Annotated in this window: 104 protein-coding genes and 3 pseudogenes (1 of these 107 cut by a window edge); 80 read left to right on the top strand and 27 right to left on the bottom strand. The window is 60.2% G+C overall.

The features are described 5' to 3' along the window. Window positions 1-88 precede the first annotated feature (88 nt). On the bottom strand, window positions 89-1,564 hold the full coding sequence (locus AC070A_RS20965; RefSeq protein ID WP_492384301.1) for an NAD(P)-binding domain-containing protein: 1,476 nt from the start codon (window positions 1,562-1,564) through the stop codon (window positions 89-91). 36 nt (window positions 1,565-1,600) lie between these two features. On the opposite strand from AC070A_RS20965, the gene AC070A_RS20960 reads away from it, so the two are divergent. From AC070A_RS20960 to AC070A_RS20940, 5 genes are all read left to right on the top strand, one after another. Beyond that, window positions 1,601-2,152 carry a MaoC family dehydratase gene (locus AC070A_RS20960; protein WP_112995249.1) on the top strand — a complete coding sequence of 184 codons (552 nt, stop codon included), beginning with the start codon at window positions 1,601-1,603 and terminating at the stop codon, window positions 2,150-2,152. A gap of 6 nt (window positions 2,153-2,158) precedes the next feature. Beyond that, window positions 2,159-3,319, top strand: coding sequence for a CaiB/BaiF CoA transferase family protein (locus tag AC070A_RS20955; protein ID WP_492384300.1), 1,161 nt, complete (start codon window positions 2,159-2,161; stop codon window positions 3,317-3,319). Next, window positions 3,316-4,452, top strand: coding sequence for an extracellular solute-binding protein (locus tag AC070A_RS20950; RefSeq protein WP_492384299.1), 1,137 nt, complete (start codon window positions 3,316-3,318; stop codon window positions 4,450-4,452). The genes AC070A_RS20955 and AC070A_RS20950 overlap by 4 nt, the downstream gene beginning before the upstream one ends. A gap of 715 nt (window positions 4,453-5,167) precedes the next feature. Next, a complete protein-coding gene (locus AC070A_RS20945; RefSeq protein WP_110879569.1) occupies window positions 5,168-5,464 on the top strand; it encodes a type II toxin-antitoxin system TacA family antitoxin in 297 nt (98 codons plus the stop codon). After that, window positions 5,461-5,958, top strand: coding sequence for a GNAT family N-acetyltransferase (locus tag AC070A_RS20940; RefSeq protein WP_492384298.1), 498 nt, complete (start codon window positions 5,461-5,463; stop codon window positions 5,956-5,958). The genes AC070A_RS20945 and AC070A_RS20940 overlap by 4 nt, the downstream gene beginning before the upstream one ends. Before the next feature lie 221 nt (window positions 5,959-6,179). On the opposite strand, the gene AC070A_RS20935 is transcribed toward AC070A_RS20940, so the two are convergent. The 3 genes from AC070A_RS20935 to AC070A_RS20925 all read right to left on the bottom strand — a co-directional run bounded on the left by AC070A_RS20935 (window position 6,180) and on the right by AC070A_RS20925 (window position 8,118). Next, the gene (locus AC070A_RS20935; protein ID WP_492384297.1) at window positions 6,180-6,329 is read right to left on the bottom strand and encodes a hypothetical protein; all 150 of its coding nucleotides are present in this window, start codon (window positions 6,327-6,329) and stop codon (window positions 6,180-6,182) included. 87 nt (window positions 6,330-6,416) lie between these two features. Beyond that, a complete protein-coding gene (locus tag AC070A_RS20930) occupies window positions 6,417-7,253 on the bottom strand; it encodes an amidohydrolase family protein (protein ID WP_492384296.1) in 837 nt (278 codons plus the stop codon). A 76-nt stretch (window positions 7,254-7,329) separates the two neighbouring features. Then, complete coding sequence (locus AC070A_RS20925) at window positions 7,330-8,118, bottom strand: IclR family transcriptional regulator (RefSeq protein WP_110879566.1); 789 nt, start codon at window positions 8,116-8,118, stop codon at window positions 7,330-7,332. Window positions 8,119-8,283: 165 nt separating this feature from the next. Here AC070A_RS20925 and AC070A_RS20920 point away from each other — a divergent pair, with 165 nt between their 5' ends. From AC070A_RS20920 to AC070A_RS20865, 12 genes are all read left to right on the top strand, one after another. Further along, window positions 8,284-9,603 carry an ABC transporter substrate-binding protein gene (locus AC070A_RS20920; protein WP_492384295.1) on the top strand — a complete coding sequence of 440 codons (1,320 nt, stop codon included), beginning with the start codon at window positions 8,284-8,286 and terminating at the stop codon, window positions 9,601-9,603. Window positions 9,604-9,681: 78 nt separating this feature from the next. Beyond that, complete coding sequence (locus tag AC070A_RS20915) at window positions 9,682-10,578, top strand: carbohydrate ABC transporter permease (RefSeq protein ID WP_112948648.1); 897 nt, start codon at window positions 9,682-9,684, stop codon at window positions 10,576-10,578. Then, window positions 10,578-11,444 (top strand): carbohydrate ABC transporter permease, encoded by an 867-nt coding sequence (locus tag AC070A_RS20910; RefSeq protein ID WP_492384294.1) that lies wholly within the window; start codon window positions 10,578-10,580, stop codon window positions 11,442-11,444. Before AC070A_RS20915 ends, AC070A_RS20910 begins: the two co-directional genes overlap by 1 nt. 6 nt (window positions 11,445-11,450) lie before the next feature. Next, window positions 11,451-12,548: an ABC transporter ATP-binding protein gene (locus tag AC070A_RS20905; protein WP_492384293.1), complete on the top strand. Its 1,098-nt coding sequence runs from the start codon at window positions 11,451-11,453 to the stop codon at window positions 12,546-12,548. A gap of 1 nt (window position 12,549) precedes the next feature. Continuing rightward, the gene (locus AC070A_RS20900) at window positions 12,550-13,662 is read left to right on the top strand and encodes a mandelate racemase/muconate lactonizing enzyme family protein (RefSeq protein WP_110879562.1); all 1,113 of its coding nucleotides are present in this window, start codon (window positions 12,550-12,552) and stop codon (window positions 13,660-13,662) included. A gap of 71 nt (window positions 13,663-13,733) precedes the next feature. After that, window positions 13,734-14,063 carry an L-rhamnose mutarotase gene (locus AC070A_RS20895; protein ID WP_492384291.1) on the top strand — a complete coding sequence of 110 codons (330 nt, stop codon included), beginning with the start codon at window positions 13,734-13,736 and terminating at the stop codon, window positions 14,061-14,063. Then, entirely contained in the window at window positions 14,056-15,135 is a 1,080-nt protein-coding gene (locus AC070A_RS20890; protein ID WP_492384290.1) for a Gfo/Idh/MocA family protein, read from the top strand. The genes AC070A_RS20895 and AC070A_RS20890 overlap by 8 nt, the downstream gene beginning before the upstream one ends. Before the next feature lies 1 nt (window position 15,136). Continuing rightward, window positions 15,137-15,583 (top strand): MaoC/PaaZ C-terminal domain-containing protein, encoded by a 447-nt coding sequence (locus AC070A_RS20885; RefSeq protein WP_093234535.1) that lies wholly within the window; start codon window positions 15,137-15,139, stop codon window positions 15,581-15,583. A 10-nt stretch (window positions 15,584-15,593) separates the two neighbouring features. Next, on the top strand, window positions 15,594-16,328 hold the full coding sequence (locus AC070A_RS20880) for an SDR family oxidoreductase (RefSeq protein ID WP_218373963.1): 735 nt from the start codon (window positions 15,594-15,596) through the stop codon (window positions 16,326-16,328). A 24-nt stretch (window positions 16,329-16,352) separates the two neighbouring features. Next, entirely contained in the window at window positions 16,353-17,198 is an 846-nt protein-coding gene (locus tag AC070A_RS20875; protein WP_492384289.1) for a fumarylacetoacetate hydrolase family protein, read from the top strand. Between the two features lie 21 nt (window positions 17,199-17,219). Continuing rightward, window positions 17,220-18,497 (top strand): L-fuconate dehydratase, encoded by a 1,278-nt coding sequence (locus AC070A_RS20870; RefSeq protein ID WP_492384288.1) that lies wholly within the window; start codon window positions 17,220-17,222, stop codon window positions 18,495-18,497. Between the two features lie 699 nt (window positions 18,498-19,196). Then, on the top strand, window positions 19,197-20,381 hold the full coding sequence (locus AC070A_RS20865) for a serine hydrolase domain-containing protein (protein WP_492384287.1): 1,185 nt from the start codon (window positions 19,197-19,199) through the stop codon (window positions 20,379-20,381). 244 nt (window positions 20,382-20,625) lie between these two features. Here the strand turns inward: AC070A_RS20865 and AC070A_RS20860 are convergent, their stop codons facing one another. From AC070A_RS20860 to AC070A_RS20840, 5 genes are all read right to left on the bottom strand, one after another. Next, entirely contained in the window at window positions 20,626-22,497 is a 1,872-nt protein-coding gene (locus tag AC070A_RS20860) for a GtrA family protein (protein ID WP_492384286.1), read from the bottom strand. A gap of 4 nt (window positions 22,498-22,501) precedes the next feature. Beyond that, window positions 22,502-23,203, bottom strand: a complete 702-nt coding sequence (locus AC070A_RS20855; protein WP_065373017.1) for a class I SAM-dependent methyltransferase — start codon at window positions 23,201-23,203, stop codon at window positions 22,502-22,504. Then, on the bottom strand, window positions 23,196-24,224 hold the full coding sequence (locus tag AC070A_RS20850) for a glycosyltransferase family 2 protein (protein WP_492384285.1): 1,029 nt from the start codon (window positions 24,222-24,224) through the stop codon (window positions 23,196-23,198). The genes AC070A_RS20855 and AC070A_RS20850 overlap by 8 nt, the downstream gene beginning before the upstream one ends. Before the next feature lie 334 nt (window positions 24,225-24,558). Beyond that, on the bottom strand, window positions 24,559-24,933 hold the full coding sequence (locus AC070A_RS20845; RefSeq protein WP_093234528.1) for a VOC family protein: 375 nt from the start codon (window positions 24,931-24,933) through the stop codon (window positions 24,559-24,561). Window positions 24,934-25,155: 222 nt separating this feature from the next. Further along, window positions 25,156-25,668 (bottom strand): A24 family peptidase, encoded by a 513-nt coding sequence (locus AC070A_RS20840; RefSeq protein WP_492384284.1) that lies wholly within the window; start codon window positions 25,666-25,668, stop codon window positions 25,156-25,158. A 330-nt stretch (window positions 25,669-25,998) separates the two neighbouring features. Here AC070A_RS20840 and AC070A_RS20835 point away from each other — a divergent pair, with 330 nt between their 5' ends. From AC070A_RS20835 to AC070A_RS20770, 14 genes are all read left to right on the top strand, one after another. Next, window positions 25,999-26,193, top strand: coding sequence for a Flp family type IVb pilin (locus AC070A_RS20835; RefSeq protein ID WP_492384283.1), 195 nt, complete (start codon window positions 25,999-26,001; stop codon window positions 26,191-26,193). A 104-nt stretch (window positions 26,194-26,297) separates the two neighbouring features. Further along, the gene (gene cpaB, locus AC070A_RS20830; RefSeq protein ID WP_492384282.1) at window positions 26,298-27,299 is read left to right on the top strand and encodes a Flp pilus assembly protein CpaB; all 1,002 of its coding nucleotides are present in this window, start codon (window positions 26,298-26,300) and stop codon (window positions 27,297-27,299) included. 77 nt (window positions 27,300-27,376) lie between these two features. Continuing rightward, window positions 27,377-28,849 (top strand): type II and III secretion system protein family protein, encoded by a 1,473-nt coding sequence (locus tag AC070A_RS20825; RefSeq protein ID WP_492384281.1) that lies wholly within the window; start codon window positions 27,377-27,379, stop codon window positions 28,847-28,849. Continuing rightward, window positions 28,830-29,159, top strand: a complete 330-nt coding sequence (locus AC070A_RS20820) for a pilus assembly protein (protein ID WP_492384280.1) — start codon at window positions 28,830-28,832, stop codon at window positions 29,157-29,159. The genes AC070A_RS20825 and AC070A_RS20820 overlap by 20 nt, the downstream gene beginning before the upstream one ends. A gap of 101 nt (window positions 29,160-29,260) precedes the next feature. Then, window positions 29,261-30,883 carry a TadE/TadG family type IV pilus assembly protein gene (locus AC070A_RS20815; RefSeq protein ID WP_492384279.1) on the top strand — a complete coding sequence of 541 codons (1,623 nt, stop codon included), beginning with the start codon at window positions 29,261-29,263 and terminating at the stop codon, window positions 30,881-30,883. Continuing rightward, window positions 30,883-31,365 carry a TadE/TadG family type IV pilus assembly protein gene (locus AC070A_RS20810; RefSeq protein WP_492384425.1) on the top strand — a complete coding sequence of 161 codons (483 nt, stop codon included), beginning with the start codon at window positions 30,883-30,885 and terminating at the stop codon, window positions 31,363-31,365. Before AC070A_RS20815 ends, AC070A_RS20810 begins: the two co-directional genes overlap by 1 nt. Next, window positions 31,359-31,982: a TadE/TadG family type IV pilus assembly protein gene (locus tag AC070A_RS20805; RefSeq protein ID WP_492384278.1), complete on the top strand. Its 624-nt coding sequence runs from the start codon at window positions 31,359-31,361 to the stop codon at window positions 31,980-31,982. Before AC070A_RS20810 ends, AC070A_RS20805 begins: the two co-directional genes overlap by 7 nt. A 28-nt stretch (window positions 31,983-32,010) precedes the next feature. Beyond that, complete coding sequence (locus AC070A_RS20800) at window positions 32,011-33,153, top strand: pilus assembly protein (protein ID WP_492384277.1); 1,143 nt, start codon at window positions 32,011-32,013, stop codon at window positions 33,151-33,153. A 68-nt stretch (window positions 33,154-33,221) separates the two neighbouring features. Further along, window positions 33,222-33,761 carry a L,D-transpeptidase gene (locus tag AC070A_RS20795; protein ID WP_492384424.1) on the top strand — a complete coding sequence of 180 codons (540 nt, stop codon included), beginning with the start codon at window positions 33,222-33,224 and terminating at the stop codon, window positions 33,759-33,761. A gap of 20 nt (window positions 33,762-33,781) precedes the next feature. Beyond that, window positions 33,782-35,230 (top strand): TadA family conjugal transfer-associated ATPase, encoded by a 1,449-nt coding sequence (locus AC070A_RS20790; protein ID WP_492384276.1) that lies wholly within the window; start codon window positions 33,782-33,784, stop codon window positions 35,228-35,230. Next, window positions 35,227-36,180, top strand: coding sequence for a type II secretion system F family protein (locus tag AC070A_RS20785; RefSeq protein WP_492384275.1), 954 nt, complete (start codon window positions 35,227-35,229; stop codon window positions 36,178-36,180). Before AC070A_RS20790 ends, AC070A_RS20785 begins: the two co-directional genes overlap by 4 nt. A gap of 7 nt (window positions 36,181-36,187) precedes the next feature. After that, on the top strand, window positions 36,188-37,132 hold the full coding sequence (locus tag AC070A_RS20780; RefSeq protein WP_492384274.1) for a type II secretion system F family protein: 945 nt from the start codon (window positions 36,188-36,190) through the stop codon (window positions 37,130-37,132). A 16-nt stretch (window positions 37,133-37,148) separates the two neighbouring features. Beyond that, complete coding sequence (locus AC070A_RS20775; RefSeq protein WP_492384273.1) at window positions 37,149-38,453, top strand: DUF8689 domain-containing protein; 1,305 nt, start codon at window positions 37,149-37,151, stop codon at window positions 38,451-38,453. A 178-nt stretch (window positions 38,454-38,631) separates the two neighbouring features. After that, the gene (locus AC070A_RS20770) at window positions 38,632-39,210 is read left to right on the top strand and encodes a hypothetical protein (RefSeq protein WP_492384272.1); all 579 of its coding nucleotides are present in this window, start codon (window positions 38,632-38,634) and stop codon (window positions 39,208-39,210) included. Between the two features lie 203 nt (window positions 39,211-39,413). On the opposite strand, the gene AC070A_RS20765 is transcribed toward AC070A_RS20770, so the two are convergent. Then, entirely contained in the window at window positions 39,414-39,932 is a 519-nt protein-coding gene (locus AC070A_RS20765; RefSeq protein ID WP_492384271.1) for a tetratricopeptide repeat protein, read from the bottom strand. A gap of 378 nt (window positions 39,933-40,310) precedes the next feature. Between AC070A_RS20765 and AC070A_RS20760 the strand changes: the two genes are divergently transcribed. The 5 genes from AC070A_RS20760 to AC070A_RS20740 all read left to right on the top strand — a co-directional run bounded on the left by AC070A_RS20760 (window position 40,311) and on the right by AC070A_RS20740 (window position 44,870). Continuing rightward, entirely contained in the window at window positions 40,311-40,772 is a 462-nt protein-coding gene (locus AC070A_RS20760; protein ID WP_492384270.1) for a hypothetical protein, read from the top strand. Between the two features lie 227 nt (window positions 40,773-40,999). Next, window positions 41,000-41,452 (top strand): DUF2721 domain-containing protein, encoded by a 453-nt coding sequence (locus tag AC070A_RS20755; protein WP_492384269.1) that lies wholly within the window; start codon window positions 41,000-41,002, stop codon window positions 41,450-41,452. 275 nt (window positions 41,453-41,727) lie between these two features. Beyond that, window positions 41,728-42,603 carry a phosphatase PAP2 family protein gene (locus tag AC070A_RS20750; protein WP_492384268.1) on the top strand — a complete coding sequence of 292 codons (876 nt, stop codon included), beginning with the start codon at window positions 41,728-41,730 and terminating at the stop codon, window positions 42,601-42,603. A gap of 11 nt (window positions 42,604-42,614) precedes the next feature. Then, on the top strand, window positions 42,615-43,712 hold the full coding sequence (locus AC070A_RS20745; RefSeq protein WP_492384267.1) for a phosphatase PAP2 family protein: 1,098 nt from the start codon (window positions 42,615-42,617) through the stop codon (window positions 43,710-43,712). A gap of 459 nt (window positions 43,713-44,171) precedes the next feature. After that, window positions 44,172-44,870: an alpha/beta fold hydrolase gene (locus AC070A_RS20740; protein ID WP_492384266.1), complete on the top strand. Its 699-nt coding sequence runs from the start codon at window positions 44,172-44,174 to the stop codon at window positions 44,868-44,870. Window positions 44,871-44,966: 96 nt separating this feature from the next. On the opposite strand, the gene AC070A_RS20735 is transcribed toward AC070A_RS20740, so the two are convergent. From AC070A_RS20735 to alr, 3 genes are read right to left on the bottom strand one after another with little or no spacing between them, the layout of a single operon-like run. Next, a complete protein-coding gene (locus tag AC070A_RS20735) occupies window positions 44,967-45,344 on the bottom strand; it encodes a RidA family protein (protein WP_492384265.1) in 378 nt (125 codons plus the stop codon). A 35-nt stretch (window positions 45,345-45,379) separates the two neighbouring features. Beyond that, window positions 45,380-46,630 (bottom strand): D-amino acid dehydrogenase, encoded by a 1,251-nt coding sequence (locus tag AC070A_RS20730; protein WP_492384264.1) that lies wholly within the window; start codon window positions 46,628-46,630, stop codon window positions 45,380-45,382. A 27-nt stretch (window positions 46,631-46,657) separates the two neighbouring features. Next, complete coding sequence (gene alr / locus AC070A_RS20725) at window positions 46,658-47,791, bottom strand: alanine racemase (RefSeq protein ID WP_492384263.1); 1,134 nt, start codon at window positions 47,789-47,791, stop codon at window positions 46,658-46,660. Between the two features lie 126 nt (window positions 47,792-47,917). Here alr and AC070A_RS20720 point away from each other — a divergent pair, with 126 nt between their 5' ends. The 9 genes and pseudogenes from AC070A_RS20720 to AC070A_RS20680 form a co-directional block, all read left to right on the top strand. Beyond that, a complete protein-coding gene (locus AC070A_RS20720; RefSeq protein ID WP_112946915.1) occupies window positions 47,918-48,394 on the top strand; it encodes an Lrp/AsnC family transcriptional regulator in 477 nt (158 codons plus the stop codon). A gap of 85 nt (window positions 48,395-48,479) precedes the next feature. Next, a complete protein-coding gene (locus tag AC070A_RS20715) occupies window positions 48,480-49,319 on the top strand; it encodes an inositol monophosphatase family protein (RefSeq protein ID WP_492384262.1) in 840 nt (279 codons plus the stop codon). A gap of 61 nt (window positions 49,320-49,380) precedes the next feature. Next, window positions 49,381-50,001, top strand: coding sequence for a dual specificity protein phosphatase family protein (locus AC070A_RS20710; RefSeq protein ID WP_492384261.1), 621 nt, complete (start codon window positions 49,381-49,383; stop codon window positions 49,999-50,001). Continuing rightward, a complete protein-coding gene (locus AC070A_RS20705) occupies window positions 49,994-51,694 on the top strand; it encodes a metallophosphoesterase family protein (protein ID WP_492384260.1) in 1,701 nt (566 codons plus the stop codon). Before AC070A_RS20710 ends, AC070A_RS20705 begins: the two co-directional genes overlap by 8 nt. 2 nt (window positions 51,695-51,696) lie before the next feature. Beyond that, complete coding sequence (locus AC070A_RS20700; RefSeq protein WP_492384259.1) at window positions 51,697-51,990, top strand: MurR/RpiR family transcriptional regulator; 294 nt, start codon at window positions 51,697-51,699, stop codon at window positions 51,988-51,990. A 22-nt stretch (window positions 51,991-52,012) separates the two neighbouring features. Continuing rightward, window positions 52,013-53,044: pseudogene (locus tag AC070A_RS20695) on the top strand (Na/Pi cotransporter family protein); the annotation flags it as partial. Window positions 53,045-53,563: 519 nt separating this feature from the next. Further along, window positions 53,564-54,796 carry a Fic family protein gene (locus AC070A_RS20690; protein ID WP_492384258.1) on the top strand — a complete coding sequence of 411 codons (1,233 nt, stop codon included), beginning with the start codon at window positions 53,564-53,566 and terminating at the stop codon, window positions 54,794-54,796. Between the two features lie 33 nt (window positions 54,797-54,829). Then, window positions 54,830-55,174: a hypothetical protein gene (locus AC070A_RS20685; RefSeq protein ID WP_492384257.1), complete on the top strand. Its 345-nt coding sequence runs from the start codon at window positions 54,830-54,832 to the stop codon at window positions 55,172-55,174. A gap of 92 nt (window positions 55,175-55,266) precedes the next feature. After that, window positions 55,267-55,689, top strand: a pseudogene (locus tag AC070A_RS20680) (PhoU domain-containing protein); the annotation flags it as partial. Between the two features lie 9 nt (window positions 55,690-55,698). Here AC070A_RS20680 and AC070A_RS20675 read toward each other — a convergent pair. Further along, window positions 55,699-56,688: a LacI family DNA-binding transcriptional regulator gene (locus AC070A_RS20675; protein ID WP_492384256.1), complete on the bottom strand. Its 990-nt coding sequence runs from the start codon at window positions 56,686-56,688 to the stop codon at window positions 55,699-55,701. 597 nt (window positions 56,689-57,285) lie between these two features. Here AC070A_RS20675 and AC070A_RS20670 point away from each other — a divergent pair. From AC070A_RS20670 to AC070A_RS20640, 7 genes are all read left to right on the top strand, one after another. Continuing rightward, the gene (locus AC070A_RS20670; protein ID WP_492384255.1) at window positions 57,286-59,136 is read left to right on the top strand and encodes an ABC transporter permease; all 1,851 of its coding nucleotides are present in this window, start codon (window positions 57,286-57,288) and stop codon (window positions 59,134-59,136) included. Continuing rightward, window positions 59,136-60,266 (top strand): ABC transporter ATP-binding protein, encoded by a 1,131-nt coding sequence (locus tag AC070A_RS20665; protein WP_492384254.1) that lies wholly within the window; start codon window positions 59,136-59,138, stop codon window positions 60,264-60,266. Before AC070A_RS20670 ends, AC070A_RS20665 begins: the two co-directional genes overlap by 1 nt. A gap of 54 nt (window positions 60,267-60,320) precedes the next feature. Beyond that, window positions 60,321-61,457 carry an ABC transporter substrate-binding protein gene (locus AC070A_RS20660; RefSeq protein WP_113476381.1) on the top strand — a complete coding sequence of 379 codons (1,137 nt, stop codon included), beginning with the start codon at window positions 60,321-60,323 and terminating at the stop codon, window positions 61,455-61,457. An 85-nt stretch (window positions 61,458-61,542) separates the two neighbouring features. Continuing rightward, the gene (locus AC070A_RS20655; protein WP_492384423.1) at window positions 61,543-62,622 is read left to right on the top strand and encodes an ABC transporter substrate-binding protein; all 1,080 of its coding nucleotides are present in this window, start codon (window positions 61,543-61,545) and stop codon (window positions 62,620-62,622) included. Between the two features lie 69 nt (window positions 62,623-62,691). Then, complete coding sequence (locus tag AC070A_RS20650) at window positions 62,692-63,789, top strand: ABC transporter substrate-binding protein (RefSeq protein ID WP_492384422.1); 1,098 nt, start codon at window positions 62,692-62,694, stop codon at window positions 63,787-63,789. Window positions 63,790-63,859: 70 nt separating this feature from the next. Continuing rightward, on the top strand, window positions 63,860-64,747 hold the full coding sequence (locus tag AC070A_RS20645) for an inositol monophosphatase family protein (protein ID WP_492384253.1): 888 nt from the start codon (window positions 63,860-63,862) through the stop codon (window positions 64,745-64,747). 17 nt (window positions 64,748-64,764) lie between these two features. Then, window positions 64,765-65,388: a dual specificity protein phosphatase family protein gene (locus AC070A_RS20640; protein ID WP_492384252.1), complete on the top strand. Its 624-nt coding sequence runs from the start codon at window positions 64,765-64,767 to the stop codon at window positions 65,386-65,388. 160 nt (window positions 65,389-65,548) lie between these two features. On the opposite strand, the pseudogene AC070A_RS20635 reads toward AC070A_RS20640, so the two are convergent. Next, window positions 65,549-65,668 (bottom strand): annotated as a pseudogene (locus AC070A_RS20635) (RidA family protein); the annotation flags it as partial. Next, window positions 65,664-66,656, bottom strand: a complete 993-nt coding sequence (locus tag AC070A_RS20630) for a GNAT family N-acetyltransferase (protein WP_218373931.1) — start codon at window positions 66,654-66,656, stop codon at window positions 65,664-65,666. The gene AC070A_RS20630 and the pseudogene AC070A_RS20635, both read right to left, overlap by 5 nt. A gap of 560 nt (window positions 66,657-67,216) precedes the next feature. Between AC070A_RS20630 and AC070A_RS20625 the strand changes: the two genes are divergently transcribed. Further along, on the top strand, window positions 67,217-68,140 hold the full coding sequence (locus tag AC070A_RS20625) for an NAD-dependent epimerase/dehydratase family protein (RefSeq protein WP_492384251.1): 924 nt from the start codon (window positions 67,217-67,219) through the stop codon (window positions 68,138-68,140). A gap of 75 nt (window positions 68,141-68,215) precedes the next feature. Here the strand turns inward: AC070A_RS20625 and AC070A_RS20620 are convergent, their stop codons facing one another. Genes AC070A_RS20620 through AC070A_RS20605 form a run of 4 tightly spaced genes read right to left on the bottom strand, consistent with a single transcriptional unit; the run spans window position 68,216 to window position 74,530 of the window. Beyond that, a complete protein-coding gene (locus AC070A_RS20620) occupies window positions 68,216-70,078 on the bottom strand; it encodes a hypothetical protein (protein ID WP_492384250.1) in 1,863 nt (620 codons plus the stop codon). 6 nt (window positions 70,079-70,084) lie between these two features. Further along, complete coding sequence (locus AC070A_RS20615) at window positions 70,085-72,610, bottom strand: phosphotransferase (protein ID WP_492384249.1); 2,526 nt, start codon at window positions 72,608-72,610, stop codon at window positions 70,085-70,087. Next, window positions 72,610-73,452, bottom strand: a complete 843-nt coding sequence (locus tag AC070A_RS20610; protein WP_492384421.1) for a glycoside hydrolase family 16 protein — start codon at window positions 73,450-73,452, stop codon at window positions 72,610-72,612. The genes AC070A_RS20615 and AC070A_RS20610 overlap by 1 nt, the downstream gene beginning before the upstream one ends. Continuing rightward, the gene (locus AC070A_RS20605) at window positions 73,442-74,530 is read right to left on the bottom strand and encodes a GNAT family N-acetyltransferase (RefSeq protein WP_492384248.1); all 1,089 of its coding nucleotides are present in this window, start codon (window positions 74,528-74,530) and stop codon (window positions 73,442-73,444) included. Before AC070A_RS20605 ends, AC070A_RS20610 begins: the two co-directional genes overlap by 11 nt. 175 nt (window positions 74,531-74,705) lie before the next feature. Here AC070A_RS20605 and AC070A_RS20600 point away from each other — a divergent pair, with 175 nt between their 5' ends. Further along, window positions 74,706-75,755, top strand: coding sequence for a POTRA domain-containing protein (locus tag AC070A_RS20600; protein WP_492384247.1), 1,050 nt, complete (start codon window positions 74,706-74,708; stop codon window positions 75,753-75,755). Window positions 75,756-75,782: 27 nt separating this feature from the next. On the opposite strand, the gene AC070A_RS20595 is transcribed toward AC070A_RS20600, so the two are convergent. Continuing rightward, complete coding sequence (locus AC070A_RS20595) at window positions 75,783-76,085, bottom strand: hypothetical protein (protein ID WP_057249303.1); 303 nt, start codon at window positions 76,083-76,085, stop codon at window positions 75,783-75,785. 769 nt (window positions 76,086-76,854) lie between these two features. Between AC070A_RS20595 and AC070A_RS20590 the strand changes: the two genes are divergently transcribed. From AC070A_RS20590 to AC070A_RS20575, 4 genes are read left to right on the top strand one after another with little or no spacing between them, the layout of a single operon-like run. Continuing rightward, window positions 76,855-77,646 (top strand): glycosyltransferase family 2 protein, encoded by a 792-nt coding sequence (locus AC070A_RS20590; RefSeq protein WP_082615775.1) that lies wholly within the window; start codon window positions 76,855-76,857, stop codon window positions 77,644-77,646. A gap of 8 nt (window positions 77,647-77,654) precedes the next feature. Then, window positions 77,655-79,826, top strand: coding sequence for a glycosyltransferase family 2 protein (locus AC070A_RS20585; RefSeq protein ID WP_492384246.1), 2,172 nt, complete (start codon window positions 77,655-77,657; stop codon window positions 79,824-79,826). Then, window positions 79,714-80,658: a polysaccharide deacetylase family protein gene (locus AC070A_RS20580; protein ID WP_492384245.1), complete on the top strand. Its 945-nt coding sequence runs from the start codon at window positions 79,714-79,716 to the stop codon at window positions 80,656-80,658. The genes AC070A_RS20585 and AC070A_RS20580 overlap by 113 nt, the downstream gene beginning before the upstream one ends. Then, window positions 80,658-87,824 carry a tetratricopeptide repeat protein gene (locus tag AC070A_RS20575; protein ID WP_494773584.1) on the top strand — a complete coding sequence of 2,389 codons (7,167 nt, stop codon included), beginning with the start codon at window positions 80,658-80,660 and terminating at the stop codon, window positions 87,822-87,824. The genes AC070A_RS20580 and AC070A_RS20575 overlap by 1 nt, the downstream gene beginning before the upstream one ends. A gap of 89 nt (window positions 87,825-87,913) precedes the next feature. Here the strand turns inward: AC070A_RS20575 and AC070A_RS20570 are convergent, their stop codons facing one another. Continuing rightward, window positions 87,914-88,951: a LacI family DNA-binding transcriptional regulator gene (locus AC070A_RS20570; protein WP_112995185.1), complete on the bottom strand. Its 1,038-nt coding sequence runs from the start codon at window positions 88,949-88,951 to the stop codon at window positions 87,914-87,916. 274 nt (window positions 88,952-89,225) lie between these two features. Here AC070A_RS20570 and AC070A_RS20565 point away from each other — a divergent pair, with 274 nt between their 5' ends. From AC070A_RS20565 to AC070A_RS20470, 20 genes are all read left to right on the top strand, one after another. Continuing rightward, a complete protein-coding gene (locus AC070A_RS20565; protein WP_065372981.1) occupies window positions 89,226-90,560 on the top strand; it encodes an ABC transporter substrate-binding protein in 1,335 nt (444 codons plus the stop codon). Between the two features lie 209 nt (window positions 90,561-90,769). Continuing rightward, window positions 90,770-91,717: a carbohydrate ABC transporter permease gene (locus tag AC070A_RS20560; RefSeq protein WP_057249298.1), complete on the top strand. Its 948-nt coding sequence runs from the start codon at window positions 90,770-90,772 to the stop codon at window positions 91,715-91,717. Then, window positions 91,714-92,652: a carbohydrate ABC transporter permease gene (locus AC070A_RS20555; protein ID WP_057249297.1), complete on the top strand. Its 939-nt coding sequence runs from the start codon at window positions 91,714-91,716 to the stop codon at window positions 92,650-92,652. Before AC070A_RS20560 ends, AC070A_RS20555 begins: the two co-directional genes overlap by 4 nt. Continuing rightward, a complete protein-coding gene (locus AC070A_RS20550) occupies window positions 92,649-92,837 on the top strand; it encodes a hypothetical protein (protein ID WP_065372979.1) in 189 nt (62 codons plus the stop codon). The genes AC070A_RS20555 and AC070A_RS20550 overlap by 4 nt, the downstream gene beginning before the upstream one ends. A 4-nt stretch (window positions 92,838-92,841) precedes the next feature. Continuing rightward, window positions 92,842-93,939: an ABC transporter ATP-binding protein gene (locus AC070A_RS20545; RefSeq protein WP_113479851.1), complete on the top strand. Its 1,098-nt coding sequence runs from the start codon at window positions 92,842-92,844 to the stop codon at window positions 93,937-93,939. Next, a complete protein-coding gene (locus tag AC070A_RS20540; protein ID WP_494773578.1) occupies window positions 93,932-94,927 on the top strand; it encodes an ABC transporter ATP-binding protein in 996 nt (331 codons plus the stop codon). The genes AC070A_RS20545 and AC070A_RS20540 overlap by 8 nt, the downstream gene beginning before the upstream one ends. Window positions 94,928-94,937: 10 nt before the next feature. Further along, the gene (locus AC070A_RS20535) at window positions 94,938-96,557 is read left to right on the top strand and encodes a dihydroxyacetone kinase subunit DhaK (protein WP_492384243.1); all 1,620 of its coding nucleotides are present in this window, start codon (window positions 94,938-94,940) and stop codon (window positions 96,555-96,557) included. A gap of 242 nt (window positions 96,558-96,799) precedes the next feature. Further along, a complete protein-coding gene (locus AC070A_RS20530) occupies window positions 96,800-97,057 on the top strand; it encodes a substrate-binding domain-containing protein (protein ID WP_218373921.1) in 258 nt (85 codons plus the stop codon). Then, window positions 97,054-97,380 (top strand): LysR substrate-binding domain-containing protein, encoded by a 327-nt coding sequence (locus tag AC070A_RS20525; protein WP_492384242.1) that lies wholly within the window; start codon window positions 97,054-97,056, stop codon window positions 97,378-97,380. The genes AC070A_RS20530 and AC070A_RS20525 overlap by 4 nt, the downstream gene beginning before the upstream one ends. A 358-nt stretch (window positions 97,381-97,738) precedes the next feature. Beyond that, a complete protein-coding gene (locus tag AC070A_RS20520) occupies window positions 97,739-98,041 on the top strand; it encodes a type II toxin-antitoxin system TacA family antitoxin (RefSeq protein WP_112995179.1) in 303 nt (100 codons plus the stop codon). 3 nt (window positions 98,042-98,044) lie between these two features. Continuing rightward, complete coding sequence (locus tag AC070A_RS20515; RefSeq protein WP_110879505.1) at window positions 98,045-98,557, top strand: GNAT family N-acetyltransferase; 513 nt, start codon at window positions 98,045-98,047, stop codon at window positions 98,555-98,557. Between the two features lie 153 nt (window positions 98,558-98,710). Next, window positions 98,711-99,760: a LacI family DNA-binding transcriptional regulator gene (locus AC070A_RS20510; RefSeq protein WP_093234471.1), complete on the top strand. Its 1,050-nt coding sequence runs from the start codon at window positions 98,711-98,713 to the stop codon at window positions 99,758-99,760. Between the two features lie 120 nt (window positions 99,761-99,880). Continuing rightward, window positions 99,881-100,729, top strand: a complete 849-nt coding sequence (locus AC070A_RS20505; RefSeq protein ID WP_492384241.1) for an ABC transporter permease — start codon at window positions 99,881-99,883, stop codon at window positions 100,727-100,729. Continuing rightward, window positions 100,729-101,631, top strand: a complete 903-nt coding sequence (locus AC070A_RS20500) for a carbohydrate ABC transporter permease (RefSeq protein ID WP_057249398.1) — start codon at window positions 100,729-100,731, stop codon at window positions 101,629-101,631. Before AC070A_RS20505 ends, AC070A_RS20500 begins: the two co-directional genes overlap by 1 nt. A gap of 50 nt (window positions 101,632-101,681) precedes the next feature. Then, window positions 101,682-103,103 carry an extracellular solute-binding protein gene (locus AC070A_RS20495; RefSeq protein ID WP_492384240.1) on the top strand — a complete coding sequence of 474 codons (1,422 nt, stop codon included), beginning with the start codon at window positions 101,682-101,684 and terminating at the stop codon, window positions 103,101-103,103. Further along, window positions 103,093-104,298: an ADP-ribosylglycohydrolase family protein gene (locus tag AC070A_RS20490; protein WP_492384239.1), complete on the top strand. Its 1,206-nt coding sequence runs from the start codon at window positions 103,093-103,095 to the stop codon at window positions 104,296-104,298. The genes AC070A_RS20495 and AC070A_RS20490 overlap by 11 nt, the downstream gene beginning before the upstream one ends. Window positions 104,299-104,314: 16 nt before the next feature. Further along, entirely contained in the window at window positions 104,315-106,414 is a 2,100-nt protein-coding gene (locus AC070A_RS20485) for an ADP-ribosylglycohydrolase family protein (RefSeq protein WP_492384238.1), read from the top strand. A gap of 30 nt (window positions 106,415-106,444) precedes the next feature. After that, entirely contained in the window at window positions 106,445-107,494 is a 1,050-nt protein-coding gene (locus AC070A_RS20480) for an ABC transporter ATP-binding protein (RefSeq protein WP_057249289.1), read from the top strand. After that, window positions 107,491-108,708, top strand: a complete 1,218-nt coding sequence (locus AC070A_RS20475) for a CaiB/BaiF CoA transferase family protein (RefSeq protein WP_492384237.1) — start codon at window positions 107,491-107,493, stop codon at window positions 108,706-108,708. Before AC070A_RS20480 ends, AC070A_RS20475 begins: the two co-directional genes overlap by 4 nt. Then, window positions 108,705-109,547, top strand: coding sequence for an HpcH/HpaI aldolase/citrate lyase family protein (locus AC070A_RS20470; protein WP_112995172.1), 843 nt, complete (start codon window positions 108,705-108,707; stop codon window positions 109,545-109,547). Before AC070A_RS20475 ends, AC070A_RS20470 begins: the two co-directional genes overlap by 4 nt. 204 nt (window positions 109,548-109,751) lie before the next feature. Here AC070A_RS20470 and AC070A_RS20465 read toward each other — a convergent pair whose 3' ends face one another. After that, entirely contained in the window at window positions 109,752-110,006 is a 255-nt protein-coding gene (locus AC070A_RS20465; RefSeq protein ID WP_057249286.1) for a hypothetical protein, read from the bottom strand. Between the two features lie 163 nt (window positions 110,007-110,169). Here AC070A_RS20465 and AC070A_RS20460 point away from each other — a divergent pair, with 163 nt between their 5' ends. After that, window positions 110,170-110,358, top strand: a complete 189-nt coding sequence (locus AC070A_RS20460) for a hypothetical protein (protein WP_492384236.1) — start codon at window positions 110,170-110,172, stop codon at window positions 110,356-110,358. A 91-nt stretch (window positions 110,359-110,449) separates the two neighbouring features. Here AC070A_RS20460 and AC070A_RS20455 read toward each other — a convergent pair whose 3' ends face one another. The 4 genes from AC070A_RS20455 to AC070A_RS20440 form a co-directional block, all read right to left on the bottom strand. Beyond that, window positions 110,450-111,433, bottom strand: a complete 984-nt coding sequence (locus AC070A_RS20455; RefSeq protein WP_492384235.1) for a L,D-transpeptidase family protein — start codon at window positions 111,431-111,433, stop codon at window positions 110,450-110,452. 196 nt (window positions 111,434-111,629) lie between these two features. Beyond that, on the bottom strand, window positions 111,630-111,899 hold the full coding sequence (locus AC070A_RS20450; RefSeq protein ID WP_057249283.1) for a hypothetical protein: 270 nt from the start codon (window positions 111,897-111,899) through the stop codon (window positions 111,630-111,632). Between the two features lie 413 nt (window positions 111,900-112,312). Then, a complete protein-coding gene (locus tag AC070A_RS20445; RefSeq protein ID WP_492384234.1) occupies window positions 112,313-113,428 on the bottom strand; it encodes a hypothetical protein in 1,116 nt (371 codons plus the stop codon). 491 nt (window positions 113,429-113,919) lie between these two features. Then, window positions 113,920-114,123: a CsbD family protein gene (locus AC070A_RS20440; RefSeq protein WP_057252190.1), complete on the bottom strand. Its 204-nt coding sequence runs from the start codon at window positions 114,121-114,123 to the stop codon at window positions 113,920-113,922. A 188-nt stretch (window positions 114,124-114,311) separates the two neighbouring features. On the opposite strand from AC070A_RS20440, the gene AC070A_RS20435 reads away from it, so the two are divergent. Further along, window positions 114,312-114,908 carry the 5' portion of a PAS domain S-box protein gene (locus AC070A_RS20435; protein WP_082615938.1) on the top strand. It continues 483 nt past the right edge of the window, so only the first 597 of its 1,080 coding nucleotides appear in the window; its start codon is at window positions 114,312-114,314; its stop codon lies beyond the right edge, outside the window.

Below are 114,908 nucleotides of genomic sequence, written 5' to 3'. Positions count from 1 at the left end.
TCACGATACGGGTGCATTGGCGCGCGAAGTCGGATTGCCTGACCCATCGCTTCAAGCAAGTAGGGCGGTCGGAGCAGTCCCGGCCGGATCAGATCAGACCGAGATGGGCGGCCAGTTCCCGTGCTGCTGCGCCGCCTGCTCTGTTCGCTCCAATCGTGGAAGCCGAGGGACCGTAGCCTACCAGATGGATGCGTGGGTCCTTTTCGACCCGCGTCGCGAGGCGTCCGCCTAGGACGATGCCGCCGTCGTCCGCGCGCAGTTGCAGCGGAGCGAGATGATCGAGTGAGCTGCGAAAACCCGTCGCCCAGAGAATGACCTCAGCTTTCTGTTCCGTTCCATCCGGCCAGCGCACGCCGTGAGGAAGGATTTCGCTGAAGATCGGCAGCCGTTTTAGCGCCCCTCGTTTTGCGGCGGCCCGCAGGGCCGGGGTCCAGGGGATGCCGGTGACGGACACCACCGAGCCCGGCACCAGGCCGTTCCGCACCCTTTCTTCAACGGCGGCGACCGCGGCGCGGCCGTCTTCCTGAGTGAATGGTCCCTCGTGAAACTGCGGCTCGCGGCGCGTGACCCAGGTTGTCGTTGTCACCTGCGAGATTTCATCGAGATGTTGGAGCGCCGAAATGCCGCCGCCGACGACAATCACGTGCTTGCCCGCAAACGCGTCCGCCGTTTGATAGTCGCGGGAGTGAAGCTGCTGCCCTTCGAAACGATCGGCACCGGGATAGGCGGGTATAGAAGGGGTCTCCCAGGTTCCCGTCGCGTTGATGAGCCCCTCGGCCGAAAAGGTCTCGCGGTCGGTCTCCACCCGAAGCCGGCCGAAGCGCTCGCAAACTACCTTGGCTGCAACCGGGCGATAGATCGGCAGCCGGAATTTTTCTTCATAGGCCGCGTAGTAGCTGGGAACCGCCGCCGAAGCCCGCGCCTCAGTTTCGCCAACGGGAACAACTTCCGCAAACTCCATGCCCGGCAAGTCGTGGAGACGGTTGACGGTGCTCAGCGTCAATGACGGCCAACGATGCTGCCAGGCGCCGCCCGGTTTATCGTTCTTGTCGAGGACGATGAAATTCCGGCCCGGCTGGAGGCCAAGCTTCATCAGGTGATAGGCCGATGACAGCCCGGCTTGGCCAGCGCCGATCACCACAATGTTGACCTTGATCGCGGCGTGAAGCGCCGCATTCGTTGAGGCTGTGGATGGCATGGTGTCAGTCACTCTGGGACCTCGAAACGCGTAGCTCGGCCGCCGAGCAAAGCGAAACCCAGCTCTTCTACGCATCCTTGTGACCATAAGAAGCCGGACACGCAATGCGCTCGCGGCATCGTTTGGAGAAATCCCCCCGCTCGGCAAGCCTATTGGAGAGCTGCGCCGGCGGCGGAGCGGAGATTGGGCACCTGGAAGATTCGGCTCGTGCGGCGCCATAACCTTCGCTGCACTCGGGATCGCGCAGTGCCCGTCGAAGACTCGAGTCTCTTGCAATGTCGATCCATATGTGAGTAAGCTATTCATATAAGAATGAACTTGATCGCTTGCCGCTGAGCGCCACTGGCGTTCGATGGCGAAAATCAAGGTCGGACTTCGCTTTCGCTACGCAAGGGTCTGCTCATGCATGAATTCACGCCCACCGTCGGTGTTTCCTCGACGCGTCCCACGGATATGCCGCAAGACCATGCCGCCCTGCCGGTCTGGAATGCGGAAAACTGGTTCTATGAAGATTGGCCCGTCGGCCAGCGCATCCGGTCTTTGCGCCGGACGATCGCCGAGGGGGACAGTCATCTGTTCAACACGTTGGTCGTCGACATCCACCCCTATGTGCAGGATCAGATGTTTGCCGAGCGGGACGGCATGTTCGGCAAGCGTCTCGTCGCTGGCGCTTTCGTCTTTTCGGCGGGCCTCGGGCTCGTCGCCACCAATTGCGTCAACGCCTTTTCCTACGGCTACGACAAGCTGCGTTTCATCAAGCCGGTCTTCATTGGCGACACGATCTACACGATCCGGACCAACATGGACAAAACCCCCCGTTACAAGGAGCTCGGGCTTATCCGCGCCAGCTACCAGGTGTTCAAGGGCGAGGGAGAGCTAGTGCTCTATTGCGAGCACTTGCAGACGGTGAAGTACAAGAACCCCGCCGGCTTTGTCGGCAAGACCGAGAAATAAGTCGCGATGACCGAAGCAAACGAACTGCCGCTCTCAGGCCTTGTCGTCGTCGACATGAGCCAGTTTCTCTCAGGTCCCTATTGTTCGCTGCGCCTCATGGATCTCGGCGCGCGCGTCATCAAGATCGAGCGCCCCGACGGCGGCGACCTGTCGCGCCGGCTCTATCTGAGCGACACAGAGATCGGCGGCGACTCGACGATCTTCCATGCCATCAACCGCGCCAAGGAGAGCCTGGCGATCGACCTCAAGAACGAGGCAGATCTCGCGGCCTTGAAGACGCTGCTCACCAAGGCCGATGTGCTGATCCAGAACTTCCGCCCCGGCGTCATCCAGCGGCTCGGGTTGGATTATGAGGCAGTCAAGGCGATCAACCCGAAGATCGTCTATGCCTCGATCAGCGGGTACGGCGAGGAGGGTCCCTGGGTGAAGCGGCCGGGGCAGGATCTGCTGGCGCAATCGCGCTCGGGCGTCATGTGGCTGAACGGCGACGAAGGGCAGGGCCCCGTTCCCTTCGGCCTGGCGATTGGCGACATGCTCGCCGGCGCCGCGGCAGCGCAAGGCATTCTTGCAGCGCTCGTCCGTCGCGGCATCAGCGGCAAGGGCAGCCTGATCGAAACCAGCCTGCTCGAGGCACTCGTCGACTTCCAGTTCGAAGTGCTGACGACGCATCTCAATGACGGCCGCCGGCTGCCAACGCGCTCCGGCTTTCGCAGTGCCCATGCCTATCTGTCGGCGCCTTACGGTGTCTATCCGGCCAAGGACGGCTATCTCGCCATTGCCATGACGCCGATCCCGAAGCTCGCGGATCTCCTCGAGATGCCCGAACTCGACGCCTATCGCGACGATCCGGCGTCCTGGTTCTCCGAACGGGACAAGATCAAGGCGCTGATCGCCAGGCGGATCGCCGAAAACACCATCGACCATTGGCTTGGCCTGCTTGAACCCGCGGACATCTGGTGCGCGCGCGTGCTCAACTGGAACGAACTGCTCGAAAGCGAAGGCTTCCGGGTGCTCGACATGCTGCAGACGGTCGTGCGCGACGACGATGTCTCGATCCTCACCACGCGTTCGCCGCTCAGGGTCAACGGCAAGCGCGCCCAGGTGGATCGCGCCGCGCCACGCATCGGCGAGCATAGCGAAGCGATCCGAGAGGAGTTCGGCCTGTGAGCATCACGTTGAAGGGCATGACCTGGAGCCACCCGCGCGGCTACGATCCGATGATCGCCTGTTCGCGGCTGTGGCGGGAACGCACCGGCGTCACGGTCGAATGGGACAAGCGATCGCTGCAGGATTTCGAGACCTATCCGGTCGAGGAACTGGCGCGAGCTTATGACCTCATCGTCATCGACCATCCGCATGTCGGCCAGATCACCAAGGAGAAGTGTCTGGCGCCGCTCGATGTCGAAGGACGAGCGGCCGAACGGAAGGCACTGGCCGATGCTAGCGTCGGTCGCTCCTATCCGAGTTACACCTGGCAGGGCCGGCAATGGGCCTTCCCGATCGACGTGGCGACGCAGGTGCAGGCCTGGCGGCCAGATCGGGCGGAACGTGTTGAGACCTGGCCTGAGATGCTGGTTCTGGCGAAACAGGGAAAGGTTGCGTTGCCGATGCGCCCGCCGCATTCCCTGATGAGCTTCTATACGCTCTCGGCCAATCTCGGGCACCCGTGCCGCAGCGATGGGGCAGGGAAGTTGATCGAGATCGATGCCGGCATCGAAGCGTTCGAGCGCCTGCGTGAGTTGACGGACCTGATCGACCCCGCCTGCTTCTCGATGGATCCGATTGCCGTGCTCGAAGCGATGAGCGAGCCGCATGCGAAGGCCGTCTGCGCGCCGCTGATTTATGGCTATGTCAGCTACGCGATGTCAGGCTTCCGGCCGTCTCTCGTCAGGTTCGGCGATATCCCAGTGGCCGGGCGGAGCGGTCCTTTCGGCTCTGCCCTTGGCGGAACGGGAATTGCCGTCTCCGCTTTCTCCGGCGCGATCGACGCGGCGATCGATTTTGCTTACTTCGTCGCCGGCGGCGAGGCGCAGCGCGGCCCCTATGCCGCAGGCGGTGGGCAGCCGGGCCATGCGGCCGCCTGGGATGATGACGCCGTCAACGCCGCGACATCAGACTTTTACCGGGCAACCCGCAAGACGCTGGAAACCGCGTGGGTTCGCCCAAGGCACGATGGCTACATGGCCTTCCAGCAGGCGGGCTCCGATCGCATCAATGACGGGCTCCTGGGCAAGGACGCCTCGCGAAAGGTTGTCGACGATCTCAATCGCCTATTTGGTGCGAGCTTTGCTCCCACTTGAGCAGCCGGCGACTGCTGCGCAGCTTAGCGGCAGGGTCTTCGATCCGGGGAAATGAAGGGCAGCGCATAGCGGCTGGATTTCATATCGAGATCTGCGGCGCCGCTTGTGGGCCTACTCATAAACCTTCGCACAATCTCAAATTCCTGCTTGGCTTAGCCGAAGATCGTGATCAGCGGCTTGTCGAGGCCTGGACTTGCGTATGACTGAGAAACGTTCTCAGACGGCAGGGTCGCAAACCGTCCCGTCTTCGCAGCGTTTGGCGTCTGTTGGTTGTGGTTGGCACCAAACGAGGTGATTTGGGGGCGAAAACTGTCACTATCGATACTGGCGCCGCAACTCGGCGTCGGACGGTTTTCGGAGAACCTAGCCCTGAACGCCGATGCTGCCGGAGGTCGGGGTTTCCAGATGCAGGATCGAGCGGGTGAGGGTCGTCTTTCACGAACCGCTTTCGCCGACAAGGCCACTTTCGCCCTTGGCACTTGCTCGGCGCCCACGGCTTCGACCGCATCGACGGCGCCGACAGCCATCACGGCCCATAGGCGGGGACCGTTAGTTGGCTACCGCAAATCGCGAAGCCACGGTTCTACTCCCATCAAGGCGTGCAATACCTCATGCTGCTGACCTAGCCCACGACCAATATGTAACGACATCATCTTTACGGGCGTGTAAAGATGATGTCGTTACGCTATCGTATGAGTGCAGATAGGAGTTTTCCATGGCGACCTCGAACACGAGTAAAAGTCCGGACGCAAGCGTGCCGCTGAATATGCGAATCAAGCCTGCGACACGCAACTTGATCGACCGCGCCGCCGAGCTGCTTGGTAAGACGCGCACGGATTTCATGCTTGAGGCTTCCGAGCGCCGCGCCGAGGAAGTGCTGCTAGACCGTTCCGTATTCACGGTCAGCCCCGAAATCTATGCCGAGTACCTTGCCCGGCTCGATGCACCCGCGCAACCTAATGAGCGCCTGAAGCGCACCATGTCGACCAAAGCGCCGTGGGATGAGGCGTGACTCTTAACACACCGACACCACTGGCCGATCAGCACGAACTGACAGACTTTAGTTCCGGTGTGCCTGAACTAGACGACTGGCTGCGTCGCCGCGCCCGTACCAATCAGATTGGCGGCGCATCGCGAACATTCGTCGTGTGCGAAGGAAATCACGTCATCGCCTATTATGCACTCGCCTCCGGCGCAGTGAAGCAGCCGGAAGCACCTGGTCGGTTTCGGCGCAACATTCCTGATCCAATTCCGGTTGCCGTGCTTGGCCGCCTCGCCATCGATGGGGCCTATCAGGGATGCGGTATCGGCAGAGCGTTAGTGCGCGACGCAGGTTTGCGCCTGCTCAATGCCGCAGAAATCCTGGGTATCCGCGGCGTGCTGGTGCATGCAATTTCCGAGGACGCGAGGGCCTTCTATGAGGCGGTCGGCTTCCTGCCCTCGCCATCGGACCCAATGATGCTTATGGTCGGGTTACAGGATCTCAAAAGCGCGCTCAACTTCTAACCGCAGCTTGTGAACTATCAGCACCCATTGGTCAGCATGTTCGCGTCCTGCTCCATGCATCGCATATTTGGGTCGGCTTAGAATGACGTGCATCCGCATGTTGCGGATGCCAATGTCGGCGACCACCATATCGTTGATCAGGGGTCGACTTCCTGCACGTCCGAGCACACGACGAGCGCGATGAAATCCGGATCTCCACCGGCGCGCATACAGTCGACGGCCTAGGAAAACCCAACGAACGCATGTTCGAACTGGACGGCGATCGTCTCGGGCCGGAGACTATCCATGTGAACCATGAAATAGGCCTGCACATTGTACGTGACGCGATCGAGGTCGATCGCCATGGTGTAGCCGCGGATGCAGCCTGCCATGATCTGCCGGGGGCAATTTCTTCTGAGCTAACCTTTTGAAATTGCGTAATTCCGGACGGAAACCGTTCACACTTTCTTGGAATTACTCTAGGCGAGCTTCCAGATCCGCCGCGCATTGCCGGAGAGCAACTTGCGCTTTTCGTCCGCGCTGCAGCCCTCAAGTAGAGCGTGGGTGGCGCCGACCCAGGTCGACAGATTTCCGCCGAGGGTGCAGACCGGCCAGTCGCTCCCCCAGACCACCCGGTCCCAGCCAAAAACACCGATCGTATGCTCGATATAGGGGCGCAGCGTTTTGACCTGCCATGCCTCGTCGGCATAGGCGACGATGCCGGAAATCTTTGCCGTGACGTTCTGGCGCCGGGCGATGTCGCTCATATGTTCGCGCCAGGGATGCTCGGCGCCGGCGCGAATGTCAGGCACGCCGCAATGATCGAGGATGAATTGGCCGTCAGGCGCAAGATCGATAAGCGCGATCGCCTTCGGGATCTGGTGCGGCAGGACGCAGAGGTCGAAAGTGAAGCGGCGTCCGCCGAGCTTTCGGATGTTGTCGCGAAAAGTCTGCTGCTCGGAGAGTTCATCCGGCATGACGTGCAGCACCCGGCGGAACCCCTTGACGAAGCCGTTGGCTTCCTGGCGTTCGAGATAGGCGGCAAAACCATTGTCTTCGGGTCGGCAGGCGGCAATGGCGCCCTTGAGAAGGCTGTCCGGCTCGCGCGAGAGCCTTTCGATTTCCGCTGTCTCTTTCTCGATTTCCGAGGGCTCGACATCGACCTCCATGTGCAGCGCCGCCTTGATACCGAGCCGCCGGGCCTCGCGCGCGTAGGTCGCGTAGAGGAAGTCATGATCGAGCGCCGGTACGCCGGAAAGCCACGGATAGGCGAGCTTCGACCTGTCGATGAGGTGAAGATGGGTGTCGATGATCAAGGCGCGTCTCCTCCGAACGGCGTCTCACATAAGAATGAGATATTCAAATAAGAAGTACGGCCGTTGCCGGCTGGCGTCAATCGGTTGCGGGCGCCACGTCCGAGCCGGCCAGCGTCGACAGTTGCTCGGCGGTTTTCAGCAAGAGGGCGATGGTTTCGGTAATATCCGGCGCCGAGGGCGCGTTGACCAGCGCGATATAGGGCACGGTGAGTGCCGCGATGCCGCGGCCATCGGGGCCTAGGATCGGTGCCGAAAGGTTATAGACGCCGGCGGTCTGCGCGCTCGCCATCATCTCGTAGCCGCGTTCGCGGATCTGGTCGAGCCGCGCGTAGAACTCCGGTCCGCGCGGGACTTCGTCTTTGCTCTTGGCGTGTTCCGCGATCATCATTTCGCGCTCTTCGGCTGAGCGGAAGGCGAGAAGGATGTGGCCGGAGCCGGTGTCGAACAGGCTGATGTGCGATCCGACCCGGATCGAGATGCCCCAATAATCAGGTGCTTCCTGCTGGGCAATAACCACAGCCGAGCCGCGATCGAAGACGGCGAGGTGGTTGGCCTGCTTGGAGCGCTGCGCCAGGTCGCGCATCAACGGTGTTGCGTAGGAAGCGAGCCTGCGAACCGGCGCATGCAGTTGCGAAAGCCCGAACAGCTTTAGTGTCAGGGAATAGCGATCGCCGTCGATGCGGGTGACGTAGCCGCGCCGCACGAGCCGGTCGAGCATCCGGTAGAACTCGTTGGGGCTGCGGTTCAGGCGCTTGGAAATCTCCGCCTGCGTCAGGCCGCCGTCGACGCTGGCGAGTAGCTCGAGAATGTCGAGCCCCTTGTCGAGGGCGGGCGCGCGATAGCGGTCAGACTCTTCGGTGTCCATGAGATCCCTCCTTGGTGAATATTCATATCCATATACGCAGAGAAAGGCGCCGACAAAGGAAAGTTCGCCCTTGACGCTGGATAAATTTGTTGTTTGTATATGAATTAGTTTCTCACAAATGAGAACGTCGCGCCAGATGAGGGCGTGAACCAGGGAGGAATGGAGATGAGAAGGCTGCTATCCGGCGTGTCCGCCGGAGCGATCATGCTTGCCGCGGGACTGGGGACGGCTATGGCCGCCGACCTCCCCGGCAAGTTTGAAGGCGTTACGATCGACGCCAAGCTGATCGGCGGACAGCAATACGAAAAGCTCTACGAGCGTATCGGTGAGTGGGAGAAGGCGACCGGCGCCAAGGTCAACATCCTGTCGAAGAAGAACCACTTCGAGCTCGACAAGGAGATCAAGTCGGATATCGCGACCGGCGGCGTCAGCTGGTGCGTGGGTTCCAACCATTCGTCATTCGCTCCGCAATATCCTGACATCTACACCGACCTGCTCGCGCTTCTGCCGCCGGATGAGATCGCCAAGTTCGTGCCGGCCCTGATCGATGCCTCGACACTCGACGGCAAGCTGGTGATGCTGCCGCGCGCCCAGTTCGACGTTTCGGCGCTCTATTACCAGAAGAGCCTCTATCAGGACGAAGCCAAGAAGACCGCCTTCAAGGCAAAGTATGGCTACGACCTCGCGCCGCCGGACACCTGGGCCCAGGTTAGCGACCAGGCCGAGTTTTTCGCAGCGCCACCGAATTTCTACGGCACGCAGTTCGCCGGCAAGGAAGAGGCCATCAACGGTCGCTTCTATGAAATGCTAGTCGCCGAAGGTGGGGAATATCTCGACAAGGATGGTCGCCCAGCCTTCAATTCCGAAGCCGGCGTGCGCGCGCTCGACTGGTTCGTCAAGCTCTACAAGGACAAGGCGGTACCGCCTGGCACGACCAACTATCTCTGGGACGACCTTGGTCAGGGCTTTGCCTCGGGCTCGATCGCTCTCAACCTCGACTGGCCTGGCTGGGCGAGCTTCTTCAACGATCCGAAGTCGTCCAAGGTCGCCGGCAATGTCGGCGTGAAGGTGCAGCCGGCCGGTTCTTCCGGCAAGCGCACCGGCTGGTCGGGCCATCACGGCTTCTCGGTCACCGAGGATTGCGCCAACAAGGAGGCCGCCGCATCGCTCGTCTGGTGGCTGACCAACGAGGACAGTCAGAAGCTGGAATCGGCTGCCGGCCCGCTGCCGACCCGTTCGGCCGTCTGGGAATACAACATCAAGGCAGCCGCAGGCGACGCCTACAAGACCGAAGTGCTGCAGGCTTTCCAGGAAGCCGCCAAGCATGCCTTCCCGGTGCCGAAGACGGCTGAATGGATCGAAATCTCCAACGCCGTCTATCCGGAACTGCAGGCCGCCATCCTCGGCGACAAGACGTCGAAGGAAGCGCTCGATGCCGCCACTGCGAAGGCGACCGGCATTCTGGAAGACGCGGGCAAGCTCTGATCACAGCCAAGGAGGCGGCGCCGGCGCTTCGGTGCCGGCGCCGCCTCAGCCATTTCATGCCATCCTCAGGACTGCCCGATGAAGCTCAAGAAATTGTCAGCGCCGGCCCTGCTTCTGCTTCCGGCCTTCGTCGTGCTCGCGGCGGTGATCGTTTTGCCGCTGCTCTTTTCCTTCTACTCGAGCTTCACGCCCTTCCGCCTGACGAAGCCGGAGACGCTTTGGGTCTTTGTGGGCCTGCGCAACTACGCGACCGTGCTCGGCAACACCGAGTTCTGGGTCGCCTTCGGTCGCACCGTGCTGTTGCTGACGGTGGCGTTGAACGCCGAGATGCTGCTTGGTCTCGGCCTGGCACTGCTCGTCAACAAGGCGACCCATGGCCAGCGCCTGCTGCGCACGATGATGATGTTTCCGATGATGTTTTCGCCGGTGCTGGTCGGCTTCCAGTTCAAGTTCCTGTTCAACGACAATATCGGCTTCGTCAACAATGCGCTGCAGTCGCTGGGGCTCACCGACCAGGCGATCCCGTGGCTGATCGACGGCAATCTCGCGCTGCTTTCGATCATCATCGCCGAAGTCTGGTCCTCGACCGCCGTGTTCGCCATCCTGATCCTCGCCGGCCTGCTCGCCATGCCGAAGGATCCGGTCGAGGCCGCCCATGTCGACGGCTGCACGCCTTGGCAGACCTTCCGCTATGTTACCTGGCCCTATCTCATGCCCTTCGCCTTCATCGCCATGACGATCCGTTCGCTGGACGTGGCGCGGGCCTATGACATCGTCAAGATCATGACCGATGGCGGTCCTGCCAAGCGCACCGAACTGCTTTGGACGCTCGTCGGCCGCACCGCCTATGCCGATGCCCGCATGGGGCTCGCCAACGCCATGGCCTATGTCGCGATCCTCTTGTCGATCGTCTTCACCGTCTATTTCTTCCGCAAGCTCGCCGCGGCGCGCCAGCAGATCGGAGCCGAGTGGTAATGGATATCAACGCCTCGCACCGCCTGCGCCGGCGCCTCCTGAAGATCGCGCATCTGATCGGCCTGTTCCTGGCAATGGCGGTGATCTGCCTGCCCGGCCTCTGGATCGTGCTGTCGTCGCTACGCCCGACCGTCGAAATCATGGCGAAGCCCCCAGTCTGGATTCCCGAGAGCATCTCGCTCGATGCCTATCGCGCCATGTTCTCGGGCGTGGGGCAGGGCGGCGTTCCCGTTTGGGACTATTTCCGCAATTCGCTGATCATCTCCGTGACATCGACGGTGATTGCGCTCGCAATCGGCATGGCCGGCGGTTACGCCTTTGCGCGCTATCGCTTCAAGGCGAAGTCGGCGATCTTTCTCGGCTTCATGCTGACGCGGGCCGTGCCCGGGATCGCTCTGTCGCTGCCGCTCTTCATGCTCTACGCCCGCACCGGCATCATCGACACTCATTTCTCGCTGATCCTTACCTATGTCGCGCTCAACGTGCCCTTCACCATCTGGTTGATCGACGGCTTCTTTCGCCAGGTGCCGAAGGATCTCGCAGAAGCCGCCCAGATCGACGGCTGCACACCGTGGCAGGCCTTCTGGCAGGTGGAGTTTCCGCTCGCCGGTCCCGGCATTGCGTCCGCCGGCATCTTCGCGTTTCTCACCTCCTGGAACGAATATGCGCTCGCCTCGCAGATCACCCGCTCGGTCAATTCCAAGACGCTGCCGGTTGGACTTCTCGACTACACCGCCGAATTCACCATCGACTGGCGCGGCATGTGCGCGCTCGCCGTCGTGATGATCATTCCGGCGCTGACCCTAACCTTCATCATTCAGAAGCACCTCGTTTCGGGCCTCACCTTCGGCGCGGTGAAAGGATAATCGTTCATGGCTCCTGTCACCCTCAGGAAACTGGTCAAGCGCTACGGCGCGCTCGAAGTCGTCCACGGCATCGACCTCGAAGTGAAGGATCGCGAGTTCATCGCACTAGTCGGCCCCTCCGGCTGCGGCAAGTCAACGACGCTGCGCATGATCGCCGGCCTCGAGGACGTCAGCGACGGCGCGATCGAGATCGGCGGCCTCAAGGTCAACGATCTGCCGCCGCGGGCGCGCAACATCTCCATGGTCTTCCAGTCCTATGCGCTCTATCCGCACATGACCGTTGCCGAGAACATGGGCTTTTCGCTGAAGATCGCCGGGCGCTCGGCCGATGACATCAAGGCGCGGGTCGCCGAAGCGGCCGCCATTCTCGATCTCGGCCATCTGCTTGAGCGTCGTCCGTCGCAGCTTTCCGGCGGCCAACGCCAGCGCGTCGCGATGGGCCGCGCGATCGTGCGCCAGCCGGATGTCTTCCTGTTCGACGAGCCGCTGTCGAACCTCGACGCGAAGCTGCGCACGCAGGTGCGCACCGAGATCAAGAAGCTGCACGCGCGCATGCAGGCGACGATGATCTACGTCACCCACGACCAGGTCGAGGCGATGACGCTGTCGGACCGCATCGTCATCATGCGCGACGGGTACATCGAGCAGGTCGGTACGCCGGAAGAGGTGTTCCAGCGACCGGCCACCAAGTTCGTCGCCGGTTTCATCGGTTCTCCGCCGATGAACATGGACGAGGCGATCGTCGACAACGGCACGCTGGTGTTTGCCAGTGGCGCCCGGCTGCCGATCCCGCCGCGTTTCGCAAAATCACTGCGCCCGGGCCAGAAGGTCACCTTCGGCCTCAGGCCGGACGATATCTATCCGAGCGGCCACGGCCTGCATGCCGGCGATCCGGCGGCCGTGCACGACGTCGAACTGCCGGTGTCGATCACCGAACCGCTCGGGAACGAGACACTTGTCTTCATCCAATTCAACGGCCGCGACTGGGTTTCGCGCATGCTCAACCCGCGCCCGCTTAGCTCAGGCGAAAAGGTGCGCATGAGCTTCGACCTGTCGCGCGCCCATCTCTTCGACATCGATACCGGCAAGGCTCTGGAAGGCTGACATGGCAAGAATCGAGAAAATTGAACTGCGCATGGTCGACCTGCCGCCGAAGGTGAAGCGGACCGATGCGATCCAGAGCTTCGTCAGCCAGGAAACGCCTATCGTCACGATCGTCGATTCCGACGGAGCGACGGGCACGGGCTACAGCTATACGATCGGCACCGGCGGATCGTCGGTAATGCGGCTTCTCTCCGATCACCTCGTGCCAATCCTGATCGGCGAGGACGCCGATTGCATCGAGGCGATCTGGCACAAGATGGAATTTGCCACCCACGCCACGACCATCGGCGCGATCACCGCGCTGGCGCTGGCCGCAGTCGACACCGCCCTTTGGGACCTGCGCGCCAAGAAGCAGAAGCTGCCGCTCTGGAAGCTCGCCGGCGGCGCCAAGGACAGTTGCCCGCTCTACACCACCGAGGGCGGCTGGCTGCATATCGAGAAGGAGGCCCTCGTCGAGGATGGGCTCGCCGCCAAGGCCAAGGGCTTCTCCGGCTCGAAGGTGAAGATCGGCAAGCCGCACGGCTCGGAGGATTACGATCGGCTCGCCGCGATGCGCAAGGCACTCGGCGATGGCTTCGAGATCATGACCGACTGCAATCAGGGCTTCACCGTCGACGAGGCGATCCGCCGCGCGTCGCGGTTGAAGGAGCTCGATCTCGCCTGGATCGAGGAGCCGCTGCCGGCCGACGATCTCGACGGTCATATCCGGCTGACGCGCTCGACGCCGACGCCGATTGCGGTTGGAGAATCGATGTATTCGATCCGCCATTTCCGTGAATATATGCAGAAGGGCGCCTGCTCGATCGTGCAGGTCGACGTCGCCCGCATCGGTGGCATCACGCCCTGGCTGAAGGTCGCTCATGCGGCGGAAGCCTTCGACATTCCGGTCTGCCCGCATTTCCTGATGGAGCTGCATGTGAGCCTCGTCTGCGCCGTGCCGAACGGCAAATATGTCGAATACATTCCGCAGCTCGATGACCTGACCACCAAGGGCATGGAGATCCGGAACGGCCGCGCCATGGCCCCTTCTGAGCCGGGCATCGGCATCGCCTGGGATTGGGACGCCGTGCGCACTCGCTCGATCAGTGAATTCACCCGCGAGTTCCGCGGCTAGAGCAATTCCAGCAAAAGTGCGGAACGGTTTTGCGTTCGGAATTGCGCAATACCAATGAGATGGAGGACAGGATGCAGCGGATGGGAATGGTGATCGGCCTCGAAGCGTCGAAAATCGCCGAATACAAGGCGTTGCATGTCGCCGTCTGGCCGGAGATCCTCGAACTGATATCCGAATGCAACGTCACCAACTACTCGATCTTCCTCAAGGAGCCGGATAACCTGCTGTTCGGCTACTGGGAATATGTCGGCTCGGATTTCGCGGCGGATATGGCCAAGATGGCGGCGCATCCGAAGAACCAGGAATGGTGGTCGGTCTGCATGCCGTGCCAGAAGCCGCTTGAGATGAGAAAAGAAGGCGAGTGGTGGGCGATGATGGACGAGGTTTTCCATCATGACTGAAGGCTTTGATCCCGGCACTCTCAGACAATGGTGGCCGAAGCCGAGCAATCCACGGCCGATCGTGATCTTCGGTGCCGGCAGCATCGTCGGCGACGCCCATCTGCCGGCCTACCGCAAGGCGGGCCTCCCGGTTGCCGGGATTTATGACCCGGACCGTTCCAAGGCGTCTCAGTTTGCGGAAAGCTGGGATATTCGGGCCTTCGAAAATGAGGCGGACGCGCTTTCGGTGCCGGAAGCGATCTTCGACCTCGCAACGCCGCCCGCCGCCCATGCCGCCATCCTTGGCCGATTGCCGATCGGCGCGGCAGCGCTGATCCAGAAGCCCATGGGGTCGGACCTCGCCGCCGCAACCGCCATTCTCGAGATCTGCCGCGCGCGCAAGCTGAAGGCGGCCGCCAACTTCCAGCTTCGCTTCGCGCCGATGATGCTGGCGCTGCAGGATGCCATCGCCAAGGGGCATCTCGGCGAGGTGGTGGATTTCGATGCCTGGCTGGCGCTCGCCACCCCCTGGGGCCTTTGGCCGTTCCTCAAAGGTCTGCCGCGCATCGAGATTGCCATGCACTCGATCCACTATCTGGATCTGATCCGCGGCCTGCTCGGCAACCCCTTAGGCGTACACGCCAAGACCATCGGGCATTCGAACCATGATGTCGCCCAGACGCGCACGGCGGCGATCCTCGACTATGGCGATCGCGTACGCTGCGTGCTCTCGGTCAATCACGACCACGATTTCGGCCGCAAGTTCCAGGCCTGCGAGTTCCGCATCTCCGGCACCTCGGGTGCCGCCTACGTGAAGCTCGGCGTCAATCTCGACTACCCCAAGGGTGAGCCGGATGAGCTCTGGATCAGGCCTACAGGCGGCAGCGATTGGGTTGCCGTGCCACTCGAAGGTGCCTGGTTCCCCGACGCCTTCGTCAATCGCATGGCGAACCTGCAGCGCTTCGTCACGGGTGAGGACGATGAACTGATCGGCTCGGTGGAAGACGCGTGGCAGACGATGGCGCTCGTCGAGGCCGCCTATCAATCGAGTGCCGCGCCGGCAACGGCGATCGCGCCGCTTCCAGGACAATGACATGTCTGAACAGATTATCCATTTTGAAGACTACGAGCTCGGACACGAACGCCTGACGACGGGTCGCACGATCACCGAGACCGACTTTGTTGTTCATGCCGGCCACACCGGCGATTTCTTTCCGCACCACATGGATGCGGAATTCGCCAAGACCTTGCCGGGTGGTCAGCGTATCGCCCATGGCACCATGATCTTTTCGATCGGCGTGGGTCTGACAGCCTCGCTGATCAACCCGGTTGCCTTTTCCTACGGCTATGATCGTCTGCGCTTCGTGCGTCCGGTCCATATCGGCGATACGATCCGCACCCGCGTGACCGTCTCTGCCAAAGAGGACGATCCGAAGCGACCAAAGGCGGGGCGCGTCGTGGAACGGTTAGAAGTTATCAACCAGCGTGGCGAGGTCGTTCTCGCCGCCGACCATATCCTGGTCGTCGAACGCAAAGCATGAGGGATCGAGAATGACAGCGGATCTTAAAGGCAAGGTCGTCCTGATTACGGCCGCCGCTCAAGGAATCGGCCGCGCTTCGGCTTTGGCCTTTGCAAAGGCCGGCGCGAAAGTGCATGCGACGGATATCAACGTCGATGCGCTTGCAGCGCTTGCCAAGGAAGCGGACGTCGCGACTCACCGGCTCGATGTGCTCGACACGCAGGCGGTCGGAACGCTGGTTGCGAAGATCGGCGCCGTCGATATCCTCTTCAACTGCGCCGGCTTCGTCCATGCCGGGTCGATCCTGGAGATGAAGGATTCCGATCTCGAATTCGCCCTCGACCTCAACGTCAAGGCGATGATCCGCACCATCCGTGCGGTCCTTCCGGGCATGCTTGCGCGCAAGGATGGCGCGATCATCAACATGGCTTCCGTCGCTTCCAGCATCAAGGGCGTGCCCAACCGCTTCGCCTATGGCGTTACCAAGGCGGCCGTCATTGGTCTCACCAAGGCCGTTGCCGCCGACTACGTCTCTGAGGGAATTCGCTGCAACGCCATTTGCCCCGGTACCGTTGAGAGCCCGTCGCTGCAGGACCGCATGCGGGCGCAGGGCGATTATGAGACGGCACGAGCCGCCTTTATCGCCCGGCAGCCGATGGGCCGCCTCGGCACGCCGGAGGAGATCGCCGCGCTCGCCGTTCATCTCGCGAGCGCTACCTATACGACCGGCCAAGCCTATGCCATCGATGGCGGCTGGACCATCTGACCACCGAGTTCAAGGATTTAAGATATGAAGCTTCTGCGTTACGGCGTTCCGGGTCACGAAAAACCGGGTATTCTCGATGCGAACGGCACGCTGCGCGACCTTTCCGGTCATGTGGCTGACCTCTCTGGTGCGGCTCTCGATCCCGACAAGCTGGCGGAACTGGAGTCGCTCGATCTTGCTGGTCTGCCTGCTGTCGCGGGCAACCAGCGTCTCGGCCCTTGCATTGCCGGAACCGGCAAGTTCATCTGCATCGGTCTCAACTATTCCGATCACGCGGCTGAGACCGGCGCCAAGGTTCCGTCGGAGCCGATCATCTTCATGAAGGCGACTTCGGCCATCGTCGGCCCCGATGACGATCTTCTGATCCCGCGCGGTTCGACCAAGACCGACTGGGAAGTGGAGCTCGGTGTCGTCATCGGCCGCAAGGCGAAATACGTGACCGAAGCGGAAGCCCTCGACTATGTCGCCGGCTACTGCGTCGTGCACGACGTCTCCGAGCGTGCCTTCCAGATCGAACGCCAGGGCCAATGGACCAAGGGCAAGTCTTGCGACACCTTTGGTCCGACAGGCCCCTGGCTCGTAACCAAGGACGAAGTGCCGGATCCGCAGAATCTGCCGATGTGGCTGAAGGTCAACGGCGAGACCATGCAGAACGGCTCGTCGGAAACCATGGTCTATGGCGTTGCTCACCTCGTTTCGTACCTGTCGCAGTTCATGTCGCTGCAGCCGGGCGACATCATCTCCACCGGTACGCCGCCCGGCGTCGGCATGGGCATGAAGCCGCCGCGTTATCTCAAGGCGGGCGATGTCGTCGAACTCGGCATCGAGGGCCTCGGCAGCCAGAAGCAGTCCGTACGCGCGGACGATTAAGTTCTACCGACTGGAGTGACCATGACCCGCATCACCAATCTGCGCGTCTTCGACTTGCGCTTTCCGACCTCACAGAGCCTTGACGGCTCCGATGCGATGAATCCGGACCCGGATTATTCCGCGGCCTATGTCATCCTCGACACGGACAGGCCCGGTGTTGCGGGCCATGGTCTCACCTTCACCATCGGTCGGGGCAATGATATCTGCTGCATGGCGATCAAGGCTATGAAGCACCTGGTCGTCGGTCAGGATACGGCGGACATCCTCGCCAATCCCGGCCGCTTCTGGCGGCACCTGACGAGCGACAGCCAATTGCGCTGGATCGGCCCCGAAAAGGGGGCGATCCATCTCGCCACCGGCGCCGTGGTCAATGCCGTCTGGGACCTGCTTGCCAAGCAAGCGGGCAAACCCGTCTGGCGCCTGGTTTCCGACATGTCGCCGGAACAGATCGCCGACATCGTCGACTATCGCTACATGACGGATGTGCTCACCCGCGACGAGGCGATCGGAATTCTCAGCAAGGCCGAGCCCGGAAAGGCCGAGCGCATAGCGACGCTGGAGAGGGAAGGCTACGCCTGCTACACGACGTCGGCCGGCTGGCTCGGCTATGACGATGAAAAGCTCAGGCGGCTCGCCCAGGAGGCGATCGACGAAGGCTTCAATCACATCAAGATGAAGGTCGGCCGTGATCTTGCCGACGACATCCGGCGGCTGACGATTGCGCGCGAGGTGATCGGGCCGGACCGCTATCTGATGATCGATGCCAACCAGGTCTGGGAGGTCGGCGAGGCGATCGATTGGGTGAAGCAGCTTGCCTTCGCCAAGCCCTTCTTTATCGAGGAGCCGACAAGCCCCGACGATGTCGCCGGTCACCGCAAGATCCGAGAGGCGATCGGGCCGGTGAAGGTCGCGACCGGCGAGATGTGCCAGAACCGCATCATGTTCAAGCAATTCATTGCCGAGGGCGCGATCGACATCGTCCAGATCGACTCGTGCCGCATGGGCGGGCTGAACGAGGTGCTGGCGGTGCTGCTGGTCGCAGCCAAATACGGGCTGCCGGTCTGGCCGCATGCCGGTGGTGTCGGCCTTTGCGAATATGTGCAGCACCTGTCGATGATCGACTATGTCGCCGTTTCCGGCACCAAGGATGGCCGCGTGATCGAGTATGTCGATCATCTGCACGAGCACTTCCTCGACCCCTGCGTCATCGAGAATGCCGCCTACATGCCGCCGCAGCGGCCCGGCTTCTCGATCGAAATGAAGCCCCAATCGATCGCGGACTACACATTCCGCGAGTGACAGGCGTGCCGGATTTGTTAAATCCGGCCTGCCTTATGTCTATCCGGAATTTGGAGCGACCGATCGTCTCTTTGGGCTTTGCGTCGGAACTCTACAAGGAACTTTCTGCAGCGCGCAAATTCGGATGGCGCGGCGCGCAAGTTCACTTGGCAGCAGATTTAAGAGGCCGTGCTTTCTTGCCATCGAGGCCGAGATTCGATGGATTTGAAGAACGTGTATTGTGGTGGCGCCCCATGCCGAGTGTGGAAATTGCGATAAATCAATGTCTTAGGTGGCTGCTGGACACAGTTCTGGTGTGCGGAACCATTAGGCTTTTCGGAAAAGTGTCCTGCCCCTTTGATTTCCGATTTGATTAAATATCAATCAGGCCTATATTGCAGGCAATGCCATTCACCACGGATGTACTGGCGATGGCGGCAGGGAGGTCGGGTTTACCCGGCCTTTTTTGTTGCCTGCTGTGCGACCCTAAGACCCTCGGTTGTAGAGGGTGGGGGGCACCATGAGGCCTTTATCAGCAACTGCATGCATTACCGCGACTTGCGTCTTTGCGCTGGCGACATCAGCCAAGGCCGACGACAACAAAGATTTCATGGGGCTCCTGCCTCATGGGTTGCCGTTGCCATCAACCGCAACTGTGGCAGAGTGCGAGCAGATGGCCTGAGAGGGAGGGATCGAATGCATTCGAGATGGTTGCGCCGCATGGCAGTATTCGTGGCCGGCATTGGCATCGTGTTCGGCTATGGTTTTGTCTGGCCCAGCGTGACTGAAGCCATGTTCTGGGCCAAGCCGCATTCGATTACCGAAACCGTCACTTGGTTCATGGATCGCGAGGGAATACCCGGTGCCGTCGTCGCATTTGGCAAAGCAGGAGAGAAGCCGCGACTGCTTCGCTTTGGCGTTGCCGATCGTGAGACCGGCCGTCCAATGCTGGACAGCATGACGTTTCAAATAGCCAGCATCTCAAAGCTCATCACTGCAGAGGCCGTGCTGACGTTGATCGATGATGGCCAACTGAGGCTTAACGATACGCTCCAAAGCATCTTCCCAGTCGTCGCCAAGGCCGAAGATCACCGCTACAGCAACATCACGGTTCGCCACCTGCTGCAACATACTTCCGGCTTGGGGTGGAGCCAGCATGTCGATCTGGTCGCGGGCGACAAGGAAACGTTCGCGCCGGCTGAGGCCTGCTTGCCGGTTCTTCTTGAGCGTCTTAAGCGCCCCTTGGATATCGCCCCCGGCGAGGAAGCGGAATACACGGACTTCGGCCCCTGCTGGCTTGGTCTGATCGTCTCCAAGATCAGCGGGATTCCTTACGAACGATTTGTCCAAAGGCGCGTCCTGAACCGCTTGGGCCTCAACAGAACGGCCCTCATTAGCGAAGCGCCGGCAGAGGTCCGTCATCACGTCGTCGGCATGGACGCGCCGAGGACACATTTCAACCCGTCCGCTGGCTGGACATCCACAGCCGAAGACCTCTACCGTTTCGCGTCACGCACCATCCGCGACATCGAGATTACGACTCCTGTACCAGGCGAGTTTCCTGAACAGTCTTTCGGTCTAGGATGGTGGATATGGCAGCGCGGGGCCGAGACCGATATCGCCCATACAGGCGCGCTGAACGGAACACGGGCAGTGGTCGCTCGCTCATCAGACGGCATCGTTATTGTCGCACTCTTCAACGGACGCGAAAGAAACCGCGATTTGAGACGTTTCGTTCGCATCCAGCATAGTCTCATCGACGCAGCTCGACGCGCCTATGAGCGCGCACAAAAAAGAGGCAGGTCCGGCTGGAAACCTCGTAAGCTTTTAACAACAGCCGACTACGGTGCCGACGTACGGATTACCAGTGCGGCGATTGCTCGGTTCCCGGTGGAACTCGTCTGAACGTCCACCGTGCCTGCGGAAGTAACCGCAAGATGACCATCGATCATGCGATGCGAAGTGCCTGCGGTGACATTGTAACCTTCGGTAACGCCACTCATGCTCTGTGCCGAGGAGTTGATGTCAGCAGAAACCCCGACAGCCGCAACGCCGTACGCATTCGGCGTAGACCGCAGCGATCGAGCGGTTTGCATGTTATGCTTGGTAAATGGATATCGACGAGGACAAGATCGACGACGAATAAAATCTAGAAGATCGTTCTGCAATCCTTCGGCCGGGATGGTTGCCATCCCGCCTCCTTGACGTAGGAAGTGAACCCTTCGATCGTGTCGGCCTTTGTGTAGTTGGCGAAGACAGTACCAAACTCCGGATCTACGGAGAGGAAATTGATTGGATCGAGACCGGCCGCTTTGGAACGCTCCAGATTGTCCACGATGACTACGTCGGGAGGGTTGCAGGTTAGGTCGATGACTGTCTGTCTGCGCACCAAGTTGGCCATCTCCGCCAGCTCAGGCGATAGCTCGCCGCTCTTTTGGAGGTCTTGGCTGAATGCCGTCAGCATCCAGAGTGCGAAATGGCGCGAAGGCCACACATAACCCCCATCATCGACCATGGGCCAGATACTGCTCGGGTTGGCGGTTACCATCATCACCACGCTTCCACGACGTACATGTTGCAGTAACTGGGCGACCACACCTTCATTGGGGTTCCTATATGGACCGAAAGCGGCGTATATCGCCAATGACATAGACATAGCAACAACGAGAGTAACCTTCCGGAGAATACTTAGCTCGAAACGTTGAAACTCCAACAGCGATATGAGGGCTATGACGAGCATTCCGCTTGTTGGAATGGCATGATACCGCCAGCCCTTCTGCTGTGCGAAATAGGACATTGCAAACCCTGCGGCGGCTAGCAGCGCGGCCAGAGTGCACGAGTTCCGGTGCCGCCAACGGACCGAAACCAAACCCAATGCAAGTGCCCACCATAAAACCAGTGGGTTCAACAACACTATAAGCCAGGAAGATTCGTAGCCGAAGTATGCACTCGCTAACATCGGAACGATGGTACTTAGGTAGTCTGGCGTTAACGTCACCACAGCTATCCCGTAGAGGACTGCCGCGGCACCCATAGCGACAACCTCCGGCCTCAACGGCCGCCATTTTCTTCTGTTTTTGCCTAACAACCATAGCTCAAGAAGAATCGGAACGAGTGCAAAGTAGTGCTTCAGAGCCAACCCTGTCGCCGCGAAGCATCCTATAAGAAGAGCTTGAGCCCAATAGGGCTCACGACCATCCATTCGGCGGGCAATCAGGGCTGCGTATGGGATTGCCGCAATCAGTGCTAGATGCTCGCGCTGTCCGAAATCCGGTAGTCCGATCAGTATTACCGCGAGAAACGCGGCAACTAATAGGATTGCCCGGCGGGCGGGCGCCAGGTCTCTCAATAAGCTGGCGAAAAGTGCGATGGATAGAGCCAGGTATGCGAAGACGGCGCTTACAATTGCCGTCTTCGCGCTTATCGTGAGCTTCAAGGCGACCAACTCGACGGGTAACGCCATCCAGAACCAAAGAGGGGGGTTTAGCTCCAGAATGTCTTTGTAGAGACTGGCGCCGCCAAGCATCTGACGGGCTATCCACATCTGCCAAACCACGTCGTGCGACACCGGAATCTTCCATAGCAACACGTACGCAACGATGACCGCGACGAGCACGGACAGCTCGGGCCAACTCTCCCCCCACGCCAGGCCGAAGGGCCGCCCTTGCCGGAAAACAAATCGGGCCGCTCCCATGTAGAACAGGATGGTATAGGCCGAGATACCGACAAGGTGCACCAGGGGGGCGTCGACGAAACCCATCTCTCGCGCGGCGAGTACGATCGCAAGATTCGCGCTGAAGCAGACCAAGAACACAGCAAGGTAGCGCGCAAAGGTGGCGTACGATGGAGGCGCCCGAAAGGTCCATCGGCTGTTTAGGGAGAAGCTCATTATAAGCCCTCCGGCATAACCAAGGGCGTTCGCCAGGATGTCGCCGAGCCCGGCAAAGAGACCGGCTAGAATAATTGCGTAGCCCAGACCTGTGTTGGCCAGCCCAACGGCGATGAAGCGAAATGCCTGCAAGCGATCAGTTGTCGCGCTTGATTGCGTGGACGTAGTACTGTGCACCAAGAGGAACCCCCCGAAGCATAGGCTCCAGCGCTCTCAAAGCGCCCAGGAACCTCGGAAAGAAGATGCGGTAAGCAACGCAGCAGTCTGGCAGCCCAGCATCGCGCAGGCGCGCCTTCATGTTGGCCGCCGATAGCAGGACAGCGTTTTCATCGAATGGGCAGTCGCGAACAGCCTTTCTCGTCAACGGATTGAGCGGATTGTGTTCGAACACAAAGAGACTGGCTCCTTGGCCCATGACGCGGCGGATCTCCTTGAACAAGGGTGCATGGAGCAAGCCTGGGATGTGGTGGAAAACACAAGCGGCGAAAACGAGATCGAACGCGCCATCCTCGAACGGAATCTCGCTGCCGTCGAAATGCTGGAAACGCGCCTTCCCAGGGTGGCGCGTCCGCGCCACGTCGAGCGACTTTGTTGAGGGATCCAGCAGAACGATCTCTGCTGCCGGAAACGCCTCCTTCATCGGGCCCAGCGAATTTCCCACCCCTGCACCGAAGTCCAGAATGCGCCGAGGCGTCGTCCCTGCCGCCCTTAGTGCTGCAGCTACGTCCTCGACCTTGTATCGGTGAAAGAACTCAGGTGCCTCGCCACTCAAGCGTATGCTGGCCGCATGCTGCTGGTAGTATTCGTCGGCGAATCGATCGAACTCCGCCTCATCCATGCGCGGGCTCTTTCTGCGTTTCCTCGATCGCCGCTCGGGACATGACTTCGTTGACGATGAACAGTGGTCGCCTTTTGGCTTCCATGTACATCCGGCCGAGATATTCGCCGAAGATGCCCAGCATGAGCAACTGAATACTGCCCAAGATGAGCGTGATCGAAGCAAGACTGGTCCACCCGGGCAGCACATGGCCGAGCGTCCATGCGAATATCGTGTAGGCCAGAGTGGCCATGCCAAGCAACCCGAAGGCGAGCCCCAAGTGAGACGCGAGTCTCAACGGGGCGACAGAAAAGCTGGTCACCGCGTCGATTGCGAAGAGTACCATCTTCCGTAACGGGTAATGGGTTTCCCCGGCAAATCGGCTATGGCGCCGATAAGGAAACGCGCACTGCCGAAGCCCGATCCAGCTGACCATCCCGCGAATGAACCGGTAGCGCTCCGGCATGGCATTGAGATGATCGAGGGTACGCCGGTTAATCAGGCGAAAATCGCCGGTATTCGCCGGGATGCCGACGTTGGAAAGCTTGCCGAGGATGCGGTAGAACAACGATGCACTCGCGAGCTTAAACCAACTTTCTCCTTCCCGTTCCTCGCGCAACCCATAGATCACATCGTAGCCTTCATTCATTTTCGCCATCATAGGGCCCAACAGTTCCGGCGGGTCCTGGAGATCGGCGTCGAGAATGAAAATCCTTTGGCCGCGGCAAAACTCGAGCCCGGCGCTCAGCGCGATCTGGTGGCCGTAGTTTCGGGCCAGATCGATTCCTACGATATGGTGGTCGCGCTCGGCCAGTGCAAAAATCTTCTCTCGCGTGGCATCGGCGGAACCATCGTTGACCAGTACGATCTCGTAGGTCTCGCCGTACTGCTCGCATGCGGTCGATACACGGCGATAAAGCTCATCGATACCGGCATCTTCGTTGTAGCAGGGCACCACCACCGAAAGCGCTATATTCAGGCCATCTGCGATATCGTGCCGTAATCTCACCAGATTATCGAGTTCGTCGCGCTCCCCTACCATGCCACCCCCCCCTCTGACGCAATAGGACCGAGAAATCGTAAGTTCTCACAACTTAAGAAGTAGTCAAGACACAGCGCATCAACCCCGATCGCGCCACCGGATGTCGATAACAGGCGGCAGTGAAGTGAACATCGCCAGAAACTTGCGATCGCCCTGAAATCAGCGAGCGCTGGGTTGTATAAGAATGCACACTTCTGGTCATGCTCAGAATGTTTCCGCAGCTCTCGCTGTGGCTTCCCAACCTCGTCTATGGAACCGCCGCGGTTCAATAGCGCGACAGACGGCCCTCCTCGTTGACGGAGGGCCTGGCGCCTGCGGGGCCAGATGCTCTCGATCAGGCCTCGGGTTCGTGGCAAACCGCTTCGATGTTGTGTCCATCAGGACAAAGCACGAAGGCCGCATAGTAGTTCGCATGGTAGCGCGGGCGCAGACCCGGCGCACCGTTGTCTTTGCCACCCGCTGCCAGAGCGGCGCGGTAGAAAGCGTCGACTTGCTCGCGGCTCTCGGCCGCGAAGGCCAGGTGAAGATGCGCCGGTTTCTCGTCGGTCTGGTGCAGGCACAACGAAGCCTTGCCCTTCGAACTAAGTTCGACACCGTAGGACGGTTCGCCCTCGGCTATGATAGCTACACCGAGCGGTTCGAGAGCCCTTAGGTAGAAGGCTTTGCTCGCGGCAAAGTCCCTGACGCCGAATTTGACGTGGTCAAACATGAGTTCTCCTGACGTGTGCGAGCCTGCCTGGCGGTGGGGCCCTCAGTGCTGTTTGTGCTGCTAATCGGTCCTTCCCCGCCGATTTGCATCAAGCCTAAATGGCATGTCTGAACGATCAATGGCAAGAAACGGAGGAGGAGAGCCCAATGGCAGCAGATCGCTGACCGGGCGTTCAAGCGGCCGGTCGTTCGTAGCCAAAGCGCCATGGGCAATCCAAGCCCTTTAGAAGCTGAGGGCCATCGTGACAAGCGTGGCGAAGACCATGATGACGCCGTAGGGGATCTTGCGAGTGACGCGAATCTCTTCGATCCGCATGATCACGGCGTAGTGCGCGAACGCCAACGGCATCGGCAACCTCAAAGCTAGCATGGTCAAGATCCCGCCGATCAATAGGAAAACGGCGAAGGGGAGCATGCCGTGCCAGCCGACGAAGAGGCCAATCGGCAGGAATAGCTTGGCGTCGCCGGCGCCGAACAACCGAAAGGCCCAAAGAACGACGCCAAGCGCGAACAGCAGCAGACCCGCCCCGATATCGCCGCCGACGCCGTCGAGTGAGAAGAGCGCGGCGCCGATGTCCTGTGTTGTCGTGAGCCGGATCATGGCGCCCAGTGCGTAGACGGAGACGAGCGCGAGCACGACGCCATTCGGAATGCGCCAGCGCTGGAAGTCGCTCCAGGCGGAGTAGAGAAAGAGCGCCGCCGCTACCAAAGGGATTATATTGATAAGTTCTGTCATGTTTCACTAGTTCTGCGCGATAGGTGATCTCAGATGCAATTGTGTTGCTCTTCCAAAGGCTTCGCAAGAAACCGCGGATCAGAAAAGTTCAAGAAATATTAACGGGTGTCATGTTTCCGCAAGCGATCTCTCTATTGACCCTTAAAAAGTAGGGGTTCTGATTTTAACCATAACCCAAAGATGGCTCATATCACTTCGTATTAGAAGTTGACGATATAATATTTAAGGGATTATTAATAATGTCAGTCGGAGAGGCGGTCTCGATGACAGGCGGGGGCCGGGAAAATAAGCGGTCACGCAGGAAGTATACTGTGTTGGAGGTAATTCTCGATGAAAGCACTTTTGAATAAAGTCCGCGCTTTCGCGGGGGAAGAAGATGGCGTAGCGCTGACTGAATACCTTATTCTGCTCGCGCTGCTGGTCGGCGGAGTAATCACCGCAGTAACGGCAGCCGGATCGAACCTTAGCACGGCCTGGGGTGAATGGGGTACATGGTGGACAACTGAGTTGGATCCACCGGCTTGAACTACTTAACATAATTATCCAGGAGGAGGGGGGTTTGTTAACTCCTCTCCGCCTAAATTAAAATTTCAGGTTAGTTGTACTTTTCAACTTTGCGAGCATTGGCGATGCGCTCCTCAACGATCATCAGCCTTGTAGTTGCCCTCTTCCTTGCTTTCGCGGCGGTCTTTGGTATCCGCACCTATCTCGCTGGTGAGCGCGCCCGTCTTGCGGCGAGTGGTGGCATCAAACAAACGGAAAAAACGCTCGTCGTCGCGGCAAAGTCCATGCGCTTCGGCGACCGGGTCCGTGCAGAGAACTTGAAGACCATTCCCTGGCCGTCAGATGAGAGACCGGAAGGCTCCTTTGATGCGATCCAGGCTGTTCTTGGAGACAAGGAAGAACCGCGTTATGCCATGGAGGCGATCGATCCAGGCGAGCCTGTGTTGGCTTCGAAGATCACGGGTGCAGGTGAGCGCGCCACGCTCTCAGCTGCCCTCGATCAAGGTATGAAGGCCGTTTCCATCCGCGTCAACGATGTGCTCGGTGTCGCCGGCTTCGTGCGTCCCTCGGATCGCGTCGACGTACTCCTGACCCGCGTCATCCGCAATCCGAAGAGCGGCAACGAGCAGACCTCTGTGGACGTCCTTTTGCAGGGAGTAAAGGTGCTCGCCGTGGACCAGACGGCTGACGAGCGCAAAGACGAGCCTTCGGTTGTAAAAACTGTCACCTTCGAGGTGACGACCGACGAGGCGCAGCGGCTGACGCTTGGCGCCAATATTGGGACGCTCTCTCTGGCACTTCGTAATATTGCCTCGGCTTCCGTCGAACAGACCAGGCCGGTGACCGTTGCAGATCTGGGGGGTGGCCCCGTTGCCACCGAACTCGTACAAGGTTCCGACGACGGGCGATTCGAGTCGATCGAGCGCATGGTTCGCAAGGTCGGCGAGGACCTCGGAGGCCGGATTAATTCCGTCGAAAGCAAGATGAATGCACCTTTACGTGAAAAACAGGTGCAAATTGTCGAGCGGGATGTCGCGCCGGTCTTGCCGGTGGAGCCGAAGTGGGCGACGGTCGGCGTCTGGAGCGCGACCAAACGGGAAGAATACCGGGTGGGTGGGATCCAGTAATATGGGATTTAAACCTGCTCCGTTTCGGGGCAGGGCCGGCTTCGAGGAGAGGGGCTGTGGCAGGAATGAGGGGAAACATGAGGCATGCTGCAAGACGCAGGGCCCTCGCGGCGACGGTTGCGATCGTTGCGGCCTGCGGCTTTTGGGGGCCTGGCCTTGTCGGTTCGGCGGACGCGCAGGAGAAGTTCGTCAATCTCGGCGGATCGGTTCAGCAGGTGGTGCTGCCGCCCAACGACACGATAACGATCGCGACGGGCAAGCCCTTCGGCGATCTTGTCATCGGCAGTGCTGAGCTGATCGATGTCGTGCCGCTTTCCGACAAATCACTTTTCATCCGCGCCAAGAAGAACGGGGCGACGAACATCTCGGTTTATGGCGACGACAAGAAGCTTCTTGGTGTCATCGACATCCGCGTCGCCAGCGATTTCAGCGAAGTGGCGTCCGCCATACGAGCGGCTTCACCCGGATCGCAGGTTCGGGTGATCAACTCGAACGATCGCATTCGCCTGACCGGGATGGTGCGTGACGCGACCGAGTTGCAGCGGGTGCTTGAAATCGCTCAGTCCTATTCGGATCAGCCGGTTCTCAACCAGTTGCGCGTCAACGATTCCCAGCAGGTCATGCTGGAAGTTCGAGTGATCGAGGCGTCCCGGCAAACCGGTCGTGACCTCGGCATCGGTTGGGCAGGGGCGGGCAGGAATGGCATCGGCAAGGCGACGACCAGCCAGGGTATCGCAGTCAAAGATGGGGCACTCGTCCGCACTCTGGGAGATGCGGCGGGCGCGGCAACCGGCATGCAACCATTCGGTCAGCTGATTGCCAAGGTCCTCGAGATCTCGGGCGGGCAGATCGATGTCGTCATTAACGCTCTCGAACAAAAGGGCCTGGTGCGTCGCCTCGCTCAGCCGAATCTGATTGCGATGAGCGGCGAGACCGCTAGCTTCCATGCCGGTGGCGAGGTACCAATCCAGACGACCGTGGCCAACGGCGCAACGGTAGCGACGCAGACCGATTATCGTCCTTTCGGCGTGCGCCTGACGTTTACACCTGTCGTCCTTGATGGCGGGCTGATTAGTTTGAAGGTCGAGCCGGAAGTCTCCGAACTCGATACCTCGATCAACGTCAACGGCAACCCCGGCTTCATCTCGCGTGCGGCCAAGACAACCGTCGCACTGCGCGATGGTCAGAGTTTCGCCATGGCCGGCCTGCTGCAATCGATCAACTCCAAGGATATTCAGCAGCTGCCAGGCCTGGGGCAGCTTCCGGTGATCGGTGCACTGTTCCGCTCAACCAGCTTCCTGAAACGGGAGTCTGATCTCGTGATCGTCGTAACCCCGCATATCGTGCGGCCGGCGGCACCCGGCGAGGCGCTCTATAGTCCGCTCGACCAGACGCGTTCATCCAATGACGTCGAGCTTTTTGCGCTTGGCGTACTGGAAGTGGACAAGGACATGCTGCGCCGTTTCCGCAATGGCGAGGGCGTCACCGGGCCTTATGGCCACAGGCTTGATCTCGACACGGGAGGCGTCCTTGCTGTTGCAAAGAAGTAAGCGTGCACTCCTGATTCTGGCGATGACGAGCCTTGTTTCCGGCTGCGCCGACTACTTGAACCACCGGGACTCGATCACCTTCGGGCTTGGCAATGCGGTGGAGGCCAACAAGGGCATCCAAATTCAGGATCCCTTCCCGAGGGTGGCGCAGAACACCCGAATCGCCACGGACGGCAAGACGATTGGCAGGGTCATGCGGAACTACAACGGCACCGGCCCGAGTGCTGGCGCAGCGATGCCAACGGCAGTGATCCTGCCGACGGCCACGCCCCCTACCGGCACGAACGGCTATAGCAGCGCGGCAAAATGATCGTGATGGCAGCAGCAGATAAGCGGCGAAGGCCCCTGGAAGGAATGCAATAAGAACAACGTGTCACGACGGTAAGCCGCCGCGATTGGAGAGGCATGCCAATGTTGAGCAGGGCAATCAAAGGGTTCTGGGACGACCATCGAGGTTACGTCATCGCGTTGACGCTCATTGCCATGCCGCTGCTGCTCGGTGTCTCTCTCATCGTCATCGACGTCGGCCGCAGCGCCAATCTCCATACTGATCTTCAGAACGCGGTCGATGCCATGGCTCTGGCGGGAGCCCGCGAGCTCGACGGCCGAGACGACGCGATCACCCGCGCCGAGGCTGCGATCGAAAAGCTTGCCAACACCGCGGCCTTCGGCGCGGGCGGGACTGGCATGTCGATGGGATCATACATCACGGTCGCTTACGATGCGGGGAACGAAGCGGCGAGCACGGTGAGGGTCAAATTCCTCAAGGGCATCCCCGGCGACGGCACGTTCGGGGGAGACGACGACGACCCAATCACCGAGGATATGTGGACAGATGACCCGAACGAGGCCGGTTATGCCTGGGTATCTGCCAAGAACCAGGCGATGCAGACGATCTTCCCCGTGCCCGTCGGGCTTGATCGCGATACGATCAATGTTTCCGCCGACGCCGTGGCAGCCTACCAGGTCAGTGCCTGCGACGTAACACCGATCTTTATCTGCAACCCTTATGAGCCGGCCGGCAACAGCAGTGCGGCTGTCAGCGAACAGGTGGCCGAACTGCTGCACACCAAATTCTCCGCCGGCGATCTCTATGGTCTCCAGATCGAGCTGCACAGTACGTCGTCATCCAATCCCGGACCGGGCAATTTTGGATTCCTAAGAACCCCTTTGGGCAGTGGTGCGTCCGTGCTGGCGGAGGCGCTTGCGACGGGCAATCCGGGCACCTGTTACACCAAGGATAATCTCGACACCGAAACCGGCGCAAAGGCGGGACCGGTGGAAGCCGGCGTGAACACCCGCTTCGGTTTGTATTCGGGATCGTTCAAGAGTGCAAGCAACGACGGTCGCTACCGACCGGCCAGCAATGTGCGCTCCGCACAGAATCAGACGGGTGGTGCCAGCAAAATCTGCGGCGACTATAACCCGGTTATGGTCGACAGCACGGTCGGCGATGTTGCCAAGGCGGTGCCGCTCGGCTACGGCGCGACGATGACCACGATGGGTGGCGGCAAGATCAGCACTGGCAACAACTGGAATTATGAGACCTACTGGCAGGTCGCGCAAGGCGGCACGAAGCCGTCCGTCACCACGGTTCTCAGCAACCATTCGAGCTATCCGAGCGGCGGCGCTTCAGCACCGAGCCAGCCCTCCGCCTACGACGTCTATCGCTACGAGCTCAGCAACCCGTCGCTGATCAGCCATGCCTCGAACAACGGAGAAACCGGAACTCCCCAAACGGGCGGCCAGTGCTACACGGGTCCGGCGCTCTCGAACTATACGTCGGACGAATATGGCGATCGCCGCGAGATCTTTGCCGCCATCGTCAATTGCGGTTACGAGGCCTCGGTTGGCCATCTGAACGGCCATAAGGCCACAGAGGCTGTCGCCTTTGCCCGCATGTTCCTGACCAAACCGGCGATCAAGGCAGGTAGCGAACGCTATCTTTCGCTGGAAATGATCGACATCACCGGCAAGGGCGGGCGCGGCACGCTTGACGAGTTCCTGCGCGAAGAAGCGGAGCTGGTCCGATGATCATCACTCTGCGAAATATCATCTGCGATCGCTTCCGTCTCGGCTTTTGGTCGAGAGATGACGGCGCGGTGCTGACCGAGGCGTTGGTCGCCATACCTTTCGTTACCCTCTTTGCGGCCGGCATTCTCGAATTCGGCAATATCTTCTGGCAGCGGATGCAGATCGATGCAGGGCTCAGGGATGCGGGTCGCTATCTCGCGCGGTGCCGGCAGACGTCGGGGACATACACGCCGACCTGCAGCCAGGCGACGGCAAAGCTGATCGCCTTCTATGGAACGCAGGGCCCCGCCGCGGGGGCGGCTTTGCGCGTCAGCGACTGGGGACCCGATCTTTCGGATATCACCATCATTCCCGTCGATGCCGATGGCACGATCACGGTGCAGACCTCGCATCTTTACCAGAGTTCGCCGATCTTTTCCTGGCTCGGCATCGATGAGATCACCATCAGTTCCTCCCACGAAGAGAGGTACATCGGATGGTAAAGCGTCGATCGCCCGCCTCCTTCTGGCAGGATCAGCACGGTGTGACACTCACCGAAGGTCTGATATCTCTGCCGCTTGTACTTCTGGCGATTTCGGCTTTTGTCGAGTTCGGTTACGCCATGTCGCAATGGAACCAGACGGTCAAGGCCCTGCAACTTGGTGCCCGGCTCGCAGCCGTCTCCGAGCCCCTGACCAGCGACTTCGCAGATGTCTTTCCGACCGACGCCGACGATCCTCTGAACAACGGTGACGCGACGCCGAACGACGCCGCGATATCCTCCACCTGTGGGCCGGCCCTCGCCAATTGCAGTGACGAATTGACCCGGATTGTCATGGGGAGCGACGGTGTCTGCGGGGTGGCGGGGGACCCGAACCCGGGCATCTGCGACCTCAATTGGCGGATCCAGCCGGCAAACCTGGTGGTAACCTACCAGCGCTCGGGGCTTGGCTACTGGGGGCGACCGAACGGGCCGGTGCTGACCATGCGGCTGGAAGTGCGCGACGTTACATTCGACCTGCCGCTACTTGGCGCTCTGCTGGGGCTGGATCAGATCGAAGTTCCCGCTCACCCGGTGACACTGACGACGGAAGACCTCGAGACATGTTCAAGCTGCTGAGCCCTTCAATATTGCGTGGGGGAGCGAGATGACCGCACACATGAACTTTGCAACGACCACCAAGATCCTCGTTCTCTCCGACGACGCGGCGGCGGCGAGCCTTATGCTCGACACGTTCGGGTCGTTGTCGCGTTACGAAGCGCGCCACATGGCGCTGAGCGCGCTTGGCGAGACGGGAAGGGTCGATCCGACACAGTTCAACCTGATCGTGCTCGACGTCGACTGCGGCGACATGCTCTGCCGCCCGGAGATTTTTGCCTTTCGTGCCAACCATCGCAATATTCCGATGGTGATCGTTTCCGAGGTTCTGTCCGATGAACTGATGCGGCCGCTGTTTCGGCTGAACGGTGACGACTGGCTGAAGAAGCCGCTCGAGCGCCGTGCACTGATCGAGATGATCTCGACCCATGCGCCGGGCGTCAGCGGCAACGAGAGCCGGGTTCATGCCATCGTTGCTGCCGTAGGCGGTGCCGGGGCGAGCGTCATTTCCTCATCGCTTGCCCACCTATTGGCGCAGCCGACGAAAGGCGTCACGCCGCGGGTTGGTCTGTTCGATCTGGATTTCTCGTCCGGATCGCTCGGCTACTACCTAAACCTTCTCAACGACTACGATTTGAAGACCGTTATCGCCAATCCGGCGCGTGTCGATCTCGAATTCATCGATCTGGTGCGCAAGCGTCACCCGGGTGGCTTCACGCTGCTCTCGTTCAAGCAGCCGTCGGTATTGCTCGAACCCAAAGGTGCCGAACTGGTGCTGCGCATGCTGGATGTCGCCGCCTTCGAGAGCGATCACATGGTGATCGACATTCCCTATTACGAAACGCCCTGGAAGAGCGATGTGCTGGGGTCGGTCAACAGCGTTTCCATCGTCACGGAGATGACGATCCCGGCGCTCCACCAGGCCAAAGACCTCTACCTCGATCTCGTACGGTTGCGGGGCAACGCGGATTCGATCCAGATCGTCATCAACAAGTATCATACCAAGCTCTTCAGCCTCGGGGTGCGCCGCGAGCAGGTGGACAAGGTGTTCAAGGATGCGCATGCGCACATCATCCCCTATGACTGGGACACGCTGAGCGAGGCGGTGAACCGCGGCGTTCTGCCCAACGAGGTCAACTCGCGTTCGCCCTTCTGCGGTGCCGTCGGCAAGCTCGGAGCGCTCGTCAGATGAAGGCATTCCTCCACGGCAGCAGTGGATCGATGGACCGAGGCGGCGCTGGCTTCGGGCGTGGCCGGTGGATGCGGGCTGTGCTGCTCTTGAGTGCGCTGGCGCTCACGCCGGTTGCGACTGGAGCATTGGCGGGCGGGACGGTGCCGCGCAGTCTCGGGCCGAAAACGAGCACGGTCGTAATGCTCGAGAAAAAGTATCCGACCGGCACGATCGTCGTCGCCAGTCAGGAGCGGACGCTCGATCTCGTTCTCTCCGGCAACCGTGCGATCCGCTATCGGATCGGCGTCGGCCGCGACGGTTTCCGTTGGAGCGGCGTGGTGAAGGTGGGGCGAAAAACCGAATGGCCCGATTGGCGGCCGCCGGCCGAGATGAAGGCGCGCGCGCCGGAACTGCCTGAGCTGGTGCCTCCGGGTCCGTTCAACCCATTGGGCGCGCGCGGCATCTATCTCTACCGGGGGAGCGCCGACACGCTTTATCGCATCCACGGAACGAACGAGCAGTCGACTGTCGGGCAGTTCGCGTCCTCAGGCTGTTTTCGCATGAGCAATGCCGACATCATCGATCTCTATGAGCGGGTGACGGTTGGAGCAACGGTGATCGTCAAATAGTCGAAGAAGGTAGGGAAGCAATGGCAACCGGGTTCATTGGACGTTTCTACAAGCAGCGGGAAGGGGAGCTGAAGGAAGCCGCTGAACCTTCTCAGATGCCGGTTGCCGAAGCTGCCGTCATGCCCGATCCGGAGGGTGCCGGCGCCGCGGCAAGCGCCAGGCTGGAGGAGTCACTCGGGCTCGACATGGTTGCGGAGCGCGTCAACCTGCATCGCCATCTTCTCGACCGCATCAACCTCGGCATACTCGACACGATGGACGACGAGGAAATTGCTACCGAGATCAGGCCGCTCGTCAAGGAGTACATCCGGCGCAACAATTTCCCGCTTAATGCCAAGGAAATCAACGACCTGATCCGCGATATCACTGACGAGATGCTCGGGCTCGGGCCGATCGAGCCGTTGCTTGCCGATGACTCGATCGCCGATATTCTGATCAACGGTTACAACAGCGTTTATGTCGAAAGGCGTGGTAAGCTCGAAAGCACAGCGGTGCGTTTCAAGGACGAAGATCACCTGCTGCGGGTGATCAACAAGATCGTCTCCGCGGTCGGGCGACGTGTCGATGAATCGACGCCGCTGGTCGATGCACGGTTGAAGGATGGATCACGTGTCAACGTCGCCATCAGACCGATCTCGGTCGACGGGCCGCTCGTCTCGATCCGCAAGTTCACGCGCAAACCGCTCACGCTGGAGCGTCTGGTCGAGAATGGCGCCATGGCGAACGCGATGCGGATTCTGTTGAGCGCTGCCGTCAAGGGCCGGGTGTCGATGGTCGTCTCCGGCGGCACAGGCTCGGGCAAGACGACTCTGCTCAACGCCCTGTCATCGCAGATCTCGACCATGGAGCGCCTGATCACCATCGAAGACGCGGCCGAATTGCAGCTGCAGCAACCGCATGTCGGACGGCTGGAAACGAGGCCGCCGACCCTCGATGGCCGTAACGAAGTGCGCCAGCGCGAGCTCCTCAAGAATGCCCTGCGCATGCGCCCCGATCGCATCATCGTCGGCGAAGTGCGCGGCGAAGAGGCCTTCGACATGCTGCAGGCGATGAACACCGGCCACGAAGGCTCGATGACGACCATTCATGCCAACACGCCGCGCGACGCCGTCGGTCGGCTCGAGCAGATGGTCGGAATGGCGGGCATGCCCATGTCGCAGGTCAGCATCCGTTCGCAGATCGCCTCGGCGATCACCATCATTGTTCAGGTCCAGCGCCTGAGCGACGGCAGTCGCAAAGTGGTGTCGATCTCCGAGATCACCGGTATGGAGGGCGAGGTCGTGCAGATGCAGGAGATCATGCGGTTCAGGCGAACCGCTACCGACGAGAATGGCCGCATCCACGGCGAATTCCGTGCGACCGGCCTTCGACCACGCTTCGTCGAGGAGTTCGCGGAGCTTGGGATCGTGATCCCGGCGGCGATCTTCGATCCGGGAAAACCATTGCAAACGGGGGCGATTGAAACATGACCTTGCTGCTCCTCTACGCCGCGGTCTTCATCGCTGTGCTGGTTTCCGTCGAGGCGCTGTTGCGAAGCTACTTCCGGAAGTCCGAGCGGCAACGCGCCGTCAATCATCGGCTAGGCGTGCTCGATGCGAGCGAGGACCGCCTCAAAACCTACCGTGCGATGCTGAAGGAGCGCGGCGCCGACGAAGATTGGCAATCCATGCCGCTGGCTCAGCGTGCCCGGCAATTCTATGCTCAGTCCGGTATCAAGTTCGACGCGCGTTGGTTCGCGCTTTACGGGATCGCCGGCGCGGTTGGGATCTGGTTGGCCGTTCAATTCCTGATTCCGACCATCCTGGTCCGGATTTCCATCTTCCTGCTAACCTGCCTTCTCGTCCCCGTCATCGTCGTCTGGCGCATGCGGGCCAACCGGATGCGCAAATTTACCCTCAAGCTTCCGGAGGCACTCGACGTTGCCAATCGCAGCCTAGCTGCAGGTCATCCGCTGCCGGCCGCAATTTCCCTTGTAGCGCGTGAAATGCCCGATCCGGTCGGAACGGAATTTGGTCTGCTTTCGGATGAGTTGACCTATGGCACCACCTTGGACGACGCCCTCGTCAACCTCAGTCACCGTGTCGGGGCGGAAGATCTGAACCTGCTGGCAATCGCCTTGAGCGTGCAGGCGGGCACGGGTGGGAATCTCGTCGAAATCCTTCAGAACCTCTCGAAGACCCTGCGTGATCGCACGATGCTGAAAGCCAAGGTCAAAGCGATTTCGTCGGAAGGGCGTATCACCGCGGTTTTCATGTCGGCCTATCCATTTCTTCTCTACGCAATGATCAAGGCGCTTGCACCGACTTACTTCGACACGGTCTGGGCGAGTGGTCACGGCACGACCATTGTCATCGTGCTCATCGCCATCATGACAGTCGGTAATATTATTCTCTACAAGATGGTCAACTTCGAATACTGAGGTCGCCATGGGCGAGTACGGAATCTACATCGTCGTCTTTCTCGCGGTTCTGATTTTCTCTGGCGTTACGTCGGAGCTGATGTTTCGCAGACGCGAGGTTGGCGTCCGGTTGTCGGAGGCGACTGCGAAGCGAGGCGTCGACGATCTTCAACTCGGAGACGGCACGCTTGTCGATCTGGGCGAGGCGGAGAACCGACTAATTCGCCGCTATTTCGAAATCACGCGGCGGGACCAGAATGCTAACTCCACCCAGAACCGATTGATCCGTGCCGGATATTTCGGGGCCAGAGCGGTTACCGTGTTTCAAGTGGTGCGTGCGCTCCTTTGCGGTATTGTCACGGTGGGGGCTGCCTGGGCCCTGAACCGCTTCGCCCCCGAGATGTCCCGGCTTGCGGTCCTGCTTGTGGCGATGATCGCGACCGGTATCGCCTTCGTGCTCGTCAATATCTACATCGACCGGCGCGGCGACGCCAAGGAGCGGGAATACCGACGGCTCTTTCCCGATTTCATGGACATGCTGATCGTGTGCCTTGACGCGGGCATGAGCCTTGAGGCGGCTGCGAACCGCGTCGCGCGCGAATTCGTGCAGAAACAACAGGATTTTGGTCTGCATCTTTCAATCATGATGCTTGAAGTGCGCGGTGGCCGCCGCTTACGCGACGCCCTGGCCAACCTCGCGACGCGTTTGCGGATCGATGAAGCGCGCGTGCTCGCCGTACTCTTTCGACAGTCGGAAGAGCTCGGAACCAGCGTCACCCAGACGCTGCGTGTCTACAGCAAGGAAATGCGTGATCTCAGGATCGTGCGGGCAGAGGAGAAGGCCAATGCCCTGCCGATCAAGATGCTGTTGCCGCTCGGCGCCTTCCTCTTTCCCGTCAGTCTCATCATCGTACTCGTCCCCGTCGTCATTCGCGTCATCAACCTCCTCTCCGGCCTCCGCGCCGGTGGATAGGTAGGAGCAAGACTCCATGCAATATTTGCCCAGCCAAGACCGTGAAGACTTTGCTCTCGCGCTTGATCCGCGCATGCCGATGGTACCGCTGAGTCTCGACGAATGCGGGCTGGAATTGTCGTTCCTGTTGCGGCTTGCCGCGAAATGCGCAACCGAGCAGGACACGGTTACGGCTTCGCATCTTTCTGACCGGATGAAGCTTTCGAAGGTGCTGACGAACTTTCTCATCAAGGAATTGGTGAAGCTGTCCTTTCTCGAGGCGCGGGGGTTGGCGGGGGACGATGTCAAGTCCGACATCCGCTATGCCCTTTCGATCAAGGGCTTGGAATATGCGCAGGCGGCCCAGCGGCAGTCGGAGTATGTTGGCCCGGCCCCCGTGTCACTCGACGCCTTCTGTCGCCAGATCGCTGTGCAGTCAATCCATCACGAACGCGTCACTCCCGAGCGGCTTGTCCGAAGCCTGGACGGGCTGGTGCTGTCGCCGGCATTGGTCGAGAAGCTGGGACCGGCGGTCAATTCGGGCCGTTCCATCCTTCTCTATGGTCCGCCGGGCAACGGTAAGACGAGCATTGCCGAGCGGACCTCCGAGCTTTTCATCCAGACGATCTGGGTGCCCTACGCCATTGAGGTCGGTGGCTACGTCATCAGTTTCTATGACGAGGCGACGCATCAGGCCGTGCGAGAGCCGATGACTAAACCGCACCCGAAGGCCGATCAACGGTGGGTGGAATGCCGGCGGCCGATCATCAAGACTGGTGGCGAACTCACCCTCGAATTGCTTGACCTGACCCACAACCCGGCATCCAACGTCTACGAAGCACCGGTGCACCTGAAGGCCTCGGGTGGGGTCTTCATCATCGATGATTTCGGGCGTCAGCAGGACCGACCGCAAGCGCTTATCAACCGCTGGATCGTGCCGCTTGAGCGTGGTTACGACTTTCTGACATTGCATACCGGCAAGAAGTTCAAGGTGCCCTTCGACGAGCTCGTCGTCTTTTCGACCAACATTCCGCCCCGGGAGCTTTCCGATGAAGCCGGCCTGCGCCGCCTCAAATATAAGATATATGTGAATAACCCATCGCGGGATGAATATGTTCGAATCTTCGACTCCTATGCCCGCGCGGTCGCCGTAGACTTGGCGCGCGATGATTTGCACGTTTTCTATGAACGGAAGTACCGAGGGGATACGCTGGCGTCCTGTTACCATCCTAAATACCTCCTGGATTTCATCTCCTCCTATTGCGAGTTCAACGACCTGCCGAAGGTCGCGTCGGTGGAGATGCTTGAGCGGGCTTGGGGAGGGGTGTTCGCATTGGATTAGGCGGGCGAGCGCTCGGCAGGGGCAGCTTTGTTAAGGAATATCTGAAATGCTCGTGCAGGCCGGTCATCGACGCAAAAGTGCAGGACATATAAGGCGAGTGCGGTCCATCTGGATCACGCGGGGTTTTGGGGATAGATGAAGTCAGGGCTGCGGCCCGGTTTGCTGACGGAGGAAATCGATGACGCATATTTCGAATGTCGATGTCGAAATCGAGCCCGACGTCGAATTGCGGCGCAGAGAGCACGGTGCGAAGGAGCCAGGCCGCTCGAGAAGCATGCCGATCATAGCGCTGGGACTCATGCTGCTGCCGCTAAACGCCGGAATCTTGCTTTACACCGCAAAGAATGCTGCAGACGTTCGTGAAAGCCGAGACACCCTTTCTGCTCTCAAACGCTCGATCGACGGCCTGAAGCAGCAGATCAGCAAACAAGCCGTGAACATCGCCAGCGGGGCCAAGGCAGATGATTTGGCGGCCGTTCGCAAGTCCGTTGAGGAGTTGCAGAAGGATGTCGCCGACCTCGATGACCGTATGACCCCAAGCATGTTCGCATCCAGCGGCAGCATGATCATCAGCGCACCCGGGAAAGAAGTGCCCCAGCGCCTGTCACCATCATCCTATTCGGTTTCCGCTCCGCAATCCGCTGTAGATGATGTCCTTGCCGCAGCCGATCCCCAGGGCGGTTCCATCGCCAACTTGCCGCGCTACGAGCGGACTGTCTCGGCGGATGGCAAGCTCGTTCTAAGAAAGGTGCACTAGATTGAGCCCCCTTGGCGCGGGGTCTCACCTGTAACTTCTTCGATGAGTCGTCGAAGGAGCAATGGTTGTCTCAATACAATAGCCTAGCATTCTTCATTCGCAGAAGTATTGCCGGCGCGTTCGTCCTCAGTAGAAGCTCAGGTAAGTGTGTTAGCTCCAAGGCGGCTTGGCGCCGACGGACGAGCGCGAGCGGCGACAGCCAGTTACCGCTGCGCGTATTTGACGCTGTTCTTCATCAACTCGAGGTTCCTCGCCGTGGTCTCGTTCGAGGGGTCGATCTCATATGCTTTCAGGAAGTAGGTTCGAGCCCCGGGCAAGTCACCACGCAGCAGGTGGGAGTAGCCGATATTGTTGTAGTAGACGGCGGTGCCGCCGATCATCTTGGACAGCTGCGCATAGGCGCGATCGGAAGTATCAAACCGGCCGATCATGTCAGAAGAAGCCGCAAAGCCTAACCAAGCGGCAGGATCCCGTGGAAAGACCTCGACCGCCCGTTTGTAGATCGCGTAGGACTTTCCGTAGTTCTTCTCCTGGAACTGGAGCTTGCCCGTGGTCACCAGTTCATCGTCCTTGTAGAAGGCAACCGCCGAATCATCGTTGAGAGTTTTCGCGCTATCGCCGAAGGCGGCGACATCGTCGAGTGCATCTGATTGGCACCCGGCCACGATCAGCACCCCTGCGAGCAGCGTAACGCGGCCTATTTTGCTCCGAGACATTTCCATTACGTTCCCCCAATTGCCGGCATCCTAGCCTCGCCTAGAAATGAGCTCACCGGAAATCTTCCGGAAAAATAGCTAATAAAGATAGAATTGAATTTGGGAGTCGCAATAAAGAGACACCTGCCGGCCGGCCGGTCGCATCCGCCCCTGCAATTCCGCCTTGTCGCCCAGATATTCAATCGGTGGAATTGACAGATGACGCGGAGGGGGCCGTCAGGCGGCAAGATATTCTGCTCCAGCCGGCAAATCGCGTAAGCCTCGATTAAGCATCATCTTATATTTTGGTCTGATACAAGCCAGATGGGTGCACGGGGGCTGAAGGAATAGAGTATGCGCGCCTTAGTTTTGACCGTGATTCGACTGGGGCCATGCGGAGCCTACATGGCGGCGACCATCTCGCTTCTCAGCGTCGCGTTACTGTGCAGTACTCCGTCCAGCCCACTCGTGTGGGCCGTGTACACGACCATGTTGCCGACGACGCGCACGCTTATACTGACGCTTGTAACCGCTTCCGACATGGTCTTCTGGGGCGTGACCTTTACGCTTCTTGTCGCCGCCGCGGTTGGCGGTTATCTCGCGGTTCGGCCGGAGCGACATCTGCGGCTGCGCTTCATTCATGCGCACGCGGCGCTCATCGCCTCCGGGCTCGCTGTGCTCCAGATATCGCAAAACAGCGCAGGGCTCGCCAATCTTTCGTTTTCGCAACTTCCGCCAGTTGGCTGGTCACTCGTCAACGGCTCGTCTGCGGCCTTCGCCTTGTTCGTTCTGATCCTCTTGGCCTGCGTTAGCGCTCACGCGGCCATCATCAAGAGCTTCCGTTTCGCTCGTCATTGCACCCAATGAAATGACGAGCCTGCCGAGGATGTCTTTTTAACAAGAGTTCACGAACTTCATATACGGGATCGAGGATCTCGCTTCACGCATTGATCTGATGCTATGCGATCAAGCGGACGGCTCTCGGTAAGGAGTTGCGGAAAGTCGTCCAAGCTGCCGCCGGAAAATTGTCTATTTTTGCGGCTGTAGGTTGATCGGACGCTACTCACATCAAGGCGAAATTATTAAGAGCACTTATGGAGCCACCTTCAATCGTCAACGACTTGGCCTCGATCATCCAGACGTCCCTGGCGCCTGTCTTCCTGCTCGCCGGCACAGCCGGTTTTGTCAATGTCTATACGACACGTCTCGGCAGGGTCTCGGATCGGGTTAACGAGGTGGGGGAAAAGGATGGCGACGGTGAAGCGCGGCGCTTACAACTGGACTATCTGCGCCGGCGGACGTTTGCCCTGGAGATAGCGGTCGCTTTGGGAACCTTGGCTGCGATCTGTACCGGCTGCGCGATCCTTAATCTGCTTGCCGGCGCGCTCGCGCTCGGGTTCCGCGAGGAAAATCTGTTCTGGTTCTTCGGCGGTGCGATCGTCTCGCTCATCGTCTCGCTCGTGGCGTTCCTGTTTGAGATGCTCATCGCCGGGCGGAACATGCTGCGCCAGATGCGGAAGGATCAATCGGCTGCCGGGCGCGATTGAACTTCGTGAGACGACGGAGATAAAGCTGGCAAGACCGACGACAAATTGAGGATGGTTCGCGACGCACTCAAGCGGCTCCGTTTTAAGGTGCAAATTCTCTGGTCGCATCAAGCATTCCGGACACACGCTCGGCAACCCAGTCTGTATGGGCGAGGTAGAGGCGCTAGGCCGTTAGTTTGAAGGTTCTGGGTCTTGACCCCGGCAATCGGCGGTTGACTAAATATTAGAAACTGCGATTGAATGGCGGCAGGGGACATCCATGACGGTTTTGCTCAATGACGGTGCTTCTTTCCTCGTTCGGCAGGGCTGCCGCTGACTATCGGTTAGCCTATACGATCCTCATGGCGCACGCTGCGGCTATGGCGAGCCTGATTTGGTATCCTGATGTCGAACCGCGTTATCAAACAGCATCGCTCTATGTGAACTGGTCGTTTTCGGCAGTTTCGAGCATGGCGTCGCTCTACATGCTTTGGACAGTGCTCACGATGCTAGCACGAAGGGAAGAGCACCCGACGGCGGCACTGAAGGCGCACATGGAAAAAATTCTGCTAGCGAACGATAGGTTGGCACACGCAACACATTCGACCGCAATCGTTGTCGCGATGATCTTTGTGTTCAGTACCGTCAAGTCGACGATTCCGGCGATCGTCCCATTCTCTTGGGACGAGAGCCTGATCCGACTGGATCGGACGTTTCCGTGGATCGGTAATCATGAGCTGCGGTTGCGGTACATCTTGACGACCTTGCTGACCTGGTTCGTAGGCGGCATCTTGGCACTCCTGTTATCGTCGTCTGGGCCTTGTTTTGTGGAACTTCTTTACGGTGACGACACATACGCGCCCTTGATGGCGCTGCTCAGGAACGTCGACGCTGCCACCGGGGTGGTGACCTCCGGTATTTCAGCAATGCCCAGCCTCCATGTCGCGGTTGCCGTGATCATCGCATGTGTGACCCGGCAGCGAGGTGGCGTGTGTCGCAAGATTGGCTTGGTCTATGCCGTCACGATCTACATCGGCTCGATCCAGCTCGGCTGGCACTACGCGACCGACGGAATCATTGGGGGCGGCATAGCGCTCCTGTTTTGGAAAGCGTCTGGGTATCTGACGGACCGGTCCCTGTCCGGACGCCTCGAGCCGCCTGAAGCAGTCTGAGGGATGTGACAATGTTTAGTCCTCAAGCATTTGTGAGCGCATTGATTGCTGGTGCACGCCGAGATGCTACGGTTGTATTGTTGTCGATCGCTTATTTACTTCTAGCAATTATCGTCCTTGAAATGGCGCCTAGCACCTGGATTGGGTATTTCTTCGTTTCCTCGGTGGGCCTAGTCTCGATAACTGTATTATTCGCGGCAGGCGTCAGGGGGGGCTACCATGTTCTGGTCAATCGCGTAGACCGACCGATTACCGCGATCATCCGAGACATCCGTGGCGTATCATTCGCAACGGCGACGTCCTATCTTCCTGTTGGCTTCGCACAAGTGATCCTTATAAGCGTATTCTGGCCGTGGAAAGCTCGTTTGCCTGCGTTCTCCTGGGACGAGGCGCTGAGCGATCTTGATCGAACACTTCACTTTGGCTGGCTCCCTTGGCAGTGGCTTCAGCCGGTCTTGGGCTATTGGCCGGTGACATTCCTGCTCAGCATGAACTACAGTATATGGTTCATGGTGATGTGGACCTTCTGGATGGCCCTTGCATTCAGCGAGCGACCTCAGCGCACTCAGTTTCTCGTCACTTTTGCGTTGCTGTGGATCTTTCTCGGTAGCGTCCTGGCGACGGCGTTCGCATCCGCCGGTCCATGTTTTTTCGGCAACCTAGGGCTCGGGGGCAACCCGTATGCCGGTCTGATGTCCTATCTCGAGGCTGCTGACCAAAGCGCGCCGATCTTTGCCCTTGACGTCCAAGGCCTGCTTTGGAAGGGGTACGCTGGTTCAGGCGCCGAAATGGGCATTTCTGCCATGCCCAGCCTTCACAACGCTACGGCGCTCTTGATGGTCCTAGCCTCAAGAAGCTTTCACCCCACCATACAATGGGCGCTCAAGATCCATTTTGTTCTGATATTTTTGGGGTCGATACACCTGGGCTGGCACTATGCCGTTGATGCCTACGTCTCCTATGCGGCGACACTAATGATCTGGTTCGGGATTGCATCGCGGTTCCTATCCCGTACGCTGATGCCGCACGCCGTTTTGGGTGCGCCCGAACCGCTAGCCCTGGTAGCGGAACCTCCACTTCATAACCAGTTCTCTTCGCGAGAGGGATAAACATAGGTATGGATAAGCCTGAGACTAAGGAAAGGACGGCGCGCCAAGGACTGCCAGCGAGCTGGCGCAGAGGTTTTGGTCCAACACAGCTGCGCGGGGTCCTTCCGGGCAGGATGAGCTTGACTACGGTCAAGTCGGGGCGGGCTTGGCTCCCAAGAGAAGAGAGAGTTGGTCGTCTATCGAGACAGTATCGGAAACGTTGCCGGGCGTTTTGTGCCGGGCAAGCCCAGTCGACTGTAATTGCAGGCAGCGGGAAAATGGACGAGAAAGGATCTGGCTGCAGCGCGGTATACGGTATACCGCAGGACCGGGTGCGTTTTGCCGAGCAGTTGGGATAGACGGTCTGATCCCGAGGCGTCGCCTCATGTCGGCCTTTGATCCGAAGCGAGCGTTCTCCTTGACGACTTGTCTTCTTTCTTCCGATACCGTCACTCGACTTGCGCGAACAGGTGGCGAAACATGGCGATGCTTCTGGTTCCGGGTTTCATGCTCGACGCCGATCTTTGGCGTGACGTGGTTCCCCCGCTGAGCGAATTTGGCACCGCCACATACGCTGATCTTTCGCAGGACAGTTCCATACCGGCCATGGCCCGCCGCGCCCTGTCGGAAGCACCGTCGACGTTCGTGTTGGTCGGATTCTCCATGGGGGGATACGTCGCTCGGGAAATCGTCCGGCAGGCTGCCGACCGGGTAACCGCCCTCATCCTCATCGCGACATCCGCACGCGGCGACAGCGATGTAGAGCTTCAGCGGAAGGCCGCAATCGCTGGACAAGCGGGCGGTGCCGTGTTCAAGGGGCTGAGCCGGACGGCCGTAGTCTCGTCGCTGCATCCTGACAATGCCGAGCGGGCAGACATTATCGAACGCATCCAAGCGGCGGGGCAGCGGTTGGGAGGTGAAGTGTTTCGCCGGCAGTCGCTGATCGACCGGCGAGACGAACGGGATGATCTGAAAACGATCCGGTGTCCAACCCTCGTCATCGCGGGGGAGCAGGACCGATTGAGGTCGCGAACCGAAGCGCTTGAGCTGCGTCACGGTATCGCCGGCTCAGACTTCGAAATTATCGAACACACCGGACACATGGTTCCCATGGAGGCGCCGCAACGCCTCGCCAAGGTCATCGCGGAATGGCTCGACCGACAACGCGCCGGAAGCTGATGAACACTTTTTTGGCGTGGTATCAAGCCACGCCATGCCTGGAGCGGTTGGGCGGTGTTGGCCGCCCATTTGATTGACGTCTCCTACGCGAGGCGCTTAGAGCGCAATGACCGCCTCGATCTCGACCTTTGCACCCTTTGGAAGCGCGCTGACTTCGTAGCAGGCGCGTGCGGGGAAAGGCTTGGAGAAGAATCCCGCATAGACCTTGTTGATTTCGGCGAAGTTGCCGAGGTCGGTCAAAAGGACCGTTGTCTTGACGGTGTTGGTGAGGCTCGTGCCGGCGGCGGCGGCGATCGCGGCAAGGTTCTTGAGGCACTGATCGGCCTGCGCGATCGGGTCATCCGAGTTGAATTCGCCGGTTGCTGGATCGATCGGCAGCTGGCCGGAGACGAACAGCAGACTGCCGACCTTGATCGCCTGCGAGAAGGGGCCGACGGCGCCCGGCGCGTCGTTCGTGTGGATTTCCTGGATCATGATTTGTTTCCTCGAAAGGGATTGAACAGAGCCGCTTACGCGTAGCGAGCAATTGCGAGATCGGTTGCGTCGATCTCAGGTTTGCGGCCGCTGACGAGATCGGCGATCACCCGAGCCGAACCGGAGCTCATCGTCCAGCCGAGCGTGCCGTGACCGGTGTTGAGATAGAGGCCCGCGACCCTCGTCGCACCGATGACCGGCGTGCCATCCGGCGTCATCGGGCGAAGGCCCGACCAGAAGCTGGCCTTAGACACGTCACCGCCAGGGAAGAGGTCGGTGACGGAATGCTGCAGTGTGAGGCGGCGGGGCTCGCCGAGATCGTTGGTATAACCGGAGATTTCGGCCATGCCGCCGACGCGGATGCGATCACCGAGCCTTGTGATGGCGATCTTGAAGGTCTCGTCCATCACAGTCGATTCCGGCGCACGCGACGCGTCGGTGATAGGGATCGTCAGCGAATAGCCCTTGACCGGATAGACCGGCAGACGGATGCCGTGTGGCCTGACGAGCAGCGGCGAGAAGCTGCCGAGCGCCACGACAACGGCGTCGGCCTGCAGCGTTCCGTGCGCAGTGACGACGCCGCGTATGCGGCCGCCCTCGACGTCGAGGCCACGGATGATGCTGCCATAATTGAAGCGCACGCCGAGTTCTTCAGTCCTCTTCGCGAGAGCATTGCTGAACTTGAAGCAGTCGCCGGTCTCGTCCTTCGGTGTCAGCAGGCCGCCGACGATCTTTTCGCGCACGTGCTTCAGCGCCGGCTCGACCCGGATGCAGCCGTCGCGGTCCAGCACCTCGTAAGGAATGCCGTCGGCGGCGAGCGCCTTGACGTCCTTTCCGCAGGCATCGAGCTGCTGCTGTGTGCGGAACAATTGCAGCGTGCCCTGCATCCGCTCGTCATAGGCGATGCCGGTCTCTGTGCGCAGTGTGGCGAGTGAGATGCGGCTGTAGTCGGCGAGGCGCAACATGCGGCTCTTGTTGATGGCGTAGCGCTTGGACGTGCAGTTGGAGAGCATCCTCACCATCCACGACAGCATGGCGGTGTCGACCTTCGGGCGCAGGATCAGAGGTGCATGCTCCATGAACAGCCACTTCATCGCCTTCATCGGAATGCCGGGCGCGGCCCAGGGTGAGCAGTAGCCGAAAGAGACTTCGCCGGCATTGGCGAAGCTCGTCTCCAAGGCGGGACCGGGCTGACGGTCGATGACCGTCACCTCATGTCCTGCCTTGGCAAGCTGGTAGGCGGACGTCACGCCGATGATGCCGGCGCCGAGAACGATAACTTTCATGATGTCCTCACGGGAGAAGAGAAGGGGTCAGCGGTATTGCCGCTCGTAGCGCTGGCCGAGGCCGGTCAGGATTTCGTAGGAGATGGTGCCGGCGTCGCGCGCAAGGTCTTCAAGCGTTTGATTGGGTCCGAGCACTTCCACGAGGCTGCCGAGGTGAAGGCGACCTTCCGGCAAAGCGGAGATGTCGATGGTGATGCTGTCCATCGAGACCCGGCCGACGATCGGCAGGCGAATGCCGTCGCAATAGACGGCGCCGCGGCCGCTCAGGCCGCGCGGCAGGCCATCGGCATAGCCGGCGGCAATGGTGGCAAGGCGGGTTTCTCCCGCGGCAATATGGGTGCCGCTGTAGCCGACGCGCGCCCCGGCAGGCACGGTGCGGGTCTGCACGACAGCCAAATCGAGGCGCAGGACGGGTTCCATCGGATTGAGCTGGTTGGCGGTCGGCGCGCCGCCGTAGAGTGCGATGCCGGGACGGGCAAGTACACCATGATAGGGTCTGCCGAGGAAGATGCCGCCCGAATTTGCGAAGCACAGGTCGAACTCGGGGAATTCAGCCGTGATGCGGTTCATCTCGGCGAGCTGACTTCCGTTCTGCTCGCTCTCGGCCTCGTCGGCCGAGGCGAGGTGGCTCATAATGAACTGGACATCAATGCTACCGCTTGCTGTCAGCAGGCTGGCAACGGCGGCGCGTTCTGCCGGTGGAACGCCGAGGCGCGACATGCCGGTATCGAATTGCAGAGCCGCCGGCAGCTTGCCGCCGAGCGCCTTTGCAGTCTCGTTCCAGCGCTGCAACTGCTCCAGCGAATTGATGACCGGTACGATGCCGTGCTCAGCGCAGGCAGTTTCATTGCCGGGCTGGAGGCCATTCAACACATAGACGGTGGCATCGGCTGCGAGACTTGTCTGCAGGCGCAGGGCTTCAACGAATTGGGCGACGAAGAAGTGACGGCAGCCTTGCTGGTAGAGCCTTGCGGCGACACGGTTGGCGCCGAGCCCATAGGCATCCGCCTTGACGACCGCGGCTGCGCGCGCAGGCGCTACCTCAGCCGCCAGCTTTTCATAGTTGCGAGCAATGGCCCCTAGATCGATGGCCAGGTAGCCCGATGCGCCGCTCGTGGCGGTCGCCGTACCTTGCCTTCTTGCCTGTATTGCCCCGTCCATTTCAGTCTCCCCCATGTTGGCGGGAGATTAGTGAAACGATCGTGAAATTGCCAAGGAAAGAATGATTGATCGTTGCGTGAAATCATGTTCATTGAAAGAAACGATAATGAATTGGAATAATCTGCAATGGCCGCACTTGATGCGATAGACCGCAACATTCTTCGTCTGCTTCGTCTCGATGCCCGACGCAGCAATGCGAGCCTTGCCGCCGAAGTCGGCCTTTCGCCATCGGCCTGCCTCAGGCGCATAAAACTGATGGAGCAGGCCGGAGTTATCCGTGGCTACACCGCGCTGGTAGACACATCTAACGTCGAGGCCACCATTGCGGTGATCATCAACATCACGCTTGATCGCCAGACAGAGGATTATCTCGATCGCTTCGAGGCCGCGATACGCAGGCACCCCGAAATAAAGGAGTGTTTCCTGATGACCGGCGGATCGGATTATCTATTGCGCGTCGAAGTCGCCAATGCCGGCGAGTTCGAGCGCATTCACAAGGAAATCCTTTCAGCTCTTCCCGGTGTTTCGCGAATACATTCGAGTTTTGCGATCCGTAACGTGCTCGCGACGCGAACCAATACTAAGCGCCCCATGCGGCCGTAGAGACGACGAGGCGGCGGCGCAGATTCTGCTTGCGCGCCGTGCACACGCGTGCAAATGTGCACGCGTGTGCAATGGAGTCCCACTGATGAACGATCAAAATCCGCGCTATTCGAATGATCTCGCAGGGCGAGCGTCGTTATGTCGGGACGTCATTCGATCCGCTGGCGAGCTGGTGCTCGCCGGTTTCAAGGAGAGTTTCAGGCGCGGCTTCTCGTTGAAGGGTCCTCAGGACTTTCTGACCGAGACCGATGCTGCGTCCGAGGCTCACATCCGTCAGGCGATTGCGACACACTTCCCGGGCGATGCATTTCTGGGAGAGGAAGGCGGCGGCTTGATCGCCGAGCGCATGTGGGTCGTCGACCCGGTGGATGGCACTGCGAATTTTGCGCGCGGGATACCGCATTTCTGCATCTCGATCACCTATGTGGAGCGGGGCAGGGCAGAGATCGGCGCCATCTATAATCCCGCTCAGGACGAACTCTATTTTTGTCGAAGGGGGGCTGGAGCGACATTGAACGAAAAACCCATCGGCATCTCGTCGACGGTCGCATTCGATGCGGCCACCATCGAAATGGGATGGTCACGCCGCGTGCCGGACGAGACCTACCTCGAAACCATGCGGCGGATGCTCGCGAAAGGAGCCAATGTCCGACGCGGCGCGTCGGGCGCACTTGCGCTTGCCTATGTTGCCGACGGGCGCTCGGACGCCTATGTGGAATTGCATATGAACTCATGGGATTGTCTCGCCGGGCTCCTGCTCGTGGCCGAAGCGGGCGGTGTCGTGTGCCCCTTCATGGAGATCGGCAGCCTTCAGGAGGGAGGGCCGGTGCTTGCATCGACGCCGGCCATCGCTGCTGGTGTGAGCGAGGCTTCGGGCATTCCGGTCAGCGCCTGCGAAATGACGGCTGCGCTTCAATCGGCCTGAGCCAACGAATGGCGGGATCACCGGCCGAACGACGCGTTCGCCGCCCTAAAAGGAAACACCAATGAATGCACCGGTATACGCGCGCGCCGCAATCAGTCTGATCGCAAAGGGGCTCGGACCGCTCAGCGCCTATCTCTATATCGGCGGTAGCGACGGCGCGCGCGACATGGATCTGCTCAAACGCCATGGGATTACCATCGTCGTCAATTGCGCGGTCAACTTGGATATCAATCTGGTGCGCGAAGAGGAAATTGCAGTCAACGATGACCTCTGTGCGAGTGGTTACGCCGACATACGCTACTACAAGCTCGGCATGATTGACGGCGACGGGAGCCCGGACACGATGATGCTCGGCGCTTACTACATTCTCGATGGCGCTTTGCGCCAGACGATGCCGAAACGCTCAACCTACCCCTTCGTCGACGGCGGCAACATTCTGGTCAATTGCCGCGGCGGGCGTAGTCGCTCCGTATCGTTGGTGGCGCTTTTTCTGCACAAGCAACAGCCGCATCTGTTTCCAACGCTGGACGCCGCAGTCGCCCACATCCGGGAGCACCGCGAACTGAGGCCGGACGAATGGTTCGAGACGCCGAAGCCCATGCTGTACGAAGCGGCAAGGCGTGCCTCCGCCTGGATCGATCTCGTCGAAACATCGCGTGCGCAGGTCAATTCCAATGGCTGATTTGCCGCGGATCGCCGTCATTGCCGATGCTCACTTTCATGATCTTGAGGGTAACTTCGAATTTCCCGCCATCGAGGTCGATGGCGAAAGGCTGGCCGTCAGAAGCTGGGCCGACACGCGCGAATCCACCCGCGTTTTCAACGAGAGTGCGAAGGCATTGGACGAGGCGCTTGCAGAGGTGCTTCGGCGCGACATCAGGCATGTCGTCCTTCTCGGCGACTACACGGATGACGGCCAGCGGCAAACCGCAGAGCGCCTGCGCACCATTCTGGAGCGGCATGAACGCGAGAATGATATGCGCTTCTACGCACTCCCCGGCAACCACGACATTTTCGGCCCCAAGGGCCGCCATCACACCAAGCAGTTCCTCGATGTGAATGACGCGAGGGTCCTCGTCACCAGCGATGAGGAGAAGGCCGGCCCCGGCACCCACACGACGCCGTCCATGTATTGCGAGGGGTACCCGACGGGCCTCGCGCCTATGGCCGCATTCGGATACTTCCGAAGGTCCGACGATATCCATTGGGAGACGCCGTTCGGCGCATCGGACAAGGTCGAAGACCGCATCTACGACGTTTCGTCTCCTGATGGCAGAAACCGCTACGCGCTGATGGACGCTTCCTATCTGGTCGAGCCGGAGCCCGGTCTCTGGCTGATGATGATCGACGCCAATGTATTCGAGCCGCGCGACGGCACGTTCCGAGAAGGCGAAGAGGCGGCTTTCGTCGATAGTACCGGTGCCGGCTGGAACGCGCTTTTGAAGCTGAAGCCGTTCATCATCGATTGGATCGCCGACGTGTCGGCACGCGCCCGCAGGCTCGGAAAGACGCTCCTCGCCTTTTCGCACTATCCGGTGCTCGATCCCTTTGACGGGGCGACGGGTGCCGAGGGCGTGCTCTTCGGCGAGACAAACATTGCCCGCAGGACGCCACGCGAGGCCGTCGCGCAGGCGCTGATCGGCGCCGGGATGACGGTGCATTTCAGCGGGCATCTGCATGTCGAGGGCCTCACCCGCCGAGAGTGGAACGGAAGTCCACTCACCAATATCGCCGTGCCGTCGCTGGTGGCCTTTCCGCCAGCCTTCAAGATAGTCGAGCCATCCGCCTCTGCCCTGCTGGTCGAAACCGTCGAGCTGTCCTCCAGCGCCGTCGATCCGCGCATCTCGTGTGCCTACAAGCGTGAAATGGTCCACCTCACCGAAGAAGCTGATAATGCCCTTGACGTCTCCGACTACGGATCGTTCCTGAAAGCGCATAAACGCGCCCTGGTTCAGCATCGCTACTTTCCCAAGGAATGGCCGAAGGAAGTCGTCGACGAAATTTCCGGGCTCACAGTCGAAGGTATCTGCGAACGCCTCGGTGGTCCCGGTACGATAGTAGATGTGGTCGCGGCGTGCGCGCTCGAAGATGCCGGTCAGTTGGCTCGCCTCGATATGCTCGAATTGATCGCCGATTGGTATTGTCTGCGGCAGGCCGCCGTGCTTGCGCTCGACAAGATCCCCGCGACGCGCCTCAGGCTCTATCGAGCGCTTGCTGCACGGTTCGGTAGTGCTGCGGAAGGTGGCTGGGACGGCTCGACCGACGGCTTCCTGTCGATCTTCTTCGGTGCGTTTGACGCCTTTCTTGATCGTGCCGAAGCAGGCAGTCTTCGCATCCACATCGAGGGCACGCCCTCCAACGTGGAGGCGGCCTGAACATGGTCCACCAGCTGTCGGTCACGGCCGCCTCGGTTGCACCTCCGGCGACCTTTGTCGAACTGCGGGAGTCCTGTCGCCTCGGTGTACGACAGTTGAAGGGCGGGCGGCTGGAGGTGGCGAAGTTCGTACTTGGCCATCCCTATGACGTTGCCTTTGCGAGCGCGCGTGAAGTGGCCGAGCGCAGCGGCGTCTCGACGACGACGGTGATGCGCCTCGTCAACGATCTTGGCTTCGAAAACTACGCTGCCTTTCAGCAGTTGTTCCGGGCCGAATTGCTTCGGGGCCGGCAGTAGGGCTGCTCAAGGGGAGGGAGCCGTGGATTCGGCGATCGTCAGCATCAATCTCTTCGGCGCCGTGGCTCTGCTTCTGTTCGGTCTCGGTCTGGTGCGTGACGGCATGCAGCGCGCCTTCGGTGCTCGCCTGAAGGCGGGTCTGGCGGCCGGTACCCGCAGCGGTTGCCGCTCCTTTTTCGCCGGCCTGATCGCAACCATCGCTCTCCAGAGCTCCACCGCTACGGCCCTGATGGTCGCTTCCTTCGTCGAACGCGACCTGATCCTGCCGCGCATGGCGCAAGTCGTGCTGCTCGGCGCCAATGTCGGAACGGCGATGACCGCCTGGATCGTCGCATTGGGCCTTGGCTGGCTTTCGCCGCTCCTGTTGCTGTCGGGAGTAGTCGTCGGGCGCGGAAGCTCGAACCTACGCAAAGGTACGGACGCTGCCCTTGTCGGCATTGGGCTGATGTTGCTATCGCTGCATCTCATCGGCGGCGCGACGGAGCCGCTGCACGCATCGGCCGCGCTTTCGGTCTTTCTCGCGCTGCTCGACAATGCCTGGCCGGTCGCGCTGATCATGTCCGCGGCACTCGCCGTCCTTGCCTCATCGAGCCTTGCGGTGGTGGTGCTGATCCTTTCGCTCGCTGCTTCCGGCGGAATTTCAACGGGTCTGCTCGTCGTACTCGTACTCGGCGCCAATCTCGGCGGCGCCGTGCCTCCGGTTCTCGCCACCTTGCATGCGGCGCCGAGCGCCCGGCGTGTCGCGCTTGGAAATCTGATTGTCCGGGCAGTCGGTTGCCTTCTGGCGCTGCCGCTGGCTATTCCGGCCAATTGCTCGAACTATTATCCCTGTCGCATGACAACGTACCGGTCGACGCGCATCTCGGCCTCAATTTCGCGCTGGCGGTCCTGGCTGCCCCCTTCGCCCGGCCGCTTGCCCGCCTGACCGCGCGGCTTTTGCCGGATCTGGCGAAAGCCCAGAATGGCCCATTGTTTCTGCAACAGGGTCGATCTGCAGACGCTGGTTGCGGCCCTTGCCGGAGCCAGCCGGGAGGTCCTCGGCGTCGGCGACATGTTTCGCGCTTCACATTCGAGCGGAAGAACTTCTTTTAATCCGGAATCAAGTTCACGGCCAAGCGGAAGCGCAACCCTGCTTTCCTTGGTGCGAACCAGCCATCCCTGATTTGGGAGGCAGGCAGAAGCGGTTCATCAAAACGTCCCTGATTTCACTAGCCATTCGCTACTGTCGCCGGAGCTCACAGCTCCGATTAGCTTCAACTTTTTCTTCGCGCCCGTGGCGGTTGGAGAGGGGCATGTCTGAGGTCGCACGACTGGAATGTTGAAGCTCTTCCCAACGAGAGCGCTCGCATCAATTTTCGGACACCTAAGATCGGCAACCAACATCGGCAGAAAGGTGCGCGTATTGGCCGTATCAGATTGATCTAAATACGAAATTTACGATAGCGATATCGGCAATTTAGAACTTGTTTGACGTCCATGAAAGATCGGCAACCAACATCGGCAATTTTCTTGATTTAAGCGCGCTAAGATACTAATTATTATCAGTTTTCAAGAAATATAAGATCGGCAAAAGATGGAAGAATTCCCGACCCGCATTGAACCTGCCTTTTTCGAAGATAGCATCCCGTCCGTCCTTTCTGATCTCGTTGTCGAGATTCAGGCGGCAGCGTCTGACTTGGGCCGGGGCTTGCACAACGACGCTGCCTTCGAATTGTCAGACCTCGTCCGCGTGATAAATTGCTATTACTCGAACTTGATCGAGGGGCACAACACGCGGCCCAAGGACATCGAGCGTGCACTGGCTGGTGCTGAGCTTGAAGAGGCTACTAGGCCATTGGCGTTAGAAGCCAAAGCTCACGTCATCGTTCAGAGAGAAATTGACCGCCTGAACCATCGCGGTGCATTGCCGCCACCTACATCAGCCGAGTTCATTTCCTGGGTCCATCGCCGTTTCTACGACGAGATGCCAGCGGAGTTCCGTTTCGTCGAGCGGCCTGACGGGACGAAAGCCGAGATTGTACCAGGCGTATTCCGTTCTAAAAGCGTGGATGACGTGGCGGTTGGACGACATCAGCCACCTTCATCTCAGTACGTCATCGCGTTCATGGAACACTTTGCTAAACGCTATAAGGCGGCACAGACTGGAGCCACGAATAGGATTATCGCGATTGCAGCTGCTCACCACCGCCTGAACTTCATCCATCCTTTCACGGACGGAAATGGTCGTGTCAGCAGGTTAATGTCTCACGCGATGGCCCAAAACGCAGGGGTAGGCGGAAAGGGCCTGTGGTCAATCTCTCGCGGACTTGCCCGAGGCCTGAAAGACAAAACCGAATACAAAAGCATGATGGACCACGCCGACCAGCAAAGGATGAGCGACAGAGACGGCCGGGGCAATCTGTCGACGAAAGCGCTTCAGGACTATTGCGAATGGTTTCTTTCGGTCGCGCTCGACCAAATCAAGTTCTCGAACGCCGTTTTCGCCTTTGACACACTTGAAGGACGTTATCGGAAGCTGGTTGAGTCTCTAATAGACGACAAGAGGGCTCCTGATGTGATTTCCGCTGTCCTGAAGCACGGAACAATGGATCGTGGCGACATGAGCCTGGTCACGAGGACCTCGGAACGCACTGCGCGCAATACCCTCAAAGAGTTGCTTGATATTGGATTCTTGAAGTCTGCTTCGCCCAAAACACCTGTGCGCATCGCTTTTCCGCTAGACTACCGAGACCGACTTTTCCCAAATCTCTTCGCGGATGTTGAGGTGGAGGCGCCAAAGCCGAAAATTCCAACGTTTCTCAGGTAAGCTGAAAAGCCCAGCGCAGCAGTATTGCATTTCATGGCTGCGCCAGATGCAGAATTCAAAAAGCGGATTGATTACGTTCCCATGCTCCTTCAGTCGACAGAGACAAGATACATTCTTGGAAGAATCGCCACCGAAGAACTGGCGACATCCGATGGCATGGAAGTTGATTGGCGTGCCGTCGAGGATCGCGTTATCGCTGAAGCCATGGGGGAATATGGATATTCGCGAACGGCGGTTATCGAAGACCTCTCTACCTTTAGCCCCGGAACGTTGACCGAAAATCAAAAAAGCGAGCTGAAACTACGTGTCTACGATGCAGCGCCAGAGCTTGTAGCCAAATACAATCGACGATTTGAAGGGCGAAGGCCTAAGCGCTAGGTAGAGGAGGTTTCCCAACCCGACGATCCCCACCCATCGTTTCTGAATGGCTTTGTAGGGGCTCATTCCTGACAGCAGGCGGTCTTTTGCATCGAGCGGCTGATATCGTCGACTGTGCCATTAATCTCGAGCACATCGGCATCATCGAAAAGGGTCTTCTGGCCGAACTTGCAAAGAAGATCACCCGAGGCCTGACCTTTTCCCGCGACGGCCACGAAGAACTATCGCGGCTGTTCGCGGTCACGATCGACAACCTGCGCATGGCGCAGGCGGTATTTGCCACGCGCGACAACGCCATGGCGCGGCGCCTTGTCGAAGCGAAAGAAGATGTTCGCAGATTGGAGCGCCAATCGGCGGAACGACATCTGCAGCGGTTGCGCGACGGACGTGCCGAAAGCATCGAAACCAGTTCGCTGCATCTCGACATGCTGCGCGACCTGAAGCGCATCAATGCGCACATCGCCTCGGTCGCCCATCCGATGATCGACAGCCGTATCCGACAGGCGGTTTCCTGAAGAGGCGATCTAGCGTCTTGCCGTCTTGCGCTCGACCATCGCAACCGGAACCACTTGAAGCCGCGTTTCCATCTCGTCGGATTCGAGCGCCGCGAGCACGTGATCGGTCAACGCGGAGAAGGATTGGGCGACGGTAGTCAGTTCGTAGCTCTTCCAGCCGGCCTGCGGGATGTCGTCGAAACCGACGACGGACAGATCGGCCGGGATGCGGCGATGCATTTCGGTACGCGCCGCATCAAGAAAGCCGAGTGCCAAGAGATCGGTGACGCAGAACGCGCCATCGATCGCTTCGTCCACGAGCACTTCGCAGCCAGCCTGGTAGCCGGTCTCATAACTGGTCGTGCCGCCCGACCAGGCGACAACCTCGACGCCGGCCGTCGCCATCTTCTGTTTGAACGCCGTGGTGCGGCGAACCTGGGCGGGCGTCTGGCTGCCGCTCGAAATCACCGCCACTTTCTTGCAACGTGCTTCGATCAAGCGGAGAGCCGCAAGATCCGCGCCACGGCTGTCGTCGCTCAGCACCATGCTCGTGTCGGTACGATCGAGTTTCTGGTTGATGAGGACCAGCCTGACACCGTTGGCGATGCACTGATCGACGATCGATTCCGGGGGTTCGCCCGAGAGGACGACGATCGCCTGTGCCCGGAACTCGAACAAAAGCTCGATCAGCGGCGCGATATCCTTGCGAGCATCGGCCGCATTGAGCAGCAGGCACTGCAAGCCGCGGCGCAGCAGGCCGATGCTGAGCAGATCGAGCTGTTTCGCATGGAAGGGCGAACTGAGATTGGCGCCGACCACGCCGATGAGGTTGGACCGGTCGTTGTTCAAGCCTTGTGCGAGACGGTTGACCCGGTAGCCGAGGTCCCTGGCCGCCTTCAGAACCTTGCGCCGCACAGCCTGGGATACGCTGGCTCCGGGCGTGAAGGTTCTCGATACCGCGGAGCGCGAAACGCCCGCGCGTTTTGCAACCTCCTCAGCCGTCACGAAGCCTCTTGCCATGCCTCTCCCCTGCAGAATCAGACGGTTCCCATCAGGGCCACAAAAGCCGGCCCATTCCAACGAAAAAGTGCAAACGAGCGCGCGGAACACTTCATCCGCCGGTCCGGACGATCACCCTTAGTCGCGCGCGGATACCTCCGGATCCTTGACCGTTGGAGGTTCCGGAACAGACCGCCGAACCGCCAATGATCACGTGTTCGTAAAACAATACACTTGGGTCGACAAAATATCAAATAAAACAAGATATTAGATCATTGCTCACGTGTGCATTTTTTTGTTGACAAGCGACCCTCTCCATTGGATCATGCGTTCCATGGATGGCGCTAAATTAGAATTTTTGTTCCATTCATGTTCGTAAGGATGCCGGCGCGGTTGAGGAGCCGATGCCGACATCAGACAGGCCTTTCGCGCCTGTCTGCGAACGGGGAGGATTGGATGCCCGATAGACCCGACGGACTCGGGATTGTGTACGGCTTCTTGCTTGTGTCGGCGCCACCCGGTGGCGCGTCATTTCAGTTTCCCCGTTTGCAGTCCTCAAGGTCCGTCCGGCGTCAGTCGCCGCGGCACGATGCGCATGTCGAGTTCCAAGGAGGTGACATGACCTTATTGACAGAAACAGCCAAGGCATCCGCGGTGCCGGTCGATGCAGCGGCGCCGACGGCCTGGCAACGTTGGCGGTATCGCATGAAGGTCGCCTCCCGGGAGCCGACGACATTGATCGGCGTCCTCACAGCTCTCCTGTTCACCTATCTCATCGTCGTGCCAATTATTTCGATCGTCTTGGATTCAGTTCGGGTTCAGTTCGGTCACGAGCGGCGGCTGGGCAAGGATTTTGGTGATCTGACGCTCTACTATCTTGATCGTGCGTTCCTTTCACCTGTTTCGGTTGATCTCTTCTGGCGGCCCCTCCTGAACACCCTGTCGGTCGCCCTCGGGGCCATCAGCCTGTCGCTACTGATCGGGACTGTGCTCGCATGGTTGATCAGCCGAACAGATATGTTTGGGCGCCGCTGGTTCGCGACCGCGCTCATAGTGCCGTACATGCTGCCAGCCTGGACCTTCGCGCTCGCCTGGACGACGCTCTTCAAGAACAGGACGGTTGGCGGCCAACCAGGGTGGTTCGAGGCGATGGGGCTGACGCCGCCCGATTGGGTCGCCTATGGTCGCTTCCCGATCATCGTTATCCTGGCGCTGCACTATACGCCGTTCGTCATCCTGCTGTTTGGTTCGGCTCTTCGCCGTTTCGACTCGCAGCTCGAAGACTCCGCGCGCATCCTGGGAGCCAAGCGTTACCAGGTGGCGATCCAGATCATCCTGCCGCTGATGCGCCCGGCGCTGCTGTCCTCCATGGTGCTGATCTTCGCCAAATGCCTCGGCGAGTTCGGCGTACCCTATGTCCTCGGCCTGCCGGTCAAGTTCGAAGTGCTCTCGACGTCTCTCTTCCGCAGCATCGCCTCCCGGCAGACGGGCGTTGCCGGTGTTGTCGCGGCCTCGATCATGCTGATCGGCATCATTACCCTGATGATCGACGCCCGGCTTGTCCGCGAAGCCAGACGGTTTGTCACCGTCGGCTCGAAGGGCTCGATGAACCGCCAGAGCCGGCTTGGCACGTATCGTCTGCCGGCGACGGGTTTCGCCGCGCTCATCTTCCTGCTGAGCGTCGGGTTGCCGCTGCTCACCCTGTTCCTGTCCACCATCATGAAGCTGCCGGCGCAGTTTACACTCGACAACTTCACGCTCGACTACTGGATCGGCCGTGATCTCAACACCGTGGCACTGCAGACAGGCATCCTCTTGAGCCCGGACCTCTGGGCTGCCGCCAAGAACACGCTCATGATCGTCGGTCTTGCCTCGCTGACCTCCGGCATCCTCGGCCTGCTCGTCGGCTATGTCGTCATCCGCACACCGGTCAAAGCGCTGTCGGTCTATCTGCGCCAAGTGACCTTCCTGCCCTATCTGGTGCCCGGCATCGCCTTCGCCGCCGCCTACCTCTCGCTCTTTGCCGTGCCGCGCGGGCCAATGCCCGCTCTCTACGGCACGGTCACGATCCTGATCCTGGCGCTGACTGCCGACCAGATGCCCTATGCCTCGCGCGCCGGTATTTCCGCCATGACCCAACTCGGCAAGGATCCCGAAGAGGCCGCCCAGATCGCTGGCGCCGGCTGGTTCCGACGGATGATCTCGATCGTCATCCCGATCCAGAAGGGGTCGCTCGTCACCGGCGTGTTGCTGCCGTTCATCTCCGGCATCAAGGGCTTAAGCCTCTTCGTCATCCTCGCCGTGCCGAGCACCGATGTGCTGACGACCTACTCGCTCAGGCTCGTCGACTACCACTACACCCAGGCGGCAAACGCGGTGGTGCTGATCATCGCCGCCATCGCCTATCTCGGAACCCTGGCAGCCCAGAAGCTGACCAAGACTAACCTTGCAGAAGGACTCGGAAGCTGATGCCCACCATCAATCTCAGCGGTGCTCAGAAGAACTATGGCGTGAATTCCGCCAATGCCGTTTCGAACCTCGACCTCGAAATTCGCGACGGTGAGTTCATGTGCCTGCTCGGGCCGTCCGGTTGCGGCAAGACCACGACGCTGCGTATGATCGCCGGCCTCGAAAACCTTTCCGATGGAGAAATCCGCATTGGCGAGCGGGTGGTGGACTCGGTCAGGGCAGGTGTGTTCATACCGCCGGAAAAGCGCGAGATGGGGCTTGTTTTCCAGAGCTACGCTCTGTGGCCGCATCTGACCATCGAACGCAATACCGATTTTGGTCTGCGCCTGCGCAAGCTGCCGAAGGAAGAGCGCGAGCAGCGGGTCGAGAAGGTCATGCAAGCGCTCGACATCGCCAAGTATCGCGACCGCTACCCCTCGCAGCTTTCTGGCGGCCAGCAGCAGCGTGTGGCGCTTGCCCGGATGCTCGCGGTCAATCCGGGCGTGCTTCTGCTCGACGAGCCGCTCTCCAACCTCGATGCGCGGCTGCGTCTCGAAATGCGGGCGGAGCTCAAGCGCATCCACAAGGAATTCAAGACGACGATCGTCTTCGTGACGCACGACCAATGGGAAGCAATGACGCTGGCGACCACGATTGCCGTCATGAACGAAGGCACGTTGCAGCAGATGGGCACGCCGAACGATATCTACGACCGCCCCGCCAATCGCTTCGTCGCAGAATTCGTCGGCAGCCCGCCGATCAATATCCTGACCTTCGGATCGTCCGCATCGGCGATGTCGCGGGCCGCCGCAGCCTATCTCGGCGAGCGCTATCCGTCGTTGCGCGGCGTCGGTTCTATCGGCATCCGGCCGGAAGCGATCGGCTACGCGACAAAGGACGGGGATGTTCCGGCCGGAAGCTTCACAGGTGAGATGAAGGTGACCGGCGTCCTTCCGACCGGCGGCAGCTGGATCCTTGAACTCAGGAACGACAACGACACGCTGTTCCTGACGACCAATGCGCTCCCGCGCGTCGAGACCGGATCCAGGGTCGATTTTTTTGCGCCACCCGATGCGCTGCACGTCTTCGACAAAGACGGCCAGCGCATCGCCGACGCGGACGCGCTTCTGCGCGCGAGCACGCTGAACTGAGGCGCTTCGGCGCCGAACACCAGACCGAAACATAATCTGAGGGAGGAACAGACGATGCAATTTCGGAAGACTGACAGGACAAGACGGGCAATCAGACGCGCGTTGCTGGCATCGGCCATCGTCACACTGGGTGGCCCGGCGCTGGCGGAGGAGACGTTCGATCTCAACGCGCTGATCGAGGCTGCGCGCAAGGAGCCGCCGATCACGGTCTACGACAGCACCGGCAAGATCGTCGAAATGGCCAAGGCCTTTGCCGAGAAATACGGGGTGGGCGCCGAGGGTTCCAAGGTCAAGGCGACAGCACAGCTCGAGATGATCATTCGCGAAGCCCGAGCCAACAATATCCAGGGCGATGTCTCGATCATCAGCGACGCGCCGGCCGCGATGGCGCAGCTCATTCCGCAGGGCTTTGCCGAGAGCTGGCTGCCGCCGGACCTCGCATCGAAGATTTCCGCGCAATACCACGACCCGCTCACCGTGGTCACCAGCGCCAATGTCTGGGCCTACAACACCGAACTCTTCGACAAGTGTCCGGTCACGAACATCTGGCAGCTGACCGGACCGGAGTGGAAGGGCAAGGTCGCGATGCAGGACCCGCTCGGCAAGGCGTCCTATGTCGACTGGTTCAACCAGATGGCCAAGCACGGCGACGACAAGGTTGCCGCCGCCTATAAGGAGCTCTATGCCAAGGACCTCCAAACCGACGACGGCAGTGCAACCGCCGCCTGGGTGAAGGCGCTTGCCGCCAATGCTCCGCTCCTGACCGATGCCGATGCGGCGGCTGCCGACGCCGTCGGGGCGCCCGGTCAATCGCAGCCGTTCATGGGACTGATGAGTTCCGCGAAGTTCCGTGACAATGCCGAGAAGGGCATGAAGCTCGGGCTTTGCAAGGACCTGAAGCCGTGGCTCGGTTGGATGTATCCGGGTGTCGGGCTGATCACCAAGGGCACCAACAGCCCGAATGCTTCGAAGCTCTTCATCCACTATGTGATGACCGCCGAAGGCATCGCCCCGCAGGCCGAAGACGGGAAGATGTCGACGAACAAGGATGTCTCGCTGCCTGCCGACGAACCGTCCGGCATCGGCGCCGTCCTCGACCAGGTCATGCCTTATGAGATGTCGACCAGCCTCGACGACTGGGACGCGCGCGAAACCTGGCAGGACCTCTGGCGCATCAACTACCAGAAGTGAAGCGAGCTCCGAGGATAGTTTTATGAGCACTCAAATCATGGGGTCCCGTCGGCTGGGAGCGGTTGTGTCCGTCACCGCCTTGGGTATGGCGGCCGTTGTATCCGTCGCTTCCGCAGCCAAAGGCGAGGAAATCTTCGATCTTGAAGCGACGATCGCGGCGGCAAAGAAAGAACCGCCGATCACAGTCTATGCCGTGACCGGCAAAATCGTCGATACTGTCAAAGACTTCACCGAAAAATACGGAATTGAAGCAAATGGCAAGAAGGTGAATGAGGCGACACAGGTCGAACTCATGATCCGCGAGCATCAGGCGGGCAACGCCGTCGGCGATGTCAGCCTCGCCATGGATGTTGCTTCCGCAGTCGGGCAGATTCTGCCTGAAGGCATCGCTACCAGCTGGACGCCGCCCGATCTTGCGGGTGACATTGCCGAGACGTCGCGCAACCCGTTGGTGGTCGTCTCCGATCCGCACGTGTGGACCTACAACACGGAGAAGTACGAGAAATGCCCCATTACCAACATCTGGCAGCTGACCGAGCCGGAATGGAAGGGGAAAGTCGCGATGCTCGATCTGTTCGACAAGCCGCTCTATGCGGATTGGTTCAATCAGATCGCTGCTCATCGCGACAACGACGTCGCGCGCGCCTATGAGGCGCACTACGGCAAGACGCTCGATACGCAAGGCGAGAGCGCAACGGCCGCTTGGGTCAAGGCATTCGCCGCAAACGGCCCGCTGCTCGCCGATTCATCGACCGTGGCCGAGGCCGCAGGTGCGCCCGGCCAGGCCGAGCCGTTCTTTGCGATTACCTCGACTGCAAAGTACCGGGAGAATGTCACCAAGGGACTGAAGCTCGGTATTTGTGCCGGAGTCGAGCCGTTCACGGGCTTCCTTTATCCCGGCTTTGGCTTGATCGCCGCCCAGACGAAGAGCCCGAACGCGGCGAAGCTTTTTGTTCGGTATCTCATGACCGCCGAGGGGATCGCGCCGCAGACCGTTGACGGAAAGGTCTCCGGCAACAGGACGATTGCCCTGCCTGCGGACGAGCCTTCCGGCGTCTCCAAACACCTCGGTGAACTGATGGTCTTTGATGCCGCGACGGCCGATGACGATCTCCAGAAGCGCGAAACCTGGCAAGACCTCTGGCGGATCAACTACCAGAAGTAGCTTCGTGAATTTGAAACGGTCTCCTTGGGAGGGGAAACCATGAAAAAAGGCAACAGCAAGTTTCTTGCAATGGGGGTGGCGTTTGCCGCCCTTGCGACCGCTGTCGCAGTTGAGGCGCGCGCCGAAGAAGCCTTCGATCTCGAAGCGTTGGTCGAGGCTGCGAAGAAGGAAAAACCGATCAACGTCTATGACAGTACAGGCAAGATCGTCGAAATGGCCGAGGCCTTCACCGCCAAATACGGGATCAAGGCAACGGGCGTGAAAGTCTCGGCAAACAGCCAGCTGGAGATGATCATCCGGGAGGCGCAGGCCGGCAATGTCCAGGGCGATGTCGCGCTGATCACCGATGCACCCGCCGCGCTGGCGCAGCTTCTGCCGCAGGGCTTTGTCGAAAGCTATCTGCCCGGTGATATGAAGGAAAAAATACCGGCGGCCTTCCAGAACCCTCTGGCGATTTCGACCAATGCCAATGTCTGGGCCTATAACACCGAGGCCTATGACAAATGCCCCATCAGCAACATTTGGGAACTGACGGAGGCGAAATGGAAAGGCAAGATCGCGCTCGTCGATCCCCTGACCAAGAGTACCTATACCGACTGGTTCAACCAGTTGGAGAGACACGCCGACGCCAAGGTCGCGGAGGCCTACAAGCTCCACTTTGGCAGGGACTTGGAGACAGGTGAAAAGAGCGCCGCGGCGGCATGGATCAAGGCGCTCGCCCAGAACGGACCGCTCGTCACGGATGGCGACGACCCGGTGGCTGAAGCGGTTGGCGCCGCCGGCCAGAAGGAGCCTTTCTTCGGGCTCCTGAGTTCGGCCAAGTTCCGCGACAATGAAGGCAAGGGCTATAAGCTCGGGCTGTGTACGGAACTCCAGCCATGGGTCGGTTGGACCTACACCAAGCTCGGCCTGGTCGCGGCAAAGACCGCAAGCCCGAACGCCGCAAGGCTCTTCATCCATTACGTGCTGACGGAAGAGGGGATTGCGCCGCAGATGAAGGACGGCAAGCTGCCGACCAACTCCGATATCAAGATGCCGGCGGACGAGCCGTCGGGGATCATGGAAGTGGCGGACCGCCTGTTCCCCTACGATGCCGCAACGGGTCTTGAGGATTTCGACCGGCGCGAGGAATGGCAGGACTTCTGGCGAATAAACTACGGCAAATAGAAACTTGGGCTCGGCGCGGCCTCACGAAAGCGGGTCGCGCCGGTCGTTTCTGAAAGAACGGAAAGAGAGCATGGACAATCCGCAGGCAAGCCAGAGCCGATCGGACGATGCGGGCCGACTTGGCCGCTCGCGTCATCTGATGAAGATTGCCGAGGGCGCTGCCCGCGCCGTCGGACCGTCGCTGATTGCCGCCTTTCGCGCCGAAATGGCGGTGGATTACAAGCGCGACCTGCACGATATCGTGACGATCCATGACAGGAATGCCGAGGCGTTGATCCGCAACGTCATCTTCGCGAACGAACCGAACTCCGCCATGCTTGGTGAGGAAGGAGGCCAGATCGGCAAGGGTGACATCCAGTGGTATGTCGACCCAATCGACGGAACGGCCAATTTCGCCAGAGGGCTTGCTTTCTGGTGCGTGTCGATCGCTGCGGTCGAGGCCGGGGCCGTCGTGGCAGGGATCGTCTACGACCCGGTCGCCGACATGCTCTTCTCGAGTGATCTCGAGCGCTCCTATTTGAATGGGCATGTCATCGTCTCAAAGTCGGTCAGCGATGAGAACCGTGCGACCTTGATCACAGGATATCCCGTTTCCAGGGACTTTCGCCTCGATGGGCAGGATGTCGCGCTTCGCCGTTTCGGCGATCTGGTCGAGACCTTCTCGACGTTGCGAAGGCCCGGTAGCGCCGCGCTCAGCATCGCGCATGTGGCCGCGGGCTTCGCCGATGCCGCCGCCGGCTTCGGCGTCAATGCATGGGACGTGGCGGCCGCCACGCTGATCCTGAAGAACGCCGGCGGCCGCTATGTGCCTCTGACCCTCGGCAAGGTGCCGGCCGGTTCCGCCGATTATCTGTGCCCCGGTTACGTGGCCTACGGCGCCGGCGCGGAATATCCGACCTTGAACCGTGTCGCCATGGCCATTTCTGATGGCCGTATTGCCAAGGTCCTGGCACCATGACTACCTATGAGGAAATCATGCAAATTAGCGCGACCGACACCCCGACAACCGAAAAGACCAGCAGCGTGTTGCCAAAGCTCAGCCTCATATACGCAAAGCATCCGGCCTATGGTGTCGACATCTTCATCGCGGGCAAGGAGGGGGCGAGCGATCTCAATCTCCTGCGCAGCAATGGTATTACCGCCGTCGTCAACTGCGCGGTCAACCTGGATTTCAATTTCGTCCGCCAACCGCAACTCGTCTCGGACCATCGCAACAGTGTCCATGGTCCGGGTGAGATCCGTTACTACAAGGTCGGGCTGATCGACGGGGACGGGAATCCGGATACCCAGATGTTGGCAGCGTACTATATCCTACGCGCTGCGCTGGAGCAGATCCTGCCGGAAAAGCCGTCCTACCCAAGGCGCGAGCGCGGTGGGGTTCTCGTCAATTGCCGCGGCGGCCGTTCGCGGTCCGTAGCCGTCGTGTCGCTGTTTCTGCATCTTACACTACCAGAGCAGTTCCCAACCCTGGAGGCCGCGATCGACTTCGTTCGCGATAGGCGCAACCTTCCTGAAGAGGAATGGTACAAGGCACCAAAGCCCGTGTTGACGGAAGCGGCGCGGCGCGCGGCCGGATGGGCACGCGCAATTGGTTGCTGATACGCCAATGACGATGGCCCCGACACTCGCGCGAGGCCCGGGAGCAAGCTGACAAATCGGGGCCTGCGAAGTGGCGTGTGTGCAAATGAAAGTAGAGCACTCTGCGGGACACCGGCGGCCCCGTAGAGTGCCGTTTCGACCGAGGCGTCACTTGAACGCCGACGACGACTTCGATCAGCGTGTCGCCGCCAAGATTGGCAACGCCGACAGTTGCGCGGGTGGGCAACTCCGCGGGAGCCATCCGGGCGTTCCATTTGGCATCCATTTCCGTGGATTCAGTCCTTGAAGCCGATCGCTCGCTTGACGCCTGATTTAAGCAGGTATTCGGCTCGGGAAATCGGGAATCGCTCGATGAATATCTCGGAGTAGTCGTAGTGTGTCGCGCCAAAGCGCTCCTTGAAATGTGAAAGTGAGGCCGAATTGCCGCTCTCGCCAAGGTGATAGAAACGGCAGCCCGCCCGGCACGCATCTTCGATGGAGAGCTTTTGAAGGAGATCGTTGGCGCGCGACGTACCCAATGCAACCCGATCGATTGCGCCCCGGGCGTCGTTCACATTCTTCCCCATCAAGACAAGGGACGCCGCAACCGGCTGTTCATTCACCCACGCTGCCCAGACCTTGCAGGATGCTCCGAGCGCCTCCTGAATCCGATAGAGTTTTTTGATGGGATCTCGCCTCCCGAAGCGAAACTTCGCAAGCCAGAGCGGTTCGTTTTGCTGTTCAGCCCACCTCTTGACGGACCTCTCAAGCAAGCTGTGGAGGAGGGGGATCAGCTCACCACTGCTGCTGCTTTTGACGACGACGGCCTCCCTTTCGGCCTTGCGGATACTGACCCTTGTCGCCTTGGTGAAGAGCTTGCTGTAGACGTGATCGAAACCATCCTTGAGATCGATAACGTGCGCGCGTCGCGGTTTCGTCATCAGACCCAGGCCGCCCGCCGCTTCGGACCATCGTTTTCCCTGTAATGGGTTGGGCCTGATCCGAATGCTGAGGAAACGCAAAGCCATGAGATCCTTCAGGACTTCCCTGAGGTGGCGGTTGGTCGTGTTCTCGCAGCAGATAGCCCCGCCCATACCGCAACCATCGGGATACGACCCCGCAACAAGGTCCACGGGACCAATGGCCGCCACGGTCACGAGCGGAACTAGGATCTGGCACCCGTCTTCGAACTGGTAGTAGCGGCTGATGTCCCTGAGTCTGCCCTCTGCGCAGATTGCATTGTTCCACTCCGGCGATTGATACGGCATCGCCTCCGGATCATGGTTCATCAATTGCCTCCACGCGTCACGCGGTGCGGGGCTTGTGACGCGATAGCAAATCGTGGGTGCGATCCGGTTGTCGTAAGTGTGTTGCATTGGCCCAATACGCAAGAAGAGTGGACACGCAAGAACAAGAAAATCATTTATGCAAATAAATCGCGTGAAATCGGATACTTAAGCGTCGGTCCGCGAAGAAGCTAAAACCCATAATTCACTTCAGCAGTACAAACTTCCGCGTGATATATATTACGTATGTTTTAATTTAAGGAAAGAGGGCACAGACTACATTCGCGCGCCCCCCGGCACAGAGTAAACCCACATCTAGTTTGCGACCAGGAACGGAACCCTCTCTCGACGCCCGCTACCTGGACGCGAGTAGCAAGGATGGGGGGCATCGGTGACTTGACTGCTGGGCAGCGAAAATAGAGGATTGAATAGAGACGCTGAGAGCGTCGGTGGTGGCGCAGAGACAGCAAAGTATTGGTTTCGTTCGCAACTCATTTGCGCGTTCTGGTTGGCTAATTGCCGCGACAAATTTCGCCGAGACCAAATGTCATGGGGGAAACGGGTTGAAAACGATCTTGGTTACCGGGGGGGCAGGGTTCATCGGTGCGCATCTGGCGCGGCGATTGCTGGAAACTGGCCGCGAGGTTGTGGTGCTGGATGACCTCAGTTCAGGAAAGCGTGACAATGTGCCGACTGCAGCCACGTTCATAAACGGTTCTATTCTGGATAAAGAGGTCGTTCGCGGTGCGCTTTCCGGTGTCGATGCCTGCATTCACCTGGCCGCTGTCGCTTCCGTCGAAAAATGCAATCGAGAGCTGACGCATTCTCACGCAATCAACATCACCGGGTTCCTAAATCTGGTTGAGGAAATTGCGAAGTCTGGCACCAAGCGAACAGTAGTCTACGCCTCCTCAGCCGCCGTTTACGGCGCGAGCCAGAACCTGCCGCTCTCGGAGGAAGGCAAGTGTGTTCCGCTTTCGCCCTACGGCGCCGACAAGCTTTCGTGCGAATTGCACGCCCGAGCCGCCTACGAAGTCTATGGTCTCTCGACGACGGGCCTTCGCTTCTTCAACGTCTTTGGACCGGGCCAGGATCCGCAGTCACCCTATTCCGGCGTGATCACCAAATTTGCGCAGCGGCTGGGAAACAACGAGGACATCGTGATCTACGGCGATGGCAAGCAGACCCGTGATTTCGTTTACGTCGCCGATGTCGTCGAGGCGCTTATCCGATCAGCGGAGCGGATTCCGGACGGTGCTCGGATCTTAAATGTTTGCAGCGGTGTCGAGACATCGATCAATGAGCTCGCGCGGATCATGATCGAAGAAACCAAGTCTCAATGTGCAATCAGTTACGTGGACGGACTGCTCGGCGAAGTCAGGCGTTCTCAAGGGTGCACCCATGCGCTCCAGGCAGAGCTCGACCATCGATGCCGCACGGATCTTCGCACTGGACTGGCACAGTTGCTTACGCAAGGGCGGCAATAGCCTGAAAGGCCTTGTTGCGGCCCCCACGCATGACCACACCAATGTGCGCTCCGATGCGACTTGGTTGAGCTCCGCTCAATGGTACCGATTGTCGCGGGCGCTGCCGTCCGCAGTCGCGGGCAGTAAGCGAAATACTTTCGCATTGGTCGATGCCCGCACCAGCTTAAAGCGAGGCGAGGTCAGCAGGTCCCGTTCGATGTGGTCGAAGCCGCCCGGTCGCAACTGCCCGTTGGCTTCGAGAGAAGCTTTCTGGCTGCGCGTGAGAATCACGTAGGCGTCACGCCATTGGGGACTATCCATCCACCGCAAAAAGACACCTGATGGGTCGGCGGCAATTTCTTCTCGCGTTGACTTCGCTTCCAACGAAATCGCCAAATAGTAGAAATTCTCGTAGTTCATGAACTGCGACGGGTAACTACGCGAACCTTCGATGAGGAGTGTGCCCTCCGGAGCTGTGCGATAGAGCCATTCGGCCACCGCGACCTCATCTTGCGCAAAGCGGTATTCGCGGTCCTTGCCATTGTTTGCGAATAGGAAACCGATAGTCGAAAAAAGAAGCACGATAGCAAGCGGCAGGAAGACATAGGCCGGCTTTCCCGCCCGCGTCGATGGAAAGAACGCGGCGGCAGCGAAGAAGGCAAGGAAGGGCGACGCAAAGAGGTAAACGCGAAATATCGACTCTCCGCCATACGCAACCGCTATCAGCGGCATTGGTGAGAGCAAGAGTGCGGCGGCGGTGAGGTCCCAGTGGCCATTTAAGAGCCGACGCAAACCGCCCAGGAGCGCAAGGACTATGACGCCTGCCGAAAGCGCGCGCCCGAACAAAACCACCCATGCACGTTCGGCACTCACGTCGGCCACATTCGCGAGCTTGCTGGTGGCTTCTGACAGCGTACCCATGCTGGCCAGTTCGCTCAAAATTTGCTCGTAGACAAAGGGGGCCGCTGGCCAGAGAAGCCATCCAATTTCAGCGACGATAGCAAACACCAGATAGGCGGGCGAAAGCCATCCGAGTAGGGTCAGCGATACCGCCGCGAGGATGATCATGAGAGGCGTCAGCTGATGCGTGACCACGACCACGCAAATGAGCACCATCGCCAGCAACGCGGAGAAGGTACGCACAAGGCGGCTGCCCGTCCAGGAAGGTAGCCCGATGGGGCGTGAGACAGGGCCGAGCACATACAGAAAACCAGGTCGTCGCGCCGCCCATGTCGTTTCGCGTTTGCGCAAGGGGCCAAGAAATAGGCCTATGAGAATGAGGTAACAAAGAAATGTAACGCCTTGCGGCGAAAAATAGTCCTGGCCGACCCAGTTGGCGACCACGAATAGCCAACAGGCCGTCAGTTGTAGGCGGCGATCTGCGGACAGGCGTTTGGCAATTCCCAGAAACGCCCCGACAAGCCCGAGCGTGAGGACCGGCGGGGTGAAGCTTACGATTGGTGCGAGATCGACCGATCTCAAGCCGAAGCGGTCGGCCAACCAAGCCGTCGCCGCGAACAGCCCGGGCCAATTGTGATAGGCCGCGAGGAAAGATGCATTTCGGTCAACGGCTCCATAACGTTGGATGTAGTCGACGACGCCGAGGTGCTTCCAGGCCCAGGAATAGCGCAATGTTCCGTAAACGATCGGCGGGGTCGCGTGAAGGACGATGACGAGCGCGATCAGATAGAAGACGGGTAAGGGGCCAGCGGTACGCCCAGCACATATCAGCCAGGCAAAACCTGCTGCTAGCAACGCCAGTGACAGAAAGAAGCTCCTGGGCAAAACCGAAACCAAGCCGACGTCGGTCATCCGATCGGGCTCGATCGCAGGCAACGATATCGCCCAAAGGAGGAGCGTCGCGAAGAGTATAGCGGCGAGGGCTACGCCATATCGCTTGGAGACTGTGTCAGCGCCTGTGTTCAATGGCATGTCTTCGACGCGGGCAAGAACGGTCATTACCTGTTACCCCCTCTTCGTGGAGCCGGCAGGAATGGGGTAGGACGACGTCGCGCTTGTCTTGCGCTTTTGTCTGCGGAGGCAGCCGATCGCAAGTAGGTGCGGTGCCGCGTTCACCTTACCGCCGTACCAGGCCAGGACCAGGTCGATGTTGACCGCCAGCCATAGCGCCTTATCAGCAAAACAAGACGATTTGGTCAAATTGGTCGCAATGTGGTGCCACCACGCCAACCCGCAAAGCGCGCGCAACACGGTGGGGTCCGTAAGTGCACCGTAGCTCTCCTCAAGTGTGGCACGCATTGGTGCCATGGCCTTCATCTCCTCGGGTGACAATTGCGGCACTTCCAAAAAACGGCGTACAACGAAACCCAGGTCTTCGCCGCTGCGCAAGGCGCGCGCGGTCAGCAACAGGAAGATGACATCAAGGCCGGGCGGGGTATCCTGGGTGGCCGTCTCCCAGTCAATAATTGCACTCAAGCGGACATCAGCTTCATCTGGACCGGACGTGAAAAGCAAGTTTCCGGGGGCGAAATCCCCATGGCCGAGACTGAGAGACAACGAACGACCGCTCCAGAACTCGCGTTGCTGCGCCTGAAAGACAGCAAGTGCCTCTGCGCGCGACGCCGGGCCGAGCAAATGCGATTGCGATGCGCATACAATATCGGATCCATAATAGAGCCAGCTTTCCAGCCAATCCTGGTTGATTACCCCTTTGGTTCCTGTGCGCGAGTGCATTATGTGGATGGCGTTTATCGCTTGGGCGAGTGCGGAAGGGTACTGTTCAGACTTGGCAAAAACCGAACGACCGTCGGCACCTGGCAACGCGCGCTCCGCGAGCTTCGCTCCTGTTGGGTCAACAGAACTCGCGATAATCGTTGAAACCGCAAAATCAAGGTGTCGGAACGCGGGATTGGTGGCGAGCTCACGGCTGCGTTCGATGTGGCGGGTAACTGCTCGATGACCCTCTGGCGAGGTCGATGCCTTGAAGACGAGGAGTTCGTTCGCAGCGTCATCCGTCCGGAACATGCCTGTTCGTACGTCGCTTTCACGGTAAAATTCCCGCACGGACTGCACAGCTGGCATGGCAAGCCCGGTGGCGGCACAGAAGCTCGCAATTGACGCCTCGAGTGGCGGCGCTGAATGCCGCCGCGGTGCGACATTGCTCCAGATCCGCGCCAGCGACGATAACAAACGCAATGTAAGATCGATCCGACCGGACGGTCCGAGACGGCGCGACAGGTCGCCTAACAGGCCGACCGCCGTTAAGCTGTGGGCGATCAGCCACGCGGCCGCCATCCCTAGAGCGCCATAGGCTGCGACAAGCGGAGTGCCAAGACCAAGCACCACGACTAACGTTACGACTTGTGCCAGTGCAACGACTTGTGTCCGACCCGTCGCACGGTGGACGGCGAGAACGAGCGTGACGAGGCTCCAAGGCAGGCAGGATATAGCGAGTAGGCGCAGCAGCGTCGAATTTGTAAACGAGACATCGATACCGAGCACCGTCAACAAAAGTGGCGCGCCTATGATCAACACCAACACAACAGCTGCCAATGGCGCGATCGTGTAGAGCAAGGCATCTACGGCGAGCCGATGCAATTTCGACGTATCGAACGCGATTTCTGCCAACAGGGAGACGCCCATCGAACGGCTGATCAAATAGACCCCGTAGACGATTTCCCAGCTGATATAATAGACAGCCAGATTGGCCGAGCCGCCATAATGCAGGACGACGAGAGGCGCGATGCCCATTGCCGTCATTGAGGCGAGCGTACCCAGGTAGTCCCACCCAAAATATCGAGTGAGCGCCCTGCGGTCAGCTCTCTGGGTGTCGCCGTTGATGCGGTATTTCGGAAGAAAACGGATAAAAATCAGCCAATTAATGCCGGCCAACAAGAGTGGCAGCGGCAAGATCCACGCCGCATAGAGGCCAGCACCGAGAATGGAGGAGCCTGCAAACAGTGTAAGCAACAAAAGCTTGGCAACGGCGAATATGGCGTTTTCAATGGGCACGACTGTCGCGCGCCGCAAACCCGCTAACACGCTATCCTGTAGGGCAAAGAGGGTCCAGGCGACTGTTGCGACCACGAATGCTGCGGCTGAGATGGGCTGCTCTCGCAGGAAACCCAATTCGGGTGTGATACGGGAGATGAAAATGATGGCGAGCGTGGAAAGAAAAGCCGCCGCAATGGCGGCTAATGCATAGGCCCAAAGCACAAGACGTCGGACGCCCTCCTTCGCGGTCGCAGGTAGATAGCGGTTCAGAAAGTTGCCCATGTTGAGCTGCGAGATGTTTCCAAGCGCCAGCATGGTAGAGATGAGTGCCGCCCCAAGCCCGACTTGTTCGGGGGAGTAAAAGCGGGAAGCCAGGCCCCAGAAGGCGAGTCCGAGCACCGAAGTGAGCCCGGCGCTCGCGATTAGCGCGTAGCCGTTTTTTAGGAGTGACGAGTGGGCAAGCGCAGCCAACGCTGGATAGGCCCGCGAGACTCGGGCCATGAAGTTGACGTGGTCGTGGTTGTTACGCTGCAACATCAGCCGTCGTCCCGCTGCCAGATACGTACGTAGTCGACGAGGTATGCGGAGGGAAATTTCGTAGTCTTCGATGGAGCCCCCGCCCACTCACCGCCAACAGCCAGATTGAGGAGCAGGTACATCTCTTCACTCGATATCGTCGGGACGTCCGCGTGTCGCCAGACCTCCTTGCCGTCGAGGTACCAAATGATCTTGTCCGCGTCCCAGGTCAGACTGTAGACGTGCCAGTTCGCCGTCAAGTCTGATGTCTCGACGTCCTTCCCGACGCTCTTCTTCTCAGAGGCCGCGTCAAGGTAATGATAGTGCATTCGCAACGTGGAGGATGAATCGCCAAGAACCTCCATAATATCGATTTCCGGACGGGATTTGCGTGTCTCCGGCAGAAGCCATATCGCGGCCCAGAGCCCCGTGCCCGCAGGAACTTTTGCCTTGACTTCAACGTGGCCGTAACGGAACCGAACACGCGAGGGACGAGGCAGTTCGTCGTAGTCGCGCCCCGTGGTGACGATGCCGGAAGTGTAGTCGAAAGTCCGGTCTTCGATGCCCTTGGCCTTTTGTCGTCGAGCAGTGAGCCGCAAAAGTCCTTCGGACATAGTGACGTTTTCTGGTCGGTACCATTGCAATTCGGCATTGCCGAGATTGGTACAGCCGTCCTTGTTCCACCAATAACATGTGGTCCACTTTTCCCGGTTAAGGTCGGGTCCGTCGAAGTTATCTTCAAAGATCAGCCGCCACGAACCTTTGGCAGCGATCGGAACCGGTCCGTCCGCACGTGCCGCCGATGTTGCGAGACAGAGAGACAGGAGTATGGCGGTGATGGTGATCGATTGCCTAAGATGCATCACGAAACCCCACCACGCGTTTGACTGTACTTCGGGCGAAACTGTCGAGGCTTGCGAGGGGAAGTCGCTCATAGCGGTATTCCGCATAGGGGATGGCGACCGCGCCGAATCGAGATTTGAATTGGGCGAGCGAAGCGGAATTCCCAGTCTCGCCCATATGATAATGTGTACTGCCGAGCCGGCAGGCATCTTCGATTGCCCGGGCTTGAAGCAGGTATGTGGCGCGGCTTTCGCCCGCGAGCTCCTCATCGATCGCGCCGCGCGTGTAATGGGCTTGATGATGCATGAGCACTAAAATTGCCGCAACGGGCCGGCCGTTGATGCGCGCCACATAGAGCCGAAAAGCCTCGCCGAGATGGCTCGCCATTTCGGCGAACTTTGACCGTGGATCACGGCGCAACCCACGGAAGCGTGCAAGTACAGCAGGTTCATGCTGCTTGCGCGCCCAACGCAACAACGAAAGTTCGAGCAGGCTGTGAAACTCATCGATCAGTCGAGCGCTGTTACCTGCTTCCACCTCAACGCCACATTTTTGGGCGCGTCGGATGTTAGTTCCAGCATTAGAGCGAAAGCGCGCCCGTACAACCTTAATCCCTCCGGCCAAGTCAACGACATGCGCCAGACGGGGAATGGTCGCCCAGCCAGGGCGGACAGCCTCAGCCCAGATATTCGCTAAAAGAGGGTTTGGTCGGATTTTAAGTCCGACATAGGGCAACGTCTCAAGATGAGCGAGAACGCAACGCAACTTGTCAGGCGAAATTCCCTCGTCAGAAAGCAGGCCACCGAACCCCCAGGCCGGCGGTGGCGACCAGGCGTAACGCAATGAGGCGACACCCTTGGTAAATAGGGGCAATACCGCTTGGGAACCGTCGGCGAAATGGAAGTACTGCGGGCTGCATTGGTAGTTGCCGCTGGCAGTGACGGCTTGTGCCCATTGGTGCGATTGGCTGACGAGCGCGGTCCGGTCATTTTGATTGAGGTCAAGCCAAACGGCATCTGAGGCCGGCCCACTTGATTGGATGAGGTGACCAAAGGCGTTAGGGCCGATCGGTTGCGTTGATGCCGTCTCCAAACTCATACAGCCGATCCAGCGCTTCCCTCATGGTCGTTCATCGGTGCGTTTCACAAGCATAGGACGAATAAGCAGGAAATGAAATGCCCGAGAATGATCTCTTAGGGGGCGTGCATCTTCACAATTTTGTGCTTTACTAATATAGGACAGCACACTGGCAGGTTATGCTTGGAGCCAGCAAATGCCGCATCGATCGCAAAACCGAATATTAACGGCGAAACAGAAGCTCAAAAAGATGAACTGGCGCGTCACAAGGTTCCTTACCGCTGGCGCCGTCTGGATGTTTGCGGTCTTACCGGCGTCAGCCCAATCGGTGGTGCTCGATACGCAGGAAATTTCCTTACCGTATCTCGCGCGGGCACTTGAGCAGGCTTACCAATTGCCGCTTCTGTTAGACGCCGGCGCTTCGCCGGCCGAACGAAAGGAGGCGCTCGCGACCGAAAAGGCCCGGCTCAAGGGCGTGATCGCCGGCTTTGGCTATTTGGACGCGGAGGTATCTGAGGAGGATCAGAAAGGGCAAATAGTTCTCCACCCCAAGCTTGGTGATCTCTACAGGGTGACGTCTGTCGAACTCAAGGGCATTCGGCCATCGGAACTGGACCGTGAGGTCCTCGATCGGCTCGCCGCGATCATTGATGAGTTTGTCGGGCAGCCCGCGACGACATTCGTCGTTGATACGTTCACTCGGCGTATCCTCCAAATCGTCACCGCCCAAGATTTCGCGCACGCTCGGCGACGGGCAACGGATTGGGTCCGTAAGGGCGAAGGTGTCGCGACTGCGGTCATCGATCTCGACCTGGGCCCCCGCAGCCGTTTCGGTGAGGTTCGATTTAGTGGCGGTCTTCGCATGCAATCCGAACTCCAGCGCCTCGTTCCCTTTCGTTCCGGCGACCGCTACAGCGCCGCAGCTGTCGAACAGCTACGTCACAATATTGAGGCCCTTGGTACTGTGAAGTCTGTAAGGATTGCCATAGGTAAAGACGAAGACGGAATGGTCCCGATCGATGTCAGGATCCGCGAAGCGCCTGCAAATCTCGAGACGCTACGCCATACGAACCCGCTCGACGTTGGAAGTGGCCTCGCCGCGATCGCAGGTCTATTTTTTGTTCAGATGGGCGCACAGACTGGCTTGCCGCGATCCCGGTTGCGCCCACTAATATGGTGCACAGGTGGCTGCCTATTAATATTTGCAGTGTTGGCGGCTCTCAGGCTCGTTAGCTTCTTAGCTTGACACGGCATGCGTTAGGCTGAACGTGTTCTATTGCTCGCCTTTGGGCGTCGGAATAAGGGTTCCGACAATCAGTGGGCCGTTGACTGGCTGGCGTTGACTGGCGGCCTCGCCGAGAACAGCGTCAATCTCTTCCTTAAGCGCCTGGCCTTTGGCGACGAGCGCCGCCTCGGCCTGGATTAAGGTAGCGTTATCCGCGCTCGCGGCTGTTGCGATGGAACGTCGCAATTCCCTCAAGTCCGCAATCAGAGCGTTCCACTCTTCCATGAGCTTCATCCACCGCTTGACTGGGTCCGTTGTCGGTGCCTTGGCGATATGTTCTTCCGACTGCATCAGCCTCGCTTACCTTTGATTGCACGGTAATCTGCATCATGCCTCGCGCTGCAAATATACGCGATTCCCGCTTGATAAGCCATCGATCTTGCAACCTTCGTGGGTCGCAACCCTCCGTTATCCCTCATAACTAGGCAAATTCAATCGGTTAGATTCGACTGCGCTCAGCTTTGCGCGGCGCTATGTTGTGCTTCTACGGCACACAAACCAGGATATCCGAGGGCGAGCTGTTCTTTAACTGACGCGGCGACGAGGCGCTCTGGTCACGACAACGTGTGTGGATAGCAGTCAGCCATGTGCGCTCACAGTGTGGCTCCGCTCGTTATGGATCTCCGGCGAATTCTCTCATTTAAGGAGTTGCTTATATTGAGGTTGATGTATTGAAATTCGGAAAATATCTTATTTTCCAGAGAAAAATAAAGGGTATAAATATAACGATGCCGGAGAAATTGCGTCCGAGAGAGAATTTGTTTCCTAAATTTTTTTGTGAACGGAACTATTCCATCCATTATACTGTGACATATTTCTGCAATAAAACGGCACCATCGAGCCTATCTTGGAATAAACCAAGGAAAATAACGGCTTCTACTATAAAGTGCTCTTTTTCAGGAAATTCACGCGGTAGTTTACAAAGTTAGAATATTGTAATAAAACTGAATATGTACAAGTAATACACACTTTTCTCTTCCGCGGCCATCTGCATGACCGGGGATGAACGCTTATTGTTTTCAATTTTCTTTTTTTTTTTGGTTGGAGGATTTTGAATAAGATGGGTGAGCATTTTCACAATTCATTAAGAGCAGCCCTCCGCCCGTCCACCATGGACAGGGCCATCGTTGTCCCGAGGGTCAGTGTCATCGTCCCTACGGTAAATGAGGCAAAAAACCTACCGCATGTCCTGCCACGCATACCCGCCTGGATAGACGAGGTCATCCTTGTCGACGGAAACTCTACCGATGGCACCGTCGCCGTGGCGCGAGAACTTATGCCCGATATCGTCGTCATAGAACAGCCGCGCCTTGGAAAAGGGGTGGCGCTTGCTGCTGGTTTCGCCGCGGCCCGCGGAGACATCCTCATCACCCTTGACGCGGATGGTTCCGCTGACCCCGAAGAGATGACTGGTTTTGTGGGTGCATTGCTTGCAGGAGCGGATTTCGTAAAGGGGTCGCGGTTTCTCCAAGGCGGCGATACGCGTGACATGGAATGGTACCGACGTCTTGGAAACTGGGGCCTGCTGCAATTGGTGCGTCTGCGCTTCGGCGGCCGCTACAGCGATCTTTGCTACGGTTACAACGCCTTCTGGCGTGACGTTTTACCCCATTTGCGGGTCGAGTCCGCGACCGGTTTCGAGATCGAAACGCAAATGAATATCCGCGCGCTCCAAGCGGGCCTCGCCATAGCGGAGCTTCCGAGCCGGGAATATGCGCGGATTCACGGCGTCAGCAATCTACGCACGATCCCCGATGGCTGGCGCGTCCTGAAGACAATTGCTCGGCTGGGCCTCAGTCAACGCAGTCGCGCCGGTGCCATGGTCAGAAACCGTACGCAGCGGGCAGGTTGAGGCCTGCCATGTCTTCGATTGCGGTTGTGATCTGCGCTTACTGCGATGAGCGCCGCCTACAACTGGGCGACGCTATTAACTCGGTATTGAAACAAGCGCGCAAACCTGATCGGCTCGTCGTCGTCATCGACCACAACGACGACTTGCTGCGGGACATGCGGACCTCTTACCCAGATGTCGAGGTGATCGCCAATGACGGGGCACAAGGCCTCTCGGGTGCGCGAAACACCGGCGTGCGTGCCGCCGCGCCCTGCGATATCGTTGCATTTCTTGACGACGACGCTGTCGCCGAAGCCGACTGGCTGCAACGGCTCGCGCTGCACTTTGTGGATCCAAACATTATCGGCGTCGGTGGCAAGGTGCTGCCACTTTGGCCAGATCAGCGACCGCGCTGGTTTCCAGAAGAATTCCAGTGGGTGGTCGGCTGCAGTTACAAGGGCCTGCCGAACAGGCTGAGCCCGGTTCGCAATCCGATTGGCTGCAACATGTCGTTCCGACGGACCGTCTTCGATGCCGTGGGCGGCTTTCGCGAGGGTCTCGGTCGCAGCGGCCAGGATGCCGCAGGGTGCGAGGAAACAGAGCTTTGCATTCGCGCCCGCCGGCACTTCCCGGCAGCAGTCATTCTCTACGATCCGCTAGCCGTGGTTCATCACCACGTTACCAGAGAACGGACGCGGTGGACCTACTTCCGCAGACGATGCCAGGCTGAGGGACGCTCGAAAAGTGCCGTGGTCGAGACCGCAGGGGCGGGCGACAAGCTTGGCGCCGAGCGTGCCTATGTTACCCGCACCTTGCCGGCTGGCGTCTTTCGCGGCTTGATGGACATGGTGACGCGACTTGACCCTTCGGGGCCGATGCGTGCGTTCACAATCGTCGCGGGGCTTATGTTTACGACGGCAGCCTATCTTGCCGCAAAATTCTCCAGACACTCAAGTCCTTTCCGCCCAATCAAAATCGTAGACATAGACCATACCAAGCCACTTCCGGCCATCGACCTTACCAGGCCGGGCGGCGATGGACCCTATGGCGGCGTTTTCTGTTTGATCCGCTCTGGCGCGCAGCCGCTCGCACTCGTCGAGTTGCAGCATTCTGGCCCCGTGATTGCGCCTACAGACTTGCTCGCGCAGATCGGCTCCGTGCGCTCCTTGCCTTCAGTTAACTCCTACCGTGCACCTACGCGTGAAAGAGTGGCGGTGTTGATTGCAACGCGTGATCGCGCAGAGAGCCTCGATCGCTGCCTCGCGTCGCTGTTTGATCAGACCCGCGCCCCCGAGGAGGTGCACGTTGTAGACAACGCTCCGGCCTCGTCGGCGACATTGGATCTGATTTCGACACATTACCCCGGACGAGTGCACTATGTGCTTGAGCCAACCCCGGGGCTCGGACGGGCACACAATACTGGCCTGCGCTACGTGTCCAGCGACATCGTTCTCTTTACCGATGATGACGTCGTGCTCGACCGACATTGGGTCGAAGCGATGGCAGCGCCGATGGAGGAGGATAAGGCTGTCGGTTGCGTGACCGGTTTGATCCTGCCAGCCGAACTCGAAACTCGGGCGCAGGTCTGGACGGAGCGGCATGGCGGCTTCGGGAAGGGGCTGCATCGTCGCGTTTACGATTTGGAGGCGAACCGTCCCAAAAGCATGCTCTTTCCCTTCACCGCGGGTCAATTCGGTTCAGGTGCCAACATGGCGTTCCGGGCAAGTGCGTTGCGCCGGGTTGGCGGCTTTGATCCAGCACTCGGTGCTGGAACGCTGGCGCGTGGCGGCGATGACCTTGCTGCCTTCTTCGCCATCGTTAGCGGCGGCTTTAGACTGGTTTACCAGCCTCAGGGCATTATCTGGCACTACCACCGCCGCGGCGAAGACGGCATGCGTCGGCAAGCCTTTTGTTATGGCATGGGGCTTGGCGCCTACCTGACGAAGATCGTTGTCGACGAGCCACGTCGGGCTATTCGGCTCGCTGCGGCATTTCCAGCAGGCATCTTACACATGGCCGGGCCGACGTCGCAGAAAACCGCGCGGCTACCGAGCGACTACCCGCTGCGGCTCGTCTGGATGGAGCGCCTTGGCATCCTTGCAGGTGTACCAGGCTATTTGCGCAGCCTGGCAAAACGTCGGCGCGACGATCAACCGCGCAATGGCATTGACGCAAGACGACCGGCAGAAAGAGAGGTCTGACATGCAAGCTATCCCGATCCTGGTCTATCACAGCGTCGGCCGTACTTGCGGCCCGGCCTATCGACGCTGGCTGGTGACCGAGCGGGAGTTGGACGCACATCTCCAGGCCCTGACGCAGCGCGGCTACCGCTCAATGACGGTTCGCGACCTTGCGCTATTGCGTTGCAGCGGACAACCGATCCCTCCGCGCACCTGCGTCATTACCTTCGACGATGGACTTCGCGACTTTGCCGAAGCCGCAATGCCAGTTCTGGTCGACCGGAAGTTTGCCGCCACACTCTATGTCACCACCGGTTTCGTGGGGGCGACCGCCCGATGGCTTGCGGATCTCGATGAAGGCAATCGCCCGATGCTCAACTGGACCGCGCTGCGCGACCTGCACGACGCCGGGATCGAGATCGGCGCGCACTCTGTAACTCATCCCGAACTTGACACACTGTCCTTTGCAAAGGCTACCAGCGAGCTTCGCGACAGCAAGAGGGCTCTGGAAGACGGGTTGGGCGCGGCAGTCACCACATTCGCATACCCGCATGGCTACGCGTCCCGCGCAACGCGCAGGATTGCAAAAGATGCTGGATACCGCGCCGCCTGCCGTGTTCGTCACGCGCTCAGCGACGAGACGGAAGATCTCTTCGCTCTTTCTCGCATTGTTGTCACCAGTGAAGTGACGCCAGACGCGCTCTTGGATATGATCGAGACGCCGCAGCTTCCCGTCGCGCCGCCAGCCGATCGGCTGATTGCCACCGGTTGGCGCGCAGCAAGACGCCTGCGCGCCTTGCACCGCTCGGTGTTTCCAAGGCGCCAAGTGGCCGGATCAGAAAGTGGGGCGTGATGCGTTCCTCGGGCTGGATCGGACTTGTCGCTGTCGGTGTCCTGTGGGCCGGGTCGGCGTCTGCGGCCGCGCCGGAAACCTCGGCGATCGACCCTCTATCCCAACACGATCGGTCTGAGGGCGGGCAACAGGTTGTCTTCCAGCCCAACCTCGGCCGGGCCTTGGCGCAACTGGCTGACCTCTACATTGCACGCAAGGTCGATGCCACGACCGTGGATCGTCTGCTCGGCGAGTATGAAGGTATGCTGCGCAATGCCGGGCCGGATGCGATTGTCGCGGTATCGCAGCCGAGAGGCTCGGGTGAGGTTGTCAACGAAGCGCCCGATGGCGCCCGCGTGCTTACTCTTTACGAACGTGCGGCGGCCTACGGCTATCGGGGCGCCCTGTTTGGTCTCGGTGATCTCTACAGTCGTGGCGAACTCGTGCCTCGCAACCCCGAAAAGGCATTTGCCGCTTATGCCGAGGCGGCAAATCAGGGGATCCCCGCGGCGCAGTTGCGGATGGCGGAATTGATGATCCGCGGTGAGGGCACGAAACGCGATGTGACGGCAGGCGAGGCGAGCCTGCGCGTGCTCGGTCAATCCGAAAATCCCAGCGTGCTGGAGCTCGTAGCTGAGCTTTGCCTTTCCGGACGCATACCGGAACAGACCGATATCGCGGTTTCGGCGCTGCGCAAGGCGGCAAATATGGGTTCCGCAAGGGCGCACTTCAGGCTCGGCGAACTCTACTACGCCGGAACAGTCCTGGTTTCGGACTATTCCGCCGCGCTTGTTCATTACCGTCTGGCTGCTGGACACGGAAATGTGGATGCAAAAGTTCGGATTGCCGAAATGCAGGCGCGCGGTCAAGGCATGGCCCGCGACGTGACGAAGGCGGTGCGCGAATTGCAGGCTCTGGCCGATCTCGGCGCGCCGATTGCCGACCTCTCCCTTGGAAGTCTCTATCTGAAAGGCGATGTCGTGCTGGCCGACCCGGTTCGTGCGGCAAAATACTTCCGTCAGGCCGCCGCCCGTGGCAGCGGGACGGCGCTGATGCAGCTTGGAGACCTCTATGCGGATGAGGGGGCGGTGACTGGCGACTATGGCCCAGCCGTTCAAAGCTATCAACAGGCCGCAGCGAACGGCAATCCAGGCGCGAGAGTACGGCTGGCGGAAATGAAGGCGCGAGGGCGCGGAATGCCGAGGGATCTTGCCGCGGCGACGACGGAACTGATGACGCTTGCAAGTGCAGGGGAGGCCGGTGCCTCTTTGGCGCTTGGCGATCTCTATGGCGAAGGGCGCGCGTTAGCCATCGAGCCCGCCAAAGCTCTGATCTACTATCGACAGGCCGCCGCTCAGGGCAGTGTCACGGCGTTGCTCCGGCTCGGGGAATTCCATTCGCAAGGCGAGTTATCCCGACCCGAGTACGGACGTGCGTTGGAATACTATCGTGCCGCAATCGCTAGGGGCAGCGTCAGTGCAAAGGTCCGGTTGGCAGAAATGACGGCCATGGGCCGAGGCGTGCCGCAGGATGTCGCCGCCGCCAAAGCCGAACTGGAAACCCTTGCAGCCCGCGGCGAGGGGGAGGCATCCCTTCTTTTGGGTGATTTCTACGCCCGTGGGGATGTCATGCCAGCCGATCCTGCCCAAGCCTGGCTCCACTATCGGCGTGCTGTCGATCAGGGAAGCGTCGCTGCGCTGACACGGCTTGGCGATCTCTACGCCGGCAACGGTAGGGCGAAGCCAGACTATACCCTCGCGCAGGACTACTATCGGAGCGCCGTCAGCAGAGGAAGCGTGAGCGCCCAGGTGCGGCTCGCAGAAATGGAGGCTCACGGGCAGGGGCTCGTTCGCAACGTATCGACGGCGACGCGAATTTTGACGTCGCTTGCCGAACGGAGTGAACCGGCTGCCGCCCTGAGCTTGGGTGATCTCTATTACTCCGGAGAAGTCACCCGGGCGGATCCGGCACGCGCAACCGGATATTACCAGCACGCTGCCGCGCTTGGAAGCATAACGGCCTTGCTTCGACTGGGCGATCTCTACCTCACCCAGGGCGCACTAACGGGCGACTATAGGGCCGCAAGAGTAAGCTATGAGCAGGCAGCGGCGAGGGGAAACGTCGGTGCGAAGGTGCGGCTCGCGGAAATGAAGGCGAGAGGACGCGGCACAACGCAGGACGTTGCAGCCGCGAAGGCAGAGTTGGATTCTCTCGCGTCGGCCGGGGACGCGGGCGCTTCGCTATCGCTCGGCAATCTGTACAGTGACGGACAGGCTCTGGCAGCCGAGCCAGCTCAGGCCCTCCTCTACTATCAGCAGGCAGTTGCACAGGGCAGTGTCACGGCGCTTCTTCGCCTTGGCGACCTTTATTCCGACGGTGAACGGACCGCCGCCGATTACGCGCGCGCCATCGAGTTCTATCGCAAGGCCGCAGATGCAGGAAACGTCAACGCAAAGATACGGGTGGCGGAGATGAAGTCGCGGGGGCGCGGCATCAACCAGGACATCGCCGCCGCGAAAGCCGGACTCGAGCAGCTCGCAGCAGCGGGCGAGGCAGATGCCTCACTGGCTCTCGGCGACCTCTATGGGAGGGGCGAAGTTGTCGCGTTCGATCCTGAGAAAGCTCTCAGCCAGTATCGGCGGGCTGCCGATGGGGGCAGCGTGACCGCCTTGATGCGGCTCGGCGACTTTTATTCACAAGGCCAACCGACGATGCTCGACTACGGGCTTGCGCAGGACTTTTACCGTCAAGCGGTCGGCCGGGGGAATGTGAGCGCCAAGATCCGGCTCGCCGAAATGCAAGCACGCGGGCAAGGTATTGCGCGGGACGTATCCGCCGCGACCCGGGAACTGACCGAGCTCGCGCAGCGGGGTGAGACGGCTGCCGCGCTGGCGTTGGGCGACCTTTATGGCAGGGGAGAAGCCGTACCGGTCAATCCGACGCAGGGTTTGCAATATTATCGCCAGGCGGCCACGCAAGGCAGCATGACTGCGTATTTGCGGCTTGGCGACCTCTATTCCGCCGGCACCACATCGGCGACGGATTATGCGGCAGCGCTAGACCACTACCGCCGCGCTGCTGAACGAGGGAATTTGGTGGCGAAGGTTCGGCTCGCCGAAATGAAGGCGCGCGGCCAGGGTATGGCGCCGGATGTCGCGTCGGCGACAAGCGAATTGACCGCCCTGACAAAAGGAGGAGAAAAAGCCGCAGCGATTGCGCTTGGCGAACTCTACAGCAATGGACAGGTCGTGCCTGCCGACCCAACCCTTGCTGCCGGCTATTATCGCCGCGCCGGAGAGCTTGGTAGCGTTGAGGCAAGGGTGCGGCTTGCGGAGATGGAGGCAAGAGGGCTGGGCGTCAAGCAAGACGTGACGGCTGCCACCGCCGATCTGGCGGCGCTTGCCAAGGGAGGGGAGGCCAGCGCGTCCCTCGCCCTTGGTGATCTCTATGCCGAAGGAAAGGTCGTACCCCAAGATCCATCAGCCGCCGTCAACTACTATAGGCAGGCGATCTCGCAGGGAAGCGCCACCGCACATCTTCGCTTGGCCAATCTTTACTCTGCTGGCGGTCTTTTGGCGACGAACTACGCCGGAGCATTCGACCAATATCGCCAGGCGGCAGAGCGTGGCAGCAACGAGGCAAAGATCCGGATGGCTGAAATGACGGCGCGGGGCCAGGGGACTGCCCGCGACGTAGCAACGGCAACGCGTGAATTGATTGCGCTCGCCGACAGGGGAGAGACCGCCGCTGCGATCTCGCTTGGGGACCTTTATGGCGCGGGAGACGTGGTCCCAGCCGATCCGGTGAGAGCGCTGCATTACTACCGGCAGGCCGCCCAGAACGGCAGCATTACCGCGTTGCTGAGACTGGGGAGCTATTACTCCGAAAGCGGGTCGCCAGTGGCGGACTTTGCTCTGGCGCAAAACTATTATCGGCAGGCTGCCGGTCGGGGGAACACAGAGGCCGCAGTCCGGCTCGCCGAAATGAAGGCTCGGGGACAGGGCATGGCGCGGGATGTGGCATCGGCCACACAAGAATTGGCTGCCCTGGCCGAAAAGGGAGAGACGGTAGCCGCGCTTTCTCTCGGTGAGCTCTATCGCCAGGGGGACGTTGTGCAAGCCGACCCTGGGCGCACGGTCAAGTACTATAGCCAGGCGGCCGAGCGCGGCAGCGTGACGGCGATGATACGTCTCGGCGAGTTTTACTCCAAGAGCCAGACGGCCATGACTGACTACGCTCGCGCGCAAAACTTCTACCGTCAGGCGGCAAGCCAGGGGAGCGTTGAGGCGAAGGTCCGGCTTGCGGAAATGAAAGCCCGAGGCCTTGGCGTTCCGCAGGACCTCGCGGCGGCCCAGGCCGAGCTTAAAAGCCTTGCTGCATCCGGCAGACAGGAGGCTTCACTGGCATTGGGTGATCTTTATGGTGACGGAAAAGTTGTGCCGGCTGATCCCGCGCAAGCAGTGCAATATTTCCGGCAAGCCGCGTCGCAAGGCAGCACAACGGCGAATGTTCGATTGGGCGACCTCTATTACGCGGGCAAGGGGGTGAGGACGGACTTTGCGGCCGCCTTCGATCACTATCGCCGCGCGGCAGAGCGCGGCAATTTGGAGGCCAAGGTTCGGCTTGCGGAAATGCGGGCGCAGGGCAAGGGCATCCCCCAGGACCTCTCCGCTGCCAAGACCGAGCTGGAAAACCTTGCCGCGCGCGGCGGGGCCGAGGCGTCGCTTGCCGTCGGCGATCTTTATAGCAAGGGCGAGGCGGTGCCGGCCGATCGCGCCCGTGCGGCGGACTATTATCGACAGGCCGCCGCGCAAGGCAATGTCGCCGCATTGCTGCGGCTTGGGGATTTCTATTCGCAAAGCGAGGCAGCCACGACCGACTTTCCGCTGGCCCAAAGCTACTACCGCCGGGCGGCAGAACAGGGCAACGTCGAGGCGAAGATACGGCTTGCAGAGATGCGGGCCCGAGGCCAAGGTGGAGAGCAGAACATGGAGGCCGCCAGTGCCGATTTGGCGGCGCTTGCCGACAGAGGCGAAGCCAGCGCTGCACTCGCCCTTGGCGATCTCTATGGACGTGCAGGCGTGATGCCCAATGATCCGATCCGGGCCGCCCACTACTACGAACAAGCCGCAAAGCAAGGGAGTTTGACGGCGCTGCTGCGGCTCGGCGACGTTTATCGAGGTCGCGAACCAGGCAAGGCCTTCGCCGCCTTTAGCGCAGCGGCCAAGCAGGGTAGTCTAGACGGCAGCCTGCGTGTTGCGGAGCTGACGATCCGTGGCGAAGGAACGTTACGCGATGTCCCGCAAGGCGTTGCGACGATGCGATCGCTCGCCGAAAGTGACAATCGGAACGTACTGGAAGCGCTGGCCGACCTCTGCTTGTCCGGTCGCGTGCCGATGCAGCCGGAACTCGGCATCACAACCTTGGAGCGCGCTGCGCGCCTCGGCTCGGTGCCGGCGCATGTACGGCTCGGCGATCTCTACGCCGCCGGGGATGCCGTAACGGTCAACTATGCTCTCGCACTAGAGCACTATCGCCAGGCGGCTGATCAAGGCAGCCTGGAGGCGAAGGTGCGGCTCGCTGAAATGAAGGCACTCGGCCGGGGCATGGCTCCCGACGCGGGAAGCGCCACCGGCGAACTGGCGATGCTTGCCGCCCAAGGTGAAGCGGGCGCGGCCTACTCTTTGGGCGACCTTTACGCCAAGGGCCAAACGGTGCCATCTGATCCGCTGCGGGCTCGGCAATATTACCAGCAAGCCGCAGATCAAGGCAACGTGAGGGCCATGTTGAGGCTTGGTGACGGCTATCGGTCGGACGATCCAGTTAAGGCGCTTGCGGCCTATAGCACCGCAGCAGATCAAGGCAACCTGGAAGGCCAGCTACGTGTCGCCGAACTGACAATCAGGGGCGAGGGGACACAACCAGATGTGAATGCCGGCATGGCGGAGCTTCGTGCACTCGGAGCAAGCGAGAGCCCGGATCTCCTGGTCACACTCGCCGAACTCTACCTCTCCGGACGTATCCCATTGCAGCCAGCGCCTGCCGTCGCGGCGCTTGAGAAGGCGGCCCATTTGGGATCCGTCCGGGCGCATCTACGGCTGGGCGACCTTTATTCCGAGGGAGATGATGTAAAGGCGGACTATAGCGCTGCGCTTGAGCACTATCGCCAGGCAGCCGGGCAGGGCGATGTGGACGCCAAAATACGCCTTGCCGAAATGGAAGCCCGCGGCCAGGGCATAAAGAAGGACGTCGCTTCGGCGGTCAATGTGCTTTCATCGCTGGCGGCCGAGGGCTCAGCTTCCGCCCTGCTCTCCCTCGGTGACATTTACGGCGGGGGGCAAGTTACTGCGCAAGATCCGAAGCTGGCTGTGAAACATTATAAGGCCGCAGCGGAGCAGGGTAGCGTTTCAGCGATGCTCAGACTCGGTGATGCCTACAACAACGGACGTCTTGTCCCGCGTAATACGAAGGAGGCCGAAAGGTACTACCAGATGGCCTTCGAAACGGGGAACCCGGGTGCCAATGTGGCGCTCGGCCGCTTCAAGGCGTTGACAAAGACACGCAAGAATGCAGCTGCGGGCATGGCCTTGCTCCAACGCTCCGCAGACGAGAAAGTGGTCGGAGCATCATCGGTTGTCGCTGAGGCCCTATTTTACGGTCAAGGCGTCACGCGCAGCAGCAAGAAGGCTCTCGCCGTCCTGCAGAAAGCTGCCAAGGAGGGCGATCGGATTGCGGCAATCGATTTGATCGAAGCCTATCGTGATGGCAAGCGCGATGGCCGCACGCAACTCGTAAAAAGGGACAACGCGAAAGCGAAGTCGGTCTTGCTCGCGTCGGCCGACCTGCTCTCGGGCCCCGAAAAGAGCATTCAAACCTTTCTGTTGGATGCCTCGACGGCAAAAGCCAGCGCGTTTGCGGCGCTCAGCAACAGGTTTAAGTCCCTGACACAACCGGAACGCCAAAGGGTCGTGCGTGATTTGGCAAGGACCAACCCTCGACTGTTTGCCTACCTGATAGAAGCACAATTGCGCCAAAACGGTGTGCGCGTCGGGCCGGTTGACGGACGGCTTAACGCGGCCGCCCAACGGGCAATGGCCCGGCAATGCCGCACGCTTCTACCGGGGCGCCAATGCAATCAAGGTCTCTCGACGCCGCGGGTCGTTGAGACGCTTGCCCAGATGTTCTGAAGCAATCTCGCGATCGGGGGAAGCCCGTCTTCCCGTGCGACCCTGATCGCCACTGCCTGTAGAGGCCGGCTGCGGCTGCCAACGCCTTTCTAGGGGCCCTGAAACTGAAGATTTTCCTTGAGCAGGATCTCGATGCGAATCCTCTCCTGCGAAGCCAGCAACTCGCGATGATCTGCGCGAGCGCGCATGATGCGCAGTGCGCTTCTGACCGCATGGCCGGGGTCCTGGGCGATCAGGGCATCAATGCGTTCGTCCATCAACGCCCGCTCGCTGAACGGCGTGCGCTCGTGAGCAACGACGGTGAGCTGACGCGAGCCCTGCGCATTCCAGACCGCCGTTAACGGCGCTCGCGCCTCGGAACTCAGCACATAGACGGCAAGCGTATCGGGGTTGTGTTGCAACGTCCTGTTGATGATCAATTCGGCGCGTTTCTCGTCGGCATAGGTTTCGAGCGAAGGCAGACACTGGAGATGCGGAAACTGCGCATTGATGATGCTGTCGAAGCCGAGACGGCGCTGGATGCTGTCGAGTGCCATCATGGTTTCCGCCACGACCATGATCTTGCCGGGCTGGTTGCCGATGAAGCGGCCTGCGATCTTGCCGGCCGTGGCGCCGGCCGCGAAGTTGTCGATGCCGACATAGTCGGCCCTTTCCAGCCGTTCCTGGCCTGACAGGAACTGCACGACCCTCACGTCTCGTTCCACGAGCCGCACCAGCGCATCGCGAACCTGTGGCGATTCCGGTGCCATCACCGCGACGCCATCGACAGTTTCGTGATCGACGAGGCTCAGATACTTGGCGACGTGGTGCGGGTCTGCCATCGGGATCTGCACGGCCTCGACCTCGGTGGAATCGGCGCGCAGCGCGTCGCGTGCCTCGGTGACGCGCCCAATCAGTTCGCTCAGATACTGGTCGCCGGAGACGGGAAGGACGAAGCGAAACCGGTAGGTCTTGTTGCGCGCAAGTGCTACCGCCGCCGGGTTCCTGACGAAGCCGATGCGCTCGATGGCGTCGTTGACCTTGCGGAAAGCCTTCTTGCTGACATTCGGCCGGTCGTTCAGCACGCGGTCAACCGTGGCCAGGCTCACGCCGGCTGCCTCTGCCAGATCTTTCGCGGTAGGGCGCATGCAATCGCTTTTCTTTGCTCTCGATCCTTCAGGGCGATTCCTCCAACAAAAGCAATCGAAAAGCAAGAATTGATGTGCGCACCTCAAAAATTTGCTTGCATTGAGGTGCGCACCTCAATATTAATAGTGCTGTGGCCGGCAGAGGAGTGCGTGAGGCCACGGAGCGATGCGAGGGAGGCCTGCCCACGAAGAAACGTCGCTTTGCGCCCGCTATTCGCCACAGGCGTTTTCAGCTTCCGATGGAGGTCGGGAGGAAGGGGAGGAGGCCCCAGCTATGGAACTTCGTCATTTCAAATCATTGGCCGCATTGGGTGCCCTGCTGGCGGCAAGTGTCGCAAACACCGGCCACGCAAGTGCAGCCGAGCTGACGCTCTGCTGGGCGGCATGGGATCCGGCAAATGCCCTGGTCGAACTCAGCAAGGATTTCGAGGCCAAGAGCGGCATCAAGATGAAATATGAGTTCGTGCCATGGCCGAACTTCGCCGACCGCATGCTGAACGAGCTGAACTCCGGCGGCAAGCTGTGCGACCTCATGATCGGCGACAGCCAGTGGATCGGCGGTGCGGCTGAAAACGGCCAGTACGTCAAGCTCAACGATTTCTTCGACAAGGAAGGGATCAAGATGAGCGACTTCATCCCCGCAACCGTCGTCGGCTATGCCGAGTGGCCGAAGAACTCACCAAACTACTGGGCGCTGCCGGCATTCGGCGACGTCGTCGGCTGGAGCTACCGCAAGGACTGGTTCGCCCGCCCCGAATTGCAGGCGGAATTCAAGAGCAAGTACGGCCGCGACCTTGCTGTGCCGAAGACCTTTGCCGAACTCAAGGACATCGCCGAATTCTTCCAGAAACGGGAGATCGACGGAAAGACGGTCTATGGTGCTGCCATCTACACCGAGCGCGGATCCGAAGGCATCACCATGGGTGCGATGGACGTGCTCTACAGCTTCGGCTTCGAGTATCAAAACCCCGACAAGCCCTACGAGCTCGAGGGATACGTGAATTCCGCCAAGGCGGTGAAGGGGCTGGAATTCTATAAGGCGCTCTACGACTGCTGCACGCCGCCTGGGCATTCCGACGCCTACATGTCCGAGGACATCGACGCCTACAAGTCAGGCCAGGTTGCCCTTCACATGAACTTCGCCTTTACCTGGCCCGGCATCAATGCCGATGCCAATGTGGGCGGCGACAAGTCGGGCTATTTCCCGAACCCGGCCGGTCCCGATGGCGTTGCCTTCGCGCAGCTCGGCGGCCAGGGCATCTCCGTAGTCTCAGCGTCCGAGAAGCAGGATGATGCCCTCGCCTACATCAAGTGGTTCGCCCAGCCGGAAATCCAACAGAAGTGGTGGCAGATGGGCGGCTATTCGGCGCTGCGCAAAGTCGTCGAAGATCCTGGTTTTGCAACCAGTCAGCCCTATGCCCAGACCTTCCTCGACTCCATGGCGATCGTGAAGGACTTCTGGGCTGAGCCCTCCTATGCCTCGCTGCTTCAGGCGACGCAGAAGCGCTTCCACGACTATGTGGTCGCCGGCCAGGGTTCTGCGCAGGATGCACTCGACGGTCTCGTCAAGGACTGGACGCAGATCTTCGACGACGAAGGCAAGTACTGACCGCCATCAGGCCATGGCTGTGCACCTCCCAGCGCGCCATGGCGCGACACGGAGCCGGGGATTTTCCCCGGTTCTGTCGCCGCCTTCTGCATGGTTCCTTCGATCGTGGTCGATTGAAGGACGAAAACATGCAGCAATTCAAAGTGCTGCAGCGGCCTTTGCGCCTCGATTGAGAGGCGCGGCGCGGCAGTCAAATGAGGGAACTACCCATGCTGAAATCAACAGTGGACCGGGTCGCCGGAGCGACACCGCATGCCCTTGCCAAACGGGTCCGAGGTCTCTCGGATCGGTCGCTGGCCTGGCTGTTCGTTGCCCCGTCCATCGTCCTGCTTCTCGCGGTCAATATCTTTCCGCTGATCTGGACGGTCCGACTGAGCTTTACGAATTTTCGCGTCAACAGGCCGAATGCCGAGGTCCAGTTCATCGGGCTCAAGAACTACCTGAGCATCCTGTCCGACAAGGACATCTGGCTGACCATGCAGGCGACGGCCCATTTCCTGATCTGGACCATCGTCCTTCAGGTGCTCATCGGCTTTTCCCTTGCCTACCTGATCAACAAGAAGTTCCGCGGCAACGATCTGTGGACCACGATCATCGTTCTGCCGATGATGCTGAGCCCGGCCGTGGTCGGCAATTTCTGGACCTTCCTCTACCAACCACAGATCGGTCTCTTCAACTACGCAGTCGGTTTCCTGACAGGGGCTGATCCCTCGAGTTTCTCGATGATCGGCGATGTGTCGCTTGCCCCTTGGGCAATCATCATCGTCGACACCTGGATGTGGACGCCCTTCGTGATGCTGATCTGCCTTGCGGGCCTTCGCTCCATTCCGAGCAGCATCTATGAGGCCGCCGAATGCGACCGCGCCAGCAAATGGCGGCAATTCTGGACGATCACCATTCCGCTCGTACTGCCGTTCCTGATGCTCGCCGTGCTCTTTCGCGGCATCGAGAACTTCAAGATGTTCGATCTCGTCGTGCAGCTGACGGGCGGCGGACCGGGATCGATCACCGAACTCACCTCGATCAACCTGAAGCGTGAAGCTTTCGAGAAGTGGCGCACCGGCTACGCATCCGCCTACGCCGTCATCCTCTTCGTCACCGTCTTCGGCCTGGCGTCGATCTACGTCAAAGCCCTGAACAAGGTCAAACAACGATGAGCTATTCCGTTACCGAGCCGTCGCAACGGCAAAAGTGGTTCGCCGGGATCCTGGTCGTTGGCTATGCGCTGATCACGATCCTGCCGCTTGTCTGGATCATCGCGACGAGCTTCAAGTCGCCGGCCGACGCGATCGCCTATCCGCCCAAGACCTTCTTTACGCCGACGGTGGAAGGCTATGTCAACGTCTTCACGACGCGCACCCGGCTTACCGAGGAGCAGTTAAAGGCGGTCGGCGAGCCGCAGACCTGGTATGAGCGGCTGGTTCGCAAGGATGGCCTCGTCATCTCGGGTCCGTCGCGCTTTGCCGAGCGCTTCACCAATTCGGTGATCATCGGCTTCGGCTCGACCGTGCTCTGCATCGTGCTCGGCACGGCCGCCGCCTACGCCTTCTCGCGCTTCAAAGTTCCGCTGAAGGACGATCTGCTGTTCTTCATTCTATCGACGCGCATGATGCCGCCGATCGCCGTCGCCATCCCGATCTTCCTGATGTTCCGGTCGTTGGGCTTGAACGACACCCATGCGGGCATGATCCTGCTCTACACGGCCGTCAACCTGTCGCTTTCGGTCTGGCTGCTGAAGGGCTTCATCGACGAGATCCCGGTCGAGTACGAGGAGGCGGCGCTCATCGATGGCTACACGCGGTTCCAGGCCTTCTATAAAGTGGTGTTGCCGCAGGCGGCGACGGGCATCGCCTCAACCGCGATCTTCTGCCTGATCTTTGCCTGGAACGAATACGCCTTCGCGGTGCTTTTGACCTCGGGCAATGCCCAGACGGCGCCTCCCTTCATTCCAACCATTATCGGCGTCAGCGGTCAGGACTGGCCGGCGGTTGCCGCCGGGGCGACCCTGTTCCTCGTGCCGGTCATGGTCTTCACCATTCTTCTGCGCAAACACCTGCTGCGCGGCATCACCTTCGGAGCCGTACGAAAATGACAAGATTTTTCAATGGATTGCTGCATTTGCGCCGCGGTGCGTGGGAAATGCTGGCATCGGCCCTGATCGCAGCGGGCGTCTTCATGCTCATGCAGCCCTTCGCTCTCGTGCTCTATTCCTGGTCCTTCGTCATAACCTTGCTGGGTACGGTGATGTTCATCATCGTCAGCCATTTTCCGGAGTAAGCCGATGGCGCAGATCAGAATTCAGAATGTGCGCAAGGAGTTCGGCGCCTTCACCGCGGTGCGCTCCTCGAGCTTCACCATTGAGGATGGCGAGTTTTTCATGCTGCTCGGCCCATCCGGCTGCGGCAAGACGACGACCTTGCGCATGATGGCCGGCCTGGAACTGCCGACGAGCGGCGAGATCTTCATCGACGGTGAAGAGGTCGGGATGAAACCGGCCAGCAAGCGCGATATCGCCTTCGTCTTCCAGATGTTTGCACTCTATCCGCATATGAACGTGCGCAAGAACATCTCCTATCCGCTGGTCAGCCAGGGCTTGCGCGGCGAGGAAGTCAGGTCGCGCGTCGCCGAAGTCGCCCGCATTCTCAAGATCGAGACCATTCTCGACAAGCCCGTCGGCGGCCTTTCGGGCGGCGACCGCCAGCGCGTCGCGCTCGGGCGCGCCATCGTGCGTCGCCCCAAGGCCTTCTTCATGGACGAACCCCTCGGCGCACTCGATGCCGAGTTCCGTGAACACATGGCCGAGGAACTGCGGGCACTGCACGACCGCATGGGCGCAACTACCGTATATGTGACCCATGACCAGCTCGAAGCGATGCAGATGGGCGACAAGATCGTCGTCATGAACCATGGGGTCGTCGAACAGTTCGGCAAACCGCAACAGATCTACGACTGGCCGGCGACGAAATTCGTCGCTCAGTTCATTGGTTCTCCGCCGATGAACTTCCTGGAGTTCGAAGGGATGATCGGCGTCGGTGGCGGTGCCATCGATCTCGGCGGCATTGAGGTCAAGGTGCCGACTTCGCGGGAAGGACGAGCCGGAAGGCTGACGCTTGGCGTCCGGCCGGAACATGTGAAGTTCGTCAGTGACGGCGGCTATCGGGGCCGCGTGAGCGCTGTCGAATATCTCGGGACCACCCAGATCGTGACGCTCGCAACGAGCCACGGCCACCTGAAGGCACGCATTTCATCGGGCCACCGGGTTCAGGAAGGCGAGCAGATCGGCCTCGATTTCGATGCGAGAACGCTTTCGGTTTTCGATGCGGAAACCGGCAAGGTGCTGTTATCCGACGGCAATCAAGGAGTGCTGAGACATGGCTGAAGTCGTCTTGGAAAACGTGACGAAGACGTTTGCTGGTACGGTTGCTCTCGATAGTCTCTCACTGACGGTTCCGGACGGTTCTTTCGTCGTGCTGCTCGGGCCGACCGGTGCTGGAAAGACGACGACACTGAGAATGGTCTCCGGCTTGGACACCCCCGATCGCGGCGAGGTCTATATCGACGGAGCACCAGTGAAAGGGCTGGCGCCTGCCGAACGCAACGTAGCCATGGTCTTTCAACAATACTCGCTCTACCCACACCTCACGGTTCGTCAGAATCTGGAGTTCCCGCTGAAATCTCCGCTGTTGAAGACGCCGAGGGAAGAGATAGACCGGAAGGTGAGGGAGGTTGCCGAGGTTCTCCAGATCGCGCACAAGCTCGATAACAAGGCAACGACATTGTCAGGTGGAGAGATGCAGCGCGTTTCCATCGGTCGTGCCCTTGTCCGAGACCCGCAGATATTCCTCATGGACGAGCCGTTGAGTTCGCTCGACGCCAAGCTCAGGGCCGATCTTCGCATCGAGCTCAAGCGCATCCAGGCAAGGTCGGGCGCTACCCTGCTCTACGTCACCCACGATCAGATCGAGGCGATGACGATGGCGACCCATGTCGGGGTGCTGAATGAGGGCAAGCTCGTGCAGTTCGGCTCGCCGCGCGCGGTGTATGAGCAGCCGGTCAGCGTCTATGCGGCGACGCGGCTGGGACAGCCACGGATCAATGTGCTTCCGGCAGACATTTTTGCCGGCGCCCCCTTAGGCGCGGCAAGCATCGGCCTCAGACCCGAGCACATCCAACAGGGTGCGGGGGAGGATGCTCTGGTCAAGCGCGTCGAGCACTTGGGCGACCAGACGCGTCTGCATCTGACCTTCAGGAAACACGATCTCATCACCGTCACGGACGCCCACACACCGCTCCGGGGCGGTGAAACGATCAAGATTCAACCTTTAAAGCCGCTCTACTTCGATGCGGCAGGCATGCGTTTGGCTTAAGGAGCTCGATATGGCGCAATTCATCAATAAGCGGGAAGATGTCGTGACAGAAGCGATCGACGGTGTTCTGGCCCTGTCCGGCGGCGCGCTGACCCGCCTTGACGGCTATCCGCATATCCGGGTCGTGTTGCGCAGCGACTGGGATAAATCGAAGGTCGCGATCGTCTCAGGCGGCGGTTCCGGTCATGAACCCGCTCATGTCGGCTTCGTTGGACACGGCATGTTGACGGCTGCGGTCTGCGGCGATGTCTTCGCTTCGCCGAGCGTCGACGCGGTTCTTGCCGGCATTCTCGCCGTGACCGGTCCGGCCGGATGCCTGCTCGTCGTCAAGAATTACACCGGCGACCGGCTGAATTTCGGTCTTGCGGCAGAGCGCGCCCGCGCCTTCGGGCTGAAGGTGAACATGGTGATCGTCGGCGACGATATCGCGCTGCCCGATCTGCCGCAGGCGCGCGGCGTTGCCGGCACTCTATTCGTGCACAAGATTGCCGGCGCACTCGCTGAACGCGGTGCCGATCTCGACACGGTGACGGCGGCAGCCAAGAAGGTCATTGCCGGCACGCACACCATCGGCATGTCGCTGGACACCTGCCGGGTTCCGGGGTCGCCAAAGGAAGAGCGGATACCGGAGGGCAAGGCGGAGCTCGGTCTCGGCATTCATGGCGAAGCCGGTGTCGAGCAGATCGACTTTGCAGGCGCTCGCGCATCGGTGGCGACCATGGTGGAGCGGCTGACAGCCGTCATGGGCGAAGGCGCGCACGTCGCGCTGATCAACAATCTGGGCGGTACCTCGGTGCTCGAAATGTCGGTGCTCGCCCACGACCTTATCAATCTGCCTCTCGGCAAGAGGATCACCCATACGATTGGTCCGGCGCCACTGATGACATCGCTCGACATGCAAGGCTTCTCGGTCTCGGTCTTTGCAGCGGATAAGGCGGAACTGGAACTCTTGAAGTTGCCGGTGGCGATCGCCGCCTGGCCGGGTGTGTCGGAGGTGCGGCCGATCGCCGTCAGCGCCTTGCCGGATGGTTTGACGCCGATCACGCCGATGGCATCCGACCATGGGGCGACGCGCGCATTCCTGATCGATTGCTGCAAGGTGTTGATTGCTGCGGAGCAGGATCTCAATGCTCTCGATGCAAAGTCTGGCGATGGCGATACGGGCTCGACGCTGGCGGGAGCCGCTCGCGCGCTGATAAACGCCATCGATCGGCTGCCACTTTCCGATCACACCCAGCTTTTGCGGGCGATCGGCCTGGAACTGAGCCAGACCATGGGCGGCTCCTCCGGCGTGCTGCTTGCCATTTTCTTCGCAGCCGCCGGCGACGGAGCATCCAGTGGTCTACCGATGCGCGAGGCGCTTCGAACCGGGCTTGCGCGCATGCAGGAGATCGGCGGTGCCAAGATCGGCGACCGAACGATGATCGATGCTCTGTCTCCGGCGCTCGATGCACTCGGCGACAGCGTGGTCGCGGCAGCGGCTGCCGCACGAACGGGGGCGAACTTCACCTCCACCTTGACGCGTGCCAAGGCCGGTCGCGCGGCCTATATCAATGCAAAGCAGCTCGAGGGCCATGTTGACCCCGGCGCCGAGGCCGTCGCCCGGCTGTTCGAGCATCTGGCGGCTTAGGTTGCCGCTATCGTTGATGCTATGCCGCCGAGCTTTGCGTTCGGCGGCGTAGGGCGCGTGTCGCCCGTCTATGTCTGATCGAAAACCCGCCACATCTCCTGTATGGATCGCGGGGCGACCCCAGGACATCATGGGGGCATCGAGCATTCCCAATCTCCGTCAGAGGCTACAATCACCGGGCGAGAGCAAGGACGGCCCGTTGCGGCGTCGAGCACGAGGCTGAGCGCGAAGCCCGCCAGATCGTGAGCAGAGCGGATCAGCTCGTCAACACGATGCGCGCCGCCGGGCAGGGCCGATCAGGCGGACTGATGATTGGACACCACAGCCCGATATCGGCTGGGAACCTTCGCGCCACACTGTTCGGGTGGCACGCCAGCAATCCTGATATCGATATCGATGTCGATGGAGTCGAGGCCGAGCGCGAGGACCTGATCAACGGGCTCAAGGATGGGATGGTCGACATCGCCATCATGATTGGGACGCGAGCTATCCGGGAATGAACCGCGCGACCTTCTGGAGCGAAAGGTTGCTCGTCGCAATGCCGGCAGCACACGCGCTGGCCGAGCGCGAATGGGTGCAATGGTATGATCTTCGAAATGAGACCTTCCTGCTGACTGCGAGTGATCCCGGCCCGGAGTCCCGCGATATGGTATTGGGCCGGCTGTCTGCATTTGGCACGCGCCCCAAGATCAAGATGCATGGGGTTAGCCGTGAGTCGATTATGAGCGTGCTCGGCGGCGGGCTTGGCGTGACGATTACGTGCGAAGGGGCGGCCGGCGCACAACGCTTCGGGAGGTGCATGGTTCGCATGGCCTCTGCCTAATGAACTATTCTGGTTATTGGCGAAAGGACAATACGAACCCAGCGCTACGTCACTTTCTCGCCTACGTGAGGAGCCGGTATTCGCTGACCTTTGATATTTCTTGAATGCGCATTCCTCCTGGCTGATAGAAGTTGACCGGCGTTCATCGCGCGCAAGGCTCTGGATACCAACCGGCCGCTTTTGCCTGCACGGGAGACGCGCTCGATACGCTCGCCGCGGCTGATATCCGCCTGGTATCCGTCGTTCACGTCACCCGGGCGTCGAGAGGCTGCATGGGGCATGAGATCAGCTCCGTGACGGGCGCCGACTCATTGACTTTCCCGGCCATTGGCCGTACATGAAGCCAAGGAGAATGATTATGGCCCAAACTGCAACACATCCGCCTCGCGGCCGAGTTCGTGGTGAGCGTCTGGAGGCGCGCGTTACGGCAGACCAGAAAAGCCTTATTGAGCGCGCTGCGGCCCTCCAAGGCCGGACAGTGACCGATTTTGTGCTGTCCAGCGTCCAGGAGGCCGCCCGTAGGGCGATCGAGGAGCATCAGCGTCTGGATCTGTCGGTTCGCGACAGCGAGACGTTCGTAGAAGCATTGCTCAACCCTCAGCCGGTCAATGCCCGTCTGCGTGACACGGTGCGCCGCTATCGGCAGGCAACCGGCGTCTGACGGGTGGGGGACGATATCGGAGAAGCGCTGCGGGTCGAGATCCTCGGCGCACAGCACGACAGATCTGCGTTCGAAAGTGGCGTCGAGCCGCTCGACCGGTATTTTCGCATTCAAGCGGGTCAGGATGCCCGCAAGAACATGGCCGCGCCTTTCGTCCTGGTACTGTCGGACGGTACGGTGGCTGGCTACTACACCCTTTCCTCGTCCGCTGTGAATCTCGGGGAGTTACCGGAAAAGGCAGTCCGGAAATTGCCACGCTACCCGCTCGTTCCGGCAACCCTTCTCGGCCGGCTCGCGGTCGATCGACGTCATCAAGGCAAGGGGTATGGCCGGTTTCTATTGGCGGATGCTCTCTTTCGGGCCGTGAGCAGCCAGATCGCATCCTTCGCGGTGGTCGTAGATGCCAAGGATGAAAATGCGCGCCGATTCTACGAGCGCGAGAGCTTTTTGCCGTTTCCCGACCAGCCGATGAAGCTGTTCCGGCCGATGGCGGACATCGAACAGTTGTTCAAATAAAAAGAGGGGAAGGGGATGGCCATTCTGGAAAGGGCGTGGGGCGGCGGGATATTTTCTCCTGCATATTGCCAAAGTGTTTTTCGCTGTGGTAACGTTCCCACAGGGTTCAGGTGATGGCTTGAAAAACATTGCCTGAGCTTTGGGAGGAAGCTTATGAACAACACGACTGGTCGAAGGGCGACCATTATCGACGTTGCCAAACGCGCAGGCGTTTCGAAGAGCACCGTCGCGCGTGTTCTCGGCGGCTCTGCCAATATTTCCGAGGAGGCACGCGATCGCGTCTTAAAGGCGGTCGCCGTCACCGGCTACGAGCCCAATCAGCTTGCCGTCGGCATGCGCTCCGGCCGGAGCGGCCTGCTCGGCATCGTTATTCCTGATATCACCAACCCGTTCTGGGCCGAAGTTGCGCGCGGAGCGCAGGATCGGGCGGCGAAGGACGACATTTCACTTCTCATCTTCTCGTCCGATTGGGATGCGCACAAGGAGGCAACCCACCTGCGCGCCCTGCGCCGGGCGCGCGTCGATGGCGCGATCATCAATCCCGTTGCGGATAATTTCGACGACCTCGACCGTTTTGGCATGCCCTTCGTATTCATCGGCTCCAGCGCCGAGCGCTTCCCCGATACGTTGAGCGTCGGCTCCGACATCGCTCAGGCGGTGCGGCTCGGCATGGATATTCTTGTCGAGCGCGGACACCCGGCGCCGGCATTGATGCTCGGCCCGAGGTCTCGTCTCGCGCGCGCCCGCTTCCTGCGCTCGGTCCACGAGCACTGCATCGCCCGCGATGTCGATCCCGAAGTCCTGATGGTCGAAGAGTCCGACTATACGGTCGAGGGCGGTCGCAGCGCGATGGCCCGCCTGCTTACGAAGCAGTGGAGAGGAAACCGCGCCGTGTTCGTCGCCAACGACCTGATGGCGCTCGGGGCCATGATAGCCGTTCGCGAGGCGGGGCTGAGATGCCCGGAGGACATCTCGATCCTGGGTTTCGACGGCATCCCGGCAGGCGCCTTTTCCTGGCCGGGCCTGACGACCATCGAAAAGCCCGGCCGGCAGATCGGCATTCGCGCGGTCGAATGCCTGATCGATCAGATCGCCGGTGGGCGCCAGCGTGAACGGATTTATCTGCCGTGCCGATTGGTGGAGCGCGGCTCGCTTGCCGACGTTTCGGCCTCGGCACCCGTGCGTGTGGCGGCAGGGAGGTAAGCAATGACGGTAAGCAACGAGCTTGTGGTGAACGCAACTATGTCACGAAATGGGAACGTTCCCAAAATTCGGCGCCAGGGCCTATCGAGGGGCATGCGGCAATGGTGGCCGTATTACCTGATGATGGCTCCTGGCCTGATCTTCTTCGTGATCTTTCACTACTTTCCGATCTGGGAAGCCAAGATCGCTTTCGAGCAGCTGCGCATCATCCCGCCGAACATATGGGTCGGTATCAAGCATTTCCAGACGCTGTTCTCGTCGCCAATCTTCTGGCAGGTGCTGGCGAACACGCTGATCCTGTCGACGATGAAGATCGTCTTCTTCTTCCCGGTCCCGATCATCACAGCGCTTTTGCTCAACGAGATCCGCGGTGGCGCTTTCCGTAAATTCATCCAGTCGGCAATCTACCTGCCGCACTTCCTCTCCTGGGTGGTCATCGCCGGCGTGTTCATCGCAGTGCTCTCGCCGAGCGACGGCGCGGTCAACGACATCATCGGCTTCTTCGGCATTCAGCCGGTGTCCTTCATGACCGACACCGGCTCAATCCGCTGGGTGCTGGTCTTCTCGGAGATCTGGCGATCGGCCGGCTGGGACAGTCTGCTTTATCTCGCCGCCATCATCGCCATCGATCAGGAGCTTTATGACGCGGCCGAGATCGATGGGGCGAACCGCTGGCAAAAGATCCGCTATGTCACCATTCCCGGGATCGTGCCGACGATTGCGACACTCTTCATCCTGAATGCCGGCATGTTCCTGAACGCCGATCTCAACCAAGTGATCAACTTCTCCAACGACGTCGTGCGCAGCAAGATCGATATCATCGACACCTATGTCTACCGCATCGGCCTGCAGACCGGCGAATACTCGCTGGCGACAGCGGCCGGCCTCTTCAAGGCCGTGCTCGGCATGCTGATGATCGTCGCAGCGCACCTTCTTTCCAAACGTCTTACCGGCAAGGGGGTATGGTGATGGCCGCCCACAACGTCCGCAGAACACCGCTTGAGCGGCTCGAATATGCGATCATCGTTTCGACGCTCTTGTTCCTCGTCGTCCTGACGGTCCAGCCGCTCCTCAACCTGCTCGCCATTTCGTTCTCCGACCCGGGCAAGGTCGCAGGGATGAGTGGCTTGACGGTCATCCCCAATGGGTTTTCGACCGAGGTCTGGGATCTGCTGATCAACAATTCCGCCGTTCAGAGGGGCCTCCTCAACTCAATCTTCATCACGCTCGTCAGCACGGTTCTTGGCGTCGTGCTGACGGCGCTGATGGCCTGGGCGCTTTCGCGTCCCGGTCTGCCCGGCCGGCGTATCATCTTCGTCTTCGTGCTGGTCACGATCGTCTTTGAGCCCGGCATCATCCCGGACTATTTCATCAACAAGCGCCTCGGCCTGCTCGACAGTTACTGGTCGCTGATCCTCTTCAAGGTGGTCAACGCCTGGTATCTGATCATCCTGGTGCGCTTCTTCGAGGAGGTGCCGAAGGAACTGATCGAGGCCTCCGAGCTCGACGGCGCCAATCCCTTCCAGATCTTCTGGTACGTGGCGCTGCCGCTCGCCAAATCGGCGCTTGCGACCATCGCGCTCTTCTATTTCGTCTTCCACTGGAACGAGTTCTTCCGGGCGATGATCTATCTGAATGACCAGTCGAAGTGGCCGCTGCAGGTCGTCCTGCGCCAGTTCGTGGTCGAGGGCGACAAGCTCGCCATGGTCGGGGTGGTCGAAAGCAACACCTACACGGGTGCGAGCCAAATCAACATCCGTGCGCTGAAGGCCGGCATGATCCTGCTCACCATCGCGCCGATCCTCGCGATCTACCCGCTCATCCTGAAGTTCTTCACCAAGGGCACCATGAGCGGTGCGCTGAAGGGCTGACGATGTCGAACCGAAACATAAATGGCCAAAGCATATTGGGAGGAACAAACATGCTTGGAAGACTGATCCTTGGCGCAACGACCGCCGTTGCACTGATGGCGAGCGTCGCGATGCCCGCCTTCGCCGATCCAGTAACGATCCGCGTCGTCTCGAAGGACCTCACGACGAGCAATCCTGACGACGTCAAGCTCATGAAGGCCTATGAGGAGGCGCTGAAGGCCAAGGGCACCGACATCCACATTCAGGTCATCGACCTGCCGTCCTCGGGTTACGCCGACAAGCTCAGCGCCATGCTTCTGTCAGGCGATATCCCGGATCTCATCTATTTCCAGGGCGGCGACGCCAAGATGGCCGAACAGGGCGTGCTCGAAGACTGGAACAACTGGCTGCCGAAGACGACCTATCTCAAGGACGCGCTTTTTCCGCACAATGTCGAGCGGCTGAAGAACTACCCCTATCTGCTCTATGTCTATCCGCCGCGCATGCCGCAGCCGGTCATTCGCACGGATTGGCTCGAGAAGTCGGGCGTCGCGGCGCCGAAGACGACAGACGATTACGTCACCCTCTTCAAGGCGATCAAGGACGGCGATCTCGACGGCAACGGCAAGGCCGACAGCTACGGCGTCACCACTGCCGACAACACCCAGGAGCTCGATGCGATCTTCAATCAGGCCTTCGGCGTCACCGGCACTTGGCTGAAGAACGATGCCGGCGAATGGATCCATGCCCGCGTCTCGGGAGCGGAAAAGGCGAAGATCGCCTTCTATGCTTCGCTTCGCGAACAGGGCCTCTATGACCCGGAGTTCATCACCACCAAGTGGGACGTGAAGGAAGACAAGTTCTATTCCGGCCGCGCCGGCGTGATCTTCGGCTCTTCCGCAGAGGTGATCGACATCTATGGCGGCAAGATGCGCCAAGCCCATCCTGACGTCACGTTGAGCCTGCTGTCGCCGCCGAAGGGGCCGGCCGGCCAGGGCCTGATGGCACTCGACGTTTCGAAGGAGTCCCGCGGTCTCGCCATTGCGACGACCTCTGAACACAAGGAAGAGGTCGTCAAGCTGCTCGATTTCATCGCCAGCCCCGAGGGCCAGGCAATCGAACGCCTCGGCTTCGAAGGCGAACAGTACATCAAGGACGGCGAGACCATCAAGCCGACGGACAAGCTGGCCACCTGGTATGCCCGCTTCCTCGTCTCCGCCAACTGGCAGCCGCCGGTGCAATGGCTGAGCGAGGCCGCGCAGCAATCGCTGAAGACGATTTCAGCCGACTTCAAGCCGGACAATGCCTTCGTCTGGCCTGCCGAATACGCCACCGACATCGATGCGACCGAAAACGTCTACCGGGCCTGGGTGTACAAGTTCGTCTCCGGTGAAGCCAAGATGGACCAATGGGACCAGTTCGTTTCCGAATGGAACGCTGCCGGCGGCGAGAAAATGACCGAATATGCAAGGACGGTTCTCAATGACAAATGATGCTGCAGGGCTCTCCCTCAAGGGAAGGGTCCGGGCGCTTCTCTTTGGCGTCGCTTACGGCGACGCCATCGGGGCGCCGGTCGAAAAACTCTCCGCCGCAGAAATTCGCGAGCGCTATGGCCGGGTGACGTCGCTCGATACCGAGTGGCACCGGATGAAGCAGAGCGAAGCGGCCCGCAACGGCCGTGTCCGCGGTGGCGGCATCGTCACCGACGACACGCTGATGACGCTCTGCGTCATGTCGATCTACGACGACGTCAAGCGTCACCTTGATGCCTGGGACATGGCTTCCGGCATGGTGCGTGAGATCGCCTGGACGCCGCGCTGGGTGCCGGAATTGCAGCGCGAGACGATGCTGATCGAGCGACTGTTCTATCCGGAAAAGTGGATCTTCCAGCGTCATCAGCTTTCCGGCTGCGACCCGCGACAGGGTGGCGTCGGCAACATGGTGAATTGCGGCGCGGCCATGTACATCGCGCCGATCGGCGTGGCGAACGCCTGCGATCCGAAGGCAGCCTATGACGAGGCGATCGCCTTTGCCTCCGGCCACCAGCAGAGCTTCGGTCTCGAGGCCGCCGGCGTGCTCGCGGCTGCAGTTGCTGCCGCGTTCGTGCCGGGAACCACGCTCGACACCGTCATCGAAGAAACGCTTGCCGTTGCCAAGGACGGTACGCGTGATGCGATCGCCGACATTGTGGGCGCTGCGCGCTCACTGAGGGGCGCGGACCATCAGACGGTCGTCGCCGAGTTCCATCGGATCATCGCCCGCTATTCGCCGATGGGCGACAATGTGCAACATACGCCGCAGAAGGCAGGCATTGCCACGGACGCCTACCAGCCGTCGCGCCTCCACGCGATCGAGGAATTGCCGCTGGCCCTCGGCTTTGCCGTCGTCAATGACGGGGATTTCTACAAGACGATCGTCGACGGCATCAATTCCGGCCGCGACACGGATTCGATCGGCGTTATGGCTGGCGGGATCCTCGGCGCCATGCATGGCGAAACGATCATAGACCGGGCGATGGCCTCCCAGCTCGACCGCGTCAACAAGCTCGACCTCTTCGGCTCCGCCGATGCCTTCACCGAAACGGTGACTGCCATCCAGGCGGCAGACCGCAAACGCGAAACAGCGCGGGCGCAGGCACGCGCGGGCCTCGTTGCCGTCCCCGAACTCACCCAGGTTTCCAGTCTCTAGTCTTTGAAAGTATCCGATGCTCAGCACCACAGAAATCTTCGAGCGGATCTATTCCGGTTTCATCGGCAAGGCGATCGGCGTGCGCCTCGGCGCGCCTGTCGAGCCGACCATCTGGAGCTATGAACGCATCCGGGACACCTATGGCGAGGTGACGGAATATCTGCGCGATTTCAAGAATTTCGCGGCGGATGACGACACCAACGGTCCGGTCTATTTCATCCGGGCGCTGCGCGACTACGGCCTCGGCGCGACCGCGGAAGAGGTCGGCAAGACCTGGCTGAACTATGCGGCCGAGGAACACGGCATGTATTGGTGGGGCGGCTTCGGCAATTCGACCGAGCATACCGCCTACCAGAACCTTCGGGCCGGCATCCCGGCGCCGCAGTCCGGCTCGATCGCCCAGAACGGCACCACGGTTGCCGAGCAGATCGGCGGCCAGATCTTCATCGATAGCTGGGGATGGGTGCACCCGGCCGATCCCAAGACGGCGGCCAAGGCCTCGGCGCGCGCGGCAAGTGTCGCCCATGACGGCGAGGGATTGAATGGCGCGCGTTTCTGCGCCGCGGCGATCGCTCAGGCATTCGTTGCAAAAAGCATCGAGGAAGTCATCGAGACGGGCCTCGCGACGATCCCAGCCGATTCCATCTACGCCAAAGTTTCTCGCGCGGTGCTTCGTTTCCACGACAGCAATCGGAACGACTGGCGCGCCTGCCGCGACATGCTGACTGCAGAATGGGGCTATGACCGCTATCCCGGCGTCTGCCACATCATTCCGAATGCCGGCGTGCTTGTCATGAGCCTGATTTATGGCCAGGGCGACCTGCCGCGCACGGTCGAGATCGCGACCATGGCCGGCTGGGATACGGACTGCAATGCCGGCAATGCCGGTGCGATCGTCGGCACCCTGCAGCAGGTGCAGCCGAGCTGGGACAAATACCGCAAGCCGATCAACGATTTCGTCGTCGCCTCGGGCGTTACCGGCACGATCAACGTCGTCGACATTCCCTCTTTTGCCCGCGAGCTGACCGTGCTGGCGCTCCGCCTGCAGGAGCGAGAAGCTCCGGCGCTCTGGGTCGAGGATTTCGAGCGTCGCGGCGTGCGCTTCGATTTCGACGCTCCAGGCGCCACCCACGGCTTTCGCACCGAGCCGTTCAACCAGATTGCCGTCAAGGCATCGGCGGAGCGCCATACGGAGAATGCCAAGGGGTCGTTGGAGATCCTGCTCGACCGGCTGGAACGCGGGCAGGGTGGGCGGATCTTCTGGAAGCCCTTCTATCGCCGCTCCGACTTCGACGACGAGCGCTACCGCCCGATGTTCACGCCCCTTGCCGATGACGGCCAGACGGTGAAGTTCAAGCTCTGGCTCGACCCGTGGAATGGCGACGGCAACCTGCGCGTAGCGCCTTACGTCCGTCGCGCCATGAGCGGCACCATTCAGGAAACAGGCGCCTGGCACGTGCCATCGGCGAGCGGCTGGCAGGACTATGCGTTCACCATCCCCGATGGCAATGGCGAGGCGGTCGACGAGATCGGTATCCTGGTCGAATATTTCGGCCGCCTGAAGTTCCTCGGCCGGCTGTTCCTTGCCGACTTCTCCGTATCGGGCAAGGGACGTGCCGTCATCGACCCGGCAAGGGAAGCGCATGAATGGGGCGGCATCACTCGCTTTACCTGGAACCGCGGCCATTGGAGCCTGCAGCAGGGCCGCATCCACGCGCATACGGCGACCGATGCGGACGCCTGGACCGGCAATGCCTACCTGCGGGACGTCAGTGTCATAGCGGAGCTTCAGCCGCTCTCCGGTGCCTCGCATCTGGTGGTGGCACGCGCTCAAGGAACAAGCCGCTTCTATGCCGCCGGTTTTGAGAATGACGAGGCCGTGATCCTTCTGGAAAATCACGGCACCACGATCCTCGCCCGCAGCCCGTTCCGTATCGAATACGGCCGAAGCTACGCAGTCGATCTCACGGTCGAAGGTGGCAAGCTGACGCTTTCCGTCGATGGCGAGCGAGTGCTCCAAGCGGACGATGCGACGCTCCGCTACGGCATGGCGGGTCTACGCATGACCTCGGCCGGACGGATGTCGATCGGCCGGCTCGAGGTCGCAGAGCGCTAGTCGCGCGACGAGGAAAGGAAGGGAGGAAACATGTCCGAGATAGAGCTCAGAAGTGTCGGCAAGAGCTATGGCAGTGTCGCCGTGCTCAACGACATCTCGCTGGAGATGGGCGATGGCGAATTCGTCGTGCTCGTCGGTCCTTCGGGCTGCGGCAAGTCCACGCTGTTGCGCATGATCGCCGGGCTGGAAGATATTTCAGCCGGCGAAATCACCATAGGAGGCAAGATCGTCAACGACATGCCGGCGAAGGAGCGTGACATCGCCATGGTCTTCCAGTCCTACGCGCTCTATCCGCACATGAAGGTCGCGGAAAACATGAGCTTCGCGCTGAAACTCGCCGGCGCGCCGAAGGCGGAGATCCACAAGCGCGTGATCGAGGCCGCCGAGATCCTCGGCTTGGAAAAGTTGCTCGACCGCTTGCCGCGGGAACTCTCCGGCGGCCAGCGCCAGCGTGTTGCCATGGGCCGCGCCATCGTGCGCGACCCGCGCGCCTTCCTCTTCGACGAACCGTTGTCGAACCTCGACGCCAAGCTGCGCGTGAAGATGCGCGGCGAGATCAAGAAGCTGCACCAGCGGCTGCGCCGGACGATGGTCTACGTCACCCACGACCAGACCGAGGCCATGACCATGGCCGACAAGATCGTGGTGATGAACGGCGGAAAGATCGAGCAGGCGGGCGCGCCGCTCGAACTCTACAACGATCCCGCCAATCTCTTCGTTGCCGGCTTCATCGGTTCGCCGGAGATCAACCTCATCGAGGCGATCGCTGACGGCGAAACGGCATTGACCCGCGGCGGGGTCTCCTTGCCGCTTGGAAGACAGGTGCAGCCGGGTACGCGCGTTGTCTGCGGCATCCGCCCGCAACATATCACGCTTGGAGCAACGGGCGTGCCGGGCCGCATCAGCCTGGTCGAACCGACCGGCGAAGATCAGGAAATCGTCGTCGATATGGGCGGCGAGGATATTTCCGTCGTTGTCCACGGCGGCAAGCTGCTTTCGGCCGGCCAGGATGTGACGCTCACGATCGACGTCGACAAGGTTCTGCTCTTCGACAAGGAAACCGGGGAGCGTATTCGATGAGCGGGTTTGCCAAGCGACAGTTCGATCCCGCCGCCACGGGGCCGCTTGTCGGCACAAGGGTTCTGGATCTCTCACGCCTCGTCGCCGGCAACATGCTGTCGCTGCAGCTTGCCGATGCCGGTGCAGACGTCATCAAGATCGAGTCGCCGGCCGGCGATCCGCTGCGGGACTGGAAGGACGACGGCCACTCGCTCTACTGGAAGACCTATAGCCGCAACAAGCGCTCCGTCGTGCTCAACCTTCGGCAGGAGGCGGCCATGGCGGCGCTCTGGGCGCTGATCGAAACGGCGGACGTCTTCATCGAGAATTTTCGGCCGGGGACGCTGGAGCGCATGGGCCTTTCGCCGGAAGCGCTGCATGCCCGCAACCCCAACCTGATCATCGTGCGGATCTCTGGTTTCGGACAGACCGGCCCCTATGCGCAGTTCCCGGGCTTCGGCACGATCGTCGAAGGCATGAGCGGATTTGCCTACCGAACCGGCTTTCCCGACCGCGAACCGGTGCTGCCGCCGCTGGCGCTCGCCGACATGATCGCCGGTGTCTACGGAAGTTCGGCCACCGTGACGGCGCTGCTCGCGCGTGATCGCGGCTACGCAAAGGGGCAGGTGATCGACCTGTCGCTGCTGGAACCGATGTTCTCGGTGCTCGGACCGGAAGCCGCGATCTACCAGACGACCGGCAAGATCAAGGAGCGCGTGGGCAGCGCCTCCAACACAGCCGCGCCGCGCAACGTCTACCGGTGCCGCGACGGCAAATACGTGGCGCTGTCCGGTTCCACACCCCAGGTCGCAAGGCGGATATTCGAGATCATCGGCCGTGCCGACATGAACGAAGATCCGCGCTTTGCAACCAATTCGGAGCGCGTCAAGAACCGGGACCTCGTCGACGAAGCTGTTGGCGGCTGGTTCGCCCGGCACGACCACGACGAAGCGCTGAAGATCATGCGCGACGCCGGCGCGACGGTTGGGCCGATCTACAACATCGCAGATGCCGTTTCCGACCGGCATTTTACCGAGCGCGAGATCATCGTCGACGTGGAGGACGCGGAGTTCGGCAGCCTGCCGATGCACAACATCGTGCCACGGCTTTCGGAGACGCCGGGTGTCTGGCGGAGACCGGCGCCAACGCTTGGGGAACATACGGCTGAGGTCCTCACCGAAGCCGGGTTGGATGCCAGCGCAATCGACCTCATTCTGAAGGGAGAGGCAGCATGAGACTGCGGTCTCTTCTCTACGTGCCTGCCTCGTCCGAACGTTTCATCGCCAAGGCGCATGAACGTGGCGCTGATGCGATCGTCCTCGATCTCGAGGATTCCGTCGCCGACGGCGATAAGCAGGCGGCACGCGCTGGACTTGCGCAGTCGGTCCCCATGGCCGGGCGAAGCGGCGCCAAGGTCTTCGTGCGGATCAATGCCGAACCGGAGCTGCAGAAGGCGGATGCCGAGGCCGCTTGCCGCGCAGGCGCCTTCGGCCTTTTCATCGCCAAGACGCATTCGCCACAGCAGGTGTGCGATCTTGCCAAACACCTGGAAACGACCGAACGCGAACTCGGGCGCGAACCGCTCGTCTTCGTGGCGCTGTTGGAAGATGCCGGCGCGGTGGTGGACGCAAGACCAATTGCCGCCTGTCAGCGCGTGTTGGGCCTTGTGGCCGGTGGAGAGGATATAGCCACGAGCATGGGGGCCGAACCGCTCCCCGAGGTGTTGCGTCTGCCGAAGTTGCTCGTGCATCTCGCAGCCAAGGCGGAGGGCAAGCTGTCGCTCGGCACTCTGACGACCGTTGCGGACTATCAGCAGCGCGATGCCCTTGAAGCCGCCGCCCGCGAAGCAAGCCGCCATGGCTTTGATGGCGCAACCTGCATTCATCCCTCTGCTGTGCCGATCATGAATGCGGCATTTTCACCCAGCGAAGAAAAGGTTGCCTGGGCGCGCGCCGTGCTCGACGCCGCGGCGAGTGCGGCGGCCGAGGGCAGGGGCGCCTTCCTGGTCGGCGAGAGGATGGTGGATGCACCGATCATCGAGCGTGCCCGCCGCATTCTGCAGAAGATCGATTAGACAAAGCCCGCGAAGACCCCCGCCTTCTTGCAAGGAGCCGCCGGTCTGGGTGTCACGCTACGCGGGACGTGGCGAAACACCCTACAGCGCCGCGCGTCTTATCAGACGCGCAAAGTTCGCTGTAGCACTTTGAATCGCTGCATGTTTTTGTCCTTTAACCGGCTACGATCAAAGGAAACATGCAGTGGACGCCGTAACCTGAAATCACATGGCGTCCTTGCCCTTCATGGCATTCTCCATGTGGGTCTTGCATTTTGCCGTATCTTTCGCCGCCATTGCTTCCTTGGCCATGGCCAGTTCCTTCGTTGCCATGTCCTTCTTGGTGGCGTCGGTGATGGAGCCCACGTCCGTTTCCAGCTTTGTCATGCCCGCCTCATCGCACGTCATATCGGCCTGGGCCATGGCGGCGCCGGTGAAAGAAGTGGCCATGACGGCTGCAATTAGAAGTTTGTTGAACATCGCATCTGCCTCCTGTTTTGGGTGGTATTTCGCGCCCCAAACCAGCGGGCGGAAACTACGTTCCCTTGAAGGCGACAATTGCCGTCCGCGCGTTGGCTTTCAGCGGCTCGCGCGGAACCAAAGCGGCCTCCCAACGTTATGCGCTCGCAAGGGGAGGTGCAGGATGAAACACGCGGATATCCGAACAGTCGACAACCCCCAGCCCAGGCATATCTGGGATGTCGCCGATTATTGCCGGCGCACTGGCATTCACAAGACCGAAGAGCAGCGCCTGATCAAGGTGCTTGGCAGATACGCGACGAGTCATGAGCTTCAGATGAACATCGTGCGCGTTCAGACGCGCATACGCTGATTGCTCGATACAGGCTTTTCACGGAGTACCTCGCGCGGCTGCACGCTCTCATTCGCGACGTCGTTTCAGGCCTTCGCAGCGTTGAGGTGGCTCAGTCTACAAACTCAACGATGACGCCAGGTTTGACCATCCCCGCCAATTCTTCCGCATCCCAGTTCGTCAAGCGAACGCATCCGTGCGATCCGGACTTGTCGATCATCGATGGTTCCGGCGTGCCATGAATTCCGTAGGTTGGCTTTGACAGGTCGATCCAGACGCTGCCGACAGGGCCGTTCGGACCGCCGGGCAGGGTCAGTTTCTTCCGGTTGTCGCCCTGCTGGAAATTGATCTTCGGATTATAAACATAGGGAGGCGTGCGAGCGACCCCCTTGACCTTATGCGTGCCGGAAGGCGACGGGGCCTCGCGGCTGCCGATCGTGGCTGGGTAGGCGGCGATTAGCGTCCCGTCGCCTGCGAAGGCCATGACTTGGCCGGAGCGTCGGTGCACTTCGATGCGTTTGACTGTCCCCTGCCTTGGGGCTCCAGGGACCATCACGGACACGCTATTGCCGACCGAAAACATCGAGGCCGCATTGAGCGCCTTGAGGAGATCGATGTCCATGTGAAAGCGCTCGGCCAGCTTCTCGGCGACGCTTGTATATCCGAGCTGATCCATTTTCGCCTGTTCGGAGTAGTCTTTGGGTATGGTGGCGACGAGCCCTTTGGTGTCTTCTTCGGAGATGACATAGGGCTGTACCGCCGGCGTCCGGTCCGAAAGTCGTTCAATGAAATCCGGGTCCAATTTGCCGTCTGCGGGCAGACCTTGCATGGTCTCGAAGGCGGCAATCGCCTTGCGGACGTTCTCGCCGTCGTAGCCGTCTATTACGCCAGGCGACGCACCCGCGCGATCCAGAAGAACTTGAAGCCGAACGATGGTGGGGTCGGGTTCGTCAGTTGCTCCAGTCATCGGCTCCAACGAAGTGGGCGCGATCGAAGCGTTGTTGATCGCATCTGGCTGAAGCGGCTGGGCCAGAGCCATAGCGGCGGGGAACAGCATCAACAGTGCTGTCGACAGGGTCATGTTTTTCATGACCATTCAATCAACTGGGCGCCGGATTTGTTCCCGCCCATCGAGATACCGCAGCCGGCCGGGATCATAGCTCGGAAAGCCGACACGCCGTTGATCGCGGCAACAGCCACTTTCCACACCGTCCCGATGGCCGGCGCGGAAGCGCTCTGCCCTCAAAAGGGATCGACCTTGCAGGTCTCGCGGATCTATCTATCGGGCGGAGCTAGTTGAGCACACGCATCGGCGCGCCGCGTCGGGGAAAGGACGTCGCCTCCGAACGCGATCGCTCCAGCAACATGGCGTTTTCAAACAGGGTACCCTCGTCGCAGATGCCGCCGCGAAGCTGATCTGTCAGATACCGAACCAGGCGCCCTGCACGCAGACTGTTCGCAGGGATGTTCTGCCACAGGCAGACCCGGTCGAATGTGCGCTGGAGCATTTCAAGCTCAGTTGCATTCCATTGGCCATTGAGATCATTGACTGCCCACTGCATTGAAACCTCCCTGGCGGCCGCGGTTCCCGGCGCATCTTCCAGTTCACGCTTTCACTTTCACGCGGGGGTATCGCTGATATTGGCATCGCCCCGCGGACCTTCTTGAGGGAGACAGGCTTCATTCGCTCGGACTCCCTTGCAGTCATTCCCGGTCGTCGGCTCCGGGGCGACGACCGGCCGGTCAATCTATACCTCTTCATGGAATTACGCCAGTGACGATGGGTTGCCGTGAGTTCGGCAGCCGCAGCACATGTTTTGTGGCTATCGTATAACTCTAAAAAAGGGGGCGGTTGACAAGGTCCGGTTCCGCGCGTCGTTCGATGCGGCGGGCGCTCAGTCGCGGCGCAGGTGCTTCACTAGGTCTGCACGGTTGATCGAACAACATAGGAACGGATACGCATCACCGAGCAAGATCAACCAAAAGTCCCGGCGATCAGCCGGCACCAGTGTTCTCCGGCAATACCGTTGAAGAAGCCTTGTCCGTCCCGGCAGGCCTGGACGATTGCCGGGTCACGGGAGTGGAGTACTGTTGAGTAAACATGGACGAAGGCAATCCGACGCCCGAGCATGGCTTCCATAAGTACCGGCTGTGTCCGTCCCCTTAGGCCCGGAAGTCCGCGCTTGGCGGCATGATCGACAAGACAGTCGATGACCGGGCCGGCCTGGCCCGGCAGCGCCAAAACCTGCAGTACCCGCCCGATCGCGCCCGCCTTGGCGTAATAGGCGAAAGCGCCAACGAGCGTGCCGGTGCGCGCCGCGACCAGAGCGTAGACGAGATCTCCCTGTTCGGGCTTTTGCTCCGCATCGCCGAGAATGTAGTCGAGCTGCCCTTCGGCCCATTCGGGGCGCAGCGGAAACTGCGCGATGAAACGATCGACCACGGCGGCAAAGCCGTTGCGATCGGTTTCCTGTGTCGTGAAACCGGCCTGGCCGATGCCGGCGGCAGACACGGCGGACCAACGTTGTTCGCCCGGCGCCATCCGCTTGCGGTAGGCGCTGTCAATGGCCCGCGCGAAAGGTGCGGCGAGTCGCGCCGGCTTGATGCGGTTGGACGCAACACTCAGGCTGAAGGAAGTGGGTTGGATGACGCGCACCCAGTCGAGACTGTATTGCGGCAGGACGACGCCCCGAAGCCGTGTCCACATCTGCACCGAGACGTCGCTTGCGGTTTCGCTGAAGGAAAGATCCTGTGGTCCGGCCAGAAAGGCCTTGAGGATGCGCGCTCCGGCCAGGGGGTCGCTCTCGCGATCCTCGACCATCAGCGAGCCGCAGATGGCCGCACGCAGCCGGCGGCCATTCAGCACCATGGGCAGGACGTTGACGCCGACAAATCCGGAAATGACGCCCTTGTCGTTCACGTGCACGAGGGGGCGTATCTGCGGATCGCAGCCGGGCGCATCGAGGTAAAGCTGCTGCATGTAATCGGCAAGTGCCGGCGGCGGTGTGCGCTGGTCATTGCGGAACACCCGCTGGAACATGCCTGCGATCGCTGGGATGTCCGTGCGTTCAAGCGAACGGATTTCGCTCATTTTGACCCGTTTCCGACCACAAAAAGATAATCATACCAAGTCGACTTTCTATCGGTCCCGCCACATCGAGTTATGAATCTAGTACTGTAAGTCGGGCCAAATACTCGAGTTGTGCGAAACGAGACCTAACTCCCTGGAAGAGGCGAATAAAGGCTCTTCATCACCCCATAAGCTACGCAGTTTGGTGCAATGCTCCCAGGATGGCAACATCATGTCACCTCCCACTTTGGAGCCACGCCTGCGGCCGCTGAGGGTATGACGCGATAGTTGCATTAACATAATCTCACACTGAAGCTTGTGCCAAGTAGAATTAGACCTAAACGAGCCCAACGGAATGGCATTGAACGGACTTGCAACGCCGCAGAACTGACAAGGCGCGAAGCGCATCGGAGCAGAATTAGTCAAATGGAAAAGACCCCGGGGATCGGGAAAAAGAGGGCCGCGCCCGGCTATCCTTTTGGCCGGGGCGGCCATATCGCCTCCACCTCGAACTACCAGGTTTGGCGACCGTACCAGTCATCAACTTCGCGACGAACCCGGTCTCGTTCGATCCCGTAAAGTTCCTGAATTCGGCCTTCCAGTTGTTCGCGGTTACCGGCGATCTGATCCAGATCGTCGTCGGTGAGCTTGCCCCACTGCTCCTTGATTTTGCCTTTGACCTGCTTCCAATTTCCTTCGATACGGTTCCAGTCCATTCTAGGATCCTCCTTAATTTAGAGACGCCACCCCAACTCGCGGATGCCGATTTGGTTCTCGCCAGGCCGTTCGCCTGTCCGAAGTTCAGGAAAATTGGGAAAGCATATTGGTTCGAGCTGCCGTGCAGCGGAACATTTTGGGAGGTCGGGCGTACTAGTTGGGTCAGGTAGCACGAATCCGCAAATGAATGCCTGGTCGGAAGCGAGCAGAACCGATGCCGTCACGCCTATTCGATGAGGACGCAGTCGCCGACGATGTCCTTCGGGCGCGTTTCGCTGCGATCGTGGAATCGTCTTTCGATGCCATCGTCAGTAAGGATCTGGATGGCACTGTCCGTACTTGGAACGGAGCCGCGGAGCGGCTCTTCGGCTACATGGCAGACGAAATGATGGGGCAGTCCATCCTCACCATTATCCCGCCGCATCTTCACGAAGAAGAGATGAGACTGCTCGACCGCCTGAGGCGAGGGGAGCAGATCGAGCCGTTCGAGACGGTACGCCAACGCAAGGCTGGAAGCTACGTTACCGTTTCGCTGACGGTCTCGCCTATTCGAAACGGCGTGGGCAAGATCGTGGGTGCGTCGGTGGTTGCCCGCGACATAACGTCGACCAAAGAAAAGGAACGGCGCATTCGCCTTCTTCTGCGTGAGGTCAACCACCGGGTTCGGAACCAGTACGCAATCATCCTTGCAATGATCAGGCAGAGCCGCAGCGAGGCATCCAATGCCGCCACTTTCCAAAAACGTCTCGAAGAGCGCATCTGGGCATTGGCGGCCTCTCACGAT

Source organism: Ensifer sp. GW101-20A05, assembly GCF_059424735.1.
Note: the sequence above shows the minus strand (reverse complement) of the source record. Positions and strands in the feature narration are given on the sequence as shown.

What these genes read in the sequence shown, in the direction of transcription:
- AC070A_RS20785 (WP_492384275.1), top strand. Translation starts at nt 35,227, where the DNA reads ATGACCTTGCTGCTCCTCTACGCCGCGGTCTTCATCGCTGTGCTGGTT.
- AC070A_RS20690 (WP_492384258.1), top strand. Translation starts at nt 53,564, where the DNA reads ATGGAAGAATTCCCGACCCGCATTGAACCTGCCTTTTTCGAAGATAGC.
- AC070A_RS20620 (WP_492384250.1), bottom strand. Translation starts at nt 70,078, where the DNA reads ATGACCGTTCTTGCCCGCGTCGAAGACATGCCATTGAACACAGGCGCT.
- AC070A_RS20630 (WP_218373931.1), bottom strand. Translation starts at nt 66,656, where the DNA reads ATGAACCATGATCCGGAGGCGATGCCGTATCAATCGCCGGAGTGGAAC.
- AC070A_RS20520 (WP_112995179.1), top strand. Translation starts at nt 97,739, where the DNA reads ATGGCCCAAACTGCAACACATCCGCCTCGCGGCCGAGTTCGTGGTGAG.
- AC070A_RS20570 (WP_112995185.1), bottom strand. Translation starts at nt 88,951, where the DNA reads ATGCGCCCTACCGCGAAAGATCTGGCAGAGGCAGCCGGCGTGAGCCTG.
- AC070A_RS20900 (WP_110879562.1), top strand. Translation starts at nt 12,550, where the DNA reads ATGGCAAGAATCGAGAAAATTGAACTGCGCATGGTCGACCTGCCGCCG.
- AC070A_RS20960 (WP_112995249.1), top strand. Translation starts at nt 1,601, where the DNA reads ATGCATGAATTCACGCCCACCGTCGGTGTTTCCTCGACGCGTCCCACG.
- AC070A_RS20770 (WP_492384272.1), top strand. Translation starts at nt 38,632, where the DNA reads ATGACGCATATTTCGAATGTCGATGTCGAAATCGAGCCCGACGTCGAA.
- AC070A_RS20780 (WP_492384274.1), top strand. Translation starts at nt 36,188, where the DNA reads ATGGGCGAGTACGGAATCTACATCGTCGTCTTTCTCGCGGTTCTGATT.
- AC070A_RS20500 (WP_057249398.1), top strand. Translation starts at nt 100,729, where the DNA reads ATGGCCGCCCACAACGTCCGCAGAACACCGCTTGAGCGGCTCGAATAT.
- AC070A_RS20895 (WP_492384291.1), top strand. Translation starts at nt 13,734, where the DNA reads ATGCAGCGGATGGGAATGGTGATCGGCCTCGAAGCGTCGAAAATCGCC.
- AC070A_RS20490 (WP_492384239.1), top strand. Translation starts at nt 103,093, where the DNA reads ATGACAAATGATGCTGCAGGGCTCTCCCTCAAGGGAAGGGTCCGGGCG.
- AC070A_RS20910 (WP_492384294.1), top strand. Translation starts at nt 10,578, where the DNA reads ATGGATATCAACGCCTCGCACCGCCTGCGCCGGCGCCTCCTGAAGATC.
- AC070A_RS20665 (WP_492384254.1), top strand. Translation starts at nt 59,136, where the DNA reads ATGCCCACCATCAATCTCAGCGGTGCTCAGAAGAACTATGGCGTGAAT.
- AC070A_RS20870 (WP_492384288.1), top strand. Translation starts at nt 17,220, where the DNA reads ATGACCCGCATCACCAATCTGCGCGTCTTCGACTTGCGCTTTCCGACC.
- AC070A_RS20945 (WP_110879569.1), top strand. Translation starts at nt 5,168, where the DNA reads ATGGCGACCTCGAACACGAGTAAAAGTCCGGACGCAAGCGTGCCGCTG.
- AC070A_RS20545 (WP_113479851.1), top strand. Translation starts at nt 92,842, where the DNA reads ATGGCGCAGATCAGAATTCAGAATGTGCGCAAGGAGTTCGGCGCCTTC.
- AC070A_RS20670 (WP_492384255.1), top strand. Translation starts at nt 57,286, where the DNA reads ATGACCTTATTGACAGAAACAGCCAAGGCATCCGCGGTGCCGGTCGAT.
- AC070A_RS20480 (WP_057249289.1), top strand. Translation starts at nt 106,445, where the DNA reads ATGTCCGAGATAGAGCTCAGAAGTGTCGGCAAGAGCTATGGCAGTGTC.
- AC070A_RS20890 (WP_492384290.1), top strand. Translation starts at nt 14,056, where the DNA reads ATGACTGAAGGCTTTGATCCCGGCACTCTCAGACAATGGTGGCCGAAG.
- AC070A_RS20835 (WP_492384283.1), top strand. Translation starts at nt 25,999, where the DNA reads ATGAAAGCACTTTTGAATAAAGTCCGCGCTTTCGCGGGGGAAGAAGAT.
- AC070A_RS20875 (WP_492384289.1), top strand. Translation starts at nt 16,353, where the DNA reads ATGAAGCTTCTGCGTTACGGCGTTCCGGGTCACGAAAAACCGGGTATT.
- AC070A_RS20505 (WP_492384241.1), top strand. Translation starts at nt 99,881, where the DNA reads ATGATGGCTCCTGGCCTGATCTTCTTCGTGATCTTTCACTACTTTCCG.
- AC070A_RS20595 (WP_057249303.1), bottom strand. Translation starts at nt 76,085, where the DNA reads ATGCAGTCGGAAGAACATATCGCCAAGGCACCGACAACGGACCCAGTC.
- AC070A_RS20525 (WP_492384242.1), top strand. Translation starts at nt 97,054, where the DNA reads ATGAACCGCGCGACCTTCTGGAGCGAAAGGTTGCTCGTCGCAATGCCG.
- AC070A_RS20935 (WP_492384297.1), bottom strand. Translation starts at nt 6,329, where the DNA reads ATGGCAGGCTGCATCCGCGGCTACACCATGGCGATCGACCTCGATCGC.
- AC070A_RS20660 (WP_113476381.1), top strand. Translation starts at nt 60,321, where the DNA reads ATGCAATTTCGGAAGACTGACAGGACAAGACGGGCAATCAGACGCGCG.
- AC070A_RS20510 (WP_093234471.1), top strand. Translation starts at nt 98,711, where the DNA reads ATGAACAACACGACTGGTCGAAGGGCGACCATTATCGACGTTGCCAAA.
- AC070A_RS20915 (WP_112948648.1), top strand. Translation starts at nt 9,682, where the DNA reads ATGAAGCTCAAGAAATTGTCAGCGCCGGCCCTGCTTCTGCTTCCGGCC.
- AC070A_RS20460 (WP_492384236.1), top strand. Translation starts at nt 110,170, where the DNA reads ATGAAACACGCGGATATCCGAACAGTCGACAACCCCCAGCCCAGGCAT.
- AC070A_RS20705 (WP_492384260.1), top strand. Translation starts at nt 49,994, where the DNA reads ATGGCTGATTTGCCGCGGATCGCCGTCATTGCCGATGCTCACTTTCAT.
- AC070A_RS20775 (WP_492384273.1), top strand. Translation starts at nt 37,149, where the DNA reads ATGCAATATTTGCCCAGCCAAGACCGTGAAGACTTTGCTCTCGCGCTT.
- AC070A_RS20790 (WP_492384276.1), top strand. Translation starts at nt 33,782, where the DNA reads ATGGCAACCGGGTTCATTGGACGTTTCTACAAGCAGCGGGAAGGGGAG.
- AC070A_RS20920 (WP_492384295.1), top strand. Translation starts at nt 8,284, where the DNA reads ATGAGAAGGCTGCTATCCGGCGTGTCCGCCGGAGCGATCATGCTTGCC.
- AC070A_RS20865 (WP_492384287.1), top strand. Translation starts at nt 19,197, where the DNA reads ATGGCAGTATTCGTGGCCGGCATTGGCATCGTGTTCGGCTATGGTTTT.
- AC070A_RS20715 (WP_492384262.1), top strand. Translation starts at nt 48,480, where the DNA reads ATGAACGATCAAAATCCGCGCTATTCGAATGATCTCGCAGGGCGAGCG.
- AC070A_RS20470 (WP_112995172.1), top strand. Translation starts at nt 108,705, where the DNA reads ATGAGACTGCGGTCTCTTCTCTACGTGCCTGCCTCGTCCGAACGTTTC.
- AC070A_RS20440 (WP_057252190.1), bottom strand. Translation starts at nt 114,123, where the DNA reads ATGGACTGGAACCGTATCGAAGGAAATTGGAAGCAGGTCAAAGGCAAA.
- AC070A_RS20765 (WP_492384271.1), bottom strand. Translation starts at nt 39,932, where the DNA reads ATGGAAATGTCTCGGAGCAAAATAGGCCGCGTTACGCTGCTCGCAGGG.
- AC070A_RS20615 (WP_492384249.1), bottom strand. Translation starts at nt 72,610, where the DNA reads ATGTTGCAGCGTAACAACCACGACCACGTCAACTTCATGGCCCGAGTC.
- AC070A_RS20600 (WP_492384247.1), top strand. Translation starts at nt 74,706, where the DNA reads ATGCCGCATCGATCGCAAAACCGAATATTAACGGCGAAACAGAAGCTC.
- AC070A_RS20455 (WP_492384235.1), bottom strand. Translation starts at nt 111,433, where the DNA reads ATGGTCATGAAAAACATGACCCTGTCGACAGCACTGTTGATGCTGTTC.
- AC070A_RS20590 (WP_082615775.1), top strand. Translation starts at nt 76,855, where the DNA reads ATGGGTGAGCATTTTCACAATTCATTAAGAGCAGCCCTCCGCCCGTCC.
- AC070A_RS20880 (WP_218373963.1), top strand. Translation starts at nt 15,594, where the DNA reads ATGACAGCGGATCTTAAAGGCAAGGTCGTCCTGATTACGGCCGCCGCT.
- AC070A_RS20760 (WP_492384270.1), top strand. Translation starts at nt 40,311, where the DNA reads ATGGCGGCGACCATCTCGCTTCTCAGCGTCGCGTTACTGTGCAGTACT.
- AC070A_RS20655 (WP_492384423.1), top strand. Translation starts at nt 61,543, where the DNA reads ATGGCGGCCGTTGTATCCGTCGCTTCCGCAGCCAAAGGCGAGGAAATC.
- AC070A_RS20585 (WP_492384246.1), top strand. Translation starts at nt 77,655, where the DNA reads ATGTCTTCGATTGCGGTTGTGATCTGCGCTTACTGCGATGAGCGCCGC.
- AC070A_RS20730 (WP_492384264.1), bottom strand. Translation starts at nt 46,630, where the DNA reads ATGAAAGTTATCGTTCTCGGCGCCGGCATCATCGGCGTGACGTCCGCC.
- AC070A_RS20685 (WP_492384257.1), top strand. Translation starts at nt 54,830, where the DNA reads ATGGCTGCGCCAGATGCAGAATTCAAAAAGCGGATTGATTACGTTCCC.
- AC070A_RS20755 (WP_492384269.1), top strand. Translation starts at nt 41,000, where the DNA reads ATGGAGCCACCTTCAATCGTCAACGACTTGGCCTCGATCATCCAGACG.
- AC070A_RS20610 (WP_492384421.1), bottom strand. Translation starts at nt 73,452, where the DNA reads ATGCATCTTAGGCAATCGATCACCATCACCGCCATACTCCTGTCTCTC.
- AC070A_RS20925 (WP_110879566.1), bottom strand. Translation starts at nt 8,118, where the DNA reads ATGGACACCGAAGAGTCTGACCGCTATCGCGCGCCCGCCCTCGACAAG.
- AC070A_RS20540 (WP_494773578.1), top strand. Translation starts at nt 93,932, where the DNA reads ATGGCTGAAGTCGTCTTGGAAAACGTGACGAAGACGTTTGCTGGTACG.
- AC070A_RS20905 (WP_492384293.1), top strand. Translation starts at nt 11,451, where the DNA reads ATGGCTCCTGTCACCCTCAGGAAACTGGTCAAGCGCTACGGCGCGCTC.
- AC070A_RS20475 (WP_492384237.1), top strand. Translation starts at nt 107,491, where the DNA reads ATGAGCGGGTTTGCCAAGCGACAGTTCGATCCCGCCGCCACGGGGCCG.
- AC070A_RS20485 (WP_492384238.1), top strand. Translation starts at nt 104,315, where the DNA reads ATGCTCAGCACCACAGAAATCTTCGAGCGGATCTATTCCGGTTTCATC.
- AC070A_RS20560 (WP_057249298.1), top strand. Translation starts at nt 90,770, where the DNA reads ATGCTGAAATCAACAGTGGACCGGGTCGCCGGAGCGACACCGCATGCC.
- AC070A_RS20745 (WP_492384267.1), top strand. Translation starts at nt 42,615, where the DNA reads ATGTTTAGTCCTCAAGCATTTGTGAGCGCATTGATTGCTGGTGCACGC.
- cpaB (WP_492384282.1), top strand. Translation starts at nt 26,298, where the DNA reads ATGCGCTCCTCAACGATCATCAGCCTTGTAGTTGCCCTCTTCCTTGCT.
- AC070A_RS20955 (WP_492384300.1), top strand. Translation starts at nt 2,159, where the DNA reads ATGACCGAAGCAAACGAACTGCCGCTCTCAGGCCTTGTCGTCGTCGAC.
- AC070A_RS20550 (WP_065372979.1), top strand. Translation starts at nt 92,649, where the DNA reads ATGACAAGATTTTTCAATGGATTGCTGCATTTGCGCCGCGGTGCGTGG.
- AC070A_RS20805 (WP_492384278.1), top strand. Translation starts at nt 31,359, where the DNA reads ATGGTAAAGCGTCGATCGCCCGCCTCCTTCTGGCAGGATCAGCACGGT.
- AC070A_RS20650 (WP_492384422.1), top strand. Translation starts at nt 62,692, where the DNA reads ATGGGGGTGGCGTTTGCCGCCCTTGCGACCGCTGTCGCAGTTGAGGCG.
- AC070A_RS20735 (WP_492384265.1), bottom strand. Translation starts at nt 45,344, where the DNA reads ATGATCCAGGAAATCCACACGAACGACGCGCCGGGCGCCGTCGGCCCC.
- AC070A_RS20445 (WP_492384234.1), bottom strand. Translation starts at nt 113,428, where the DNA reads ATGAGCGAAATCCGTTCGCTTGAACGCACGGACATCCCAGCGATCGCA.
- AC070A_RS20885 (WP_093234535.1), top strand. Translation starts at nt 15,137, where the DNA reads ATGTCTGAACAGATTATCCATTTTGAAGACTACGAGCTCGGACACGAA.
- alr (WP_492384263.1), bottom strand. Translation starts at nt 47,791, where the DNA reads ATGGACGGGGCAATACAGGCAAGAAGGCAAGGTACGGCGACCGCCACG.
- AC070A_RS20795 (WP_492384424.1), top strand. Translation starts at nt 33,222, where the DNA reads ATGCGGGCTGTGCTGCTCTTGAGTGCGCTGGCGCTCACGCCGGTTGCG.
- AC070A_RS20800 (WP_492384277.1), top strand. Translation starts at nt 32,011, where the DNA reads ATGACCGCACACATGAACTTTGCAACGACCACCAAGATCCTCGTTCTC.
- AC070A_RS20710 (WP_492384261.1), top strand. Translation starts at nt 49,381, where the DNA reads ATGAATGCACCGGTATACGCGCGCGCCGCAATCAGTCTGATCGCAAAG.
- AC070A_RS20450 (WP_057249283.1), bottom strand. Translation starts at nt 111,899, where the DNA reads ATGCAGTGGGCAGTCAATGATCTCAATGGCCAATGGAATGCAACTGAG.
- AC070A_RS20640 (WP_492384252.1), top strand. Translation starts at nt 64,765, where the DNA reads ATGCAAATTAGCGCGACCGACACCCCGACAACCGAAAAGACCAGCAGC.
- AC070A_RS20645 (WP_492384253.1), top strand. Translation starts at nt 63,860, where the DNA reads ATGGACAATCCGCAGGCAAGCCAGAGCCGATCGGACGATGCGGGCCGA.
- AC070A_RS20720 (WP_112946915.1), top strand. Translation starts at nt 47,918, where the DNA reads ATGGCCGCACTTGATGCGATAGACCGCAACATTCTTCGTCTGCTTCGT.
- AC070A_RS20575 (WP_494773584.1), top strand. Translation starts at nt 80,658, where the DNA reads ATGCGTTCCTCGGGCTGGATCGGACTTGTCGCTGTCGGTGTCCTGTGG.
- AC070A_RS20700 (WP_492384259.1), top strand. Translation starts at nt 51,697, where the DNA reads ATGGTCCACCAGCTGTCGGTCACGGCCGCCTCGGTTGCACCTCCGGCG.
- AC070A_RS20750 (WP_492384268.1), top strand. Translation starts at nt 41,728, where the DNA reads ATGACGGTGCTTCTTTCCTCGTTCGGCAGGGCTGCCGCTGACTATCGG.
- AC070A_RS20555 (WP_057249297.1), top strand. Translation starts at nt 91,714, where the DNA reads ATGAGCTATTCCGTTACCGAGCCGTCGCAACGGCAAAAGTGGTTCGCC.
- AC070A_RS20825 (WP_492384281.1), top strand. Translation starts at nt 27,377, where the DNA reads ATGAGGCATGCTGCAAGACGCAGGGCCCTCGCGGCGACGGTTGCGATC.
- AC070A_RS20495 (WP_492384240.1), top strand. Translation starts at nt 101,682, where the DNA reads ATGCTTGGAAGACTGATCCTTGGCGCAACGACCGCCGTTGCACTGATG.
- AC070A_RS20855 (WP_065373017.1), bottom strand. Translation starts at nt 23,203, where the DNA reads ATGGATGAGGCGGAGTTCGATCGATTCGCCGACGAATACTACCAGCAG.
- AC070A_RS20535 (WP_492384243.1), top strand. Translation starts at nt 94,938, where the DNA reads ATGGCGCAATTCATCAATAAGCGGGAAGATGTCGTGACAGAAGCGATC.
- AC070A_RS20840 (WP_492384284.1), bottom strand. Translation starts at nt 25,668, where the DNA reads ATGACAGAACTTATCAATATAATCCCTTTGGTAGCGGCGGCGCTCTTT.
- AC070A_RS20605 (WP_492384248.1), bottom strand. Translation starts at nt 74,530, where the DNA reads ATGAGTTTGGAGACGGCATCAACGCAACCGATCGGCCCTAACGCCTTT.
- AC070A_RS20465 (WP_057249286.1), bottom strand. Translation starts at nt 110,006, where the DNA reads ATGTTCAACAAACTTCTAATTGCAGCCGTCATGGCCACTTCTTTCACC.
- AC070A_RS20845 (WP_093234528.1), bottom strand. Translation starts at nt 24,933, where the DNA reads ATGTTTGACCACGTCAAATTCGGCGTCAGGGACTTTGCCGCGAGCAAA.
- AC070A_RS20565 (WP_065372981.1), top strand. Translation starts at nt 89,226, where the DNA reads ATGGAACTTCGTCATTTCAAATCATTGGCCGCATTGGGTGCCCTGCTG.
- AC070A_RS20740 (WP_492384266.1), top strand. Translation starts at nt 44,172, where the DNA reads ATGGCGATGCTTCTGGTTCCGGGTTTCATGCTCGACGCCGATCTTTGG.
- AC070A_RS20850 (WP_492384285.1), bottom strand. Translation starts at nt 24,224, where the DNA reads ATGGTAGGGGAGCGCGACGAACTCGATAATCTGGTGAGATTACGGCAC.
- AC070A_RS20815 (WP_492384279.1), top strand. Translation starts at nt 29,261, where the DNA reads ATGTTGAGCAGGGCAATCAAAGGGTTCTGGGACGACCATCGAGGTTAC.
- AC070A_RS20675 (WP_492384256.1), bottom strand. Translation starts at nt 56,688, where the DNA reads ATGGCAAGAGGCTTCGTGACGGCTGAGGAGGTTGCAAAACGCGCGGGC.